General features: G+C 57.9%; 108 protein-coding genes, 2 pseudogenes and 1 riboswitch (2 of these 111 running past the window's edge). Of the genes and pseudogenes, 65 read left to right on the top strand and 45 right to left on the bottom strand.

The window, feature by feature from the left end; translation table 11 throughout:
* Positions 1 to 805: the 5' portion of a helix-turn-helix transcriptional regulator gene (locus H7K56_RS08445; protein ID WP_058770343.1), read on the bottom strand. It extends 50 nt beyond the left edge of the window; 805 of the gene's 855 nt are visible here — the first part of the coding sequence; it begins with the start codon at positions 803 to 805; its stop codon lies off the left edge, out of view.
* A gap of 115 nt (positions 806 to 920) precedes the next feature.
* Between H7K56_RS08445 and H7K56_RS08440 the strand changes: the two genes are divergently transcribed.
* Positions 921 to 2,330 (top strand): MFS transporter, encoded by a 1,410-nt coding sequence (locus tag H7K56_RS08440; protein ID WP_150360095.1) that lies wholly within the window; start codon positions 921 to 923, stop codon positions 2,328 to 2,330.
* A 119-nt stretch (positions 2,331 to 2,449) separates the two neighbouring features.
* Here H7K56_RS08440 and H7K56_RS08435 read toward each other — a convergent pair whose 3' ends face one another.
* Genes H7K56_RS08435 through H7K56_RS08415 form a run of 5 tightly spaced genes read right to left on the bottom strand, consistent with a single transcriptional unit; the run spans position 2,450 to position 7,474 of the window.
* A complete protein-coding gene (locus H7K56_RS08435) occupies positions 2,450 to 3,532 on the bottom strand; it encodes an ABC transporter ATP-binding protein (protein WP_150360094.1) in 1,083 nt (360 codons plus the stop codon).
* A gap of 3 nt (positions 3,533 to 3,535) precedes the next feature.
* Positions 3,536 to 4,486 carry a carbohydrate kinase family protein gene (locus tag H7K56_RS08430; protein WP_375140413.1) on the bottom strand — a complete coding sequence of 317 codons (951 nt, stop codon included), beginning with the start codon at positions 4,484 to 4,486 and terminating at the stop codon, positions 3,536 to 3,538.
* Complete coding sequence (locus H7K56_RS08425) at positions 4,486 to 5,325, bottom strand: carbohydrate ABC transporter permease (protein ID WP_150360092.1); 840 nt, start codon at positions 5,323 to 5,325, stop codon at positions 4,486 to 4,488. The genes H7K56_RS08430 and H7K56_RS08425 overlap by 1 nt, the downstream gene beginning before the upstream one ends.
* Positions 5,315 to 6,226: a carbohydrate ABC transporter permease gene (locus H7K56_RS08420; RefSeq protein WP_021508901.1), complete on the bottom strand. Its 912-nt coding sequence runs from the start codon at positions 6,224 to 6,226 to the stop codon at positions 5,315 to 5,317. The genes H7K56_RS08425 and H7K56_RS08420 overlap by 11 nt, the downstream gene beginning before the upstream one ends.
* A gap of 9 nt (positions 6,227 to 6,235) precedes the next feature.
* Positions 6,236 to 7,474: an extracellular solute-binding protein gene (locus H7K56_RS08415; RefSeq protein WP_150360091.1), complete on the bottom strand. Its 1,239-nt coding sequence runs from the start codon at positions 7,472 to 7,474 to the stop codon at positions 6,236 to 6,238.
* Between the two features lie 264 nt (positions 7,475 to 7,738).
* On the opposite strand from H7K56_RS08415, the gene H7K56_RS08410 reads away from it, so the two are divergent.
* A complete protein-coding gene (locus H7K56_RS08410) occupies positions 7,739 to 8,908 on the top strand; it encodes an ROK family transcriptional regulator (protein ID WP_058759002.1) in 1,170 nt (389 codons plus the stop codon).
* A gap of 17 nt (positions 8,909 to 8,925) precedes the next feature.
* Here H7K56_RS08410 and H7K56_RS08405 read toward each other — a convergent pair whose 3' ends face one another.
* The 3 genes from H7K56_RS08405 to H7K56_RS08395 are packed head-to-tail and all read right to left on the bottom strand — an operon-like array spanning position 8,926 to position 13,306.
* Positions 8,926 to 10,722 (bottom strand): ABC transporter ATP-binding protein, encoded by a 1,797-nt coding sequence (locus H7K56_RS08405; protein ID WP_150360090.1) that lies wholly within the window; start codon positions 10,720 to 10,722, stop codon positions 8,926 to 8,928.
* Entirely contained in the window at positions 10,719 to 12,161 is a 1,443-nt protein-coding gene (locus tag H7K56_RS08400; RefSeq protein ID WP_150360089.1) for a M81 family metallopeptidase, read from the bottom strand. The genes H7K56_RS08405 and H7K56_RS08400 overlap by 4 nt, the downstream gene beginning before the upstream one ends.
* Before the next feature lie 11 nt (positions 12,162 to 12,172).
* On the bottom strand, positions 12,173 to 13,306 hold the full coding sequence (locus H7K56_RS08395; protein ID WP_150360088.1) for an ROK family transcriptional regulator: 1,134 nt from the start codon (positions 13,304 to 13,306) through the stop codon (positions 12,173 to 12,175).
* Between the two features lie 285 nt (positions 13,307 to 13,591).
* Here H7K56_RS08395 and H7K56_RS08390 point away from each other — a divergent pair, with 285 nt between their 5' ends.
* From H7K56_RS08390 to H7K56_RS08350, 9 genes are all read left to right on the top strand, one after another.
* Entirely contained in the window at positions 13,592 to 15,127 is a 1,536-nt protein-coding gene (locus H7K56_RS08390) for an ABC transporter substrate-binding protein (RefSeq protein ID WP_150360087.1), read from the top strand.
* Positions 15,128 to 15,145: 18 nt separating this feature from the next.
* Positions 15,146 to 16,066: an ABC transporter permease gene (locus H7K56_RS08385; protein ID WP_021508908.1), complete on the top strand. Its 921-nt coding sequence runs from the start codon at positions 15,146 to 15,148 to the stop codon at positions 16,064 to 16,066.
* A complete protein-coding gene (locus tag H7K56_RS08380) occupies positions 16,066 to 16,932 on the top strand; it encodes an ABC transporter permease (protein ID WP_150360086.1) in 867 nt (288 codons plus the stop codon). Before H7K56_RS08385 ends, H7K56_RS08380 begins: the two co-directional genes overlap by 1 nt.
* Positions 16,929 to 17,876 carry an ROK family protein gene (locus tag H7K56_RS08375; protein ID WP_088517400.1) on the top strand — a complete coding sequence of 316 codons (948 nt, stop codon included), beginning with the start codon at positions 16,929 to 16,931 and terminating at the stop codon, positions 17,874 to 17,876. The genes H7K56_RS08380 and H7K56_RS08375 overlap by 4 nt, the downstream gene beginning before the upstream one ends.
* A 186-nt stretch (positions 17,877 to 18,062) precedes the next feature.
* Positions 18,063 to 19,286, top strand: coding sequence for an MFS transporter (locus H7K56_RS08370; protein WP_150360085.1), 1,224 nt, complete (start codon positions 18,063 to 18,065; stop codon positions 19,284 to 19,286).
* A 71-nt stretch (positions 19,287 to 19,357) separates the two neighbouring features.
* Complete coding sequence (locus H7K56_RS08365) at positions 19,358 to 20,404, top strand: catalase family peroxidase (RefSeq protein ID WP_058770331.1); 1,047 nt, start codon at positions 19,358 to 19,360, stop codon at positions 20,402 to 20,404.
* The gene (locus tag H7K56_RS08360; RefSeq protein WP_021508913.1) at positions 20,401 to 20,955 is read left to right on the top strand and encodes a cytochrome b; all 555 of its coding nucleotides are present in this window, start codon (positions 20,401 to 20,403) and stop codon (positions 20,953 to 20,955) included. The genes H7K56_RS08365 and H7K56_RS08360 overlap by 4 nt, the downstream gene beginning before the upstream one ends.
* Positions 20,955 to 21,458, top strand: coding sequence for a sigma-70 family RNA polymerase sigma factor (locus H7K56_RS08355; protein ID WP_058781060.1), 504 nt, complete (start codon positions 20,955 to 20,957; stop codon positions 21,456 to 21,458). The genes H7K56_RS08360 and H7K56_RS08355 overlap by 1 nt, the downstream gene beginning before the upstream one ends.
* Positions 21,455 to 22,204 carry an anti-sigma factor family protein gene (locus tag H7K56_RS08350; protein WP_021508915.1) on the top strand — a complete coding sequence of 250 codons (750 nt, stop codon included), beginning with the start codon at positions 21,455 to 21,457 and terminating at the stop codon, positions 22,202 to 22,204. The genes H7K56_RS08355 and H7K56_RS08350 overlap by 4 nt, the downstream gene beginning before the upstream one ends.
* 1 nt (position 22,205) lies before the next feature.
* Here H7K56_RS08350 and H7K56_RS08345 read toward each other — a convergent pair whose 3' ends face one another.
* Positions 22,206 to 23,087: a LysR family transcriptional regulator gene (locus tag H7K56_RS08345; protein ID WP_127835000.1), complete on the bottom strand. Its 882-nt coding sequence runs from the start codon at positions 23,085 to 23,087 to the stop codon at positions 22,206 to 22,208.
* Between the two features lie 125 nt (positions 23,088 to 23,212).
* On the opposite strand from H7K56_RS08345, the gene H7K56_RS08340 reads away from it, so the two are divergent.
* Positions 23,213 to 23,938: a pirin family protein gene (locus tag H7K56_RS08340; RefSeq protein ID WP_021508917.1), complete on the top strand. Its 726-nt coding sequence runs from the start codon at positions 23,213 to 23,215 to the stop codon at positions 23,936 to 23,938.
* Between the two features lie 253 nt (positions 23,939 to 24,191).
* The gene (locus H7K56_RS08335; protein ID WP_031279978.1) at positions 24,192 to 24,401 is read left to right on the top strand and encodes a YMGG-like glycine zipper-containing protein; all 210 of its coding nucleotides are present in this window, start codon (positions 24,192 to 24,194) and stop codon (positions 24,399 to 24,401) included.
* A gap of 155 nt (positions 24,402 to 24,556) precedes the next feature.
* Here H7K56_RS08335 and H7K56_RS08330 read toward each other — a convergent pair whose 3' ends face one another.
* A complete protein-coding gene (locus H7K56_RS08330) occupies positions 24,557 to 24,994 on the bottom strand; it encodes a 6,7-dimethyl-8-ribityllumazine synthase (RefSeq protein ID WP_104093410.1) in 438 nt (145 codons plus the stop codon).
* 165 nt (positions 24,995 to 25,159) lie between these two features.
* Positions 25,160 to 25,279, top strand: a riboswitch (TPP riboswitch).
* 127 nt (positions 25,280 to 25,406) lie between these two features.
* Here H7K56_RS08330 and H7K56_RS08325 point away from each other — a divergent pair.
* From H7K56_RS08325 to H7K56_RS08290, 8 genes and pseudogenes are all read left to right on the top strand, one after another.
* Entirely contained in the window at positions 25,407 to 26,351 is a 945-nt protein-coding gene (locus H7K56_RS08325) for an FAD-dependent oxidoreductase (protein WP_150360084.1), read from the top strand.
* Positions 26,335 to 26,532 carry a sulfur carrier protein ThiS gene (gene thiS / locus H7K56_RS08320; protein ID WP_150360083.1) on the top strand — a complete coding sequence of 66 codons (198 nt, stop codon included), beginning with the start codon at positions 26,335 to 26,337 and terminating at the stop codon, positions 26,530 to 26,532. The genes H7K56_RS08325 and thiS overlap by 17 nt, the downstream gene beginning before the upstream one ends.
* Before the next feature lie 3 nt (positions 26,533 to 26,535).
* Complete coding sequence (locus H7K56_RS08315) at positions 26,536 to 27,294, top strand: thiazole synthase (RefSeq protein ID WP_150360082.1); 759 nt, start codon at positions 26,536 to 26,538, stop codon at positions 27,292 to 27,294.
* Positions 27,295 to 27,304: 10 nt separating this feature from the next.
* Entirely contained in the window at positions 27,305 to 28,273 is a 969-nt protein-coding gene (locus H7K56_RS08310) for a HesA/MoeB/ThiF family protein (protein ID WP_150360081.1), read from the top strand.
* Between the two features lie 77 nt (positions 28,274 to 28,350).
* A pseudogene (locus H7K56_RS08305) lies at positions 28,351 to 28,986 on the top strand (ABC transporter ATP-binding protein); the annotation flags it as partial.
* On the top strand, positions 28,970 to 29,704 hold the full coding sequence (locus H7K56_RS08300) for an ABC transporter permease (RefSeq protein WP_058776076.1): 735 nt from the start codon (positions 28,970 to 28,972) through the stop codon (positions 29,702 to 29,704). The pseudogene H7K56_RS08305 and the gene H7K56_RS08300, both read left to right, overlap by 17 nt.
* A gap of 9 nt (positions 29,705 to 29,713) precedes the next feature.
* Positions 29,714 to 30,643, top strand: coding sequence for an ABC transporter substrate-binding protein (locus H7K56_RS08295; protein WP_150360079.1), 930 nt, complete (start codon positions 29,714 to 29,716; stop codon positions 30,641 to 30,643).
* Between the two features lie 185 nt (positions 30,644 to 30,828).
* Positions 30,829 to 31,296 carry a hypothetical protein gene (locus H7K56_RS08290; RefSeq protein ID WP_150360078.1) on the top strand — a complete coding sequence of 156 codons (468 nt, stop codon included), beginning with the start codon at positions 30,829 to 30,831 and terminating at the stop codon, positions 31,294 to 31,296.
* Between the two features lie 77 nt (positions 31,297 to 31,373).
* Here H7K56_RS08290 and H7K56_RS08285 read toward each other — a convergent pair whose 3' ends face one another.
* From H7K56_RS08285 to H7K56_RS08275, 3 genes are all read right to left on the bottom strand, one after another.
* The gene (locus tag H7K56_RS08285) at positions 31,374 to 31,673 is read right to left on the bottom strand and encodes a helix-turn-helix domain-containing protein (protein WP_021508926.1); all 300 of its coding nucleotides are present in this window, start codon (positions 31,671 to 31,673) and stop codon (positions 31,374 to 31,376) included.
* Positions 31,657 to 32,028, bottom strand: a complete 372-nt coding sequence (locus H7K56_RS08280) for a type II toxin-antitoxin system RelE/ParE family toxin (protein WP_058770321.1) — start codon at positions 32,026 to 32,028, stop codon at positions 31,657 to 31,659. The genes H7K56_RS08285 and H7K56_RS08280 overlap by 17 nt, the downstream gene beginning before the upstream one ends.
* A gap of 494 nt (positions 32,029 to 32,522) precedes the next feature.
* Positions 32,523 to 33,440, bottom strand: coding sequence for a LysR family transcriptional regulator (locus H7K56_RS08275; protein ID WP_058759023.1), 918 nt, complete (start codon positions 33,438 to 33,440; stop codon positions 32,523 to 32,525).
* A gap of 136 nt (positions 33,441 to 33,576) precedes the next feature.
* On the opposite strand from H7K56_RS08275, the gene H7K56_RS08270 reads away from it, so the two are divergent.
* Both H7K56_RS08270 and nfsB read left to right on the top strand, forming a co-directional pair.
* Complete coding sequence (locus tag H7K56_RS08270) at positions 33,577 to 34,578, top strand: zinc-binding alcohol dehydrogenase family protein (protein ID WP_021508931.1); 1,002 nt, start codon at positions 33,577 to 33,579, stop codon at positions 34,576 to 34,578.
* Between the two features lie 104 nt (positions 34,579 to 34,682).
* Positions 34,683 to 35,336, top strand: coding sequence for an oxygen-insensitive NAD(P)H nitroreductase (nfsB, locus tag H7K56_RS08265; RefSeq protein ID WP_021508932.1), 654 nt, complete (start codon positions 34,683 to 34,685; stop codon positions 35,334 to 35,336).
* Positions 35,337 to 35,373: 37 nt separating this feature from the next.
* Here nfsB and H7K56_RS08260 read toward each other — a convergent pair whose 3' ends face one another.
* A complete protein-coding gene (locus H7K56_RS08260; RefSeq protein WP_150360077.1) occupies positions 35,374 to 36,753 on the bottom strand; it encodes a heavy metal sensor histidine kinase in 1,380 nt (459 codons plus the stop codon).
* The gene (locus H7K56_RS08255) at positions 36,750 to 37,424 is read right to left on the bottom strand and encodes a heavy metal response regulator transcription factor (protein ID WP_021508934.1); all 675 of its coding nucleotides are present in this window, start codon (positions 37,422 to 37,424) and stop codon (positions 36,750 to 36,752) included. The genes H7K56_RS08260 and H7K56_RS08255 overlap by 4 nt, the downstream gene beginning before the upstream one ends.
* A gap of 267 nt (positions 37,425 to 37,691) precedes the next feature.
* Between H7K56_RS08255 and H7K56_RS08250 the strand changes: the two genes are divergently transcribed.
* Positions 37,692 to 38,462 carry a transporter substrate-binding domain-containing protein gene (locus tag H7K56_RS08250; RefSeq protein ID WP_021508935.1) on the top strand — a complete coding sequence of 257 codons (771 nt, stop codon included), beginning with the start codon at positions 37,692 to 37,694 and terminating at the stop codon, positions 38,460 to 38,462.
* Between the two features lie 38 nt (positions 38,463 to 38,500).
* A complete protein-coding gene (locus tag H7K56_RS08245) occupies positions 38,501 to 39,583 on the top strand; it encodes a DUF2817 domain-containing protein (RefSeq protein ID WP_150360076.1) in 1,083 nt (360 codons plus the stop codon).
* On the opposite strand, the gene H7K56_RS08240 is transcribed toward H7K56_RS08245, so the two are convergent.
* Positions 39,568 to 40,338 carry a HalD/BesD family halogenase gene (locus H7K56_RS08240; RefSeq protein WP_150360075.1) on the bottom strand — a complete coding sequence of 257 codons (771 nt, stop codon included), beginning with the start codon at positions 40,336 to 40,338 and terminating at the stop codon, positions 39,568 to 39,570. The two genes, H7K56_RS08245 and H7K56_RS08240, sit on opposite strands and share 16 nt — an antisense overlap.
* A 97-nt stretch (positions 40,339 to 40,435) precedes the next feature.
* On the opposite strand from H7K56_RS08240, the gene H7K56_RS08235 reads away from it, so the two are divergent.
* The 4 genes from H7K56_RS08235 to H7K56_RS08220 all read left to right on the top strand — a co-directional run bounded on the left by H7K56_RS08235 (position 40,436) and on the right by H7K56_RS08220 (position 44,051).
* On the top strand, positions 40,436 to 41,335 hold the full coding sequence (locus H7K56_RS08235; RefSeq protein WP_150360074.1) for a LysR substrate-binding domain-containing protein: 900 nt from the start codon (positions 40,436 to 40,438) through the stop codon (positions 41,333 to 41,335).
* A gap of 92 nt (positions 41,336 to 41,427) precedes the next feature.
* The gene (locus tag H7K56_RS08230) at positions 41,428 to 42,723 is read left to right on the top strand and encodes an SLC13 family permease (RefSeq protein WP_150360073.1); all 1,296 of its coding nucleotides are present in this window, start codon (positions 41,428 to 41,430) and stop codon (positions 42,721 to 42,723) included.
* A 27-nt stretch (positions 42,724 to 42,750) separates the two neighbouring features.
* The gene (locus H7K56_RS08225; RefSeq protein WP_058759029.1) at positions 42,751 to 43,608 is read left to right on the top strand and encodes an AraC family transcriptional regulator; all 858 of its coding nucleotides are present in this window, start codon (positions 42,751 to 42,753) and stop codon (positions 43,606 to 43,608) included.
* A gap of 35 nt (positions 43,609 to 43,643) precedes the next feature.
* Positions 43,644 to 44,051 carry a DUF2000 family protein gene (locus H7K56_RS08220; protein WP_058770312.1) on the top strand — a complete coding sequence of 136 codons (408 nt, stop codon included), beginning with the start codon at positions 43,644 to 43,646 and terminating at the stop codon, positions 44,049 to 44,051.
* Here the strand turns inward: H7K56_RS08220 and H7K56_RS08215 are convergent.
* Both H7K56_RS08215 and H7K56_RS08210 read right to left on the bottom strand, forming a co-directional pair.
* Complete coding sequence (locus H7K56_RS08215) at positions 44,026 to 45,387, bottom strand: amidase (protein WP_150360072.1); 1,362 nt, start codon at positions 45,385 to 45,387, stop codon at positions 44,026 to 44,028. The two genes, H7K56_RS08220 and H7K56_RS08215, sit on opposite strands and share 26 nt — an antisense overlap.
* Before the next feature lie 3 nt (positions 45,388 to 45,390).
* Positions 45,391 to 46,212 (bottom strand): MBL fold metallo-hydrolase, encoded by an 822-nt coding sequence (locus tag H7K56_RS08210; protein ID WP_150360071.1) that lies wholly within the window; start codon positions 46,210 to 46,212, stop codon positions 45,391 to 45,393.
* Between the two features lie 80 nt (positions 46,213 to 46,292).
* Here H7K56_RS08210 and H7K56_RS08205 point away from each other — a divergent pair, with 80 nt between their 5' ends.
* Complete coding sequence (locus tag H7K56_RS08205) at positions 46,293 to 47,222, top strand: LysR family transcriptional regulator (protein WP_150360070.1); 930 nt, start codon at positions 46,293 to 46,295, stop codon at positions 47,220 to 47,222.
* Between the two features lie 5 nt (positions 47,223 to 47,227).
* Here the strand turns inward: H7K56_RS08205 and H7K56_RS08200 are convergent, their stop codons facing one another.
* Positions 47,228 to 47,920, bottom strand: a complete 693-nt coding sequence (locus H7K56_RS08200; RefSeq protein ID WP_150360069.1) for an SDR family NAD(P)-dependent oxidoreductase — start codon at positions 47,918 to 47,920, stop codon at positions 47,228 to 47,230.
* A 131-nt stretch (positions 47,921 to 48,051) separates the two neighbouring features.
* Between H7K56_RS08200 and H7K56_RS08195 the strand changes: the two genes are divergently transcribed.
* Positions 48,052 to 48,954, top strand: coding sequence for a LysR family transcriptional regulator (locus tag H7K56_RS08195; protein WP_150360068.1), 903 nt, complete (start codon positions 48,052 to 48,054; stop codon positions 48,952 to 48,954).
* A 1-nt stretch (position 48,955) separates the two neighbouring features.
* On the opposite strand, the gene H7K56_RS08190 is transcribed toward H7K56_RS08195, so the two are convergent.
* Entirely contained in the window at positions 48,956 to 49,990 is a 1,035-nt protein-coding gene (locus tag H7K56_RS08190) for a LacI family DNA-binding transcriptional regulator (RefSeq protein WP_058759034.1), read from the bottom strand.
* A 217-nt stretch (positions 49,991 to 50,207) separates the two neighbouring features.
* Between H7K56_RS08190 and H7K56_RS08185 the strand changes: the two genes are divergently transcribed.
* From H7K56_RS08185 to H7K56_RS08170, 4 genes are all read left to right on the top strand, one after another.
* Positions 50,208 to 51,236: an ABC transporter substrate-binding protein gene (locus tag H7K56_RS08185; protein ID WP_058759035.1), complete on the top strand. Its 1,029-nt coding sequence runs from the start codon at positions 50,208 to 50,210 to the stop codon at positions 51,234 to 51,236.
* 89 nt (positions 51,237 to 51,325) lie between these two features.
* Positions 51,326 to 53,548, top strand: a complete 2,223-nt coding sequence (locus H7K56_RS08180) for an ABC transporter permease (protein ID WP_150360067.1) — start codon at positions 51,326 to 51,328, stop codon at positions 53,546 to 53,548.
* Positions 53,545 to 54,606, top strand: a complete 1,062-nt coding sequence (locus H7K56_RS08175) for an ABC transporter ATP-binding protein (RefSeq protein WP_150360066.1) — start codon at positions 53,545 to 53,547, stop codon at positions 54,604 to 54,606. The genes H7K56_RS08180 and H7K56_RS08175 overlap by 4 nt, the downstream gene beginning before the upstream one ends.
* A gap of 14 nt (positions 54,607 to 54,620) precedes the next feature.
* Positions 54,621 to 55,421 (top strand): inositol monophosphatase family protein, encoded by an 801-nt coding sequence (locus H7K56_RS08170; RefSeq protein WP_021508951.1) that lies wholly within the window; start codon positions 54,621 to 54,623, stop codon positions 55,419 to 55,421.
* A gap of 115 nt (positions 55,422 to 55,536) precedes the next feature.
* Here the strand turns inward: H7K56_RS08170 and H7K56_RS08165 are convergent, their stop codons facing one another.
* Complete coding sequence (locus tag H7K56_RS08165; protein WP_058770305.1) at positions 55,537 to 56,175, bottom strand: LysE family translocator; 639 nt, start codon at positions 56,173 to 56,175, stop codon at positions 55,537 to 55,539.
* A 373-nt stretch (positions 56,176 to 56,548) separates the two neighbouring features.
* On the opposite strand from H7K56_RS08165, the gene H7K56_RS08160 reads away from it, so the two are divergent.
* Complete coding sequence (locus H7K56_RS08160) at positions 56,549 to 57,658, top strand: lactonase family protein (RefSeq protein ID WP_150360065.1); 1,110 nt, start codon at positions 56,549 to 56,551, stop codon at positions 57,656 to 57,658.
* A gap of 7 nt (positions 57,659 to 57,665) precedes the next feature.
* Here the strand turns inward: H7K56_RS08160 and H7K56_RS08155 are convergent, their stop codons facing one another.
* Positions 57,666 to 58,553: an alpha/beta hydrolase gene (locus H7K56_RS08155; RefSeq protein WP_182688988.1), complete on the bottom strand. Its 888-nt coding sequence runs from the start codon at positions 58,551 to 58,553 to the stop codon at positions 57,666 to 57,668.
* 184 nt (positions 58,554 to 58,737) lie between these two features.
* Between H7K56_RS08155 and H7K56_RS08150 the strand changes: the two genes are divergently transcribed.
* From H7K56_RS08150 to H7K56_RS08120, 7 genes are all read left to right on the top strand, one after another.
* Positions 58,738 to 60,162: a hypothetical protein gene (locus H7K56_RS08150; RefSeq protein ID WP_150360064.1), complete on the top strand. Its 1,425-nt coding sequence runs from the start codon at positions 58,738 to 58,740 to the stop codon at positions 60,160 to 60,162.
* Positions 60,163 to 60,502: 340 nt separating this feature from the next.
* Positions 60,503 to 61,708: an SfnB family sulfur acquisition oxidoreductase gene (locus tag H7K56_RS08145; RefSeq protein ID WP_150360063.1), complete on the top strand. Its 1,206-nt coding sequence runs from the start codon at positions 60,503 to 60,505 to the stop codon at positions 61,706 to 61,708.
* Between the two features lie 9 nt (positions 61,709 to 61,717).
* Positions 61,718 to 62,920: an SfnB family sulfur acquisition oxidoreductase gene (locus H7K56_RS08140; RefSeq protein WP_021508958.1), complete on the top strand. Its 1,203-nt coding sequence runs from the start codon at positions 61,718 to 61,720 to the stop codon at positions 62,918 to 62,920.
* Positions 62,917 to 64,278 (top strand): LLM class flavin-dependent oxidoreductase, encoded by a 1,362-nt coding sequence (locus H7K56_RS08135; protein WP_021508959.1) that lies wholly within the window; start codon positions 62,917 to 62,919, stop codon positions 64,276 to 64,278. The genes H7K56_RS08140 and H7K56_RS08135 overlap by 4 nt, the downstream gene beginning before the upstream one ends.
* A 20-nt stretch (positions 64,279 to 64,298) precedes the next feature.
* Positions 64,299 to 65,099, top strand: a complete 801-nt coding sequence (locus H7K56_RS08130) for a MetQ/NlpA family ABC transporter substrate-binding protein (RefSeq protein ID WP_021508960.1) — start codon at positions 64,299 to 64,301, stop codon at positions 65,097 to 65,099.
* Between the two features lie 2 nt (positions 65,100 to 65,101).
* Positions 65,102 to 66,199, top strand: coding sequence for a methionine ABC transporter ATP-binding protein (locus H7K56_RS08125; protein ID WP_150360062.1), 1,098 nt, complete (start codon positions 65,102 to 65,104; stop codon positions 66,197 to 66,199).
* Positions 66,183 to 66,833 carry a methionine ABC transporter permease gene (locus tag H7K56_RS08120; protein WP_021508962.1) on the top strand — a complete coding sequence of 217 codons (651 nt, stop codon included), beginning with the start codon at positions 66,183 to 66,185 and terminating at the stop codon, positions 66,831 to 66,833. The genes H7K56_RS08125 and H7K56_RS08120 overlap by 17 nt, the downstream gene beginning before the upstream one ends.
* Before the next feature lie 7 nt (positions 66,834 to 66,840).
* Here H7K56_RS08120 and H7K56_RS08115 read toward each other — a convergent pair whose 3' ends face one another.
* Complete coding sequence (locus H7K56_RS08115) at positions 66,841 to 67,743, bottom strand: LysR family transcriptional regulator (protein ID WP_150360061.1); 903 nt, start codon at positions 67,741 to 67,743, stop codon at positions 66,841 to 66,843.
* A 100-nt stretch (positions 67,744 to 67,843) separates the two neighbouring features.
* On the opposite strand from H7K56_RS08115, the gene H7K56_RS08110 reads away from it, so the two are divergent.
* Positions 67,844 to 68,908, top strand: coding sequence for an SDR family oxidoreductase (locus tag H7K56_RS08110; protein ID WP_141495884.1), 1,065 nt, complete (start codon positions 67,844 to 67,846; stop codon positions 68,906 to 68,908).
* A gap of 21 nt (positions 68,909 to 68,929) precedes the next feature.
* Here H7K56_RS08110 and H7K56_RS08105 read toward each other — a convergent pair whose 3' ends face one another.
* The 4 genes from H7K56_RS08105 to H7K56_RS08090 are packed head-to-tail and all read right to left on the bottom strand — an operon-like array spanning position 68,930 to position 71,934.
* Complete coding sequence (locus tag H7K56_RS08105) at positions 68,930 to 69,559, bottom strand: NrsF family protein (protein WP_150360060.1); 630 nt, start codon at positions 69,557 to 69,559, stop codon at positions 68,930 to 68,932.
* A complete protein-coding gene (locus H7K56_RS08100) occupies positions 69,552 to 70,103 on the bottom strand; it encodes a sigma-70 family RNA polymerase sigma factor (protein WP_150360059.1) in 552 nt (183 codons plus the stop codon). The genes H7K56_RS08105 and H7K56_RS08100 overlap by 8 nt, the downstream gene beginning before the upstream one ends.
* Before the next feature lie 17 nt (positions 70,104 to 70,120).
* Complete coding sequence (locus H7K56_RS08095; RefSeq protein WP_150360058.1) at positions 70,121 to 71,350, bottom strand: protein-disulfide reductase DsbD family protein; 1,230 nt, start codon at positions 71,348 to 71,350, stop codon at positions 70,121 to 70,123.
* Between the two features lie 14 nt (positions 71,351 to 71,364).
* Complete coding sequence (locus H7K56_RS08090; RefSeq protein ID WP_058776049.1) at positions 71,365 to 71,934, bottom strand: peroxiredoxin; 570 nt, start codon at positions 71,932 to 71,934, stop codon at positions 71,365 to 71,367.
* 184 nt (positions 71,935 to 72,118) lie between these two features.
* Here H7K56_RS08090 and H7K56_RS08085 point away from each other — a divergent pair, with 184 nt between their 5' ends.
* Positions 72,119 to 72,274 carry a hypothetical protein gene (locus H7K56_RS08085; RefSeq protein ID WP_170264729.1) on the top strand — a complete coding sequence of 52 codons (156 nt, stop codon included), beginning with the start codon at positions 72,119 to 72,121 and terminating at the stop codon, positions 72,272 to 72,274.
* Between the two features lies 1 nt (position 72,275).
* Here the strand turns inward: H7K56_RS08085 and H7K56_RS08080 are convergent, their stop codons facing one another.
* A complete protein-coding gene (locus H7K56_RS08080) occupies positions 72,276 to 72,938 on the bottom strand; it encodes a TetR/AcrR family transcriptional regulator (protein ID WP_058770292.1) in 663 nt (220 codons plus the stop codon).
* 78 nt (positions 72,939 to 73,016) lie between these two features.
* Here H7K56_RS08080 and H7K56_RS08075 point away from each other — a divergent pair, with 78 nt between their 5' ends.
* From H7K56_RS08075 to H7K56_RS08055, 5 genes are all read left to right on the top strand, one after another.
* Positions 73,017 to 74,534, top strand: a complete 1,518-nt coding sequence (locus H7K56_RS08075; RefSeq protein WP_150360057.1) for an MDR family MFS transporter — start codon at positions 73,017 to 73,019, stop codon at positions 74,532 to 74,534.
* A 259-nt stretch (positions 74,535 to 74,793) separates the two neighbouring features.
* Entirely contained in the window at positions 74,794 to 75,345 is a 552-nt protein-coding gene (locus H7K56_RS08070) for a C40 family peptidase (RefSeq protein ID WP_021508972.1), read from the top strand.
* Between the two features lie 320 nt (positions 75,346 to 75,665).
* Positions 75,666 to 75,881, top strand: a complete 216-nt coding sequence (locus tag H7K56_RS08065; RefSeq protein ID WP_021508973.1) for a YdgH/BhsA/McbA-like domain containing protein — start codon at positions 75,666 to 75,668, stop codon at positions 75,879 to 75,881.
* A 141-nt stretch (positions 75,882 to 76,022) separates the two neighbouring features.
* Entirely contained in the window at positions 76,023 to 76,181 is a 159-nt protein-coding gene (locus H7K56_RS08060; RefSeq protein ID WP_165899342.1) for a hypothetical protein, read from the top strand.
* A gap of 114 nt (positions 76,182 to 76,295) precedes the next feature.
* Positions 76,296 to 76,511, top strand: coding sequence for a YdgH/BhsA/McbA-like domain containing protein (locus H7K56_RS08055; protein WP_021508975.1), 216 nt, complete (start codon positions 76,296 to 76,298; stop codon positions 76,509 to 76,511).
* A gap of 351 nt (positions 76,512 to 76,862) precedes the next feature.
* Here the strand turns inward: H7K56_RS08055 and H7K56_RS08050 are convergent, their stop codons facing one another.
* From H7K56_RS08050 to H7K56_RS08035, 4 genes are all read right to left on the bottom strand, one after another.
* Positions 76,863 to 77,141 (bottom strand): hypothetical protein, encoded by a 279-nt coding sequence (locus H7K56_RS08050; protein WP_058770289.1) that lies wholly within the window; start codon positions 77,139 to 77,141, stop codon positions 76,863 to 76,865.
* Between the two features lie 176 nt (positions 77,142 to 77,317).
* Positions 77,318 to 79,255, bottom strand: a complete 1,938-nt coding sequence (locus tag H7K56_RS08045; protein ID WP_132463173.1) for a MacB family efflux pump subunit — start codon at positions 79,253 to 79,255, stop codon at positions 77,318 to 77,320.
* Entirely contained in the window at positions 79,252 to 80,427 is a 1,176-nt protein-coding gene (locus H7K56_RS08040; protein ID WP_141496116.1) for an efflux RND transporter periplasmic adaptor subunit, read from the bottom strand. The genes H7K56_RS08045 and H7K56_RS08040 overlap by 4 nt, the downstream gene beginning before the upstream one ends.
* Positions 80,428 to 80,570: 143 nt before the next feature.
* A complete protein-coding gene (locus H7K56_RS08035) occupies positions 80,571 to 82,283 on the bottom strand; it encodes an ABC-F family ATP-binding cassette domain-containing protein (protein WP_150360056.1) in 1,713 nt (570 codons plus the stop codon).
* A 331-nt stretch (positions 82,284 to 82,614) separates the two neighbouring features.
* Here H7K56_RS08035 and H7K56_RS08030 point away from each other — a divergent pair, with 331 nt between their 5' ends.
* A complete protein-coding gene (locus tag H7K56_RS08030; RefSeq protein ID WP_058759057.1) occupies positions 82,615 to 82,833 on the top strand; it encodes a DUF7661 family protein in 219 nt (72 codons plus the stop codon).
* Between the two features lie 89 nt (positions 82,834 to 82,922).
* Here H7K56_RS08030 and H7K56_RS08025 read toward each other — a convergent pair whose 3' ends face one another.
* The 3 genes from H7K56_RS08025 to H7K56_RS08015 form a co-directional block, all read right to left on the bottom strand.
* Positions 82,923 to 83,468, bottom strand: coding sequence for a GNAT family N-acetyltransferase (locus tag H7K56_RS08025; protein ID WP_058759058.1), 546 nt, complete (start codon positions 83,466 to 83,468; stop codon positions 82,923 to 82,925).
* Positions 83,469 to 83,579: 111 nt separating this feature from the next.
* Positions 83,580 to 84,110, bottom strand: a complete 531-nt coding sequence (gene blc / locus H7K56_RS08020) for an outer membrane lipoprotein Blc (protein ID WP_150360055.1) — start codon at positions 84,108 to 84,110, stop codon at positions 83,580 to 83,582.
* 97 nt (positions 84,111 to 84,207) lie between these two features.
* Complete coding sequence (locus H7K56_RS08015; RefSeq protein ID WP_150360054.1) at positions 84,208 to 84,903, bottom strand: RipA family octameric membrane protein; 696 nt, start codon at positions 84,901 to 84,903, stop codon at positions 84,208 to 84,210.
* A gap of 234 nt (positions 84,904 to 85,137) precedes the next feature.
* On the opposite strand from H7K56_RS08015, the gene H7K56_RS08010 reads away from it, so the two are divergent.
* Positions 85,138 to 86,001, top strand: a complete 864-nt coding sequence (locus H7K56_RS08010; RefSeq protein ID WP_150360053.1) for a substrate-binding domain-containing protein — start codon at positions 85,138 to 85,140, stop codon at positions 85,999 to 86,001.
* 172 nt (positions 86,002 to 86,173) lie between these two features.
* Complete coding sequence (locus H7K56_RS08005) at positions 86,174 to 87,601, top strand: alpha,alpha-trehalose-phosphate synthase (UDP-forming) (protein ID WP_150360052.1); 1,428 nt, start codon at positions 86,174 to 86,176, stop codon at positions 87,599 to 87,601.
* Between the two features lie 25 nt (positions 87,602 to 87,626).
* Here H7K56_RS08005 and H7K56_RS08000 read toward each other — a convergent pair whose 3' ends face one another.
* The gene (locus H7K56_RS08000; protein ID WP_021508990.1) at positions 87,627 to 87,917 is read right to left on the bottom strand and encodes a hypothetical protein; all 291 of its coding nucleotides are present in this window, start codon (positions 87,915 to 87,917) and stop codon (positions 87,627 to 87,629) included.
* A 392-nt stretch (positions 87,918 to 88,309) separates the two neighbouring features.
* The gene (locus H7K56_RS07995; protein WP_058781558.1) at positions 88,310 to 89,209 is read right to left on the bottom strand and encodes a LysR family transcriptional regulator; all 900 of its coding nucleotides are present in this window, start codon (positions 89,207 to 89,209) and stop codon (positions 88,310 to 88,312) included.
* 169 nt (positions 89,210 to 89,378) lie between these two features.
* On the opposite strand from H7K56_RS07995, the gene mgrA reads away from it, so the two are divergent.
* The gene (gene mgrA, locus H7K56_RS07990; protein WP_021508994.1) at positions 89,379 to 90,413 is read left to right on the top strand and encodes an L-glyceraldehyde 3-phosphate reductase; all 1,035 of its coding nucleotides are present in this window, start codon (positions 89,379 to 89,381) and stop codon (positions 90,411 to 90,413) included.
* A 28-nt stretch (positions 90,414 to 90,441) separates the two neighbouring features.
* Here mgrA and H7K56_RS07985 read toward each other — a convergent pair whose 3' ends face one another.
* Positions 90,442 to 91,374, bottom strand: coding sequence for an AraC family transcriptional regulator (locus H7K56_RS07985; RefSeq protein WP_249042690.1), 933 nt, complete (start codon positions 91,372 to 91,374; stop codon positions 90,442 to 90,444).
* Positions 91,375 to 91,482: 108 nt separating this feature from the next.
* Between H7K56_RS07985 and H7K56_RS07980 the strand changes: the two genes are divergently transcribed.
* From H7K56_RS07980 to H7K56_RS07970, 3 genes are all read left to right on the top strand, one after another.
* Positions 91,483 to 92,517 carry an SDR family oxidoreductase gene (locus H7K56_RS07980; protein WP_150360050.1) on the top strand — a complete coding sequence of 345 codons (1,035 nt, stop codon included), beginning with the start codon at positions 91,483 to 91,485 and terminating at the stop codon, positions 92,515 to 92,517.
* Positions 92,518 to 92,607: 90 nt separating this feature from the next.
* Positions 92,608 to 93,807 (top strand): FAD-dependent oxidoreductase, encoded by a 1,200-nt coding sequence (locus H7K56_RS07975; RefSeq protein ID WP_150360049.1) that lies wholly within the window; start codon positions 92,608 to 92,610, stop codon positions 93,805 to 93,807.
* 344 nt (positions 93,808 to 94,151) lie between these two features.
* Positions 94,152 to 95,348: a cupin domain-containing protein gene (locus H7K56_RS07970; RefSeq protein ID WP_182688987.1), complete on the top strand. Its 1,197-nt coding sequence runs from the start codon at positions 94,152 to 94,154 to the stop codon at positions 95,346 to 95,348.
* Positions 95,349 to 95,479: 131 nt separating this feature from the next.
* On the opposite strand, the gene H7K56_RS07965 is transcribed toward H7K56_RS07970, so the two are convergent.
* The 4 genes from H7K56_RS07965 to H7K56_RS07950 all read right to left on the bottom strand — a co-directional run bounded on the left by H7K56_RS07965 (position 95,480) and on the right by H7K56_RS07950 (position 101,663).
* Positions 95,480 to 98,548, bottom strand: coding sequence for an efflux RND transporter permease subunit (locus H7K56_RS07965; RefSeq protein WP_150360047.1), 3,069 nt, complete (start codon positions 98,546 to 98,548; stop codon positions 95,480 to 95,482).
* The gene (locus H7K56_RS07960; protein WP_150360046.1) at positions 98,532 to 99,701 is read right to left on the bottom strand and encodes an efflux RND transporter periplasmic adaptor subunit; all 1,170 of its coding nucleotides are present in this window, start codon (positions 99,699 to 99,701) and stop codon (positions 98,532 to 98,534) included. The genes H7K56_RS07965 and H7K56_RS07960 overlap by 17 nt, the downstream gene beginning before the upstream one ends.
* 97 nt (positions 99,702 to 99,798) lie before the next feature.
* Entirely contained in the window at positions 99,799 to 100,971 is a 1,173-nt protein-coding gene (locus tag H7K56_RS07955) for a sensor histidine kinase (protein WP_150360045.1), read from the bottom strand.
* The gene (locus tag H7K56_RS07950) at positions 100,968 to 101,663 is read right to left on the bottom strand and encodes a response regulator transcription factor (protein WP_021509002.1); all 696 of its coding nucleotides are present in this window, start codon (positions 101,661 to 101,663) and stop codon (positions 100,968 to 100,970) included. Before H7K56_RS07950 ends, H7K56_RS07955 begins: the two co-directional genes overlap by 4 nt.
* 125 nt (positions 101,664 to 101,788) lie before the next feature.
* On the opposite strand from H7K56_RS07950, the gene H7K56_RS07945 reads away from it, so the two are divergent.
* Positions 101,789 to 102,568 (top strand): MipA/OmpV family protein, encoded by a 780-nt coding sequence (locus tag H7K56_RS07945; protein WP_150360044.1) that lies wholly within the window; start codon positions 101,789 to 101,791, stop codon positions 102,566 to 102,568.
* Between the two features lie 58 nt (positions 102,569 to 102,626).
* Here the strand turns inward: H7K56_RS07945 and H7K56_RS07940 are convergent, their stop codons facing one another.
* Positions 102,627 to 103,355, bottom strand: coding sequence for an SDR family NAD(P)-dependent oxidoreductase (locus tag H7K56_RS07940; RefSeq protein WP_150360331.1), 729 nt, complete (start codon positions 103,353 to 103,355; stop codon positions 102,627 to 102,629).
* A 101-nt stretch (positions 103,356 to 103,456) separates the two neighbouring features.
* Here H7K56_RS07940 and H7K56_RS07935 point away from each other — a divergent pair, with 101 nt between their 5' ends.
* The 3 genes from H7K56_RS07935 to H7K56_RS07925 all read left to right on the top strand — a co-directional run bounded on the left by H7K56_RS07935 (position 103,457) and on the right by H7K56_RS07925 (position 106,180).
* Positions 103,457 to 103,834, top strand: coding sequence for a winged helix-turn-helix transcriptional regulator (locus H7K56_RS07935; protein ID WP_021509005.1), 378 nt, complete (start codon positions 103,457 to 103,459; stop codon positions 103,832 to 103,834).
* A 282-nt stretch (positions 103,835 to 104,116) separates the two neighbouring features.
* The gene (locus tag H7K56_RS07930; RefSeq protein ID WP_104093361.1) at positions 104,117 to 104,695 is read left to right on the top strand and encodes a YceI family protein; all 579 of its coding nucleotides are present in this window, start codon (positions 104,117 to 104,119) and stop codon (positions 104,693 to 104,695) included.
* A gap of 417 nt (positions 104,696 to 105,112) precedes the next feature.
* Complete coding sequence (locus H7K56_RS07925) at positions 105,113 to 106,180, top strand: mechanosensitive ion channel family protein (RefSeq protein ID WP_058770269.1); 1,068 nt, start codon at positions 105,113 to 105,115, stop codon at positions 106,178 to 106,180.
* 113 nt (positions 106,181 to 106,293) lie between these two features.
* On the opposite strand, the pseudogene H7K56_RS07920 reads toward H7K56_RS07925, so the two are convergent.
* Positions 106,294 to 106,950, bottom strand: a pseudogene (locus H7K56_RS07920) (c-type cytochrome); the annotation flags it as partial.
* Between the two features lie 829 nt (positions 106,951 to 107,779).
* Between H7K56_RS07920 and H7K56_RS07915 the strand changes: the two are divergent.
* The 4 genes in view from H7K56_RS07915 to H7K56_RS07900 are tightly spaced (at most 6 nt apart) and all read left to right on the top strand, a layout consistent with a single transcriptional unit that may run on beyond the window.
* Positions 107,780 to 109,075: an SAM-dependent DNA methyltransferase gene (locus H7K56_RS07915; protein WP_150360043.1), complete on the top strand. Its 1,296-nt coding sequence runs from the start codon at positions 107,780 to 107,782 to the stop codon at positions 109,073 to 109,075.
* Positions 109,068 to 111,299 carry a sensor histidine kinase gene (locus tag H7K56_RS07910; protein ID WP_170264728.1) on the top strand — a complete coding sequence of 744 codons (2,232 nt, stop codon included), beginning with the start codon at positions 109,068 to 109,070 and terminating at the stop codon, positions 111,297 to 111,299. Before H7K56_RS07915 ends, H7K56_RS07910 begins: the two co-directional genes overlap by 8 nt.
* 2 nt (positions 111,300 to 111,301) lie before the next feature.
* On the top strand, positions 111,302 to 111,937 hold the full coding sequence (locus tag H7K56_RS07905; protein ID WP_150360041.1) for a hypothetical protein: 636 nt from the start codon (positions 111,302 to 111,304) through the stop codon (positions 111,935 to 111,937).
* 6 nt (positions 111,938 to 111,943) lie between these two features.
* Positions 111,944 to 112,540 carry the 5' portion of an HNH endonuclease gene (locus H7K56_RS07900; RefSeq protein WP_150360040.1) on the top strand. Its footprint extends 39 nt past the window's final position, so 597 of the gene's 636 nt are visible here — the first part of the coding sequence; its start codon is at positions 111,944 to 111,946; the stop codon falls past the right edge of the window.

Below are 112,540 nucleotides of genomic sequence, written 5' to 3'. Positions count from 1 at the left end.
GCACGTACACCAGCAGGCGGTCACCGTTGCGTGACGCCGACCACCAGTTGTTCTGGCGCAGGGTCATTTCGCCTACTTCGGCACGGTAAAAGCGTTTTACGCGGTTTTCCACCTTGCCCAGTTCGTAGCGCTGCCAGGTGTGCGCGAACTCATCGGAACTGTTCAGCAATCGCGCCAGGAAGCTCTCCCAGTGCGGATCGCCCAGATGCTCGCCCATCTGACCGCGAAACATCGCCACCATCTGCGGCATCACTTCGTCCCAGTCGGTCATCACATTGCGCCAGCCGGCATGGTTGAACGCCAGCCAGATACAGTTGCGATCTTCCGGCGCGATCTGGGCTAAATCGACGCCCATCAGCGCACACCACGCCTGGTTATAGCCGAGGATATCGAAGCGCGGCGTTTCGATGATCGCCGGCAGCTGAATGGCATCCAGCATTTGCTGATTATGTCCGGCGAGTTTGCAGCAGGCAGCAGCGACGCGCGTCGATGGCAGAGTGTGTCCGGCCAGCGAGAAAAGATGCTGCGTCTCAACATCATTGCATTGCAGGGCGCTGGCGATGGCCGTCAGCGTTTTGGTGGAGGCTTTGATATCGCGCCCCTGTTCCAGCCAGGTGTACCAGGTGACGCCGACATCCGCCAGCTGCGCCACCTCTTCACGGCGTAAACCCGGCGTGCGGCGCTGACGCATACGCGGTAAACCGAGGCGGTTAGGATCCAGGCTCTCGCGGCGCGTACGTAAAAAGGTACCGAGTAATTTACGGTTGTTCAGCTCAGCGGGGGTAAGGGTTTGCGCGGTGCTCATCAGCAGCTCTCCAGACGAGACGGGTAGAATTTATACCATGATAATCAAGAACTGGTACCCGTTTAACGGTTAGGTGATGCTATGCCGTAGTGAAACTAAAAACAAGGTTAACGCTATGCAGACATCGCAACTTCAACGTGCAGGACTGGTGGTCCTGCTGGCCGGGCAGCTATTGCCGATGATCGACTTTTCCATAGTCAACGTCGCGCTGGATGCGATGGCACAATCGCTGCGTGCCTCGCCGATCGCGCTGGCGCTGATCGTGGCGGTGTACGGTATCGCCTTTGCTATTTGTCTGGCGATGGGCGGACGCCTGGGCGATAACTTTGGCCGCCGTCGCGTGTTTTTAGCCGGCGTCTGGATCTTCGGCATTGCGTCATTATTGTGCGGCATTGCTAACAGCGTCGGCATGCTGATGTTTGCGCGCGCGCTGCAGGGCGTCGGCGCCGCTTTTATGGTGCCGCAGATTCTTGCCACGCTGCACGTTACGCTGCAGGGCAGGGCGCATGCGCGGGCCATTGGTCTGTACGGCGGTATCGGCGGGCTGGCTTTTATTATTGGCCAGGTGCTGGGCGGTTTTTTGATCAAAGCTGATATTGGCGGCTACGGCTGGCGCAGCGTGTTTCTCATCAACCTGCCGATCTGCCTGTTTGTCCTGCTGACCGCGCGCCGCTTCGTACCGGAAACGCATAACCTCAAGCGCGTGCCGGTGGATGTGAGCGGTACGCTGCTGCTGGCCGGCGCGATCGGCTGTCTGATGCTGGCCCTCGCGCTGGGGCCGCTACTGCACTGGTCGTGGCCGTGCCTGTTACTGCTGGTGCTGTTTCCACTGTTTCTGCATCGGCTGCGCCACAGCGCGCTGCGACTGGAAGCCGCTGGCGGATCGCCGCTGCTGCCGCCCTCGCTGCTGCGTCTTTCCAGCGTGCGTTTTGGTCTGACGCTGGCGGTGCTGTTCTTCTCCTGCTGGAGCGGCTTTATGTTCGCAGTGGCGCTGACGCTGCAATCCGGCATCGGCATGACCGCTTTTCAGTCCGGCAACGCGTTTATTGCCCTGGGCGCGGCCTATTTTATCGGCTCAATGCGTACTACCCGCATGGTTGAGCGCTATGGTAAACGTGCCACGTTACTGTCTGGCTGTGCGATTCAGATGGTCGGGCTGGTGGCGCTGATCGCGACGCTGCAGCTGAAGTGGCCGCATGTGGGCATTGCTACGTTGATTCCGGCCACCGCGCTGATTGGCTTTGGCCAGTCGTTTATTGTCAGCACCTTCTACCGCATTGGCATGATCGGGGTGCCGCATCATCAGGCCGGCGCAGGCAGTGCGGTGCTGTCTACCGTGCAGCAATCGGCGCTGGGACTGGGACCGATGCTGCTCGGCGGCGTGTTCACCCAGATCAATCAGCATGGTAATCACCTGGCAGACATCAGCGGTACGCTGGCGGTGGAGTTGCTGATGATGGCACTGCTGGTGGTGCTGACCAGCGTCAACCGTCGGACGTTCCAGCCGGTGACGGCTGAAGGCTGACGCCGGAGGGAAAAAGTCAGCCCGTCTGGTCACCGTAAACGCTGACCCTGCAAGGTAATAACAGGTCTTTGAGCCGGGTGCGCATTGATGCGCCCCGGCACCTGAAAACCGCACCGCGCTTACTTTTCCGCCAGGCGTAAACCACTTTCGGCATCGAACAGATGGATTTTTTGCGGATTGAAACCGATGCGCAGCGTCGCACCACTGCCGGCCGTATGCCGTCCGGCCATCTGCATGTGCAGCGCATGACCGTGCCAGTCAAGGTGCAGCAGGGTTGATTCCCCGGTAATCTCCACCACGTTCACCATCGCAGGCGCGCCGTCCTGCACTTCGCTCAGATCGTGCGGGCGCACCCCCAGCGTCACGGCAGCGCCTTCACGTTCCCGTGCCACCGCCTGCCACTGCGCGGGCAGCGGCTGCCACCAGTCCTGACACTGCACGCCCGGCACGCCGTCATGCGCCAGCAATTGTGCCGGTAACAGGTTCATGGGCGGCGAACCAATAAAACGCGCCACAAAGGTATCTGCCGGACGATCGTAGATCGCCAGCGGTGCGCCCTGTTGCACGATGCGTCCCTCTTTCATCACCACAATCTGGTCGGCCAGCGTCATCGCTTCTACCTGATCGTGCGTGACATACACCATGGTGGTTTTGAAACGCTGATGCAGCGACTTGATCTCGGCGCGCAGCTCCATGCGCAGCTGGGCATCAAGGTTAGAGAGCGGTTCGTCAAACAGAAACACCTGCGGATTACGCACCATGGCGCGGCCCATCGCCACGCGCTGACGCTGCCCACCCGAGAGAGCGCGCGGGTAGCGCTGCAGCAGCTTATCAATGCCAAGAATCGCGGCGATGCGCGCGATTTTCTGCTGCTGCTCATCGCGGCGTACCTTCTTCACCTGCATATGGAATGCCAGGTTTTCGGCCACCGTCAGATGCGGATAGAGCGCATAACTCTGAAACACCATCGCAATGTCGCGATCGGCGGGATCGCGATCGTTAATCTGCACCTTATCCATCAGAATCGCGCCGTCGGACAGGCTCTCCAGTCCGGCGAGCAGGCGCAGCAGCGTCGACTTGCCGCAGCCGGACGGGCCAACCAGCACGGTAAAGCTGCCGTCGGGAATGGTCAGGTCGAGCGGATGCAGCACCGACTGTTTACCGTAGCGCTTGGCCACTTTAACGAGTTCAACACCGGCCATAATTTAAAACTCCTGTGCGCATAGTTGCAGTTGTTGCCAGTCGGGATAGCGACGTGGCTGCGTGCTGATTGCCAGTGAGGCCACCGCAATGCCCCATTGCAGCGCGGTGGCAAGATCCTGCTGATGCAGCAGCGCGGTAAGAAAACCGGCGTTAAAGCTGTCGCCGGCACCGATGGTGTCGACCACCGCGACCGCGCGAGCGGGCTGTTGCAGGCTGTGCTGACGTTGCCAGCAGCCCGCGCCCTGCGCACCGCATTTCACCACGCAGCCGCCGCGCCCGCTGAGCCGTTGCGCCAGAAGATGCGCACCGGTGTGCAGATTATCTGCGCCACTCAGCCCGAGCGTTTCGACTTCATTGAGCAACAGCCAGTCGCACTGCGGCAGCCAGCGGGCGAACTGCGCACGCACTTCATCGCTCCAGCCCTGCGGCGGCCAGCCGGTATCGACGGCGATGATAAACCCGCGCTGCTGCAGTTCGGCCAGCAACTGCGGATAGTCGTCATACAGTTGCAGGCAGAGAAACGTGCCGCACAACAGCACGATATCGCCGCTGCTGGCTTGCGCCGGGAGCTGGCTCAGCACGTCCTGCGCGCTGAGCCGCACAATGTGACCGAGATTACTGAGGAACGATCGCTCGTGATCGGAGTGCGTGACGCCAACGGTGAGCGAGGTTTCGCAGGCGTAGCGCGTCCAGTGCGCCGCGCTGTGCGGAAAATGGCTCGCCAGCCATGCGCTGAGGCCGTCATCGCCCTGATTAGCGACGGCGCGATGGCGCACCTGCATCGCTTCCAGCGCCAGCGCGCAGTTGCCTGCCGAACCGCCCGGACGCAGCTCACTGTGCTGCAGCATCACTTCGGTGCCGCGCTGCGGCCAGCTGTCCAGCGTACCCATGATGACATCGACATTGATATTGCCCACCACGTAGAGCGTGGCGCGGGCTTCCTTATTGCTCATCATCCTTTGCTCCCGCCACTGGCAAGGCCGCTGACCAGCGTTTTTTGCAGCCAGATAGCGATAAAGAGAGGAGGAACCGACGCCAGAATACCGACGGCGGCAATCAGCCCATCGTCGGTGGCGCGGCCTGCGGTAAAGCCGGCAATGGTGACCGGCAGGGTTTGCGCGGCGATGTTGCTGGTGAACAGCAGGGCGTAGAAAAATTCATCCCACGCCAGCAGCCAGCCAAACAGCGCCGCCGCGCCCAGCACCGGTTTCGCCAGCGGCAGCGTAATGCGCAGCAGCACCTGCCAGACGCGCAGTCCATCAAGACGCGCAGCCTGTTCGATATCCTGCGGCAGGGCATCAAACTGGTTTTTCAGCATCCAGGTGAGAAACGGCAGAATCAGGGAGCAGTACACGATGATCAAACCGGGTCGGGTGTTGAGCAGATCGAACTGCTGCAGCAGAAAGTAGAGCGGCAGCACAAACGCCACCGGCGGCACCATATAGATGGCCAGAGACGCGAACAGCCAGCCGTCACGGCCGCGATAGCGCGAGAAGCTGAACGCTGCCGGGATCGCGAGCAGCAGGCACACCAGCGTTGCGCCGGTTGCCACCAGCAGGCTATTACCCAGCGCATGCAGGAACAGCGCGCCGGGCTGGCCGGGTTCCAGCGAGATCAGCCTGCGGTAGCGGCTGAAATCCCACTGGCGCGGCAGCCACTCCAGCGGCACGCGTGTCAGATCGCTGGTGGCGCTGACGCTCATCAGAAACAGCCAGCCCATCGGAGCCACGACGGAGAGCGCCACCAGCAGCGCCGCCGCGTATTTAGCGCAGGTACGCAGTTTAACCTTCATAGGCACTTCCCCGACGGCGCTGCCGCCACAGTAATAGCATGTAAAGGGTGATCAGCACTGCGCACAGCAGCGTCATTAACATGGCATAAGCCGCACCGCTGCCGGCGCGCAAGTAGCTGAATGATTCCTGATAGACGTAAAAGCTCAGCGTTTTGGTGCTGTCGACCGGACCGCCGCGCGTCATTACATAGATGATGTCGAAGATCTTAAAGGCGTCGATGGTGCGTAACACCAGCGCCACGCTGAGCGAGCCAACAATCGCCGGAAAGGTGATGGCACGAAAACGCCGCCATGCCGATGCGCCATCCAGCCGCGCCGCTTCGTAGAGATCCTCCGGCACCGACTGCAGCGCCGCCAGCACCAGCAATGTCACCAGCGGATAGTTTTTCCAGATGTCGGCAAACATTACCGCGTTGAGCGCGGAAGCCGGCGACCCCAGCCAGCTGCGGTAGCCATCGATGATACCGAGTTGTGTCAGCAGGGCGTTGATACTGCCGTAGTCCGGATTGAAATTGAGGCGCCACATCATGGCGTTCACAATGGTTGGTAGCGCCCACGGCAGAATCACCAGCACGCGCAACACGTTACGTCCGGCGAATTTCTGGTTGAGCAGCAGCGCAACCAGCACGCCGATGACGCCTTCAATCGCTACTGACACCACGGTGAAGTAGAGCGTGCGCCACAGCGAGGTTTGAAAATCCGCATCGGTAATGGCGTAGAGATAGTTCTCCAGGCCAATCCATTGCGGCGCTTCACCGCCGCTGCCAATCAGCGCGGCGTCGGTAAAACTCAGCCAGATAGTGCGCAGCAGCGGCCAGGCGGTGAGCAACAGCATCACCAGTAGCATGGGTGCCAGCAGCACCCATGCCTGCCGTTGTTCGCGTTGACGCAAACTCAGCATACTGACCCCTTAACGCAGACGCGCCGCACTTTTGTCTACCGCCTGCATGGCCGCTTCCGGTGTCGCGCTGCCGACCAGAACCTGTTGCAGCTGCTGCTGCAGGGTGTTGGAGAGACGTGAGTAATCAGCGGTTTCCGGACGCGACAGCATGACATTCAGCGATTTGTCGGCAGCAGCGATCAGGCTCTCCTGATTCTTACTGACCGCGGGATCCTGATAGGAGCTTTTCCAGATCGGCAGACTGAGCGTGGCGTATTTATTCTGTACCGGCTGCGAAGTCATGTAACTGATGTACTGCCACGCCTGCTCCGGATGGCTGCTGCCTTTGGCAATGCCCAGACCCATCGAACCGTTGACCGCGCCGAAACGATTGGGCGCATCGCCGGGTGCGGGCATGATGCCAACCTGGCCGGCGACTTTACTCTGTTTGGCATCGTTGGCCATGTTGTACATGTAGGTCCAGTTGAGCGCGAAAGCCGCATCGCCGTTGGAAAAGGCTTTGCGCACGTCCTCTTCCAGATATTCGCGCGAAGCCGGGTTGGTCAGGCCCTCATCGAGCGAGTTTTTCATCAGCTTCACCGCCTGCAGCGAGGCTGGCGTAGAGAAATCGAGCTTGCCGTTATTATAGAATTTGCCGCCGAAGCCGGAGACCAGCGTGGTGTAGTCACACACCAGCGCTTCCGCCTGTGACCAGCTCCATACCAGCGGATATTTAACGATATTTTTCTGCTTAATGATGCGCGCATCATCCATCACCTGCTGCCAGGTTTGCGGCAGATCTTTGATGCCAGCTTTTTCCAGCATCGCTTTGTTGTAATAGAGATATTTGGTGTCGAGGATCCACGGCATGCCCAGTGTTTTGCCTTTGAACACCACGGTGTTCATTGCGCCGGGGAAGATTTTCTCTTTTTCATCTGCGCTGATGCGGCTGCTGACATCCTGCAACAGGTCGAACTTGCTGAATTCCGCTGGCCAGATGGCATCAAACAGCACCACATCGTAACCGTTGCCGCCCGCGCCGCGTGCCGCGACGATCTTATCGTGCAGCGCCTCGTAAGGAACAAACTCCAGATTAACCTGCACGTCCGGGTGCGCTGTCTGAAACGCCTGCGTCATGGCGCGGATATCGTTTTCACTGTAGGCCGCCTGCGTCATAAACAGGGCGTTAAGCGTAGTGGTAGCCGCTGCCGCGCTGCCCGCGCAGGCGAACAGTACGGCGGCAAAACAACCTTTCATCTGATTTTTCATTGCGTTCTCGCCTTCATGCAGTAGAGGGTGTTTAATTAAATCAATTTGATTGATTTAATATCGCGCACAGATTGCCAGCGCGCAGTGGCTGACAGCAGTGAGCTAAAGCAAGGGACGTGCCAGGGCAGAAAACAACGCTGCCATCCGACACTACTTTGCACAGATTTTTGCCGCTGTCAGGTAAACAGGTTGTAAAATGTGTGGCCGATCATAGATATTGAGGCGGCGGTCCGCAGCGGTGGTTAAAAGAGGGAAGCGAGCAGGATGAAAACGTCGGGAACCAATCTGGAACATGCGCGCGCGCACAATCGTCGGGTGATTATCGAAGCGATACGCCTGCACGGTGAGCTGACCCGTGCCGAGCTGGCGCGACTGACCGCGTTAACGCCGCAAACCGTCTCGAATATCGTCGCTGAACTGGAGCAGGCGGAGCTGCTCACCAGCCGTCAGCCGCGCAAGCAGGGCCGCGGTCAGCCGGCGATTCCGGTCACCCTGAATCCGGCCAGTGCGTTTTCCATCGGCATCCATCTCGACCATCAGACGCTACTGATTGTGCTGGTGGACCTGACCGGTGAAATCCATTTTCGCCGCCTTATTATGGTGCAAAAACCGCAGCCGGATGCCACATTAGCGCGCATTGCCGGGGTGCTGGCGGAGATCAAACAGCAGACCGGGCCGCGCTGGCAAAAAGTGCTGGGTATTGGCGTGGTGATGCCGGGGCCGTTTGGTGTGGAGGGTATCTCGTCAATGGGGCCGACCACGCTGCACGGCTGGGAGGATGTTGATATCGCCGCGCGTCTTGCTGAGATGAGTGGACTGCCGGTCACGCTGGAGAATGATGCCACCGTCGCGGCGATTGGCGAACGTTTTCACGGCGTGGCGCGTCATCTTAATTCCTTTATTTATCTGTACATTGGCACGGGCCTGGGCGCGGGCATCATCATGGATGGCCATGTGTACAGCGGCCATGCGCACAACGCCGGTGAAGTGGGGCATGTGGTGGTTGAACCCGGTGGACGTGAGTGTTACTGCGGCAATCATGGCTGCCTGGAGCGTTATGTTTCGCTGCAGGCCGCTTACGAATTCTGCGGACTCGACCCGATGAGCGCGCTGCCGGAAGATTTACTGCAGGTTGATCCGGCGCTGTTTGATCGCTGGATTGATACCGTGCTTACGCCGCTGCGCCAGGGTATTAATATGCTGGAGTGTATCTTTGATGCCGAGAGCGTGATTATCGGCGGCATGATGCCTGCGGTGTTGCTGGATAAAATTATCCAGCGCCTGCCGCCGCTCTACCAATCGGTGCGCGGCCGCTATCTGACCGGCACGCGACTCAAGACCGGCATGACCGGCAGCGACACCGCCGCCCTCGGCGCAGCGGCTCTGCCAATTTTTGATGAGTTTAATCCGCAGTTCCAGGTGCTGATGAAGTGAAAAACGCGGCCAGCGTTTTACCGCATCACCCAGTGTCCGGCGCTCACTTCCTGATAATGCCGTTTTTCCGGCACAAATCCATTGGCACGCACCGGGCTCTTCAGCTCGCTGACGTCCACGTACCGTTTTAAGTGGCGGCGCGCCGGATCGGGCACCGGCACCGACGCGAGCAGTTTTTGTGTGTATGGGTGCTGCGGATTCTCAAAAATAGCCGCGCGCGGTCCAATCTCAACAATCTCTCCCAGCAGCATCACCGCCACACAATGGCTGATACGCTCTACTACCGCCATATCGTGTGAGATAAACAGATACGACAGATTCAGGCTGTGTTGCAGATCGAGCAGCAGATTGATGATCTGCGCTTTCACGGTGACATCAAGGGCGGACACCGACTCGTCGGCAATGATCATTTTCGGATCGAGCATCAGCGCACGGGCAATGCAGATGCGCTGACGCTGGCCGCCGGAAAATTCGTGCGGATAGCGTTTCAGCATAGTTGCGGGCAGGCCAACGCGCGTCATCAGTTCGGCCGCTTTGCTCTGTGCAGCGGCCTTACTGCCCAGCCGATGCTGTAAAAAAGGTTCGGTGAGGGCTTCAAGGACTGACATGCGCGGGTTAAGGCTGGCAAACGGATCCTGAAAAATCATCTGCATGGCGCAGCGCAGCTTGCGCAGTTCTTGCCGGGAGAGGGTGAGCACGTCGCTGCCGTCAAAAGCAATCTGCCCGCAGGCCGGCTGCACCAGCCGCGTCAGCGAGCGGCCGGTGGTGGATTTGCCACAGCCGGATTCGCCGACCAGCGACAAGGTTTCACCCGGCAGCAGATCAAACGAGATATTCTCCACGGCGTGCACCGCACCGGTTTTACGGCTGAACAGCCCTTCGTGAATGCTGAAGCGCGTGCTGAGGTTCTTCACTGACAGCAGCGGCGTTTGCCCTTGTGGCGTCTGCCGCGCCTGCGCCACCGGCGCTTCGCCGTTGAGCGCAAACTTACGCGGTCCATCGATGCCGCGCATGGCACCCAGCTGCGGCACGGTTGCAATCAGCGTGCGGGTATACTCTGCCGCCGGGGCTGAAAAAATCGCGGCGGTGCTGCCGGTTTCCACCATCGCGCCCTGGTACATCACCAGCGTTCGGTCGGCGACTTCTGCCACCACGCCCATATCGTGGGTGATGAACAGCACGGCGGTGCCTTCCTCCTCCTGCAGGGTCTTGATCAGGTCAAGGATTTGACCCTGAATCGTGACGTCGAGCGCGGTGGTCGGCTCGTCGGCAATCAGCAGTTTTGGGCGCAGCGCCAGCGCCATGGCGATCATCACGCGCTGACGCATGCCGCCGGAAAAGTGGTGCGGGTAGTCACTGAAGCGTTTGGCCGCGTTGGGAATACGCACTTTCTCCAGCAGCCGGATGGTCTCTTCGCGGGCGGCGCGTGCGCTGATTTTGCGGTGCGCGATCAGCGCCTCAGCAATCTGGTGACCGATAGTGAAGGAGGGATTAAGGCTGGTCATCGGCTCCTGGAATATCATCGCGATGGCATTGCCACGGATATCGCGCATTGCACGTTCGCTCAGCGTGAGCAAGTCCACGCCGTTCAGCAGCACTTTGCCGCTGATACGTGCGTGACGACTATTCAGCAGGCGCATGATCGCCATCGAGGTAACGCTTTTGCCTGAGCCCGACTCACCCACAATCGCCAGCGTTTCACCGGCCCCGAGGGTAAAAGAGACGTTTTTCACCACCTCACGCCAGCGGTCATCGCTGCGAAACGCGACGGTGAGATTTTCGATGCTCAGCACCAGCGGGTCAGCGCGATTCATTGTGCCGCCAAAAAGCGCGCCGAGCGGGTGCTGACCGGCACAAAGGTAAAATCGGTATCGAACGGATAAGCCGGCTGCAGCTTGCGCTTGCGCACCAGCCGTTCAACATACTGATCGACCACACCTTCCGACAGCGCCATCAGGTTGGGATTGGCAATCGGCGCCAGCTCGGGCGACAGGTAACCGGATTTCACCACCACAATTTTTGCCTGGCGCGGATCAAGTCCGAGCAGGGCGAAATCTGCCAGGTTGTGATAAGGACGACGCCGATCGGCAACCACCACGGTAATGCCTGCAATCTTCAGCAGCGCCTGACGGGCAACCGAACGGGCATCATCACTCAGCAGTAGCACGTCAAACTCGCCACTGACTTTGCCGCCAGCAGGATCCAGCGTGGCACCGATAGTCAGGGAGAGCCGGGCACCGACGCCCGCGGCGAAGGCCGCCTCTGTGGCCGGTTTATCGGTAATGCCGGCAACGATGACATCCTGCGCATTTTGCCGCAGCAGTTCGGCCAGTACATCGGCCCGATCGCCCACGCCGCCGCCGGTCGGGTTATCACCGGAGTCGGCGAGAATCACCGGTCCGCCAGGGCTGGAAATCGCCATGCGTACGCACTCTTCAGTACTGCCGGTCACGCAGCCAAACACAAATTGCTCACGCGCCTGCCAGTAAGCCAGCGCCAGTTTGGCCGCCTGCTCAGACAGCACATCGGCATCGGTACCGGTCATGATGGCGGCCGCCGTGGCGCGTGGCTCATCCGCCCAGACATAGCCAACCATCAGCGAAGCATCCCAGATATGTTCAAGTGAGTTAATCCCGGGCAGGCTGGCGTAAAGGCTTTTGGCCGGTTCATCTTCCGTGCTGGTGCGCTCGCCTGGCAGCACCACGGGGATCGGCGCCCACACCACACCCGGCCGGATGCCGCTTTGCAGGCTATTGACCAGCATCGAAACGGAGCGGCGCATGGTCTCTTCCACATCGATATGGGGTGCCGTGCGGTAGGTCGAAAACATATCGATCGCGTCGATGATGCGCTGCGAGACATTACCGTGCAGATCGTAGCTGACGCTAATCGGACAATCGGGCCCGACCAGCTCGCGCGTCGCGCTAATCCAGTCGCCTTCCGCGTCTTCCATCCCTTCGACATAAACCGCGCCGTGCATCGCCAGGTAAACGCCATCCACGGGCAAATACGCCTCGAGCCGATGGAGAAACTCCTGTTTGAAGGCATCATAGGTCACACGTGCTACTGGCCCACCGGCAATGGCGCGGGCGTGAAAGGTCGGCAGAAATTCAGCCGCGTAATCCTGCAGAAAGGCGAAATAGGGATTGGTCGTCATCGCTTCACCCCGCACGATGCGGAAGTCGTCGGCGTAATTGAGCACCGGGTTCCAGGTACTGCATTCAGTATGAATTCCACCATAGGCAATGCGCATAACAGACTCCGCTAGTCGGGTAAGTGAACGATAAAACGGTAAGCCGCCACACTGGCTGCGGCGCGGGCCCAGCTCAACTGATCAATCGCCATGCTGGCGATGGGCGTCTTGCCCATGATTGAAGGCAACACGTGACTATCTACCGCCTGCATCACCACCGTTCTGAGCAGGCCGTCGAACGCATCCGGCTGATGAGCGATGACAATCATCTCCGGATCGTTCATCTGAATGATATTGGCAATGGCGAGGCCAAGTGCGTCACCTGCCTGGTGCAGAATTGCGATCGCGGCGCTATTGCCTTTTACCGCCAGCGCTTCCAGTTCGGCAATGCTGGTGCAGGGCAGCTGTTTGTCACGCATGCTTTCACGCATCGCAGTGAGCGATGCCAGCGTATCAAGGCAGCCGCGTTTGCCGCAGCGGCACGGACGCCCGCCGGGCTCTACGGTACAGTGAGCAATTTCACCGGCCCCACCGTGCGCGCCGCGGTGCAGCTGCCCCTGAAAGAAGTGCGCGGAGCCAATGCCGTCGCCGTGGGAAATCAGGGTGAAATTCTGTGCCTTTTTCGCCACGCCGAAAATCTTTTCGCTGACCGCCAGAGCTTTGGCATCGTTTTCCAGTGACACCTCCAGACCGGTTTGCGCGTTAAGCAGTGCCGCCAGCGGGACGTTTTTCCAGCCCAGCAGGGCAGACTGAACGCACACCGCCTGGTTTTCATCCACAAAGCCGGAAAGCGTGACGCCCAGCCCGATAAGCTGATCGGCGGAGATGCCCTTTTGTGCAAGCAGGCCGGGAATGGCGGCGGCCAGCGCACCAGTCAGCAGCGCAGGATCGGGATTCAGCGGCATGTGGGTACTGGCCAGGATGCGGCCGTGCATATCCGTCAGCACCAGATACACATCGTCACCGAGCAACGACGCACCGAGAAAATAGGCGCTGTCGGCACGCATTTTTAATAACACCGAAGGCCGACCCTGACCGTTACTTTCCGGAATGCTCTCTTCAAGCAGTCCTGCGCTAAGCATCTCTTTGATTAATGTGCTGATTGCGGCTTTACTCAGCTTCATTTTTTCCGCAATTGCCGTGCGGCTCATGCCATGCGAAGCAATTAATAAACGCAGAATTTGTTGCTGATGAGCATTAAGCATCCGGGTTCTCACGGCATAGGCTGTATTTGGCCGACAATAATCAGCCGTGAAAACAAATTCAAGCGTATTTAGTTTATTTTCTGAATACAGATCGAATTATAAGTAAAATATATGAACTGACATCTTGGCTTTTGTTTGCAGAGTGTGCCTTATATAGCGTCGAGCCCGTTCTTCTGCTGCCGTTAACACAACCAAAGCGTATGGCAGGCGATGGCGTGCATTGACGGTCAGCTGCCTGCCGGGCAATGACTCTTCACTCTTTGTCACTGATTCACTGAGGCCTTCATGCAAAGCACAATCAAGCATTTCAGGGTACTGACACTTGCCGCGGGTATTCTGGCGTCGTTTTCCAGCGCATCGGTTTTGGCTGCTCAGCTGGTCATTATGCAAAACGAACCGCCGCGCAGCATGGACCCGGGCAATCAGACCGCGACCTTTACCGGCACGGTGCTGGACCCGATGTATGAAGGCCTGACGCGGCTCGGTGACGATGGCAAAATCATGCCGGCCCTTGCGCTCTCCTGGCATGCCGACGACAGCGGACTGCACTGGGAATTTACGCTGCGTCCCAACGTTAAATTCCATGATGGCACGCCATTTAATGCCGATGCGGTCGTTGAAAACTTTCAGCGTCATCTGGATACGAAGCGCGGTCTCGCCGGAAGTGGGAAAATTCGCACCTTTATTCAGGACGTGCAGAAAAAAGATGACTTAACCATCACCTTTACACTGAAGAAAATTAATCCGGCGTTTTTAACCGTGCTGGCCTCCGGTCCGGGATTAATGGTGAGTCCACAAGCTGACAAAGCCGGCACGATCAATAATAAAGCCGACGGTACCGGACCCTATAAACTGGCGCAGTATAAATCCGGTGAATTTGTCCTGGAGCAGAAGAATCCGGACTATTGGGGCAAGTCTTCCGGGCCGGACGAAATAAAATGGACCTGGAGCAGTGAGCCGTCAGTCATGAATATGGCGCTGCAATCCGGTCAGGTCGATATTATTAACCCGGTGCCGCCGCAATTTGCCGGCATGTTAAAAAATAATCCCGGCGTGCAGTTAAAACAGTCGCCGGGCGCGGCGGTATTCTGGATCGATCTCAATACGCAGAGTAAAGCCCTCAGCGATGTCAGAGTACGCCAGGCGCTGAACTTCGCGACCGACCAGCAGGCACTGGTGAAAGCAGTAAAGTTTGGTTATGCGCAGCCAGCCAATTCCCCGCTGGCGCCGGTCGATGCCAACTACGACCAAGCGTTGCATGACTATCCGTACGATGTGCAGAAAGCCAAAGATCTGCTTAAGGCAGCGGGGTATGCCGACGGCTTCGCCATGTCGATTGCCGTGCAGGCACCCGACGCACGCACCGCGCAGGTTCTGCAGGGTATGTGGAGCAAAATAGGCGTCAAGCTCAGCGTGCGCCAGATGGAGAGCGGCGTATGGGCCAAAGCGGCGTTTGCCGATGCCAAAGAGAAAGCCGCGCAGGGTACGGACGCGGTGCTGGCGTCCTGGTCCTCGGGGCTGTACGGCTCGGATCTGCAGTTGCGTCCGCTGTATCACAGCAGCAGCTTTGCGCCCGGCGGGGCTAACCTCGGCTTCTTCAGCGACAAACGTACCGATGAGCTAATCGATAGCGCCGCCTCCACGCTCGATGATGCCCAGCGCAAAGCGCTCTATTTCCAGGCACAGCAGCGGATCAGCGGACTCGCGCCGCAGGTGCTGCTCTACTATCAGGACGATCTGTATGCGACGCGCAAAAATATCAGTGGCGTGACGATGCAACCGGGCGGCCAGATTGTGGTCCGTGATGCCGTGAAAAAATAGTGTTGATGGCTGATTGATATGAAAGCGTATGTCGCAAAAAAGGTGCTCTCGCTGCCGTTAATTATCTTCGGTGTGTCGATCATCGTGTTTATCGCCATCCGCGCGCTGCCGGGCGATCCGGCACGCTTGATGGCCGGCCCGGAAGCGCCGCAGGAAGCAGTGGACAGTATGCGCGTGCGGCTCGGTCTGGATCAGCCTTTGCCGCTGCAATACGTCAGGTTTGCCGGTGAAGCGCTACATGGCAATCTCGGGCTGTCGCTGCAGTCGCAGCGTCCGGTGATGACCGAAATCAGCGAACGCCTGCCCTACACGCTGTCGCTGGCGGCGCTGGCGTACCTGCTGGCGATTGCCATCGGCGTGCCGGCGGGCATGACCGGGGCCATTTACCGGCAGCGCATTCCCGATCAGATCGTCATGGTACTGACCATTGCCGGTGCCTCGATTGCGAACTTCTGGCTGGCGTTGCTGGCGATGAACTACTTTGCGGTACAGCTCGGCTGGCTGCCGCTACTCGGCGCTGATTCGTGGCGCAACTATGTGATGCCGACCGTGACGCTGGCGATTCTGCCGATGGCGATGATCGCGCGGATGACGCGCTCCAGCATGCTGGATGTGCTCAGTCAGGACTACATCCGTACCGCCAGAGCCAAAGGGTTATCATCGGCCAGCGTTAACTGGAAACACGCGCTGCGCAATGCGTTGATACCGATTGTCACCATCGTCGCACTGAATTTTGGCAGCCTGATCGGGGGTGCAGTGGTCACTGAATCGGTGTTTAACTGGCCGGGTATTGGCCGCCTGCTGGTGGATTCGGTGAAATACCGCGATTATCCGGTGATTCAGGGCGTGACGTTAGTGGCGGTAACCGGCGTGGTGTTGATGAATCTGGTCGGTGAGATAGTGATTGGCCTGCTCAACCCGAAAATAAGGTTCGACTGATGAACAGTTTCGACACGTCTCTCCAGCCGCCGCCCGCGCGCCGCCACCAGATCGTGAGGTTTTTACTTGGCAACCCTTCAATCACGACCGGAGGCGGGCTGGTGCTGCTGGTGGTGCTGGCTGCCCTTTTCGCACCGCTGATCACTCACTGGGATCCCATCGAGCAGGATCTGTTGAACACGTTGCAGGCACCTTCCGCTGCCCACTGGTTCGGCACCGATGATTACGGCCGCGATATTTTTGCCCGCGTCATTTATGGCGCGCGCATCACGCTGTTTGAAGTCAGCCTCAGCGTAGCCATCTCGATGGCGATCGGCATTCCTCTGGGCATCATCTCGGGGCTGGCCGGACGCAAAATTGATGCGCTGATCATGTGGCTGATGGATATTATTTTCGCCTTTCCCGGCATCGTACTGGCGATTCTGATTGTCAGCGTGCTCGGCGAGGGGCTGACAAACATGCTGATCGCCATTTCGTTGTTCTCGATCCCGGTGTATGCACGTCTGAGTCGCAACCTGACGCTGGGACTGAAAAATATGGAGTATATCGAAGCGGCGCATATGCTTGGCGTGCGATACCCGCGCATTATCACGCACTATATTCTGCGCAACGCCATTGGCCCGCTGATTGTACAGTCGACGCTGACGGCTGGTGCGGTGGTGCTTTCTGCCGCCAGTCTGTCGTTTCTCGGGCTCGGCGTGCAGCCGCCGATGCCGGAGTGGGGCACCATGATGAGCGATGGCCGCAACTTTCTCGGGCTAAATATTTACGTCTCCCTATTTCCCGGACTGGCGATTTTGATTACCGTGCTCGGTTTTAATGTGCTGGGCGACGGCCTGCGCGATGTAATGGATAAACGTTTATGACTCACCCGCACTCAACCGTGATCTGCCTCGATTTGGGCGGCTCCTTTATCAAGCTTGGCGTGATGGATGCACAGGATCGGCTAACCCTGCTCGATCAGCAAAAAATCCCGGCGACGGACTGGCAGGCATTTTGCGCCAGAGTCAGCGAGATGATCGCCGGGCAGCATAACCATTTCAGCAGCCAGGCGGCTGTCGCCATCTCTACGGCGGGCATTGTGGCACCGCAAACCGGCGAAATGTTTGCCAGCAACATCCCGGCTTTTCACCGGCGTAATCTGGCGCGGGAACTGGGTGAGGTGCTGCAGCGGCCGGTGATCGCGCACAACGACGCCGACTGCTTTGCCCTGGCCGAGGCGCTGGCCGGCAGCGGCAAAGGGCACAAAGTGGTGTTTGGCGCGATTCTCGGTTCCGGCGTGGGCGGTGGTCTGGTGGCGGACGGCCGCATTATCACCGGACAAAACGGCCTGACCGGCGAATGGGGCCACGGGCCGATTACCCTCACGGAAGTGACGCTGGCGCATGGTCGCGTGCGCGTGCCGCGCCAGGCGTGTCCGTGCGGCCAGACAGGGTGTCTGGACACCTACGGCGGCGCACGCGGACTGGAAACGCTGCATCAGGTGCTGCACGCTGAAAGCGCCAGCAGCGTGGAAATCATTGCCCGCTGGCAGCAGGCAGAAGCGCGGGCGCAGCAGACGATAGAAGCCTGGCTGCAACTGGTAAGCGAGCCGCTCGCCTACACCATTAACATTACCGGCGCGTCGCGGGTGGCGGTAGGCGGCGGCCTGGCTTCGGTCACCCCGCTGATTGCTGCGCTTAATGATGCGGTGCAGCGCTGTGTGTTGCGCAGCACAGCGCATGCGCTGGTGGTGCCGGGCGAGTTTGCCCACCAGGGCGGCATGGTGGGCGCGGCGCTGCTGGCGCGGCAGGCGCTCAGCGCGTCCTGAGCTTTTGCCCTTTCGCCCGTTGCAGGCGCTTTTCGGTTACCGTGTTGCGCTCAAGACTTCGTTGAACCCGATTCAACCTTAAATGCGCTAAGCTTGACGCGCTAAAACCCGCAGCAAAGAGGCTGGTGAACAGACACTGTCGCCAGCCTCTTTGCTGTTTTTTTCACCTGCGGTACGGAAAAAAACATGTCATCAGTACAACCTCAATTTTCTCAGCTTCCGGACGAGGCCTCGCTGCCGCGTCACAGCGTGCCAAAAGCGCTGTTCGCGCTGGGCACCGGTGGATTTGCCATCGGCACCGGTGAATTTGTCATCATGGGCCTGCTGCCAGATGCGGCGAAAGGCCTGAACGTCACCATTCCTGAGGCCGGCCATCTCATCAGCATTTATGCCCTCGGCGTAGTGATTGGCGCGCCGCTGCTGGCTATTCTCGGCGCGCGGGCTTCACGGCGTAATTTCCTGATGACGCTGATGGGCCTGTTTGCGCTGGGTAATCTGCTGAGCGCTGTCGTGCCGGGCTACCCTGCGATGCTGGTGGCCCGCTTTCTGGCGGGCTTTCCGCACGGCACCTTCTTTGGCGTTGCGGCGCTGGTGGCGGCAGGACTGGTGGAGCGCGCGCGGCGCGCGCAGGCGGTGTCGATGGTGCTGCTGGGATTAACCATCGCCAATCTGATTGGCGTACCTGCCGTTACCGCCATCGGCCAGTGGTTTGGCTGGCGTGATGCGTTTGCCATCGTCGGCGGACTGGCGCTGCTGACGCTGTTACTGGTGTGGCTTTGGGTTCCCAATGTGGCCGGTGACAAGCAGGCCAGTCCACTGCGCGAGCTCTCGGCGCTGACGCGCAAGCAGGTTTTGCTGACGCTGGCGATTGGCGCGATTGGCAGCGGCGGCATGTTCTCGGTATTCAGTTACGTTAAACCCACCATGATGGAACTGGCCCACCTGCCGGAGAATCTGGTACCGGCGATACTGGCGCTGTTTGGTCTTGGCATGATTATCGGCAACCTTGTCGGGGGACGTCTGGCCGATCGCGGGCTGGAGAAAACCATCCGCATTGTGCTGGTGTGGTCGCTGCTGGTATTGAGCGCGTTTGTCTTTGCCGCGCATTATGCGCTGGCGGGCGCGCTTAACGTGATGCTGGTCGGCACCATGGTGGCGCTGGGAAGCGTGCTACAAATCCGCCTGATGGACGTGGCCGGTGATGCACAAACCCTGGCGGCCGCGCTTAATCACTCGGCGTTCAACATTGCCAACGCGCTGGGGGCGTGGCTCGGCGGCATCACCATTTCCGCCGGGCTGGGCTGGCAGTCCACCGGCTGGGTTGGGGCCATTCTGTCCGTGCTGGGGCTGCTGATTCATGCCGTTGCGGTGCGCGATGCGCGCCGTAATCCGGCGCTGGTCATAAAATAATTTTTACCGCGCGGGAATAAACGCCGCGCTGGTTCGTCTTATGCCCACGTTTCCTTACTGAGTTGGCTAAGATGAACTTTAAACCTACGGTCAGACATCTGCCGTTGTTACTGCTGGTGGTCATTATTCCCGGATTACTGCTGGTGCTGTTTCTTGCTGCAGGCGGTTGGCTGACGCCGCAGCGCCTCAGTGCGCAAAGTCTGGTGCAGTCGCTGCAGCAAAACAGCGGTGTGCATCCGGGATACCGGCGCAATCATGCCAAGGGCGTGTGCGTTACCGGCGATTTTACCTCCAGCGGCAACGCGGCGTTTCTGTCACGCGCCAGCGTTTTCCAGCCGGGTACGGTGCCGGTGATTGGCCGCTTTGCCATTGCCGGCGGTAATCCGCACGCGCCGGATTATGGCGTGCCGGTGCGCAGCCTGGCGCTGGAATTTCAGCTGGCGCACGGCGAGCAGTGGCGTACCGGCATGAACGCGCTGCCGTTTTTCCCGGTCAGTACGCCGCAGGCTTTTTACGATCAGCAGCAGGCCAGCCGACCGCTGCCGCAGACCGGCAAGCCTGATGCGCAAAAGCTGATGGCGTTTACCGTTGCCCATCCCGAAGTTAAACCGTTCTTTGCCTGGGTAAAAACCCACGTACTGGCCGCCAGCTGGGCACAGGAGCAGTACAACAGCCTGAATGCCTTCCGCTTTACCAATGCGCAGGGGGAAACGCGCTTTGTGCGCTGGAGTCTGGTGCCGCGTACGCCATGGCAGCCGATTAGCGCCGCTCAGCAGCAGCCGGATTATCTGCAGAGCGACCTGCACGACCGGCTGGCGACCGCACCGCTGAAGTGGGATCTGGTGATCAGCGTGGCTCACCCCGGCGATGCGGTGAACGATGCCAGCAAGGTGTGGCCAGCCGATCGGCAGCAGGTTGTCGCCGGTACGCTAACGCTGCGCGACAGCAGCCCGCAACAGGGCGGCAGCTGCAACGACATCAATTACGATCCGCTGATCCTGCCGCAGGGCATCAGCGGTTCGGACGATCCGCTGCTCAACGCGCGCTCCGCCGCTTACGCGAAATCTTTCAATCTGCGCACGGCTGAACAGGCGCGCCAGCAGGAGAAAAAATCATGAGTCACCAGACAACCCTGTTTCATCCGCTGCTGCGCATCGTACACTGGTTGATGGCGCTGGCCGTGCTGACCATGCTATTTATCGGCGTGGCGATGGTGGCGGATATCTCGGCTGCCCATTCGCTGCTGCTGGCGATACACAAACCGCTCGGCGTGGTGATCGCGTTGCTGGTAGTCGTGCGTATCGGGCTGCGGCGTTACTATGGTGTGCCCGCCATGCCCGCGTCGGTGCCTGGCTGGCAGCAAACGGTGGCACATTTGACCCATCTGGCGCTCTATTTACTGATGCTGGCGCAACCGCTGGTAGGCTGGGCAATGCTGTCGGCAGGCGGGTTTCCGGTGACAATTGGCGAGGGGCTGGTGCTGCCGCCGCTGCTGCCGGTTAGCGTGGAAAGTTATGCCGTGCTGCGCCCGTTACACTCGCTGCTGGCGTTTAGTCTGTTCGCGCTGATTCTGGCCCATCTGGCTGCCGCGCTGCTGCATGGTCTGATTTTACGGGATGGCGTGCTGAGTAGCATGACCGGCCTGCGCCGGGTGCGAGAGCAAAAATAATGTCTGCATTGAGCGATGACGAAATCCGCGCATTACTGCCGCATTTGCAGCGTTTTGCGCTGGGGCTGACGCGTGAGCGCATGGCCGCTGAGGATTTGGTACAAAACACGCTGGTCAAAGCACTGGACGCGGCGCGCGATGACACGCGCAGTCTGCGTGCCTGGCTATTTTCCATTCTCTGGCATCAGTTCATTGATGGCGAACGGCGCCGCAAGCGCTGGCAGGCGATTATGACGCTGTTCAGCCGCGCCGAGCCCTTTGCCGAGTCGGCTGAGCATCACGCCATCGCCGATGAGATGCTGGCGCTGTTCGCCCGTCTGCCGGCTGACAGTCGCGCATTGCTGCTCCTGGTTAACGTGGAAGGCATGCGTTATCAGGAAGCAGCTGACACGCTGGACATTCCGCTGGGCACCGTGATGTCACGGTTGTCGCGGGCGAGAAAACAGTTGCAGCACATGACCGAAGGCCTGCCGGCCCCGGTGACGTTGAGGAGATTAAAATGAATATCCCGCCCGATGAGAACCAGCTGCACGCCTGGCTGGATGGTGAACTGGATAGTGCCAGCCATCAGGCCGTCAGCGACTGGTTGGTGCAGCATCCTGACATCGCCGCCCAGGTTGAGGGCTGGCGTCAGGACAAGCTGCGCTTGCAACAAAGCCTGCAGCGCAATATGGCGCGAACCACCTTTACGCCACTGCAGCCGGCACAGCTGCGCCAGCGGCGTGCGCGGCAGCGTTATCAGCGGCTGGCGCTGGCCTGCTCGCTGGTGCTGGCGTTGGGGATCGGCAGCCTGTCCGGCTGGCAGATGACTGAACGCTTACAGAATCATCCGTTACCGATGGAGGATGCGGTACAGGCTTACCGGTTATTCGGCGATGGCGCGCAGCAGGCGACGATGGACATTAGCACCCACCAGACGACACAGCTGGCCAGCTGGTTGGGCCGCTATTTTATCAACGGTACGCTGCCGCCCAATCTGGAGCGCTTTGGCTATCAGCTCATCGGCGCGCGCCTGATGGCGAATGAGCATGGCGCCTCGGCGCTGGTGCTGTATCAGACCGCCAGCGGCACGCGCGTTGGCTGGTACATCCGCCCGCAGACCGTGCGGCTGGAAAAGGGATCGCGCCAGGCGGACAACCTGGTGGCGCAATACTGGAGCGATCGCCACTATAACTATGCGCTGGTGAGCCCGATGAGCGGCGAAGCCGCACCGGCGCTGCGTGCTGCGATAGGCAGCGAAGTGGGCTAATTCATTTGCCTGCCAGCTTGGCCTGCAGGAACGTCATAAATACCCGATTGATCTCGCTGCGCTGGCGATGCTGCGGATACAGCGCATTCAGGTGCAGCGAGGCCGGATGCCAGTCATCCAGTACCGTCACCAGCTCACCTCGCGCCAGCGCCGGAGCCACGATAAACTCCGGCAGCAGGATCATCCCCAGCCCGGCGACGGCCGCATCACGCAACATTTCTCCGTTATTGCTGACCATCGGTCCCTGGACCGCCAGCACTTTACGCGTGTCGCCCTGAAACAGCTCCCAGCCGGTCTGGCTTTCACGCCCATAGCGCAGACAGAGATGGTGCAGCAGATCCTCCGGCTCACGCGGTGCGCCGGCGCCCTGCAGGTAGGCCGGGCTGGCACAGATTACGCGGCGGAATTCCCCCAGCCGTTTGGCGATCAGGCTGGAGTCCGGCAGCGTGCCGATGCGAATCGCCATATCAAAACCTTCACCCACCATATCCACATGCCGATCGGCCAGTTCCACCTGGAACTGGATACCGGGATGCTGGCTCAGGAATTCGGCGATATAAGGGGAAAGATGGCTGATGCCGAACGACATCGGCACGCTGAGACGAAAACTGCCGCGCAGCACCTGACGACGACCGGACACCGCCAGTTCGGCTTCCTGCACATCATCCAGAATGCGCTGCGCATGCTGGGCAAACAGCTGGCCGTTGTCGGTAACGGACAGTTTGCGCGTATTGCGATTCAGCAAACGCGCACCCAGTGACTCTTCCAGCGCGGCGATGCGCCGGCTGACGTACTGCTTGGAGAGCATCAGCTGTTCGGCGGCAGCGGTAAAGTTGCCCGCTTTGATTACGGCGACGTAAATCCGGAGATCTTCAATCTGCATATTGTCCACTTATCTGTGACAGTCATTGTCATCCAGGCGCATTGTTGGGCAAATCAGTTTACGTATACTGGTCAGCAACGGGAAGGGCCTTCGCCCTCCAGCTAAAAAAATTTAAGGAGCAGACCATGATTGAACAACGACTGTCCGAACAACGTGGCTTAGGCGATCACGGCTGGCTGCATTCACGCCATACCTTTTCGTTTGCCAGCTACTGGGACCCACAACAGACCGGTTTCTCCGATCTGTTGGTGATTAACGATGATCAGGTAGCACCGGGTCGCGGTTTCGGTGCGCATCCGCACAACAACATGGAGATTATCTCCTACGTGCTGGAAGGCGCGCTGGAGCATAAAGATTCCATGGGTACCGGTTCGGTTATCGTGCCCGGTGACGTGCAGCTGATGAGCGCCGGCAGCGGTGTGACGCACAGCGAGTTTAACCACTCGAAACAGGACAATGTGCACTTCCTGCAGATCTGGATTGTGCCGGCAGAACGCGGTACTGAGCCAGGTTACCAGCAGGTGTCAGTGGCAGAGGCCGACAAACGCGGCCAGTTGCGCCTGATTGTTTCGCCACAAGGCGACAACGGCTCGCTGCGCGTACGTCAGGATATGCGTATTTACGCGGGACTGTTTGACGGTGCTGAGCAGCAGACGCTGGAACTGGCTAACGATCGCTATGCTTATATTCATGTGGCGCGCGGCAGCATTGAAGTGAATGGCGTGAGCTTTAAAGCCGGCGATGGCGCGCGCGTACGCAATGAGACGGCGCTGCAGTTCGCTAACGGTAACAACGCTGAAGTGCTGGTGTTTGATTTACGACCAGTAGAAGTTAATCATCCGCAGCGTTAATTCATTACGCGGTAAGTCAGCGAGGCATGGCGTGAACCTTCACGCCATGCCTTTTTATTTGGCTTAAGGTACGAATAATAACCAGCACCTGACAGGTCCGGCATAAAATAGGAATTTTTACCTTCCACAAAAATGCAAAGCCCCTTAAATTTGCCTCCAGGATAAGCACGCTACGCCAGGTATTTGGCGGCTAAACAACAAACAAAGTTAACACTATTACATTCCATTAGAATTAATGGTAATGAGGATTTTGATGGTTTTAAAACGCAGCTTTAATATCGCAGTGGTATTGGTTCTAGCCTTTTCTGTAACGGCTTGTGGCATGTCTCATCGTGGCCGCAACACCGCCATTGGCGCCGGTGTGGGTGCGGTGGGCGGCGCTGTTCTGACCGGTGGCAGCACCTTCGGTACCCTCGGCGGCGCGGCTATCGGCGGCCTGATTGGTCACGAAGTCAGCCGTTAATTTTACCGGTACTCAGGATTTCGCCAGCGGGAATGCTGGCGAAATCATTTCACTTCATAACCCGCCGTCAATAGCCCCGCGTTGAAATATTCATCGGCCAGAAATTTCTTTATTTAATCCGGCCATCAATTATTACCGCTACCGCTTAAAAAATATTAATCGATCTGTAGCTGATGAATCATCAGAGCGGCGCGTGCGGCTTCTTTGCCTTTTTTAATAAAATGTTCGGTATAAAACGCTTCAATCGCATCGACCGGCTGAAAATTGTGCGGAGTGAGTGATACCGAAAACACCGGAACATTGGTGGCGAGCTGTACATTCATCAGGCCATCGACGACGGCCTGCGCGACAAAGTCATGGCGATAGATGCCACCGTCGACCACCAGCGCGGCGCAGACAATCGCATCAAATTTGCCGGTTTCGGCCAGGCGTTTAGCCAGCAGCGGCATTTCAAACGCGCCGGGTACGTCATAGCTTTTTAATGTATTTTCGACGCCTTGTTCGGTCAGTTCCTGCTCAAATCCCACCAGCGCGTTGTTCACGATCGCCTGATGCCATCCTGCTTTAATAAAAGCCACACGAAACTTATTCATAATGCTTCCATGATTAGCTGAAAAATTTATAAGTGAATAATAAAAAAGTCTTTTTTATCATCTGCCCGCTATCCGTCTGGTATACCATATGTTGCAATTTTGATCCACAACGCGGGCAGCGCAGTTAACGTGCTGCTTGACGCCAGCCAGCGCCTGCAATACAAATAGACGCGTCGGGGGAGTCTCGCCTGAGAGACTGAGAGGCTAATAGCGCACTGCGCGGCTTAGCGACCCTTTGAACCTGACCCAGTTGATACTGGCGTAGGAAGACTGACGGTTTGATGTGCAAAGCCGTCTGGCGCAAAGGCGAGCCCGATCGCTGGCGTCGATTCCCTTCACCTGTATCTGCGGGTCTCAGTTATCACTGAGAGGCCGATGTGAATTCCCCAGATTATTTACCGGAACGTTGTTCATGAGCCGCTGGAGCGTGCTCGGTAGCGGCGTGTCCGGGCTTTGTGTCGCCACGCTGCTGGCTGAGCGCGGCGAAACCGTCGAGGTCATTGACGATGAAGCACGTCAGCCTGCCTCGTGGTTTGCCGGTGGCATGCTGGCGCCGTGGTGTGAAGCAGAAAGCGCGCCAGCCGACGTAATTACCCTCGGCCAGCATGCTGCGGCCTGGTGGCAAACGCGCGTCAGCAGCGTGGTGCATCAGGGCACGTTAGTGCTGGCACCGCCGCGTGATAACCCGGAGTTAAATCGCTTCGCGCGCATGACGACGGCGCATCAATGGGTTGAGCCGGCGTCGCTCGAACCGGCGCTGGAAAACCGTTTTGCGCGCGGACTGTTTTTCCCGCGCGAAGCACATCTCGATCCGCGCCGCGCTCTGACTGAACTGCGTGACAAACTGCTGCAGCGCGGCGTCCGCTTTGATGCGCGCCAGCCATCGGGCCAGATCATCGACTGTCGCGGTATCCATGCCAGAGCGCAACTCTCCGGCCTGCGCGCGGTGCGCGGGGAAATGCTGATCCTGCAGAGTCATGAGGTGTCATTTTCCCGGCCGATTCGTCTGCTCCATCCGCGTTTTCCCTGTTATCTGGTGCCGCGTCGCGACGGCCACTTCATGCTCGGCGCCACCATGATCGAAAGCGACGATGCCAGCGCTATCAGCGCGCGCGCCATGATGGAACTGCTCAGCGCGGCCTACACCCTGCACCCGGCGCTGGCGGAAGCGCGCGTCATCGAAAGCGGCAGCGGTCTGCGTCCGGCATGGCCGGCTAATCTGCCGGAAATCCACTATCACAACGGTATTTTTTATCTTAACGGCATGTATCGTCACGGTTTTCTGCTGGCACCAATGATGGCAGAACAGCTGATGCAGCGCCTGTCCGGGGAGGTTAGCCATGAATATTCAGCTTAACGGCCGCACCATCAGCACTGAGGCCACCAGCCTCAGCGAATTGCTGATCGAACAGCAAATCGATGCGGTCTGTGTTGCCACCGCCTGCAATGGCGATTTTGTGCCGAAAAGTCAATATGCCAGCCTGCAGTTGCAGGAAGGCTGGCAGCTGGAAGTCCTGTCACCGATGCAGGGAGGCTGAGCGATGTTTTACGATTTTACACCGCAGTCACGGTTGCTGCTCGGCACCGCAGGCTACCCTTCACCGGCGATTTTGCAGCAGGCGATCGCCACATCCGGCAGTGAAATTATCACTGTCAGCCTGCGCCGCGAAGGCACGGCGGGCGCGGCTTTTCGCGAGCTGCTGACGGGCCTGAATGTGCGCGTGCTGCCCAATACTGCTGGCTGCCACACGGTCAAAGAGGCCGTCACCACCGCGCACATGGCGCGCGAGTTGTTTAACACGCCATGGATCAAGCTGGAAGTGATTGGTCATGCCGACACGCTGCAGCCCGATCCGTTCGCGCTGGTCGAAGCGGCACGCATTTTGTGCGCCGACGGCTTCCAGGTGTTTCCCTACACCACGGAAGATCTGATTGTCGGTGAAAAACTGCTGGCCGCCGGCTGTGAACTGCTGATGCCGTGGGGCGCGCCCATCGGCTCCGGCCAGGGACTGCGAAATATTGACGGGCTGCGGGCGATGCGTGCCTGGTTCAGCGATATTCCACTGATCATTGATGCTGGCATCGGCGCGCCGTCACAGGCAGCGCAGGCGATGGAGATGGGCTTCGATGCCATCCTGCTCAATACCGCTGTGGCGAAAGCGGGCGATCCGGTGGCGATGGCGCGCGCGTTCAGCCAGGCGATCGCCGCCGGGCAGGGCGCGCGCGAGGCCGGGCTGATGGAGAAGCGTGATATGGCCGTGGCCTCAACGCCGATCTTCGGCCTCGCTAACCTGAACTAAGGAGCGCGCAATGGAACGCTACCAACGCCAGATGATGCTGCCGGAAATTGGCGTCGTCGGGCAGCAGAAACTGGCTCGCGCCCGCGTACTGGTAGCCGGTGCCGGTGGGCTGGCCGCCACGCTGCTGCCTCAACTGACGGGCGCGGGCGTCGGTCAGCTGTGTCTGTACGATGACGATCAGGTCGCGCTGCATAACCTGCATCGCCAGACGCTGTTCACCCTGCAGGATGTGGGGCGCAGCAAAGCTGTGGCGGCGCAGCAGGCTTTGCAGCAGCGTAATCCTGAGGTGCAAATCGAAGCGATGCCCGAGGCGCTGAGCGCCAGCAATATCGCGCAGGCGCTGACGGGGTGCGATCTGGTGATTGATGCCGCCGATAACTTCGCGGTGACTTACCAACTGTCTGATGCCTGTTTCCAGGCAGGCATACCGCTGATTAGCGCCTCGGTGCTGGGTCGTCAGGGCTATGCTGGCGGTTTTTGCGGCGGCGCACCGAGCTACCGTGCGCTGTTTCCGCAGCTGCCCGCCTCCGCAGCTAACTGCAACACCGCTGGCGTGATGGGCCCGGCTGTGGCAGCGCTGGGGGCGATGCAGGCGCAGATGGCGCTCAGCGTACTGCTCGGGCTGCAACCCTCACCGCTCGGCTGCATGGTCAACTGTGACTTCGTCAGATGGCACTTTCGTTCGTTCCGCTTTGATGCGGCACAGGAGCCTACACAGCCCGGCGTGCCGTTTATTGATGCTCACCTGTTACAGCCCGGAGACTGCATCGTGGAGCTGCGCAGCTGCGAAGAGGCGCCCGTCAGCGTGGCCGAACGGGTTGAGCGCGTATTGCCGCACGAACTGGACGCCTGGCAGCCACCGGCGGATCGCCGCATCGTACTGGTCTGCGCCAGCGGCATCCGGGCAGCGCAGGCGGCCAGCGCGCTGGCGCAGCGCGGCTTTAATCAGCTGGCGATTCTGGCGGCGCGCCGGCCATGACGCAGGACATCCGCTTTGACCAGGTGAGCTTTGCCTGGGGCGAAAAACAGCTGTGCGATCGGCTCAATCTGCAACTGCGCGGCGGCAAAACCACAGTGCTGCTGGGCTGCAGCGGCATTGGTAAAAGTACGCTGCTGCGTCTGGTGGCCGGCCTGGTGCAGCCGCAGCAGGGCAGCCTGAGCGGTATTGCGCAGCACGTGGCATGGATGGGGCAGCAGGATCTGCTCTATCCGTGGCTTACGGTGCTGGAAAACGTGATGCTAACGGCGCGTCTGAGCGGTGCGGAGCCGCACCGCGTGCGGGCGCACCATTTGCTGGCGCAGGTGGGACTGGAAGACGAGGCGCAAGCCGCGCCCTCACAGCTCTCGGGTGGCATGCGGCAGCGGGTCGCGCTGGCGCGCACGCTGTATGCGCAGCGCGAGCTGGTGCTGATGGATGAGCCATTCGCCACGCTGGATGTCATGACCAAACACCAGCTGCAAACGCTGACCGCGACGCTGCTGCGCGGCAAAACGGTGCTGCTGGTGACGCACGATCCGCTGGAAGCCTGCCGCATGGCCGATGACATTCTGCTGTTGCACGGCCAGCCGCTGCAGGTGACGCACTGGGCTGTGCCGGCAGGTACGGTGCCGCGCGCGCTCAATGATGCCGGACTGCTGCAGGCGCAGGCCGAACTCTTTTCCCGACTGAATTCCTATGAAAAAGCTGAGTAGTGGTATCTACCTGATCGCGGTGGTGCTGGGCGTGTGGCTGCTGGCGCGCCACAACGGCGTACCGGCATTTCTGCTGCCGGCACCGCAGGCGGTGCTGGAGGCTCTGTGGCAAAAGCGGCAGCTGCTCGCGCATCACGCAATGTTTACGCTGGCGGAAATTGTGCTGGCGCTGCTGCTCGGCGTCGGCGGCGGCGTGGTGCTGGCGGTACTGATGGCCTCCAGCCCGCTACTGCGTCGGGTGCTGTTTCCGCTGGTGACAGCCAGCCAGACCATCCCGGTATTTGCGCTGGCCCCGCTGCTGGTGTTGTGGCTGGGTTTTGGCATCGCGTCAAAAGTCGTGGTGGCGGCGCTGATTTTGTTTTTCCCGCTGTGCCTGTCGCTGTTCGACGGTTTATGCCGTACGCCTGCCGGCTGGCTGGAGCTGGCGCAAACGCTGTATCCCTCGCGCTGGCGAATTTTCTGGCGCGTACGCTGGCCGGCTGCGCTGCCGCAGTTTTTCGCCGGCCTGCAGATGGCGGTGGTGCTGGCACCGATTGGGGTGGTGATCGGCGAGTGGGTCGGTGCCAGCGAAGGGTTAGGCTACCTGATGATGCAATCCAACGCGCGGCTGGAAACGGCCACCAGTTTTGCCGCACTGCTGCTGTTAATGAGCCTGGCGCTGCTGCTCTCAGCGGCCGTGGCGCTGGTGCGTAAAAAATTTCTCTGGCAATCATACTAAGGAACTTGAGTGAATAGACTTCTTCGTGCCATCGCTTCGTTACTGCTGCTGGCCACCGTCAACGTGCAGGCAGCTGAAAAGGTGCGGCTGCTGCTCGACTGGTTCATTAACCCCAACCACGCAGCGATCTTTGCCGCTCAGTACAGCGGGGCGTTTAAACAGCAGGGGCTGGATGTCGACATGATCGCACCGGCGGATTCCGCGTCGGTACCGCTGTTGCTGGCGGCAGGCAAGGCGGATCTGGCGATTAGCTATCAGCCGCAGCTCTATACGCTGGTGGACAAGCAGGTGCCGGTGATCCGGGTTGGCACGCTGATTAACCAGCCGCTGAACACCCTGACAGCCGTATCGGGCGATATCCACAGTATTAAAGATTTCGCCGGTAAATCGATTGGCTATGCGATTCCCGGCGCGGAAGATGTGGCTATCCGCAATATGCTGAAATCGCAGGGCGTCGACGTTAACAGCGTGAAGCTGGTAAATCTGAATATGGACGCCGTCTCCGCGCTGCTGACGCATAAAATTGACGGCGCGCTGACCATCTTCCGTAACTACGAGTTGCTGGATTTGCAGGACAAAGGCGCAAAGCCGGTGTCGTTTAAGCCGGAAGATTACGGCGTGCCGGCCTACGATGAGTTGATCATTCTGGCCAATAGCAACACAGCGGCAAACGATCCTCGCATCCCGGCATTTCTGCGTGGGCTGGATGCGGGCATCGCCTGGCTGCGCGCTCACCCGCAACAGGCGTGGCAGGCGTTCATTAAGCGTTACCCTGAACTGGATACGCCGCTCAATCATCAGGCCTGGCAGGCGACGCTGCCTTATTTTGCAACGCACAGTGCGGAATTCAATCAGGCGCGTTATCAGGTATTTGGTGAATATATGAAAGCCAACGGGCTGATCACCACCGTGGCGCCACTGGCGCGCTATTCACTGTAATCCATCCGCTTGCGCCGTTTTCCCGGGCCGGGAGAACGGCGCGCGTTGACATTGCGTGCGGCCGGGGGACAAACGGAGACCCGCATCCCCGGTTTTCGGAAAATACTGGATTTCTGTGACTGTTATCACTGCGCGGGTAACGCTAAAATAAATACTTCTCATTTAGCAGAAGGTTTTTCGTCACGATGTTTTCGCGTTTCACACTGGCCACGTTAACGGCCACACTCCTGCTCACCGGCTGCGCGCGTCATGCTGCCAGCGACAGCAGCGCTGATGCTGCCGCCGCAGAAGCCCCGGTTACCGCTTCCGCTCCGGTCGAAAACAACTACAGCGCTTCGCCGTTTGCCAGCGGACCGACCGTCATCAATGTCACCCATCTGGTGACGCGCACCGACGATGGCTCATCCGTGTACGTGACGGTGGATGGCCAGGAAGCCGGACTGCTGCAAAAGGGCGAGAGTAAAGAGCTCCGCGTTCCGGCCGGTAAACACCAGATTGGCGGCTACGTGCAAACACTGTTTGGTTTTGGCAAAGTGACGATTCCTGCGGTCGATGTCACCACAGACACCAATGGCCCGAAAAACGTGGTCTATTCCGTTACGCGGCAAAAACCGCAGTTCAGCGAAAGCGCTGCCACGCCAAACAACTCCTGATTGACTGCGGTGCGGGCCAGATGTCGGCACCATTGATCGAAGTCTGGGGCAGGGCGTAATGCGCTCTGCCTGAACGGTCAGATAATTAAGTCGACATGCTGGCCACCCGGCATCTTTACACCCAGCGTCAGCTCTCCACCCAGCGCCTCAATGTAGCGCTTCAGCGTGGAGATTTTTAACTCTGCGCCACGCGCTTCCATCGCCGCCACAGATGACTGGGCAATGTGCATGGCCTGCGCTTGCTGACGCTGAGTCCGCTGCATCTGCTCACGTAATTGGTAAAGCTGGTATTCAAGACGCATCTGGCTGACGCGTTCATCGACCTGATGTTGCTGTTCGGGCGTCAGCGCCGCCAGCATCTCATCCAAGGTTTTCATTATGAGTTTCCCCGATTGCGTTCAGATGATGATGGTATTCGGTTTCGGCAATGCGAAGCATCTGCTGATAGAAACGCTTCTGATTTTTACCTTGTTTGTTGCCGGCACACAGCACAATCGCATGGCGGCGCGGATCGAAAACAAAAAAGCTGCGGATGGGACGACCTTTACTTTGCACGCGTAGCTCTTTCATATTGGGCACCCGCGATAACATCAGGGTATCAACGAAAGGGCGGCCGAGGTGCGGACCGTCCTGCGCCAGAAGCTTCAGGGCGGCAAGCACATCGAGACGCAACGCTTCATCCTGAGCCTGCAACCATTTCCAAAACCGATCTGTTGCTTCAACCTGCCACACGATGCCATCCTTGATAGTCTGTAGTCTATTTTATCGTCTGCAGTCTATCAAGGCTCGCGGATTAAAAAATCCGTGACGGGGAATTTATCTCATCTTTCGAATCTGGCTCGCAAAAACAGCGGTAAAGCGCAATAAGCCATCAGTGCATCAACGCATACACGACATCAATCGCGTTGATGACCAGGAAGAACAGGATAATGTGGGTGAGGGCATTAACGGACATCGCTTTGGGTTGAGACATCATCAGTCCTGAATAATTAACGTGAATACAGTGAAGTAACGTTAAATATTACCTGTTAAGAATAAGATTACTATGCTGTGCCACGGTTATCAGAGGTGCCGGACGGCTGCGTTTTCATGCGCGGGTTCAGAAGGCACAACATTTCATCCGCTTGCGGCCACGCGTCCTTAATTTTAAAGATAAATCGCAGAGGCATTCGCCTGATGGCTGGTCCGGATTGCGTGGCTGATGGCGTCGAGGCGCAGCGGTGAGATTAAATCGCCGGTAAGATTTGCGCCGTCAGAGTGCGTAAATGTTCACGCAGTAATTGATGTAAAGCGCGAATCGCCGGCGAGAATTGTTTGCGGTGCGGGCAGATTAAATGCAGCGGCGTGCTTTCGCCTGGCAGCTGCGGCAGCACCCGTTCCAGCCGGCCGTGTCTGATATCGTCGCAGACATCAAGCCAGGATTTATAAGCAATCCCCATCCCGGCAATCGCCCAGCGGCGCGCCACTTCAGCGTCGTCGCACAGCAGCCGGCTTTTCACCGTAATCTGTCGCCGCATCCCTTCCTGCGGAAAAGTCCATTTATCATACACGTGACCGCCCATGACAAACGGCAGACAGTGATGCTGTGCCAGATCCTCGAGTTTTTCCGGACGGCCATGTCGATCGAGATAATCGGGTGCGGCGACCATCACACGGCGGTTTTCTTCCGCCAGCGGTAGCGCGACATAGCTGCTGTCCTCCAGCTTACCGTAGCGAATGGCGATATCCACCGGATCGCGGAACACGTCACTCACCTGATCGGAAAACGAGAGACGCAGCCCGAGCGCCGGATGCGCCCGGCAAAATTCTGTCAGCAGCGGCAGAATAATATGGCGGCCGATGTCAGACGGCAGAGCGATTTTCAGCTCGCCGCTCAGGGCATCGTCGTGGCTTTGCAGGCTCTCCGCACCGGCGTGCATAAGCGCCAGCATCTCCTGCGCGAACGGCAGATACTTTTCGCCTTCCGCCGTTAAACGCAGGCTGCGCGTCGATCGCGCAAACAGACGGCGATCGAGATCGCGCTCCAGCCGCTGAATGGCGGCGCTGACCTGACCGGGCAGCAGGTTGGCTTCGCGCGCTGCGCGGGAAAAACTGCCCAGCGCGGCAGAGCGCACAAACAGGGTGACATCTTCTAAACGAATCATCGACGTTCTCGCCATTATCGGGATTTTCACTCTACGAGTGAAAGTGTTTTCCTGCAACAGGCATTTTTCCCGGCGCGATGTCTGGCTATGCTGCTGTCAACACCCTGAAAATATTCACTCACCTGGAGCCTGTTGCATGAAAGCGATTGTTTATAGCCAAAACGGTTTACCGATTTCAGATGAAAATGCGTTGTATGAACTGGACGTGGCGAAACCGCAGCCAGGCGCACGCGATCTGCTGGTGAAAATCAGCGCGATTGCGGTTAACCCGGTTGATACCAAAGTGCGTGCTGGCGCCCCGACGGACACGCCGCGCATTCTCGGCTGGGATGCGGTGGGCGTGGTCGAGGCGGTGGGCAGCGATGTCACGCTGTTTCAGCCCGGCGATGAAGTTTACTACGCCGGCGACATCACACGCGCTGGCAGCTATGCCGAGTATGGACTGGTGGATGAACGCATCGCCGGACTCAAGCCGCGCACGCTGAGCGACGCCGATGCCGCCGCGCTGCCGCTGACGTCACTTACCGCGTGGGAACTGCTGTTTGATCGCCTGGAAATTGATGCTGCCGACGAAGGCACATTGCTGATCATCGGCGCGGGCGGCGGCGTGGGTTCGATGCTGACGCAGCTGGCGCGCAAACTGACCCGACTGACGGTAATTGGTACCGCCTCTCGCCCGGAAACCGCCGACTGGGTGCGCTCGCTGGGTGCCCATCATGTTATCGATCACCAGCGTCCGCTGGGCGAGCAGCTGGCAGCGATTGGCCATAAAGAGGTGCGCTACGTGGCCTCACTGACCCATACCGACAGCTACTATCCGCAGTTGATCGATGTGCTGGCTCCGCAGGGCAAACTGGCGCTGATTGACGATCCGGAAACACTGGATGCGGTGCCGCTGAAGCGCAAAGCCATCTCGCTGCACTGGGAACTGATGTTTACCCGCTCGCTGTTCCATACCGCCGATATGCAGCGCCAGCATCAGATTCTGCAGCAGGTGAGTCAGCTGATTGACGATCAAACCCTGCAGACCACCGCTGGCGAGCATCACGGCAGCATCAGCGCGGCCAACCTGCGTAAAGCGCATGCGTTGATTGAGAGCGGTCGCGCACGCGGCAAGATTGTCCTCAGCGGCTTTTAAGTCATTAAAACACGTAAGGTTAACCGTCCGTCAGCCCGGGCGGTTAAGGTAGCGACTTTGCTATTTATCTGCGCTCTGGCGCAATCTTCAATCAGGAGACTCTCATGACCCTTAATGATGCGGTTGCCCGCCGTCACACCGTAAAAGCTTTCTCTGCGGGCAAAACGCTGCCGCAGCAGGAGATCGACACGCTGCTTAACCTGCTGCGCAACAGCCCGTCATCGGTCAACTCGCAGCCGTGGCACTTTGTTGTCGCGTCGACTGCGGAAGGGCGGGAAAAGATGGCGCAATCCACCAGTGGCGCGTTCATTTACAACAATCCTAAGGTGCTGAACGCCTCACACGTGATTGCGCTGTGCATGCGCACCGATCTGGATGAAGCGCACCTGCAAAACGTGCTGGCGCAGGAAGAGAAAGACGGGCGTTTTGCCAAACCCGAAGCCAAAGCCGGGCAGGATAAGAGCCGCCGCAGCTACGTGGATATGCACCGTTATGAGCTGCGCGACGTGCCGCAGTGGATGGAGAAACAGGTCTATCTGGCGCTGGGCGGACTGTTACTGGGCGCAGCGATGCTCGGCATTGATGCCACCCCGATGGAAGGCTTTGATGCGCGCGCACTTGACCAGGCGCTGGGCCTGCGTGAACAGGGCTTTACCAGCGTGGTGCTGGTTTCGCTTGGCTATCGCAGTGAGGAAGATTTCAACGCCACGCTGCCGAAATCGCGTCTGTCGCAGGACGAAATTTTCACGTTTATCTAAGGGACTTAACCAGGTGCGCACCTGCGCACCTGCGCGCTTAACGTGGGAACCGCAGGCAGAAACGGGTAATGCCGTGTTCGCTGCTCACCGTGCAACTGCCCTGATGCAGTTGCATGATCCCGCGCACGATCGACAGACCCAGTCCGCTGCCGCCCTGCTGGCGTGACGCATCGGCGCGCCAGAAGCGGTCAAACAGGCGTGCCTGCTGCGCCTGACTTAGCGTCGGCCCCTGATTTTCCACCATCAAAAGCACGGCGTCTGGCTGCGGAATGCTGGAGACGTGAATGGTGCCGTCGCGCGTGCCGTAATGCAGCGCGTTAGCGATCAGATTCGCCAGCGCGCGCTGTAACAACTGCGGATCGGCGTGCAACTCGCCGTGAAGCGAGATGACAAGCTGCATGCCATGCTCTTCCGCCATGCCCTCAAAATAGTCACTCAACCGCTCACCCAGCGGGGTCAGATCGATGCGTTGCCTGTCCAGCGCCTGGCTGGCGTCTGCGGCTTTGGCGAGAAACAGCATGTTATCAATCATCTTCGCCAGCCGCTCCAGCTCCGCATAATTGGAACCCAGCAGCGTTTGATACTCGCTGACGCTGCGCGGCTGGTTTAGCGCCACTTCCGTCTGGCCAAGCAGCGTGCCAATCGGCGTGCGCAGATCGTGTGCCATGTCCGCTGAGACCTGGCTAAGTTGCTGATAACCTTGCTCCAGCCGGCTCAGCATCTGGTTGAGCGCCGCCAGCAGCGGTTGCAGCTCGCCTGGCGCGCTGGTCAGTTCAATGCGATGCGACAGCCGCCGCACGTCGATCACCCCAGCTTCCGCCGCCAGCCGGCGCAGCGGCGTCAGGCCGTGGCGCACCAGCAGCACACTGATCGCGGCGACCAGCAGCGCCGCCAGCGCGGTGCACAGGATAATCTGGTGGCGATAGCCGGTGAGGGTTTGCGTGCGGTCGCTCATCAGGCGACCGGTGATGATTTCGATCTGGCCGCTGCCATCGCGCGTTGGCGTTAACGCGGCGGCGGCAATAAACGGCGTGCCGTCCGTCGCCTGCTGATGGTGGACCGATTGCAGGGTTAACGGCTGATCGGCGGCGACCGGCGTAATGGCTGGCACCGGACGCCCGCCGGGATTGATCACGATCAGCGGCGGCTGGCCGGGAAAGCGCAGCACCAGCAACGATTCGGTATTGCCCAGCATGTTGGCGAACAGCCGCGGCTTCTGCTGAATCAGCGTCAGCGCATCTTCATCGCGCAGCAGCGTGCGCATTTGATCGATGCGCGTCAGCAGGGCTGCGTCATCGCGCACGCCGATCTGCTTCGCCAGTGCGTGATACAGCGCCATGCCGCTGAGTGTAAAAATGACCACCACCGTAGCACTGAGCAGTAGCGAAAGGCGGACGGCGAGCGAGCGGGGTTTCATGTTTCAGCTTCGCAGCGATAACCGACACCGTGCACGGTATGAATTAATGGTCGGGTAAAAGGGCCGTCAATTTTCTGCCGCAGCCGTTTTACTGCCACATCCACTACGTTGGTGTCGCTGTCAAAATTCATATCCCAGACGCGCGATGCAATCACCGTGCGTGTCAGTACCTCGCCGGGATGCAGCAGAAACAGATGCAGCAGATTGAACTCTTTGTTGGTCAGGTCGATGCGCTGTCCGGCGCGCTCGACCCGGCGACGGGCAATATCCAGCTGCAGATCGGCCAGCGTCAGGATGTCGGGCAGCTTTTGCTGGCTACCGCGCCGCAATTGGGTGCGCACGCGCGCCAGCAGTTCGGCGAAAGAGAAGGGTTTGACCAGATAGTCATCGGCACCCAGTTCCAGCCCTTTGATGCGATCTTCCACCGTGCCTTTGGCAGTCAGGAAAATCACCGGCGTTTGCAATTGCTTATCCAGCTGCGCCATCACCTCCCAGCCATTGATTCCGGGCATCATCACATCCAGCAGAATCAGATCGTAATGGTGCTCCTGCGCATAAAACAGGCCATCCTGACCGTTTTCCGCCACGTCGACGATAAAACCGGCCTCGGTCAATCCTTTGCGCATGTAATCACGCGCCCCGGCTTCATCTTCTATCACCAAAATTTTCATGCGATCTCCCGGTAGTGGCGGCCGCTTGCTGATGGCGGGCAGTATAACGCGGGTTAGCATAGAAAACCGAGGCTGACAGCGGCATGAGCCCCTGATGACAAAATCATGACAGAGCGTTAAGTAAAACTTAATGGCGCGACAAATTTCGCTAACTCATTAACATATATAAGAATTTGCTCTGCATTTTTGCGCGCTTTTGATGGTGGCGTCAGCGGCATCGTGTTATTACAAGGTTAAAACCTGTGAGATAGCCTGCCGGAGAGCATCATGAAAAAGCGTTGGTCTTTTGCCTTACTGTTGTCACTCAGCGCCCTCAGCCAACTGGCTGCGGCGCAGCAGACGCTGCGTTTTGGCGTCGATCCCACTTTTCCACCGTTCGAATCCAAAGCCAGCGATGGCTCGCTGCAGGGTTTTGATATTGATCTGGGCAATGCCATCTGTGCGCAGGCCAAAGTGAAATGTCAGTGGGTGCAGATTGGCTTTGACGGCAGCATTCCGGCGCTGCAGGCGAAGAAATTTGACGCCATTCTGTCGGCGATGTCGATGACGGAGAAGCGCCGCGAGCAGGTGGCGTTCAGCGATATGCTGTATATCACGCCCAGCGCGCTGCTGACACCTGCCAACAGCACGCTGACGGCGGATATCAGCACGCTGCGCGGGAAGAATATCGGCGTCGCGCAGGGCACCATTCAGGAAACCTACGCCAAAACGAAATGGGCTCCGCAGGGCGTCAACGTGGTCTCGTATCCGAATCAGATGGAGATCTATCCGGATCTGGTAGCGGGTCGACTCGATGCCAGCCTGGCGAATGCGGTTTCGGCCGAGCAGGGCTTTCTCAACACGCCGGAAGGCAAGGGCTATGTCAATAAAGCCACGCTGGTGGATAAAGCATTATTGGGCAACGGCGTAGGTATCGGGCTGCGTAAAGGCGATACGGCCAATCTTACTTTAATTAACAATGCGCTGGCCGCGCTGCACAGCAACGGCACCTACGACCGGCTGGCGCAGAAGTACTTTAAGGTTAAGGTTTATCCCTAATCGCAGGGCGATTTGCCTTCATTACGCACAGGAAAATCATGTCTTTACTCCCTGATTATACCCGGCAGCGGGCGCGATTCCTGGCCGCCGTCACGCGCCAGCACGGCGCGCTGACTGCCTATCGCCATCCGCTGACCGCGCCCGACGGGGCCGCGCTGTACACCGACGTCGCGGTGATCGGCGATCCGGCGGCTCCCAAACGCATGCTGATTCTCTCCGGCACACACGGTGTGGAGGGCTATTACGGTTCAGACAGCCAGATCGCCTGGCTTGATAGCTTCGATGTCGCCGCGTTACCGCCCGACTGCGCCCTTGTGCTGGTCCATCTGCTGAATCCATGGGGCGCTGCGCATCTGCGGCGCGTCAATGAAGACAATATCGATCTCAACCGGAATTTCATCGATTTCAGCCAGCCCGCACCCGCTAATCCGCACTATGCGCTATGGCACGATCTGTACCACGGCGACCGCGCACATGCCGATCGGCTGCTGGCGGAGACACTGCAGCAGTCAGGCTGGCCGGCGCTGAAACGGGTGGTGGAAGCGGGCCAATATCAGGCAGCAGATGGCCTGTTTTATGGCGGGCAGCAGCCGACCTGGTCGCACCGAACGCTGCACGCCATCGTCGAACAGCATCTGCGTCAGGCGCAGGTCATCCTGAGTTTCGACCTGCACACCGGTGCCGGCGCGTGGGGCCATCCGATGCTGCTGGCGATTGCTGAACAGCGCTATCCGGCGCATGACTGGGGCAAATCGTTATACGATGAGTGGCTGACGCTGCTGTTTACCGGCGCCGGGCGCGACAGCGACACCGGCGTGACCGCCACGGCAACGGGCTATGTCTCGCAGTTTCTGCTGACGTCGCTGCCTGACACGCAGCTGCTGCCATTGGTGGTGGAGTGTGGCACTTATCCGGGTGAGGAGATGCACCGCCGGGTGCGCGACGATCACTGGCTGCATCTGCAGGGCGATCCGGCAAGCCACGCCGGACGCGCGCTGAAGCAGCAACTGGTGGAGGGGTTCTGGCCCGCCGATGAGGACTGGCGCGCCTTAACTGCGTTTCGTACCCGGCAGATTTTCCTGCGCGGCTGGCGCGCGCTGGTGGCTTACAACCGGCCGTAAAAGGTCATGCGCGCGGTTTCGGACAACGCGATACCGGGCTGGGTGTTGTAGGCCAGCACCGCCAGCATACGCGTGACATCGCCTTCGGTGGGCGTCACGCGGTGCAGCGAATTACGCCCGCGAAACAGCACCAGGTCACCGGCATCAGTCTCCAGCGCCTCGACCGGCTGGCGCTGATCGAGCACGGCGGCGACGCCGTCGTAGTTCATCTCGCCGGCATCCGCATCGCGCAAATCTTTTACATACTCAAATACCCCGCCGCCGCGCGGTTTTTGCACCAGCAGCGTGATGGCGAAAGAGGAGTTGTCAAAATGCCAGCCGAGTTCCTGGCCGTCAGGTGCGTAATGCAGATTGATGGACGACAGCGGGTCGGCATACGGATACAGCGCGTCTTCGTCCAGCACATCACACAGAAAGCGTTTAAACAGTTCGTCATTGTACAACTGACGCAGCGGCGATTCCGCTGCAATTACATCGTCGGTAATGCAGCCTTTGGTGCTGATCACGTCACGATTGCGCGGATGATCGGCACGGTACGTATCGTCCGGCTTCAGCAGATAGACGTTGTGCTTGCTGACGGTGTGGTAAGCCAGATGGCGCTGGGCCAGCCCGTCAGCCACGATCGCCTGCAGCGCAGCCGGTTGCAAAAACTGACGAAGTACCAGCGCGCCGTGTTGCTCCAGCTGCTGGCGACAGTGCCGACGCCAGTCGGCGTCGGCCAGGGGGTGCAAATCAAATCGAATCAAAGCAGACATCGCGGTGGTTCTCTGAGTTGGCAGGTGTAGAGACTGTAACGGCCTGATATGTTGATGCCTAACGATAAATATTTAACGCCTTGCTAAGGAAACCTTAATGCCTGCACCCGCGTCGCGTTTGCCGAAAATCAGCGTGATTCAGTCGTTCAAAGTGGCGGCGGAACTTGGTAGCCTGGCGAAAGCCGCCGCACAGCTGGCGCTGACTCCGGCTGCCGTCAGCCAGCAAATTCGTCAACTGGAAGCGCAGCTGGGCAGCGCACTGTTTGTGCGTACCCAGAGCGGCGTGATGTTGACGGAAACCGGCAAAGAGTATCTGCGCTACGTCAGTGAAGCGTTCGACATTCTGCATCTGGGGCAGCAAAATTTGCGCCATGCGGCCAGCATGCCAAAGCTGACGCTCTATTCACTGCCGGCGCTGGCATCGAAATGGCTGCTGCCGAATATTACCGCCTGGCGGGCTCACTGCCCGGGCTGCGATCTCAGCCTGCACGGCACTCATGCGCCGGTGGATTTCAGCGCCACACCGGCAGATTTTGTCATCTGCTTTGGTGAGGATCGCTACCCGCAACTCGACAAGCAACGGCTGTTCTGTGACGAGGTGCTGCCGGTCGCCAGTCCGGCGCTGATACAGCGTTACCCGGGCGAATCGTTGCTCAGCCAGGCGCCGTTGATCCATCTGGACTGGGGCAATGAAGGGCGCTTTCTGCCCGACTGGCGCAGCTGGTTTCAGGCCAAAGGCAGCATGGAGCCGGCGGTCAAGCCGGCATTCAGTTTTAATCTCACTTCCCTGGCCATAGACGCGGCGGTAGCCGGGGCCGGTGTGCTGCTGGGGCAGCGTCGCCTGATTGCCGGCGAACTGGCGCGCGGCGCGCTACAGGTGGTGGATCCGCTCAGCCTGCCGCTGAGCAAACCCTATTTCCTCGCCTGGCCACAGCGTTCCCGCAGTCAGCCCGGCAGCGAGGCGCTGATTCAGTGGCTGACGCAGCTGGCGAGTTAACAAACTGTTAACTGCCGCAGCGTTCTGCGACAGGGATTGCCCTATGCTGACGCGCTTTGTGCGCAGTTGCGAAGAAAGGGAGTTCAGGCACGATGATTGATACCTCATTCTGGCTGACCACGCTGGTGGTCAGCATCACAATTTTGCTGTGGGCGCTGGCGCGGTTGCCGGAATACCTTACCGCGCTGCTGTTTTTTGCGGCGGCGATGCTGCTGTCGATAGCGCCAGCCAGCAGCGTATTCAGCGGTTTTGCCTCCTCAGCGTTCTGGCTGGTGCTGAGCGGTTTTGTGCTGGGCGCGGCGATCCGCAAAGTGGGCCTTGCCCAACGCTGGGCCAACTGGCTGGTGGTGCCGTTCAGCCAGAGCTGGCCGCGGATGGTGGCGGGCACGGTGCTGCTGAGTTATCTGCTGGCGCTGGTGATGCCGTCGAACATGGGACGCATCGCGCTGCTGATGCCGGTGGTGCTGGCGCTGGGCGAGCGGGCCGGTATCCGGCCGGGCAGTCGCGGCAGCATTGGGATGGCGCTGGCGGTGGGCTTCGGCACCTTTCAACTCTCTGCCAGTATTCTGCCCGCCAACGTGCCAAACCTGGTGCTGAGCGGCGCGGCGGAAAATGCGTATCAGCTGCATTTGCAATGGCTGCCGTGGTGGCTGCTGCACATGCCGGTGGTGGGGCTGGGCAAAGGGATTCTGCTGGTTGCCTGCATTACGCTGCTGTTCCGCGCTCAGCCGCAGCCGGTGGCGACGCGGGTAGCGTTGCCGGCGCTCAGCGGGCGCGAATGGCGGCTGATTGCCCTACTGGCCGTCACGTTACTGTTGTGGATGACCGACAGCCTGCACGGCTTATCCGCTGCGTGGGTCGGGCTGGCCGCGGCGTGTCTGTGTTTGTTACCGCGCGTGGGCTTTCTTTCGGGCGACGATTTTGCCAGCGGCGTCAATTTCCGCACCTGCATCTATATCGCCGGCATTCTCGGCGTCGCCACGGTGGTGGTGGACTCTGGGCTGGGGCGGCTCATCGCCAATGCACTGCTTCACCTGCTGCCGCTGCATGACTCGCCGTCATTCAGTAATTTTGCCGTGCTCAATGCGCTGGTGACGCTGCTGAATTTTGTGCTCACCGCCAACGGCGTGCCGGCGATGGTCACGCCGATGGCGCAGGAGCTGGCTGCCGCTTCGGGCTTTCCGCTACTGAGCGTGGTGATGTTGCAGGTTTTTGCCTACGCCACACCGCTGCTGCCATATCAGGCGTCGCCCATCGTGGTGGCAATGGGGCTGGGGAATGTGCCTGCCAGAGCCGGTCTGCAGCTGTGCCTGCTGGTGTTTGTGCTGAGCGCGCTGCTGCTGTTACCGCTGGATTATCTGTGGTTCCGGCTGCTAGGCTATGCCTGATACGCCGTCAGAGGTCACGAATTCGCTATGTCAGCTACTAACGATTGGGTAGATTTCCGTCGCGATGAGGAGACGGGCATCGAAAGTGTTAACGCGCACTTCTGCGGCCACGCTTACGATCCGCACGACCACGACGAATTGCTGGTCGGCGTGACGCAGCAGGGGCTGCAGCGCTTTAACTGTCACCGCGCGCTGCACACCAGCACGCCGGGCCGCGCTATTCTGATTGAGCCGGGCGCGGTACACGATGGTCACGCGCCTGATGCCGCCGGTTTTACCTATGTGATGCTTTATCTGCCGCAACCCTGGGTGGCGGAGATGATGCAGCGCCGCGGGCTGGGCGATGTGGCGAATATTCAGGGGGCGTTTCGCTCCACGCTCACCGATGATGCGCAGCTGGCCAGTGCGATTCAGCAGGCATGGTTTGCAGTGCATCAGCGGGAAGGGCGACTGGCGCGCGATCAGAGCCTGGATCATCTGCTCACACTGCTGTCCCGGCATCTGGAAAATAAACCCGGCGTGCAGCTCAGTGACGCCCAGCGGCAGATGCATCTGCTGCGTGACTATCTGCACGATTTTATGGCGCAGGACATCGGGCTGGACGATCTGTCGCGCTTGTCCGGCATCGATCGTTTCCGCCTGACGCGCCAGTTCAAGCAGGCGTTTGGCCAGTCGCCGCACGCTTATCTGGTTCGGCTGCGGCTGCGTAGCGCCCGCGCGCTGCTGGCACAGGGCGTTGAGCCAGTGCAGGTCGCAGCGCAGGTGGGCTTTGCCGACCAAAGCCATCTTGGCCGCTGGTTCCAGCGTGCTTATCGCCTGACGCCCGCTGCGTATCAGCGCCAGTGCACAAACGTTCTATACCGTTCTCTGCCGGCTATCCGATGATGGGATTTTTAATCCACAGCGGAGAGTTCTGACAGATGTTTGATACCAAAATTGCCCTGATCGTACGTGATGATTTAGCCACCTGGCAGCGCCTGAATGTGGTGGCTTTTCTGGCGACCGGCATTGCGGCAGCCGCGCCGGAGATGATGGGTGAACCCTACGTCGACGCGCTCGGTCGTCAGTACGGCAACATGGCCGGCCAGCCGATGCTGGTGTTTGCCGCCGATTTAGCCGGCCTGCAACGGGCGCATCGCCAGGGCGTGGAGCGCGAGTTAACGCTGATTCCTTACGTCGAAGCGATGTTTTCCACCGGCCACGATGCCGCCAACCGCGCGGTGTTTCTGGCCGAAGACGCCGATAATCTCAACCTGGTGGGCATCGCGCTGCGCGGCCCGAAAAAGGCGGTGGATAAAGCCATCAAAGGGCTGGCGCTGCACGGTTGAACGGCGGGGTCGCCTGTTCAATCTGTTCTGCCGCCATTAACAGCACGTCTTCCCGGTCGCGCAGCGCCAGAAGCTCCAGGCCGATGGGTAACCCCTCCGTACTTAGGCCGACCGGAATGCTGATTGCCGGTGCGCCGGTGACGGCTGAGATCAGCGCGTTGCTGCCAGGCTGCAACTCGCCATGCTTCACTGGCGGATGGCGGACTACCGGATAAGCGAGCAGGTCGATCTGCTGCTGCTGAAAAAACTGCGCCAGCTGCTGATACAGCCTCTGCTGGCGCAGCTGCACCTCGCGATAGCCGTCACTCTGCATGCCGGGATGCTGCGCGCGGGTTTTGAAGGTGGCCTCCAACTGGGGATGATAGCGTCCTGACGCGGCAATCGCCGCCAGCGTGCGCAGCGGTGCCTGCGGTTTATCCGCCAGCCAGGCGGCCAGCGCGTCAGCAAATTCATAGGCAATAATATTGGCTTCCGTCGCCAGCGTCTCCAGCTCAGGCCAGCTCAGCATGCGCGGCTGAAACGGTGCCACAGCATCCTGCACCGCCTGGTTAATCTCCGTTTCCTCTGCGGCAAATCCTTCCTGCCAGATGCCGATGCGCAACGGCCGGTCGGGATGGAAAAAACGCTGGCCCGTGAGTATTTCACTGATCAGCCGCAAATCAGCCGCGTAGCGCACCAGCGGTCCGGGGATATCCTGGGTAGGCGACAGCGGCACGATGCCAGCGCTGCTCAGTGCACCGCGCGTCATACGTAAGCCGAACAGGCCATTGAATGCGGCCGGAATGCGTACCGAACCGGCGGTATCACTGCCTATCGCCAGCGGTACGAAGCCTGCGGCCACCGCCACGGCTGAACCGCTGCTTGAACCTCCCGGAGAACGGCCTTGCTGCCAGGCATTATGGGTGAAGCCGCTCAGCGACGACGCGCCGGTGATGCCTGCCGCCAGTTCATGCATGGTGGTTTTGCCGATGAGGATTGCGCCAGCCTGACGCAGAGCGGTAACCAGCGGTGCATCCTCGCTGGCAATTACATCGCGCAGCAGCGCCGAACCGGCACTGGTCGGCCAGCCTTTGACTTCAATGTTGTCTTTAATCAGCAGCGGAATACCGGCCAGTGGGCCAACTGGCGCATTCTGCTGCCGTGCGGCATCGCTGGCAGCGGCCGCAGCCAGCGCGTCATCGGCAAACAGCCAGCTGATGGCGTTGTAGCGCGGCTGATCCACGTCAGCAATGCGCTGCAGCGCAAATGTGGTGAGCTGGCGTGCGCTCACCCGGCGCTGGGCCAGCGCCTGTTGCATATCCCCCAGCGACGCGGTGAGGTAATCAGCGTATTGCATGGTTCAGGCCTCCACAGGAATCCATTGCCGCTCTGGCGAAACCCGGCCGCACGAACTGCCGGCAAAGTGTGAGCTGCACCAGAGTGCCTGATGGCGGATGCACCAGTCTATCAGTAACTGACGTGACGTTACGGCGTGTGGTAAATCCTCACAAAAAACTGAGTTCCATTGCGGATGTGCAAACTGAACTGGATGATGCATCACATCACCGCTAAATACTGCGTGGGCACCGGCGCTTTGCAGCACAATTGAAGCGTGATCGACGCTGTGGCCCGGCGTCGGCATATAGCGCAGCACACCGGCAAACAGCGGGGAGTGCTGCACATCAATGGTTTCCAGCTGGCCGCTCGCCAGCAGCGGCGCAAGGCTATCGTGATACAGCGCCTGCATCGACGGCATGCTGCGGCACTGTGCCAGTTCACGCGCTGAACAGATGTAACGCGCATGATGAAACATCGGCTGCCAGCGGCCAGCGCGCCAGCAGGTATTCCAGCCGACGTGATCGGTGTGGATATGCGTCATCAGCACCAGCGTCACTTCATCAGGGTCGACGCCCGCTTCGGCCAGACGTTGCGGCCACGCGGTTTGCAGCTGGTGAAACAGCGGCTTGTTATCGCGGTTACGGCCATTGCCCGTTGCGGTATCAATCACGATGGTGTCGCAAGCGGTACGCACCACCCAGCTATGGATGGATATCTCTGCCGGCTGCTGTGCCAGCGTGTCGCTCATCGTCTCGCGGTGTGCCGGAAACAGCGTAGCGAAGGGGAGTGAGCTGGTCTGCTCGATCACTTTATCAATGCTGCATTCACCTATGTGCAGGGTCATATTGCCTCCTTAAAACGTGGTGCCTGTTACTGCAGGTCACTATACTGAGGGCTATTTCATTATTTAAATCGATTAGAATCATGAAAAGCATCAATGAAAATGATTTCAACAAAATCGATCTTAACTTATTGATTGTGCTGTTGGTCATGTATGACGTGCGCAGCGTAACCCAGGCGGCAAACCGGCTTTATCTGGGGCAGCCAGCGGTCAGCGCGGCATTAAAAAGATTGCGGGCAATGTTTGACGATGCGCTGTTCGTGCGTTCCTCGCAAGGCATGATGCCCACGCCGCGCGCAGAGCAGCTGGTGCGGCAGATCGCACCGCTGCTGCAGAGCGTCCATCGCGTTATTTTCACTGCCGATCGCTTTGATGCCGCGCACGATAGCCGCAGTTTTACGCTCGGCATGAGCGACTGGCTCGAGCACTGGCTGATGCCCGATTTACTGCTGCAGCTGGCCGACTCGGCTCCGAATATTGATATCCGGGTGGTGGCTGCCGATCCGTGGCAGGCCATTCCGCTGATGGAGCAGCAGCAGGCTGACGTGGTGGTGACCGTCGGAGAGGAAACCAGCCGCGATCTTACGCGGGAGCACATTGCGCGCGCCGGCTTCCGCACGGTATGGCATCGCGGACAAATTGACCTTGCGCCACCGCTGACGCTGGCGCAGTTCGTGCAGTATCAGCATGCGCTGGTCTCCTATCGCGGCGTGAGTGAAAGTGCGCTGGACGCCGCGTTAGCCCGCGAGGGGCTGACGCGCCGCGTGCGTTATGTCACGCCGCACTTCTCGGTGTTACCGCTAATGTTGCAGCGTCTGCCGCTGTTCGCGACCGTTCCGCAGGGACTGGTGCAGGCATGGCAACAGCGCTATGCGCTGAGTACGGCGGCGGTGCCGATCGGCATGCCGGATTATGCGCTTTCGCTGCTGTGGTGTAACGCCCGGGCCGAAGACCCGGCGCACCGCTGGCTGCGCGCCACGCTGCGTCAGCTGATCGAACGCAAGCTGGCGTGAAATGCTTACCACGGCACTACGCGGCCGAGGTAATCGAGATAGTGCAGGCCGCCGCGTCCGGTCTGGCTTTCCATTGTGTTGAGCAGATTCGGGATGCTCTCCTCAATGCTCAGTCGCGCCCCGGCGCCGCCCATGTCGGTGCGCACCCAGCCGGGGGCCAGCAGCAGTAGCGTGCGTGCATCGTCGTGACGCGCGGCGAAGCTGCGCATGAACATATTCAGCGCCGCTTTACTGCCGCGATACACCTCGTAGTTGCCATGGGTGTTGTTGGTGAGACTGCCCTGGCCGGAGGACATCACCGCCAGCGTGCCGCGCGTGCTGACGTTGTTTCTGAAGGTTTCCAGCACGCGCAGCGGGCTCAGCGCGTTGGTGACCATTACGCGAATAAACTCTTCCGTCGACACATCGGCAAGAGTTTCGCGATCGTCATTTTTCACGCCCGCGTTGACCAGCAGCAGATCGAACTGCTGGCCGCTTAGCCGCAGATGCAGGGCGTTGACCTCTGCTGGCACGGTGATGTCCACGCTCTCCACTGTCAGCTGCTGCGGGTAGCGCTGCGCCAGCTGTTGCAGCGCGTGAAGGGAGTGCGGGCGGCCGGTCGCCACTACCTGATAGCCGCGCTGCAGCATATTCTCCGCCAGCGCGAAACCGATGCCGCGTGAAGCACCAATCAATAAAGCACGGGAAGCCTTGTTCATGACCCTCTCCTGGGTTTGGGGTGAGTGAAAAGTCTACCCTTGCATGACAACAGGCGGAACGCGCAGCATCTGCATAGATAACCTGCAGCAAACGCCTTGCCAGATGGCGCTCAATCAATAAGGATAATGCGATGAATAGCGTCGATTTGAATTTACTCCCTGCGCTGGACGCGCTGCTCAGTGAAGGCAGCGTAGTGGGCGCTGCGCGTCGTCTGGGGCTGAGCGAGTCAGCGATGAGCCGCACGCTGGGGCGACTGCGTGCTGCCACCGGCGATGCGCTACTGGTGCGCGCCGGGCGCGTGATGGTGCTGACGCCACACGCCGAAGCGCTGCGCAGCCAGGTGCATGCCACTTTGCAGGACACGCAGGCGCTGCTGAGTCCACCCGCGCAACGCTTTGCTGCCGCTGAGCTGCAGCGCCACTTCACGCTGCGTACCAACGAAGGATTTGTCGAAGCGTTTGGCAGCGCGCTGATCGCCGCAGTCCGCGCACAGGCGCCCTGCGTGCAGCTGCGCTTCATGCCGAAAGCAGAAAAAAATGATCGACCGCTGCGCAGCGGCGACGTCGATCTGGAGATTGGCGTACTGGGCAATATGGGACCGGAGATTCGGCTGCAGGCGCTGTTTCGCGATCGCTTCGTCGGCGTGGTGCGCGCCGGGCATCCGTTACTCGCGGACGTGACGTTTGCACAGCTGGCCGCATATGGTCACATCGTGGCGTCAAGGCGCGGTGAGCTGGGCGGGCCGGTGCATGAGGCGCTGCTCGCCGCCGGTTTTACCCGCCAGGTGGCGGCCGTGGTACCCGCTTTTTCCACTGCCGTCGCGCTCACGCTGCACAGCGACTGGCTGGCGCTGGTGCCGCATACGCTGTGCCTGCATCATCCGCTAATCAAAGATAATCCGGCGTTTGCGATGTTTGAATTACCGTTTGCCACGCCAGAGGTGACGGTGTCACAGTTATGGCATCCGCGACTGGAGCAGGATGCCGCGCACCGCTGGTTGCGTGACACGGTGCGGCAGGTGTGCCACGCTTAGATCAGCCGCCGCGCACCGATCCGCGCCATACCACATCAGCCTGATACAGTAGCGTGTCGTGCTGCTGCTCACTCTGCGGCGTAAAACCACTTTCCGCCTGTTCCGTCTGCGTCAGCCACGCGATGGCGTCGCGGGCAAAGCGCTCCACCGGCTGGGCGAAGGTGGTGAGATTGTAAGAGGACCAGCCAGCCTGCGCGATGTTGTCGTAGCCGATCAGGCACAAATCCTCCGGTACGCGCAGCTGGAAACGGTGGCGCGCTTCATCCATGAAACCGCAGGCCATCAGGTCGGTGACGCAGAACACCGCGTCCGGGCGCTGATGACGCGTCAGCAGGCGATGCGCCAGAATCTGACCGCTCTCATACGAGGTGGTGCCGAATCGCTCCACGCTGACCGTCAGTCCGGCGCGCTCCGCCACGGCGATAAACGCCGCTTCACGTTTGATCAGGCTCGGCGTACCAGCCAGCGAATTGGCGAACGCCAGCTGGCGACAGCCGGCGCGCTGAAACGCCATCACCGCCGTTTCGGCCGCCGCCTGCGCGTCGAGGTTGATGCTGAGCGAGCCCGGCAGCGCTTCGTCGCGGTTGATCAGGATGATGCGCTGACCGTGCTGATAGCACTGGCGGGTGATGGTGCGATCCGGCATGCCGGAAAGGATGATGGAGGCGTCGGCGCGAAAATTGATCGCCTGCAGCAGCGCGGCGGAGACGCTGTTGTCGGAACGATCGGTATTAATCAGCATCGCCACTTTGCCTGCTTCCTGTAAAAACTGTGTCAGCCAGCGCACCAGCGTGGCGCGGTAAGGCGTGGCGATTTCAGAGACGATCAGGCAGACGATGCCGCTGCGGTTGCGCACCAGCCCGCGCGCCAGGTGGTTAACGTGATAGCCCAGCTCCTGCGCCGCTTTCATCACCCGGGCACGCGTGGCTGCAGAAACGCTGGCACCGGGCGTAAAGGCGCGTGACACCGCCGAACGTGACACGCCCGCGCGATCGGCCACATCCTGTGCGCTCACCCCGGCTTTGTCATTCTGCATCTTCACCTCCTCACAATTACGGCTGAAAAGCAGTCTGCCGTAAATTGCAAAGCTGTGCAATTTGTCTGCGATCACATTTGTTGCATTTTTGTGACACAGCCTGTCAATTGCAGATTGCGCTATTTGACAGGCTATTTTCTGTTCATTACTAATTTGCACACACGTGCAAATAAAAACCTCTGTTAAGCACGGAACCCTGCCAACCAAGGAGAACATCATGCGCTACACCTCACTGGCCATCGCGCTGTCCCTCAGTTGCACCGCGCTGCCGTTTGCTGCGACGGCCGCTGGTAATCTCAATATGGTCTGCTCGGCGGACGTGGTGGTGTGCGAACACATGACGCGCATTTTCAGCCAGGCACATCCGGATATTAAAGTCAGCATGGTGCGCCTGTCGGCGGGTGAAGCCTATGCCCGCCTGCGCAGCGAAGCGCGTAACCCGCGCACCGACATCTGGTGGGCCGGCACCGGCGATCCGCATATGCAGGCGGCGGAAGAGGGGCTGACGCAGCCGTATAAATCGCCACTGCTTGACCAGCAGCAGGACTGGGCGCAGAAGCAGGCGGAAAACTCAGGTTACCGTACGGTGGGGATTTATGCCGGTGCGCTCGGCTGGGGCTACAACACCAAACTGCTGGCGGATAAAAAGCTCAAAGCGCCAGCCTGCTGGGCTGATTTGCTCGATCCGGCCTTCAAAGGCGAAATTCAGATTGCCAATCCGAACTCGTCCGGCACCGCCTATAACACCCTGGCGACGCTGGTGCAGATCATGGGCGAGGACAAAGCGTTTGATTACCTGAAAAAGCTCAACGCCAACATTTCCCAGTACACCAAATCCGGCTCGGCGCCGGTGAAGGCAGCGGCGCGCGGCGAAACCACCGTGGGCATCGTGTTTATGCACGACGCGGTGGCGATGGAAGTCGACGGCTTCCCGATCAAAACCGTCGCGCCCTGTGAAGGCACTGGCTACGAGATTGGCTCCATGTCGATCGTCAAAGGGGCACGCAATCTGGCCAATGCCAAAGTGTGGTACGACTGGGCGCTTAGCGCCGAAGCGCAGTCGCACATGAAAGAGGCCAAATCCTTCCAGCTGCCGTCAAACCGCAGTGCAGAGATCTCCGAATACGCGCCGCGCTTCGAGAACATCAAACTGATCGATTATGACTTCAAAACCTACGGCGATTCCGCCAAACGTAAAGCGCTGCTGAGCCGCTGGGATAAAGAGATCGGCGCCAGCGCGCAGTAATGCCGCATCGCCGGACGCTGCCGCTGACGGCGGCTTGCCGGTTCCGACAGCGCTAAGGATGGCGCGATGATCCCGCATTGAGGTAACACATGAACGCAAATAATCGCCGTCTGACAGGCGCGCTGCTGCTGGGCGCCGTCGCGCTGTTGCTGCTGCCGTGGTACAGCCTGGAAGCAGGCTTTTTCGATAGCGGCTGGCTGCTTAACATGTGGCGTGATGAAGCCAGCGCGCCGGCACTGTGGCAGATCGGCAGCCATCCATGGCTGACGCTCGCCGTGGCGCTGCTGACGCTGTGCGCCGCCTGCGGTTTACTGCCCGGCAGCGCACGCAGCCGGTTGCTGCTGCTGTTCAGCGCGCTGGGCGTGATCTTCCTGATTGTGGAAGGGCACGCGATTGGCTACAGCGGCTGGAGCTGGCTGTGGCTGGAAAACCGCTTCGGCGCGCTGCCGCAGGGACAGCCAGCGATGGGCGCTGGCGCGCTCCTGCTGCTGACCGTATTTTTGCTGCTGTTCTCGTTTGCGCTGGCCGAACGCGGCGTGCTGAAAGGTGATGCTTTTGTGGTGGCGTCGCTGGTGCTGCTGACTGCGCTGGTCAGCATCTTCGTACTCTATCCGGTGCTCAGCATGTTTGTAGTATCGGTGCAGGACGTTGACGGCAGTTTCAAACCGGACGGTTTGATCAGCAATTTACAGGACCCGTCGATCTGGAGCCTTGCCTGTCTGAAAGGCGGCACCTGCGGCACCGCGTGGCGCACGCTGTGGCTGGCGCTGATGACTGCCAGCGGTTCGACGCTGCTGGGTCTGGCCTTTGCCCTGGCGGCAACGCGCACGCCGCTGCCCTGCAAGAAAGCGCTGCGCATGCTGACCATTCTGCCGATCATCACGCCACCGTTCGTGATTGGTCTGGCGCTGATTTTGCTGTTCGGCCGCTCGGGCGTGGTGACGGAGCATCTGGCGGCGCTGTTTGGCATCGAGCCCGGCCGCTGGCTGTATGGCCTGACCGGTATCTGGATTGCTCAGGTGCTGTCGTTCACGCCGATTGCCTTTCTGGTGCTGATTGGCGTAGTGGAAGGCGTCAGTCCGTCGCTGGAAGAGGCGTCGCAAACGCTGCGCGCTAACCGCTGGCGCACCTTCAGCCGCGTTTCGCTGCCGCTGATGGCGCCGGGTCTGGCTAATGCCTTTTTGGTCAGCTTCATCGAAAGCATGGCCGATTTTGGTAATCCGATGGTGCTGGGCGGCAGTCACGGCGTGCTCTCTACCGAAATTTTCTTCTCGGTGGTAGGCGCGCAAAACGATCCGAGTCGCGCCGCGGTGCTGGCGATGATCCTGCTGTGCTTCACGCTGGCCGCCTTTGTGCTGCAGCGGCTGTGGCTGGGTGGCAAAAACTTCGCCACGGTGACCGGCAAGGGCGACGGCGGCAAACATGGTCAGCTGCCGCGTCTGCTGCGCTACGGCGTGTACGGCATGGTGATTCCGTGGGGTCTGTTTACCCTGGTGATCTACGGCATGATTGTGGTCGGCGGCTTTGTGCAGTCGTGGGGCCTGAACGATGCGCTGACCATTGAGCACTATGTGCGCGCTTTCCGCGTCAGCGTCAGTGACGGTCATCTGCTGTGGAGCGGCGTGGCGTGGAACTCGTTCTGGACCACGCTGGAAATTGCCCTGATTGCCGCACCGCTCACCGCCGTGGTGGGCCTGCTGACCGCCTGGCTAATCGTGCGGCAGAAATTTGCCGGTCGCCAGACGTTTGAGTTCCTGCTGATGCTGAGCTTTGCCATTCCCGGCACGGTGATCGGCGTCAGTTATGTGATGGCCTATAACCTGCCGCCCCTGGAGATTACCGGCACGGCAATGATCCTGATTGCCTGCTTTGTGTTCCGCAATATGCCAGTCGGCGTGCGCGGCGGTATCGCGGCGATGAGCCAGCTGGATAAAAGCCTTGATGAAGCGTCACTGACGCTGGGCGCCAGCAGTTTCCGCACGCTGCGCAAAGTGGTGCTGCCACTGCTGAAACCGGCGATCAGCGCGGCGCTGGTGTATGCCTTTGTCCGCGCCATTACCTCGATCAGCGCGGTGATCTTCCTTGTCAGCGCCCAGTACAACATGGCGACGTCCTACATCGTCGGGCTGGTGGAGAATGGCGAATACGGCGTCGCCATTGCTTATTCGACAGTACTGATTGTGGTGATGCTGCTGATCATTGGCGTGTTCCAGTGGCTGGTGGGCGAACGTCGCCTGCGCCGCGTGGCGCGCCCGGTGGACGTCGCCGCGCCACCTGCTTCCCCTTCGTTAACTCAGGAGAGTGCCGTATGACCGCGATTACTGCTGGTTCCGTGGTGTTTGAACACGTCGAAAAACGCTTTGCCGGTTTTACCGCGCTGCCGGATTTATCGCTGACGGTGGAGCCGGGTACGCTGGTGACGCTACTGGGGCCTTCCGGCTGCGGCAAAACCACCACGCTGCGCCTGCTGGCCGGCCTGGAGCATCCGACTTCGGGGCGCATTTTGATTGGTGGTAAAGACGTGACGCATCTGCCTGCCAACGAGCGCGACGTGGCGATGGTGTTTCAATCCTACGCGCTGTTTCCGCACATGAGTGCGCTCGACAACATTATGTACGGCCTGCAATCGTCCGGCATGAGCAAAAAGGAAGCGCAGGATCGTGCGCGCGAAGGGCTGAAACTGGTCGGGCTGGAGAGTCAGGGGCAGCGGCTGCCGTCCGAACTTTCCGGTGGGCAGCAGCAGCGCATTGCGGTGGCGCGCGCGCTGGTGCTGGAGCCGCAGGTACTGCTGCTGGATGAGCCGCTCTCCAATCTCGACGAGCGCCTGCGCCGCCGGGTGCGCACGGATATTCGTGATTTGCAGCAGCGGCTGGGCTTCACGGCGGTGTATGTCACGCACGACCAGGAAGAGGCGCTGGCGGTGTCGGATAAAATTATTGTCATGAAAGAGGGCGATATTGCTCAGCAGGGCGCGCCGGAAAGCCAGTATCACGCGCCCAATTCGGTGTTCATCGCTGACTTTATGGGCGAAGCAAATATTCTGCCGTGCGAAGTCGAACAGGTAGAAGGCAGCGAAGCGCTGGTGCGACTCGGCAGGCAGCGCTATCGCGTGCGCGGTAACGGCGTCGCGACCGGCTCCGCGCAGCTGTCGGTCAGACCGCAGTTCATTACCCTGCACAGCGGTGCTGAAGGCGCGCTGCGCGGCGAGGTGACGCATGCCACCTGGCTGGGCGATCACATCGAATACGAGGTCAACACGGAACTGGGCTCGCTGTTTATCGTCGATGCGCAGATGGAGCAGCAGCTGCCGCTGGCCGCCCGGGTGGCGATTGATTTTAAACCTCAGGGTCTGGCCCTGATTGCCGGTTAATTTAAGGATAACGCATGAGTGATACGAAAAATGACGCGCTGCAATCGCGTCTGCTGCTGGCCGAACGCGTCGCGCGGGCGGGCGGGGAGAAGGCGCTGGCCTACTTCAATCAGCGTGACACGCTGGTGGTCGAAACCAAGCACGACCTGCAGGATGTGGTATCACGCGCTGACCGCGAGGTGGAACAGATGATCGACCAGCAGATTCGCGCCAGCTTCCCGGACGACGGTTTTCTTGGTGAGGAGTACGGCCTGCAGCCGGGCACGTCAGGCTATACCTGGGTGGTCGATCCGATTGACGGCACCAGCCCGTTCCTCAACGGTATGCCAAACTGGTGTGTTTCCGTTGCGGTGCTGCATGACGGCGTACCGGTGATTGGCGTGATCTTTGCGCCGACCTATCAGGAGTGCTACGTCGCCGCGCTCGGCCAGGGCGCAACGCTGAATGGCCGCCGTTTACAGGTAGATCCGTCACGTACGCTGCAAAATCACGTTACCGGCTTTGGCGCTAATAGCTATGTCAGCCCGGAAGAGGTGGGCCGCCTGCTGGCGTCGCTGCTGGCAGCGGGGGGCAACTTTATCCGTATCGGATCTGGTGCGCTGATGCTGGCGTGGGTGGCAGCCGGACGCGTGGTGGGCTATTTCGAACCCTACATGCACGCGTGGGATTGCCTGGCCGGTTACTGTCTGGTGAAAGAGGCCGGCGGCTGGTATCACCCGTTTAATACTGAGGGCGACCGGCTATTGAAAGGCGCGCAGGTGCTGGCGGTGGCGCCGGGTGCGCAGGCAGAGCTGAGGCGGATTGCCGGCGTTTAAGTGGTGCATTTCACGGCCGCGCGACGTTTTCCGGGTCGCCATCCATGGCGACCTTACAACGCTTTGCGCTGTCTTAACTGGATAATCGCATGATTTTAAACGATTACGCTGTGACTCAAACCGCCACGAACTCGCGGTATCCCGACCAAATCACATACACCGCGAAATAACAGAAAATCAGCGCTGAGGCGAGATACGAATACTTCAGCAGGCGCTCGCCTAACAGCTTTCCGCCCATGCTGCCGATCAGGCAGATCACACAGGTCCACACCACCCCGGCGAGGAAAAACCCGCTGAGAAACCACGAAGTTGCACCGGCATCGCTGTGGCCGATGCGGGCTATCAGCGCGCCGCCCACGCTGGCGAACCACAGAATCGCCGTCGGTGACGACATCGCCAGCACGATGCCGCGCCGAAATTCGCGCAGCAGTGAACGATAAGGCTGGGTTTCAGCCGTGGGAATGTCGATTTTTTTGGCCAGCGCGGCGTAAAGCATTTTAGCGGCAAACCACAGCAGCAAGATGCCGCCGCCAATCCATAGCAACCAGCGCACCGGCGTAAACTGCAGTACCACCGCCATGCCAGCCATCGCCAGTAAGGCGTAAATTAAATCACCCACGCAGGTGCCCATGCCCAGCCAGAAACCGTGCAGATAACCGCGCTGCATCGCCAGCGTCAGCATGGCGATGTTGGCGAGTCCGATATCCAGACACAGCGATAAACTCAATAAAAAACCATTAGAAAACGGCAGCATAACGTCGTGACCATCCCTGAGTTCGGTAAAGGAAAGATTAAAGCATGCGTGCCGGGGCTTTTTACACTGCTTCCTGCCATCCATAACGAAACGCTATGACCTGTTAGCAAAGGCACAATTAAATAAACCGATTTGTGAAGCCGATCGGCCTGCACAGCTTTGCGCGCAGGGAATGCCACTATAGTCGTTAACGAGACGTTAACAACGTCCGTTTCAATACAAAAAAATCAACCTGGTTTGGGCGCAGGCCCGTGAAAATTCCGATTATGGTGGAAAGACAATGAGTGGATACCCAAAACCGGCAACTGGCGGTTTAGCAACAAACTTAACCGTGGCAATATCACTGGCTCTATTGACGCTGGCGGGGAGTGCTATGGCGCAGAACACGGAACATTATCAAACAGCATTAGTCGGCACCTGGACCAGTATTCCGGATGCCCCTGCGGTACAAAAGCCGGATCGATCCAGTGAAGGTTTGTATCGCATGCAGGTCAACAGCGACGGGACGCTCAAGCCGCTGGAGGTGATCAGGATGAAAAGCCCGTCGTGGATCGTTAAATCACGCGACGGGCGGTTTGCTTATACCACCAATGAAGAGAATGCCGGTGTCGTTACCGCGCTGGCGATCGATAAACAGGGCGCAGTGCGGGTGCTGAATCAGGTCGACAGCCACGGCGAGCAGCCGACGCACGCCACTCTTAGCCCGGACGGCAAATTCCTGTTTGTCGCCAACTATTCGGTGGCGAAAGGCGGAGCAGGGGTAACGGTGTTCCCGATTGCGTCGGACGGCAAGCTGGGCGAACAGGTCCAGCATTTCGCGTTCAGCGAAGGCAGCGGCGTGGTAAAAGATCGGCAGGATGGCGGCCATGCGCACTCCACCACCTTTACCCATGATGGCCGCTATCTGTATGCGGCCGATCTCGGTGACGACAAACTGCATGCCTATCGCTATCACGCGGATCGGCGGGAGCCGCTGCAGGCGGATACCAGCCGTGATGTGAGCTTTGCGCCAGGTGCGGGACCGCGCCACATGGTGTTCTCCGCCGACGGTAAACACGCTTACGTGATTACTGAAATGGCGGGCGAAATTGTGGTGTTCCGCGTCACTGACGACCGGCTGGAACGGCAGGCACAGGTGGCGCTGAATACGCAAAACAGCAGCGCCGCCTATAAAAGCGGTGGCGGCATCATTCTCAGCCCGCAGGGTAAATTCCTGATTGCCGCTAACCGCGGATCTGACAATCATCTGCTGGTGTTTAAGATTGCCGCCGATGGCAGCCTGACAGATCCACAGCGCTATGCCGCCGACGGTATTGAGCCGCGCGCGCTGGCGTTTGATAACAGCGGTAAACATCTCTATGTCACCAACGTGTTTACCAACACCATTACGCTGTTTGATTTTGATGCGCACAGCGGCAAGCTGAGCGCGCGCGGTGTGGCGGCGAAGCTGGCAACGCCAACCGACATCAAATTCTTTAACTAACTGCCTTTCACTCATCCGGTGCGCGTGACAGCGCACCGTCTTCCGCCATGGCCGACAGCGCGCTTTCCAGCGAAGCCGGAAACATCTGGCCGTGACTGAGCCCGGGAAACAGCTGGAAGCGAGCCGCCAGGCCGTTCTCCTGCATGCCGTCGAGGGTGGTGCGAATCCGGCTCAGCACATCGCTGACGCCGGGACGTGATTCGCCGTTGCCTTCCATCAGCACCAGCTGCTTCTGCTTAAACGATGCGGGCGTCACCGCTGCCATCTGCTGCAACAGCGTTGCGTCGCCGCGCAGGGAAGGACTGGCGGCAAAATAGCGCTGGAAAAATCCGGAGGTTAAATAGCTGTCCAGCACAAACAGCCCGCCGTAAGAGTGGCCCCACAGCGCACGCTGCTGCGCATTGATCGGCAGATGCTGTTCGGCACGCTGCGCGATAGTCTGTTCCAGCAGCTGGCGGAATGCGGCACTGCCGCCGGCTGGCCGGCCGCGACGATCCTGCACCTGCTGCGGCGGGGTGTAATCCAGCGTGCGCGCAGCGAGATCGAACGGCAGCGGGGTCTGATAGCCTATCGCCACCAGCACCGGCGGGTTGCCTGCTGCCAGCTTCTGCAACAGCGCTTCGCTGAGATGGTTCATCACCGCGTTGCCATCAAGCATATACAGCACCGCGTAACCGTTGGCCGGTGCCGGTTTACGTGGCACCGCCGTCCACACCTTGTAGTGGCGCTGGCCGTCAGCGGAATCAAACGTGTTAACAGTGAAGCGATACCAGGCAGAGCCTTTGTCGGCAATGTTGGGTCCGAGCGGCGTCATATCAGGCCGGGCGAAACCGACAGCCGGACTGAGCAGCAGGCTCAGCAGGGTGAACAGCGGAATGATAAGGCGATAAATCATGGCGCTTCCTTACTAGCTGGCGAGTCAATTACTTCCGTGTCACAGCGAAAGCGCCAGACAGATTAGTGATAATGATTATTAATTTCAACAACCATTTTGCACCGTCACGCGCCGTGCGGAAGTGTAAAGATTTCGTCAGGATCGCCGATAACGTAGCGGTATAATACCAGCGAGGATAGTCAGGATGATTAACGGTATCGGACCGGGTAGTTTCTCACAGCTCCATCTCAGCAGCGCCAGCGCACGCGTGACCAGCAGCACGGCAAGCAATGCGACCCGGCAAAATAGTCTGACGGCAGACGCCTCAGCGAAAGTCACCTTTAGCGAAGCCACCGACGCCATCTCTGCGGTGTACCAGATGACGCCGGCGCGCGTCACCGCCAGCACGCCTCTTTCGCCTGATATGCAGACGCAGGCGATGGGTGCGCTGCGCAGCTCGGGCGTCAGCATGAACGGCATTGGCAGCGCGTTGCTGAGCGCACTGACGCAGCAGCGTGACGATGTCACCATCAGCGTACCGGCCAGCGGCGGCGCGCAAACTGACACGCAGAGCGCGGTGGCGCTGGAGATTACCACTCAGTCCGGCTTGAGCCTGACTCTGCAGATGACGCGGCAGCAGGATGGCGTAGCGGTGGCACTGAAAACCACTCACGGTAAGCTGAGCGATGACGAAGCTGCGGCAATCGCCAAACTTTCCGGCGCGCTCGAGAAAACCCTGAGCGGGCTGGATAACGGCAACGGTAAACTGGATGTCGGTGACCTGCTCAGTTTTGACAGTAACCAGCTGGCCAGCGTTGATCTGAAAACCGACCTGCGTCGCAGCGGCGAAGTGATGCAGTCGCTGAATCTGCATGCCGACCCGGGTTCACGCTGGCTGGGTTTCCATAATGCCGACGCCAGTTTCAAACTGACGACGGACATGCGCAGCCTGGCGCAGGCCAGCAACGCCGGTCAGCAGCAGAGCGCCCTGGCTCAGTGGAGCACGAAATTTGATCAGGCCGCTTCGCGCGGTCACGGCGATCGCGCGGCGCTGGCACTGTTTAAGCAGGGTTTCGAGACCTTAAACAGCACCAGCGCGGCGGCCGGCGTGGCGATGCGCACCCCGCAGGCGATCACCGTAGGCGCGCATGCGGCGCAGGCCGGTGCTATCAGCGGCCTGGCAGATTTCTCGGCCAGCTATCACCAGACGGCGCGCTCCAGCAATCCGCTCAAGCCGGAAGAAGAAGATACTTTCGCTCTGGATGTGGCGCAGCGCAGCAGCCAGCAGAAGAACGGCGATACGCAGCGCATGACGCAGGAAACCCTGTTTAGGCTGAACGCCAGTTTTCATACCGCGCTAAGCGCCAGTTCGCCGCTGGCGCTCAATGAAACCAAAGAGTCACAAAACTATCACTACCACCAGATTCACGATGAAACGCGCAGCACCACTGAGGTGACGCAGGATGCGCAGGGCAATCTCACCGCCCGTTTCGCCCAGCAGCTGACGCAGCAGGAAACGGTGAAGACTTATCAGCTGGCGAAGCTGATCGACAGTACCAGCACACCGCACAGTGAGAAGAGTGAATCGACGCGCCACTATTCCCCGGCGATGTATCTGGCGCAGGCGTAATACCAGGATGGCGTAATGCCCACTTTATTGCGCCAGCCCATGGCGCAATAAAACAATAATGTCATTTAACACTATCGATAGCGGAATTAATACTTAAGATAATTCACCCGTGTCACTCAGCGTAATAACCTTGCATCTCCGCGCCCGCTAACGCCTTCTTATCCCTGATAAATTCTTTATTCTCTTTCTGCATGCCGTTTGCCGGATATAGCATAACCGCGCTCTTTACCGCTGTTATTCTCGCTGATTATCATCGCGCTCAATCTGTTATTAAGTTACGGCTCTCTGCCCTGGCAGAATGAGCCTGTGAATCACAGCAAAATAAAAAGTGAATCCAGCGATGACGCAAATCAGGGCTCAACAACTTCAGCGCGCGGCGGTGATCACGTCTGACGCGGCGGCAATCGCCGCCGCCCGCCACCTGGCGGAACAGGCGAAAGCCGGGGCAGCCGAACGCGACCAACAGCGTATCTATCCGCGTGAACTGCTCGATCAGTTCACCCAGCTGGGGCTGGGCAGTATCAGCGTGCCGCGCCAGTTTGGCGGCGGCGGTTTGTCGTTTGGTACCGTGGCGGAGGTGTTCCGCCTGATCTCCGCCAGCGATCCGTCGCTTGGCCAGATTCCGCAAAACCACTTCGGGCTGATTCAGTTCATCCTGGGGGAAGGCAGCGCGCAACAGCAGCAGCGCCTGCTCAGCGCGGTGGTACAGGGCCAGCGGCTTGGCAACGGCGGTCCGGAAAAGAACAGCAAGCACACGCGTGATGTGCAGGCGCAGCTGGTGTCAGGCCCGGAGGGGTTACGGCTCAGCGGTGAAAAGTTCTATTCAACCGGTGCACTGTTTGCCGACATTCTGGTGACCACCGCGCAGCAGGAGGGCCAGCCGGTGATGGCGTTCATTCCGCTGCCGGCGGCAGGGGTGGAGATTATCGATGACTGGTCGGGTATCGGTCAGCGCACCACCGCCAGCGGCACGGTGAAGCTCCAGCAGGTGGCGGTCGATGCCGGTTTGACTATCGCGCTACCGTCCCCCGATAAGCCAACGCTGCGCGGTGCCGTATCGCAGCTGATCCAGGCCGCGATTGACGCTGGGATCGCCCAGGGCGCGCTGGATGAGGCGCTGGCGTTTATTCACAGCAGCTCGCGTCCGTGGGTGGACGCAGGCGTGAGCCGCAACGCAGACGATCCTTACATTCTTGCCGATGTCGGGCGTATCAGCACCGAACTGAGCGCCGCCAACGCGCTGCTGGTGCGGGCGGCGCGCGTACTGGACAGCATTGACCCGCACGCGCTTACCGCTGCGCACTGCGCACGCGCCTCCATCGCGGTTGCAGAAGCCAAAGTGCTGACCACCGAAATTGCGCTGAAAGCCAGTGAAAAGCTGCTGGAGTGGAGCGGCAGCCGCGGCACATTGCTGAAACACGGGCTGGACCGCCACTGGCGCAACGCGCGCACCCATACGCTGCATGATCCGGTGCGCTGGAAAACGCACGCCATCGGCAACTATTACCTCAATGATGTTCTGCCCGCGCGTCATGCGTGGATTTAAGGAGCGATGATGACGCAGGTTTTCGCTAAACAGCCGGCAGCACGCATCCGCAGTGCGCAGCAGGCCCTGCAGGTGGCCGAGGAGCTGGCTGAACGCTTTCGCAGCGGCGCAGCGCAGCGCGATCGGCAGCGTGAGCTGCCACATGCTGAACTTCAGCACTATTTCCAGTCCGGCCTGGGCGCCATTACCGTGCCGCGTGCGTGGGGCGGCATTGAGATTTCCAGCGCAGAACTGGCGCAGATTTTTGTCATTCTCAGCGCTGCCGATGCATCGATCGGTCAGGTGCCACAAAACCACTTCTACGCGCTGGAAGTGCTGCGCGTTAACGGCAGCGACGCCCAGCAGCAGCGGCTGTACAACGAAGTGCTGGCGGGCGTTCACTATGGTAACGCGCTGGCGGAGTTCGGCTCTGCGGCGGCGCATCAGCGCACCACCGCCTTCAGCCAGACCGCCAGCGGGCTGCACCTCAACGGCGACAAATTTTACTGCACCGGGGCGCTGTTTGCCGACCGCATCCCGACGCTGGCCATCGCCGATGACGGCAAAGAACAGCTGGTGTTTGTACCGCGCCATCAGCCGGGTGTGACGGTGATTGATGACTGGAGCGGTTTCGGCCAGCGCACCACCGGCAGCGGCAGCGTGCAGTTTCGTGATGTGGCGATCGCGCCGGACGATGTGGTGCCGTTTCACAGCGCGTTTGAGCGGCCGACCACCGTCGGACCGTTTGCCCAGATTATGCATGCGGCTATCGACCAGGGCATTGCCCGCGCGGCCTTCAACGACATGCTGGCTTTTGTGCAGCAGCGCGCGCGGCCGTGGCCGGACAGCGGCGTCGAGCGAGCCTGTGACGATCCGCTGACGCTGGATCGCACCGGGCGGCTCGCCGCACGACTCAGCGCCGGTGATGCGTTGCTGGATGTCGCCGGGGAGGCGGTCGATATCGCCCAACGCAACCCGAGTGCTGAGCACGTCGCGCTGGCATCGGTTGAAGTGGCGAAAGCGCGTGCCTGGACCACTGAGGTGGCGCTGGAAGCCGGCAATCTGTTGTTTGAGCTGGGCGGATCGCGCGCCAGCCTGCGCGAGCACAACCTCGATCGCCACTGGCGCAACGCGCGTACCCATACGCTGCATGACCCGGTACGCTGGAAATATCCGGTCATCGGCAACTATCTGCTTAATGGCGTGCTGCCGCCGCGACGGGGAACGCTATGAGCCGCAAACAGATTCTGCTCAATGCTTTTAACATGAACTGCGTGGGGCATATTCACCATGGCATGTGGACCCATCCGCAGGACCGCTCGGTGGAGTTCAATTCGCTGGCTTACTGGCTGGATTTAGCGCGTCTGCTGGAGCGCGGCCTGTTCGACGGACTGTTCATTGCCGATATTCTCGGCGTTTACGATGTGTATCAGCAGGGTATCGGCCTGACGGCGCGCGAGTCCATTCAGCTGCCGGTGAACGATCCGCTGATGCTGATTTCCGGCATGGCCAGCGTGACGCAGCACCTGGGCTTTGGCGTGACCGCCAATCTGAGCTACGAAGCCCCTTATCCTTTTGCCCGCCGCCTGTCGACGCTCGACCATCTGACCAACGGTCGCATCGGCTGGAATATCGTGACCGGCTATCTCGACAGCGCGGCGCGCGCCATGGGGCAGCAGCAACTGCTGGCGCACGATCGGCGCTACGACCAGGCCGATGAATTTCTCGATGTCACTTATCAGCTGTGGGAAGGCAGCTGGCAGGACGATGCGTTGCTGGCCGACAAACAGCGCCGGCTGTATGCCGACGCGCAGAAGATTCACGCGATCAATCATCAGGGTGAATTTTATCAGGTGCAGGGCTATCACCTGAGCAGCCCTTCGCCGCAGCGCACGCCGTTGCTGTTCCAGGCAGGATCATCCGCGCGCGGCGTGGCGTTTGCTGCGCGGCACGCCGAGTGCAGTTTCGTGAATGCCAGTTCGCCGGCGGCGCTGCGCGAGCAGGCGCAGCGTCTGCGCCACGCGGCGGTGGCGGCGGGTCGTCAGGCGGACGACTTACGCATCTTTATGGGCGTCAGCGTGATCGTCGCCGCCAGCGAACGAGAAGCGCAGGAGAAGCACCGCAGCTATCTGGAATACGCCAGTGCTGAAGCCGGCATTGCGCACTTCTCCAGCTCAATTGGCGTCGATCTCGCTGCGTTTGGCCTCGATGAACCGATTCACAGCGGCGACACGCGCGCCATTGAATCGGTGAGCAAAGCCTACAACGGCTGGACGCGTCGCCAGCTGCTGGAGCAGCATGCGCTCGGTAGCCGCTATCCGGTGATTGTCGGCAACCCGTCTCAGGTCGCCGACCAGTTGATCCGCTGGATTGATGAAGGCGACATCGACGGCTTCAATCTGACGCGCATCCTGAATCCGCAAAGCTACCGCGATTTTATTGAGCTGGTGGTGCCGGAACTTCAGCAGCGCGGCCGCTTTAAAACCGCTTATCAGCCGGGATCGCTGCGGCAAAAAATTTTTCAGCAGCAGGATCGTCTGCCCGCGCGCCACCCGGCCGCGCGCTGGCGGCCTGCGGCTGATGTTCGTTAATTTAACCTCAGAAAATCAGGATGAAATTTGCCTCATTAGTGGCGCTGAGCGCCGCAATATTAACCGCCAGCGCGTTTGCCGCCGGTGACTACAGCGGCGCCCTCAAAGTCGGTACCACGGCGGCCTTCGCGCCGCCGCTGGAAACCGCCGTGGCTGAAGCGAAAAAGCAGGGACTGCAGGTGGAGCTGGTGGAGTTCACCGACTGGACTGCGCCGAACGTGAGTGTGGAAAATGGCGACATTGACGTCAACCTGTTCCAGCACAAGCCGTTTCTTGACAATGCCAACCGCGAGGGCGGTTTCCATCTGGTGCCGTATGCGCCCGCCATCATCAATAACATCGGGCTCTATTCGAAGAAGCACACGGCAATCGATCAGATTCCGGACGGCGGCACGGTGGCGATTGCCAATGACCCGATTAACGGTGCGCGCGGATTGCTGCTGTTGCAAAAAGCGCAGCTGATAACGTTAAAACCGGGCAGCGGGCTGAAATCCACCGTGGATGATATCGCCAGCAATCCCAAACACCTGAAAATCATCGAAGTGGAGGCAGTGCAGCTGTCGCGCTCGCTGGATGAGGTCGACCTGGCGCAGGGGTATCCGCACTATCTGCGTTTGTCGAAGACCATCGACCCCAACAAGGCCCTGTTATTTGATGGCCTTGAGCATCCGGAATATGTGATTCAGTTCGTGATTCGTGACGGACATCAGGACGATCCGCGACTCAAAAAGTTTGTTGATATCTATCAGCACTCGCCGGTGGTGCGCGCGAAGCTGGATGAGTTCTACGGCAAGCTGTATCAGCCGGGCTGGAGCCAGTAATCATGGTCAGCCTGACTCTTCCTGGCGAGCAGGCGGCGCTGCACACCACGACACCGGTCGCGGGCCGTGCGCATGTGCAGATCCGCGGGCTGAGCAAACGCTATGACGGCCAGTCGCAGGATGCGCTGAAGCACATCGACCTGCAGGTTAAACGCGGCGAAATTTTTGGCATCATTGGCCGCAGCGGCGCGGGCAAATCGACGCTGATCCGCTGTCTGAACCGGCTGGAAAATCCGACGCAGGGTGCGGTGGTGATTGACGGTATCGATCTCAGTTCACTGAGCGCCAGCCAGCTGGTGCAGTGGCGGCGCCGCACCGGCATGATTTTTCAGCACTTCAATTTATTGTCCGCTAAAACGGTGCGGCAAAACATTGAGCTGCCGATGAAGGTGGCCGGCATACCGGCGGCGCAACGGCGGCAAAAAGTGGATGAGCTGCTGGCGCTGGTTGGGCTGGAGGCGCGCCAGCATGCCTGGCCGGCGCAACTCTCTGGCGGGCAGAAGCAGCGCGTCGGCATTGCGCGCGCGCTGGTGCACGATCCGGAACTGCTGCTGTGCGACGAGGCAACCTCGGCGCTGGATCCGGAAACCACGCGCGCCATCCTCGCGCTGCTGAAAAAAATCAATCAGCAGCGTCATATCACTATTGTGCTGATCACCCATGAGATGGACGTGGTGCACGACCTGTGTCACCAGGTGGCGGTGATCGATCAGGGTGAAATCATTGAGCGCGGTCCGGTGTGGCAGGTGTACAGCGATCCGCAGCATGAGACGACGCGGCAGTTGCTTAATCCGCAATTCGGCGCGCTGCCGGAGGACATCCAGCCGCTGCTGACGCCACAACGTCAGGACGTGGACTCGCGTTTGCTGGTGCGGCTGCGCTACAGCGGGCAGGGTGCGCAACCGGATCTGGCGGCGATCAGCGCACAGGTCAGCGGCGAGCTGACGCTACTGTATAGCGCGGTTGAATGGGTCGATCGCAAACCCACCGGCCAGCTGTTACTGCTGCTGAATGCCCGGCACGACGCGCCGGCAGCCCTTGCCGCGCTTCATCCGCTGGCGGACCAACTGGAGGTTGCAGGTTATGTCACTGGCTATTGATCGTTTATGGCAGGGATTGCTGGATACGCTGCTGATGGTCGGCGTGTCGTCGCTGCTGGCACTGCTGATCGGTTTACCGATGGCGGTGATTCTGGTGGTGACCGGGCGCGGCGACCTGTTCCCCAATCCGCTGCTCAACCGGCTGCTAGGCTGGCTGGTGAACCTGTTCCGCTCGATTCCGTTTTTGATTCTGATGGTGGCGCTGATCCCGTTTACCCGCTGGATTGTCGGCACCACCTACGGCGTCTGGGCGGCCGTGGTGCCGCTGACGCTGGCGGCGACGCCGTTTTTTGCCCGCATCGCGGAGGTGAGTCTGCGCGAAGTGGATAAAGGGCTGACGGAAGCGGCGCAGGCGATGGGCTTTCAGCGCTGGCATATTGTCTGGCACGTGCTGCTGCCAGAAGCGCGGCCTGGCATCGTCAGCGGTTTTACCATTACGCTGGTGACGATGATTAATGCCTCGGCGATGGCCGGTGCGATCGGCGCCGGCGGGCTGGGCGATCTGGCTTATCGTTACGGCTACCAGCGTTTCGATATGCAGGTCATGCTCACGGTGATCGTGGTGCTGGTGGCACTGGTCACGCTGCTGCAGCTGTGTGGCGACCGGCTGTCGCGCCGGCTGAACCATCGCTAAAGGCGTTTCACCTGATCTGCAGGCCGTCAAGCGCCGCCAGCAGCGCGTCGACCTTCGGCAGCAGCTGTTTGCGCCGCGGCCAAATCACCGACAGCGGCAGACCGTCCGGCTGCTGCTGCGGCACAATCACTTCCAGCGCGCCGCTCGCCAGCGCGTCACGCACCAGCCATGAAGGCATCTGCGCCACCCCAAGGCCAGCGCATAGCGCCTGCATTTGTGCATCCACGTCGCCCAGCGCCATGCGAGACGGCACCTGACGCCAGTGCGGATGTCCATCCTCCGTGGTGAACAGCCACGGCTTGGTGCTGCCGTCAACGCGCTCGTACAGAATCGCCCGATGCTGCAGCAACTCGCTCTCGCTGGTCGGTCTGCCTGCGCGCGCCAGGTAGTCCGGCGCGGCGCAAAACACCATACGCTCGCGGCCCATCGGCCGGCAGCCGAGCGAGGCGGGCAGATCCGGCGAACCGCCGATGCGCACCGCGACATCAATGCCCTCATCAAACAGATCAATAAAGCGATCCGAGAAGGTCAGGCTGAGTTCCACATCCGGATGCTGCTGACAGAACGGAATCAGCAGCGGCATGACGCCGAGGCGGCCATAGGTATTCGGCACCGCCAGCCGCAACCGCCCGGAAGGAATGGTGCGCTGCGCCGCCAATACCGCTTCGGCTTCCGCCAGCTCCTCCATAATGCGCAGGCAGGTCTGATAATAGGCGCTGCCGGCGTCGGTGAGCGTCAGGCTGCGGGTGGTGCGCTCCAGCAGGCGAGAGCCGAGCCGCGCTTCCAGCCGCGTCACGCTTTTGCTGATGGCGGAACCGGTCAGGTGCAGGCGCTCAGCGGCAGCGGCAAAACTGCCGCATTCGACACTGGCGACAAAAGGAACGATGTCTTTCAGACGCTGATCGTGCATGTATTAATGAATCCAGTTCAGGAATGATGTGAATTAATGCCACGGCTAAGAATTTAATTCTCTATTACGCTAAGGATAACTGCAACAGAGGAGATTCGACATGCAAAAACAGGCGTTAATCGTGGGGATCAGCGGGGTTATCGGTCGTGCGCTGGCGGAAAGGCTGCAAAGCGAGGGCTGGCAGGTAACCGGTTTGTCGCGCGGACGCGGTGCCATTCCGGAAGGCTGCCGCAGTCTGACGGCCGATCTGACCGATGCAGAAGCGGTGCGCAATGCGCTGGCGCAGGAAAAACCGGATGCGCTGTTCTTTAGCGTCTGGTCACGCCAGGCGAATGAAAAAGAGAACATTCGCGTTAACGGCGGCATGGTGCATAACGTCATTGCTGCGCTCGGTGAGCGGCTGAACGGCGCGCATGTGGCACTGGTGACCGGGCTGAAGCACTATCTTGGTCCGTTCGAAGCGTATGGCAAAGGTGCGGTGCCGGTGACGCCGTTCCGCGAAGAACAGGGACGTCAGCCAGTCGATAACTTTTACTATGCGCAGGAAGATGAAGTGTTTGCAGGCGCAGAGCAATATGGCTACAGCTGGAGCGTGCACCGTCCGCACACCATCATCGGTTATGCATTGGGTAACGCCATGAACATGGGGCAGACGCTGGCCGTTTACGCCACGCTGTGCCGTGAAAAAGGCTGGCCGTTCATCTTTCCCGGCTCGCCGGAGCAGTGGAACGGTCTGGCCGATGTCACCGAAGCCGGTTTACTGGCGGAACAGCTGCTGTGGGCGACCCGTGCTGAGGGGGCTGCCAATCAGGATTTCAACGCGGTGAACGGCGATGTGTTCCGCTGGAACTGGCTGTGGCCGCGTCTGGCAGACTATTTCGGTATTGAAGCTGCAGACTATCCGGCTCAGATGATGCCGCTGGAAGGACGCATGCAGGAAGCCGCAGCGGCCTGGCGTGAGATCGCTGTGCGCTATCAGCTGCGTGAAGCGGACATCGATAAACTGGCGTCGTGGTGGCACACCGATGCGGATTTGGGCCGGCCGATGGAGGCATTTACCGATATGAGCAAGAGCCGTAAAGCCGGCTTTACCGGCTATCGCGCCACGCTGGATTCCTTCACCCAGCTGTTCGACCGACTGCGTGCGGAGCGCATCATTCCCTGATAGCGTTACTGGCCGGCGTCGTCAGGCGATCTGCACCCAGCGCCGGCCAAGCAATACGGTCAGCACGATGATGCTCACGATGGCCGCCAGGTGCTGCAGCAAATCCAGCGCATGCAGGTGCACCGGATGACAGAACGCCAGCAGGCTTACCGCCATGCAGGCGACGCCCAAGCCCGCCATGGCCAGACTGCGGGCCGGATAGAGCGCCCGCGTCCGGCGCAGACTGATGATGGTCAGCAGCAGCATCGGCAGACTCACCACCAGCAGGAAAACAAAGCACGGCAGCGTGTCGTGCTGCTGCAGCGGCGTGGCCGTCTGCAGCAGACTGCTGGCGCTCAATCCCAGCCACAGCAGGCCCGGCGGCAACAGCAGCTTTGCGCTGATGCCGCGCCGCCCTGCAATGCTGAGTTCAAAGGCGCTGCGCATCGCCAGCAGCCCGAGGATAAACGCAAGCATCAGTTGCAGCGCGGCCTGCATCGCGCCGGCCTGCGACCAGCCGGTCAGAGTGCGCGGCACCAGCAAACTGGCCGCGATGCCGGCCGGTAGCGCCAGCGCCAGCCAGCCCAGCACGCGTTTTCCGGTCGCCGGCGGGCGTTTCACCGGGCGCAGATCGCGCCCCAGTTTTTCAATCAGCAAATGATGGTCAGTCATGTTTTGCTCCAAAGCGGCGCAGATTGATGAGCGCGCGGTGCAACAGCGATTTCACCGCCGATACGCTCAGATTATGGTGTGCCGCCGCCTCGTTCAGGCTCATTTCATGCAAATGAACATGTTCAACGATTTCACGCTGACGCAGCGGCAGCTGGCTGAGATAGCCCGCCAGCTCCTGCCGGGTGTCCAGTTGCTGCTGTTCTGCCGTGCTGGCGGGATCGGCGGCCTGAGCGTCGTCAAGCGCGCAGTGCTGCTGGCGGCCGCGGCGGCGCAGGGCATCAATCGCGCGCGCCGAGACTATCGCCGTCAGCCAGGGCAGAAAAGGGTAAGCGGGATCGTAGGTATGGCGCACGCGATGCAGCGTGAGCAGCACATCCTGAATCACATCTTCCGTTAAGGCTTCATCGCTCAGCCTGCGCCGCACCTGCGCGCGTATCACCGGCACCAGCGCCCGCAGCAGCCGGGTATAAGCACACTGATCCCCGGCCTGCGCGCGTTCCATCAGTCCGGGCCAGTTTTCACGTGCGCTATCGCCTGTGTGCATACGCTGCCTTGTTGCCGTTACGTCTTCTTCGCTGCCGCCTGGTTTAACGCATCCACTACGATGCCGGGTGTCAGCACCTGCGGCAGTACTTTCGGTGGTCCGCCATCAGCCGGATACACCAGGTACATTGGTAAACCGCCCTGACCAAACTCACTCATCACGTCATCAACGTCCGGGTTAAATTTAGTCGAGTCTGCCACCATGTACAGCGTACCGGTTTTCGCCAGTGCGGTTTTCACCGCCTGGGTCGACAGCGAGGTCTTCTCGTTCACCTGACAGGTGATGCACCATGATGCGGTAAAATCGACAAAAATCGCTTTGCCATGCCCGCGCTGAGCGGCCACCGCCTGCGGCGTCCACGTCTGTTTGCTGACCTGCGCCTGTATATCGCCTTGCAGCGCCGCGCCTGGCATGATCAGCCCCGGCAGCGGCGCGATCACCGCAATCAGCAATATCGCCGTGACGCTGAACAGCGCTTTGTGCCCTTTTCCGGCAAAGCGGCGCTGCTGCGCCATGCCATACAGCCAGCCGGCAAACGCCAGTACCACCGAGGCGGCCAGCACAACGGCCAGCGCGCTGCTGCCCGCCTGCTGGGCCAGAATCCACACCAGCCAGGCCCAGGCACCGAGCATGGGAAAGGCCAGCCCGCGCTTAAGGATATCCATCCAGACGCCAGGACGCGGTAAAAATCGTGCCAGCGGCGGGAACAGCGACAGCAGGGTAAACGGCGCGGCGAAGCCGAGCGCCAGCGCAAAGAAAATGACCAGCGCAACCGCAGGGGGCTGCACCAGCGCGTAGCCGATGGCGCTGGCCATAAAGGGCGCGGCACAGGGTGTGGCTACGATGATCGCCAGTGCTCCGGTCAGCGCGGAACGCAAAAAAGCGCCGCGCTGGATGTCGATGGCCCCGACGCGCTGCACCGTTAGTCCCACCTCAAAGACGCCAAGCAGGTTAAGCGCGGCAGCCAGGATCACCAGCGACAGCAGGGCGATCACCAGCGGTGACTGTAGCTGAAAGCCCCAGCCGACCGCGGCGCCACCCGCGCGTGCGGCCAGCAGAATGCCAGCCAGCGCCATCATGGTCACCAGCACGCCGAGCAGGAATCCGAGGCCTTCCCGGCGCGCGCTGGCAGCCTGGCTTTGATGGCGCAGCAGGCCAAGCGCTTTCAGCGAAATCACCGGAAAGACGCACGGCATGAGGTTGAGGATGATGCCGCCCAAAAAGGCGGCCAGCATCGCGGTTAACATGGCTGGCCTCTCACTTACTGCGCTTGCTGCGGATGCGCAGCGTCATACTCTTTCACCGCCGCCAGCGCTTTTTCGATATGGGTATCCGGGTTTCTGTCGGTATAGCTCAGCAGAATATTGCCGTTGGGGGCAATCACATAAGAGGTGCGGTCAGACAGCGTTTTGCCTTTTATCTGCATCAGCGTTTTATATTCGGCGGCCACTTTGGCACCCGGATCGGCAGCTACGGCGAATTTGTCACGACACTCCAGCTTAGAAAAATCGCTGATCTGCTCGGTGTTACCGGCGGTGACGCCAATCACCGTGGCGCCCATTTTTTTGAAATCATCCGTGGCTTCGGCGAAGTCGTGCGCCTCAATGGTACAACCCGCGCTGAAGGCCGCCGGGAAGAAGTAGAGCACCACCGGCCCTTTTTGCAGCGCCTGCTGCAGCGAGAAAGTGAGCGGCTTACCGGCCAGCGCGCCCTGAAGTTCAAAGTCAGGTGCTTTGGCCCCGACGGGCAGCGCCGCGCCAGCAGCGAAGGCGGCGAGGCTCAGCGTGGTGCCGAGGGTGAGGGTAGCTATGAGATGCCTGATAGTTGTCATGATCTGCTCCTGCGGTGAAAGAGGTCCGGTTAGGGTGATGCTTTCAGACAGTTCGCCGCAGTGAGTAAAAAGTTGCGCAGGTGGCAAAAAAAAGTGAGGACAGATCCCTTTTTACCGTTGGGTTTATTTATTCCTGGCGTTAAATCCTTACAATAATCGCCTGATGTTTTTACAGGTTTTAGATATGTCTTCAACACCGTGCGATAAACAAAACAGTGAAACCCAGCAGCTGCTGGCCTCCCTTGAACAGCAAATAGCCGAGCCTGCGCCCCGCGTGCAGCCAGTGCCGGAAGATTTCTGGCAGCAACTGGAGACGCTGACCCACGGCGACGACGCCTGACTCAGTTTCGCGGCTGTATACCGTGGCACACCATGCTGAGGGTGTGCTGCAGAATCATTTCGGTATCAAAGCCCGGCTCGTGGGCAAAGCGGGTAAAGGGCACCAGCACCATGCTGAGAATTGAGGTCATCAGCACATCGACATTCAGCTGGTTATTCAGTAATCCCTGCTGCTGCCACTGAATCAGCAACGCGCGAATCCGTTCGCGTCCGGCATGACCGTGACGCTGTTTCAGCGTGCCGCCCAGCCCCTGACCACTGGCGACTTCCTGCAGCCACAGCGGTGCGAACCAGTCATGACTCAGCACGATATCCGCGAACTCTTTAATAAACCCGCTGATCGCTGCGACAGGGTCACTACTCTCTTCGACAAAATGCGCTTCCAGCCGTTGCCGTAACGGCACAAAGCGTTCCGCGACCACGGTATCCAGCAGTGACTCGCGCGACTGAAAATAGTAATTCAGCATGGCCGGGCTGACGCCGGCTTTACGGGCTATGGCGTTGAGCGAGGTTTCCGCGATGCCGTTTTGGGCATACAGCGCGAGCGTGATGTCCAGCAGATGCTCGCGCTGCTGGGCATTGATTGCGCCGCCGCGTGGACGGCCCGGCCGGCGGGGTTTATCAGAAGGCGCTGTCTCGCTCTCCATCACTTTTTGTGCGGTCATCTTTACGTACTCACGGGTTTCGTGTCAGACTTCGGTTAATATTAATTGTGCATTTAATTAATTTCAAACGGTGTCGTTATGAAACCTCAATCTATCACATCGCAGCGCGACAGCGGGGCAACCAGCCCGCCTTCCATTCGCCTGCTGATGGGCGCGCTGATGCTGGTGATGCTGCTGTCCGCGCTTGATCAGACCATCGTCTCAACCGCGCTGCCGACTATCGTCGGCGAACTGGGCGGGCTGGATCGCCTGTCGTGGATCGTCACCGCTTACATGCTGGCCTCAACCCTGGTTGTGCCGCTGTACGGCAAATTTGGCGATCTGTTTGGCCGTCGAACGGTGCTGCAAATCTCGGTGGTGCTGTTTTTGCTGGGCTCGGCGCTGTGCGGGCTGGCGCAAAACATGCCGCAGCTGATTTTTACCCGCGCGCTGCAGGGACTGGGCGGCGGCGGATTGATGGTGGTGAGCATGGCGGCGGTCGCGGATGTCATTCCGCCCGCCGATCGCGGCCGGTACCAGGGCCTGTTTGGCGGCGTGTTTGGTCTGGCGACGGTGATTGGGCCGCTGCTGGGCGGTTTTATCGTGCAGCACATGTCCTGGCGCTGGATTTTCTACATTAACCTGCCGCTCGGCCTGCTGGCGCTGCTGATCATTAATGCAGTGTTTAAAGCGGATAGCCGACGCAAACCCCATGAAATCGATTATCCGGGGGCGGTGTTTCTCAGCCTGGCGCTGGTGGGCGTAACGCTGTTTACCAGTGAAGGTGGCACGCTGCGCGAATGGTCAGATCCGCAGCTATGGTGCATTCTGGCCATGGGGCTGGTTGGCGTGTTGGGGTTTATTTATGAGGAGCGTCGCGCGTGGGAACCCATCATTCCACTCGATCTGTTCCGCAATCGCAGTTTTTCCCTCGCCAGTCTGATGGCGTTTATTATCGGCATGGCGCTGTTTGGCAGCGTGACGTTTTTGCCGCTTTATCTGCAGGTGGTAAAAAACGCCACGCCCACCGAGGCCGGGCTACAGCTGTTACCGCTGATGGGCGGGCTGCTGGTCACCTCGATCATTAGTGGTCGCATGATTAGCCGCAGCGGGAAATACCGTTTGTTCCCCATCGCCGGGACGCTACTGGCCACAACCGGGATGGCGCTGATGACCACGCTGACGCTGGATGCGCCGCTCTGGCACATTTATCTGTTCTCCAGCGTGCTCGGCATGGGAATGGGCATGACTATGCAGGTGCTGGTGCTGGCGGTGCAAAATGCGGTGACGCCCGACCGCATCGGCGTAGCGACCTCATCGGTTACGCTGTTTCGCTCGGTGGGCGGTTCGATCGGCGTTGCGCTGTTTGGCGCTGTGTTCAGTCACGTGCTGAAATCCGGAGCGATCCGACTGATAGAGCAGGGTAACATGCTGCCGCCCTCGCTGGATCCGGTCGCCGTGAACCATTTGCCTGCAGCGCTGCGTCAGGCTTATTTGCTGGTGTTCAGTGATGCGGTGCATGCCGCATTTCAGATGGCCGCCGGCGTTATGCTGCTGGCGTTTATACTGTCGCTGCTGCTGCCGGAGTCGCCGCTGCGCGATAACGTGCGCAAATAAGCTTTCCGGTTATTTCGCAGCAGGTCCGTCGGTCAGGCTGCGGAATAAAATTTAAACGCAATTTGCCGGATAAATATGCGCTGTCGGCGCAAAGCAGCAAAAGATATAGATTTTTATCCTAAATACATAGCGTTACCTTTCTGTAAACTTAGGTAAAAATAGTGAAGACAGCGAGAATTCGGGCGGAGACGCTTTATTTCTGCAACTTCTTTACGGTATAAATCTGCTATCCCTGTTATCCACTGTGAAACGTCACCTTATGATTGCTACTGCGGCCCGCAACCTGATTGCCTGCCTGATGTTATTAACCCTGGCTGGCTGCTCGTCTCACTCCTCGCCAGCACCGGAGCAGGAAAGTGTTGATACCTCGCAGGACGGTGGTAAACAGCCCGATTTAATTCCGGTAATAGCCGCTTTGCACGATCAAATGCATTCGTGGGAAGGCACCAAATATCAGTGGGGCGGAACGCAATTATCCGGCGTTGACTGTTCCGGATTTGTCTGGCGCACCTTAAAAGATCGTTTCAATATTCCCATGGATCGCGTCACAACGCGTGAACTGATTGCCATGGGTAAGCCGGTCGATCAGGCGCATTTACAGCCTGGCGACTTAGTGTTCTTCCGCATTAAGCATGAGCTGCACGTCGGCTTTTACGACACCGATCGCCAGTTCCTGCATGCCTCAGTCAGCCAGGGTGTGATGCGCTCGTCACTGAATAATCCGTACTGGAAATCGGTATATTTAGAAGCCAGACGACTTCCGCGCGAGCAAAATTCGCAGATCAGTTTCAATTATAAAAATAAAGTCTGAAGTCAGACATCCTTCCACAAAGCCGCGGCGCGACGTTTTCGCGCCCGTGCTCAGACCCATCCCGCCGTCAACCATTCGTCTCCTGTTTCAGTGGCAATTCGCATCCAACATGATGGCTGCTTTAACGCTCTGTGCCGCTTTATGGGCATTGAAATACATTCAACCTGTTGATTATAAATAAATAATTTAAATATCACGCGTTAACAATTAGTGCGATCATAGTATTCGCACTAATTATCAATTTTGTAATAGTAAACATGGTTATTATTATCCCCATCGAAGGCGCAGCGCCTTCTCATCAAACGCTAAGGAATATGACCATGAAAGCTATCAAAACACTGACCATTGCCGCCACCGCCGCGCTTTCCCTGATGTCTGCTGCCAGCTTCGCGCAAACCGTTTCAGCCACCTCCACCACACTGGATGGTGCCGAAGCGAAAATTGCCGCTCAGGCTCAGCAGCAGGGTGCGCAATATAAAATTCTGGAAGCCAGCACCAACAACCTGGTGCACATGACCGCTGAACTCTACAAATAACGGATGGTTGCACAGGGATGTGCCAGAACGGGTCGCCTGACGGGCGGCCTTTTTTGTCGTGCAGTCAGGCTCGCAGCGTATCAATCATTCTGGCGATATTGCTGAATTTGCAGCGCAGACTGTCTGGCAGGAGAACGCAATATGCTGAACAACGTGGATATCAACCGGCAGGCGCTGGCTTTTGCCGATGCATTGCGCACGCAACGCCACGCTCACGTTCCGGTGATTCGTTTTGCCCACTGGCCGCAATTTATCGCGACGGTGCGTGCTGAGCTGGCGCAACCGGGCGATCAGAAATAATTAGCACGATCACGATAACCGCACTAATTATCAATTGCAGTATAGTAACCTGAGTTATTATTAGTTCCATCGAAGGCACACAGCCTTCAGCCACAACCATTAAGGAATAAGACCATGAAAACCATTAAAGCTATGTCAATCGCCGCTGTTGCCGCTCTTTCACTGATGTCAGCTGCCAGCTTTGCCCAGAGCGTAACCGTGACTTCCTCTACGCTGGACGGTGCAGAAGCTAAAATCGCCGCGCAGGCGCAACAGCAGGGCGCTCAGTATAAAATTACTGAAGCCAACACCAACAACCGCGTGCACATGACGGCTGAACTGTATAACTAAGTTCAGACTGGTTCACTGTGTTAAGGCCGCCTTCGGGCGGCTTTGCTTTTTCCGGAAGGCTGAAAACGAACAAAAGCAGCAGGCTGGCGTTCGAAATTTGACCAAGCCTGCTCAGCGGGCGCAACAGGCGGAGTCCAGGCGTTTATCCACAGGATAAGCCAGCTTCTTTGCACGCCAGTTGTGGATAACTGCTTTAATATCAAACCGTCAGGCGATAAACGCTGAGTGGATGTCCCGAGATATCCGTCGGTTATTTTGTCAGAAATAAATCCGGTTGCGGCTAAATAAACGCGAAGCGGGTGAGTTTATTTCACCATTTCAAAACACATTACGTTTGCGTAATCTACACCGTTATTTTTTCGCGTCGTCGTCAAAATGGCGAGAGGGAATCAGATTTTTCTCTTTATTAACCGGCGTTCTTTTCGACCGGCCTTTGTCCAGCAGGCAGTCGCGGCAACAGGCTATTTGCGGATGGTGGATACGCGCTACCGTCAGCGCCTGATGCACGGTATACAAAGAGCCGATAAAGCGCTTCTCTTCCTCAAATTCCAGTACGTAACAGCCTTTTTTATGCAATACCCAGCCGGCGTCCGGATCGTGACATAAATAAAAATAGTGCGGTTCTAACATAACTTACTCTCGGGCGAGTGATAGCCATCGAATAGATAATCGGTGATGTGTCTAAATTAGAGACGCATTCAGTCTACGCCGATGATGACCTGCGGGGCTAATTGATTTAATGACTTTCGGATTAGACCTGAAATGACCGGACCAGCATGAATAATGTGCCGGTCCGGTTGCTGATTTTATTCGCTGGCGAGCGCGGCGACCGGATCCATTCGTGCGGCTTTGCGCGCGGGCAGATAACCAAATATCATGCCGATAATGGTTGAGCAGGCAAACGCTGCGCCAGCCGATTGCCATGAGTAGATGGCGGTCAGCACGCCGCCAGCCAGCAGTGAAATGACCGGACCTATCACCAGAGACAGCGCCACGCCGAGCGATCCGCCCACCAGGCACACCAGCACCGCTTCAATCATAAACTGCTGCATAATGTCGCCGCGTCGCGCACCTACCGCCATGCGCACACCAATCTCGTGGGTGCGTTCGGTCACCGACACCAGCATGATGTTCATTACGCCAATACTGCCGATCATGAGCGCAATCGAAGCCACCAGTAAAATCAGCAGTGTCAGCGTGGCCGCCGCACCTTCTATCGCTTTGCGATACTTGTCCCGGTTGAACATCAGGAAATCTTTGGTGCCGTGGCGCGCCGTCAGCAGCTGGGTGAGCGATTCCACCGCCGCACCGCTCACCACATCATCTTTGAGTTTGATGCTGATGCTGGTGAGCGCGGTCTGACCGCTGATGCGATACATCACCGTGCTCCACGGCAGCCAGACGCTGAGGCGATTAGGCGACAGACCATCTTCATTGTTGGCCACGCCAATAACCCGCACCGGCACCGATCCCAGCACAATCATTTTGCCAATCGGGCTCGGGCCCTGTTCGCCAAACAACTTATTGCGCGTGTTGATATCAATGATGATTTCCTGGCGCGCGTGCCGCTCATCGCTGAAGTTGCTGCCTTCCACCAGCTTAATGCCCTGAATGCGAAAATAGTCGACGCCCACGCCGGAAACTGAAGTTTTGGAGGCGTTGGCCAGGTAGCGAATGGGCTGCGTGGCGATGATTTCTGGACTGACGGCGGCGACAAACTGCTGGCGCGCAATCACATCGGCATCGGCCATCACCAGGGTTTGTACCGGATGCGCATCGTCCTCGACATAATCGCCCCCGGCATAGATAGAAACCACATTGGTACCCAGTCCGGAAATGCTCTCCAGCGTTTTTTCCCGCGCGCCCTGGCCCAGCGCCACCACGGTGACAACGGCGGCAATGCCAAAGATAATGCCGGTCATAGTCAGTGCGGTGCGCAGGCGGTGGGCGTTCATGGCATTCAGCGCCATGCGCAATGATTCGCGCAGCCGGTCAAGCAGACCGCGGAATCTGCTTTGCCGCTTGCGTGGTGCTGGCGTAAAGCGCGTTTTTGCGGCCGTGGCAGCGCTGCCGCTGTCGGCAAAAATCTCGCCGTCCTGAATTTCAATGATGCGTTCCGCGTGCTGCGCCACTTTCATATCGTGGGTAACGATAATCACTGTGTGACCTTCGCGGTTCAGTTCGCTGAGGATGCGCAGCACTTCTTCACCGGAGTGCGAATCGAGCGCGCCGGTGGGCTCATCGGCGAGGATAATTTCGGCACCGTTGATCAGTGCACGCGCAATACTGACACGCTGCTGCTGGCCGCCTGACAGCTCGCCCGGCTTATGCTGTTCGCGCCCCTGTAATCCGAGCCGTGCCAGCAGCTGTGCGGCGCGCTGACGGCGTGCGGTGCCGGATAAATTGGCGTAAATCGCCGGTATTTCAACGTTGCTCAGCGCGCTGAGATCCGGCATCAGGTGATAGCGCTGAAAGATGAAGCCGATGTGCTCGCGCCGCACTTGCGCCAGCGCATCGGGCGAGAGCGTGGCGGTATTTTTGCCGCCAATCAGGTAATCACCGCTGTCCGGCGCATCAAGGCAGCCAAGAATGTTCAGCAACGTGGATTTGCCTGAGCCCGAGGGGCCGATGATCGCCACCATTTCGCCGCTGGCAATTTGCAGATTAATGTTTTTCAGCACCTGCAGGGATTGCGAACCATTGACGTAGCTGCGCTGAATGTTGTGCAGTTCGATGATATTCACATCACCACCTTGTCCGCGCCCGGCTGCTGCGTGGCAAGGATCACTTTTTCCCCTAAGCGCAGACCGCTTAGCACCTGGATGTCAACGCTGTCGCTGATGCCGGTGGTGATGTAGCGCTTCTCAGGCTGATTATTTTGATCCGCGATTTCGACGTAAGTACGACCATCGCTGGCCTTTTTCGTGGCCTGCACCGGCACCAGCAGCGCGTTTTTCGCCTGGTCACGCAGCAGATTAACCTGCGCCGTCATGGAGATGCGCAGCGCATTATCCGGGTTCGGCACATCAAGCAGGGCGTTGTAATACACCGCCGCGTTCGTGCTGCTCACGGTATTGCTTTCGCTGTTGCCCATCAGCGCATCATCTTTCATCACCGACTCAGGGGCCAGTTCGATGCTGCGCAGCGTGGCGTTATAACGTTTATCCGGATTGGCGAAAGTGGTAAACCACGCCTGCTGGCCGGGCTGAATATTGGTAATGTCCGCCTCGGAGATTTGCACTTTGATGGTCATGGTGCCGAGCTGCGCCAGTTTGGCGATGGTCGGGGCGCTCTGTACGGCGTTTACGGTCTGGCCCTGCTTCGTGACGATCGCCACCACCGTGCCGTCAATCGGTGCCATGATGCGCGTGTAGCCGAGATCAAGTTGCTTTTTATCCACTTCGATCTGCGCCTGAATCACCCGCGCCTGCTGCGCCGTCAGCTCTGCTTGGGCGATGCGCCACGCTTCGGCGGCGGTATCAAAATCCTGGCGGGAAACGGCGTTGGTTTTGACCATCTGCTGCAGGCGCTGAAACTGCGCCTGCTGGCGTACCAGCGTAGCCTGACGGGTCTGTAAATCCGCCTGCGCCACGCTCAGTGCCGCCTGCGCATTACGCAAATCGCTGCGCTGCGGCTGATCATCGATCTCCGCGATCAGCTGGCCCTTACGCACGTTGTCGCCGGCTTTGATATACAGCTTTTTCACCTGACCGGAGACCTGCGCACCGACGTTAACGCGCTCAATCGCGTCCATTTTGCCGGTGGCGGCAATCACGTTTTCGATGTCGCCCTGACGCACCGCGGCAGTCATCAGCGGATTGGGTTTACTGCGTGACGCCGAATATGCCCAGAGAACCAGAATCATCACCAGCGCGGTCAGCGCGGCAAACAGCCATTTTTTCGTCATTGTGTGCATCATCGTCCCTTAAATTTAGCGAGAATAATAATCACTAAGCGGGACAAACTGGAGAAAAATTCTGCGGAATTTTGTCAGCCGCAGGGGAGTGCGCCATCCCTGGCGCAGGTTGTGGGTTAGCGATACCCCGTCAGTCAATCCGTTCAGAGCAGATTCAGCTGTTGCTTCAGCTGCGCAATCTCCCTGCGCCACTGCTGCTGCTGCGCCGGTTTCTGATGCTTTGCCTTACGCGCTTCGTCCTGCTGCAGCTTTTCTTCCAGCACCAGCAGCGCCTGCAACAGCGCATCTTCATCGCCCGGGCGGTCATCGACGGCGGCAGCGGCAAGCGGGTAATCGACTGGCACATGGGCGGTGGCCAGCCTGGCGGTCACCTGCGGCCAGTCGTGCCACTCGCTCAGCTGCTGCTGTTCAATCAGCCAGAAGCGATTGCAGCTGCTGGCGATCAGGCTGCGGTCGTGAGACACCAGCAGCACCGCGCCGGCGAACTGCTGCAGCGCCTGCGCCAGCTCCTCTTTGCCTGTCATATCCAGATGGTTAGTCGGTTCATCCAGCAGCAGCAGCGAGTAGCGCGCCAGCGTCAGGCCGACAAACAGCAGGCGCGAGCGCTCACCACCGCTGAGGGAGGCAACCTTCTGCTGGTGGCGCAGCCAGGGAAAGCCTGCGCTAATCAGTGCCATTTTGCACTGCTCATCGCTCAGCGCAGCGAAACCGTGCAAGGCCGCGCTTAACGTCTGGTCGTCACGCAGCTGTTGCAGGCTCTGGTCGTAATAGCCGACGCGGGCGCGCGGATGAAACAGCGTGCTGTCGCCTTGCTGCCAGCTGTGCCACAACTGGCGCAGCAGTGAGGATTTGCCGCAGCCGTTGTGGCCGACAATCGCGATGCGATCGCCACTTTTCACCTGCAGCGCCGGAAGGGAAAAAAGGGGCGGCGCCCCGGCAGCAGGCTGAATCGACATCGGCGGCAGCGCCAGCACGCGATCCGCCTGCAGCGCTTCGCCCTGTAACTGCAGCTGCCACGGACTGCCGGCGCTGAGCGTGGTCTGCGCGTCTTTCAGCCAGTCGATGCGCTTCTCCATCTGTTTCGCTTTACGCGCCAGACCTTCGTTGTCATAGGTCCGACCCCAGATCGCCAGCCGTTTTGCGCTGCTCTCAACCCGGGCGATCTCCTGCTGCTGTGCCTGGTGGCGCTGCGCATCCGCCTCATCCTGCTGCGCCAGCGCCTCGCGGGCGGCCGTGCAGGGCAGACGGAAGACGTGCAGCGTGCGATCGCGCAGAATTGCGCTGCAGTTGGTGACGCGGTCCAGCAGCGCGCTGTCGTGGGACACCAGCACAAAGCTGCCCTGCCAGCCGATCAGAAAATTTTCCAGCCACAGCAGGGTCGGCAGGTCGAGATGGTTACCCGGTTCGTCCAGCAACAGTAAATCGGGCTGCAGAATCAGCGCGCGCGCCAGCAACAGCCGCATATGCTGTCCGCCGCTCAGCGTCGCCGCGGTTTGTGACTGCTGCGCTGTGCTGAAACCCAGCGTATGCAGCAGCGCCTCAGCACGCCAGCGCTCGCTGCTGCGCTGTGCTGCGGGCAGCCGGGCGATAACGCCATCCAGCAATGAGGCCTCAAGTAACGTTTCCGGCAGGTGTTGTTCGATGCGCGCCAGCAGACAGTGGCTGGCTGGTGTGACGCTGCCGTGACTGGCGGCCAGTTCACCGCTGAGAATTTTCAGCAGGGTACTTTTACCGCTGCCGTTGTCGCCAATCAGACCGATGCGGTCGCCTTTTTTCAGGCTGAAATCCAGGGAATGGAAAAGCGGGCCAAAGGCAATGTCGAAGCCGACGGCGTGTGCGGAAAGGAGTGTGCTCATCTACTTACTCTCAAGTTGCAGGCGCAGAAAGGCCTGACGTCAGAATTTCGCTGACGACAACCCGGTAAGCCGGAGAGAAGGGATTAGATTGTCAGAACTTCGCTCAGGCGGATTATCGCAGCACGAGTGCGGTAAAACCTGAGCGGGTCCAGTCACCATAGAAGTGTGAGTAAACAAACAGTTCACACGACGGCATAGAGATCCTCCTTAGTTATCAGCAGGTGAATAAGTCAGCCGATAATAGTGGCGGTGTGCGGCTTTTTCCAGCGATTTGTATCGGCGTTGATATAGTATGGCGTCAGAGCCTGATTGATGTCACAGGAGATTGAATATGTTGATTTATGACGTTTTTGGCCGGCACATTGGCGTTCTGCGCAAGGATGATAGCTGGCAGGTATTTCGCGCCGACGTGACAGAAAGAAAATTTTCACGAATGTTTGATATCGCTATTCCAGATGATATGCCAGAAGACGAAATTGCAGGCTGGCTGGGTGATATCTTTCATGAAGCTGCAACTGAGCATCATCCCGATGTGAAACGCATCGAATAAAAAAAACGTGGTTAAATTATTGAAGTCTGCCTAAGGCACAAAGCGGACTATGCCCAGGTCCATGTCCGCTATGAGCTGATTTAAAGTGTTTATGCAATCAACGGCTTCCACTCTCTTTTGAGCAGTGCAAAAATCAAGGTATCGTCATATTGCTTTTTATCATCATCCCGTGCGAAAGCGACAAATTCTTTGAAACAGCCCTCCTGACGCATACCAAGGCGAGCACAAAGCTTCTGAGAAGCTAAATTGTAGTCTTCCACGTAGGCATAAAGACGTCTGGCTTCTTTGTCAGAAAATAGGTACTGAAATAGTGCCGCGACGGATTCTGTCGCATAACCTTTGCCTTCGTACCGCTTGTTAAAATGCCATCCTACTGACCAGGTGTTAGTGTCAACCTCTTCACTATTATCGGCAAAAAGATGACCAATCAATTCATCAGTTTCTTTCAGGCAGACAGCAAACTGGCTTGTATCACTCGATCGTCTATTAACCTCTTCTGATGCCTCTGCGAGAGAGTCAAGTTTCTCCTCCTGAAAACAAGGTGTGCGAGGTAAAGACAGGTAATCAAAAAGTGCAGGCGCATCTTTGTCTTCGAATGTACGGATAATGAGTCGCGGTGTCGTCGTGAAAATCATGAAAACCTGTTTATCATTAGATGTTAAATGGATTAATGGAGGAGGCAGACCTTCGTTTACCGCCAGCATGATAGCTGTCGTCCCGGAGGCATCACCCAGCGCTGCACCCTCTTATCGTGACTGATTAACCCAAATCAGTTGATCGGTTGCGAAGCCCAGTTGCCGGGCATAGGCGAGATAACGCTGTTTGACTTCAGCCGGAATGGTGGGCTGACGCGACAGAATCCACAGATACCCCCGGTTCGGCCCGGCGACCAGTGCATACTGATAATCTTCATCCAGCGCAATCACGTTATAACCGCCATAAAAAGGCCCGAAGAACGAGACCTTTAGCGCGGCGACGTCAGGTTTGCCGGTGAAGTAAGCTTTGCCTTCGCTCTCGCTCCACGCTTTTTTCTCCGGATCGTAACCGCGATTCAGCACGCTGATACCGCCGTCGCTGCGTTTGCCGTAGGTGGCGGTCACATGATCTTTACCGCGTTCGAAACGGTGATCGAGGCGGGCAATTTCATACCAGGTGCCGAGATAGCGATCGGCATTGAAGTGGGTGATGGGCTGCACCCCTTTAGGTGGCGTCGGGGATTTACAGGCGGCCAGGGTAACAGACAACGCCGTAATGGCGACTAACGGCCAGATTTTCATCGCAACTCCTTTATATCTCACAAAATCCTGTCTGAAGTATAGATAAGGATAGCGAAACCGGCGCGGCGCAAAACCTTACGCCGCGCCGGTCTGTCGATTAACGGCGTTTCTCAACCTCATCTTCTGGCGGAATCACCGGCTCATCGATAGCGATCGATTTGCCGGATTTCAGCAGCTGAATATCCAGAATCACGTAGGTCATGGTGGTAATAAATAGTGAGATCACACTGCCAATCACGCCGCTGGTGGTAAAGGTGAAGTAGTTGTACATCACCACCCAGGTGAGGCAGATAAACATCGCCAGCGCCACGGTAATCGCCGACTGCGAGTAATGCGTGGTGCGCGCCCCCATTTCATTAATCTGCAGACTCAGGTTGCAGCCGCTGTATTTTTCCAGCAGCACGATAGTGTGATCCCAGTTGTGCAGGCGGCGTGCGCTGCCGCGCGCGGCGAACAGAAACAGCAGCGACAGGAACAGACCAGAAAAGGCGATCAGGACCGGTACCGCTTCCAGCGCATAGGCAATGCTTTTATGGCTCGACGCTTGTGCGACCGCGCTCAAATCCAGCGTCAGCGAGCAGCCCAGTGCGCCATACAGGAACACAAACAGCAGCAGATAGAGCGCGTTGCGTTTCCAGTCGAGCTCTGCTTCATGATTTTTCTGTAACCGCGCATCCTGCAACGCCTGTTGCAGGCGCAGTTGTTCGTCAGACGTGGAATCGATACTGGCGATCTCTTCGCCCAGTAAGCGGTGAATAAAAGGCTGATCGGCCTGATCGAGGGTGATGCGCATAAATTTTCCGCTAGCAAAATATTCGTGGCGTCAGTGTAACGTAAAACGAAACTCACCGGGCGTCCGGTGCAGCGGCTGCGCATTTTGCCGCCATCAACACGCACCGGGTAAAGGGGGAGAGCAGCAATCCTTCGCATCCACCGATTGGCGATATCTGATTATTCGGGTAACGTGGAATTTCATACTAATACGTCAAAATTATTCCCGTACCCTACGTAGCAGGAGAGGTCAGTTATGTCCGTCCATTCGCCGCTCATCGGCATCGTCAGCGATGATGTCAGCCATCCGCACAGTATGCACATGCTCAAAGAAGTCACGCGTCAGCTCAGTGCGCGTGATCGGCTGCCGGTGCTGCTGTGCGCCGCTACGCGCGAGGATTTTCAGGCCGCGCTGCGGAACGCGGCGTCGCTGCCGCTGGGTGGGCTGCTGATCCTGAGCTCGCCGTGTCAGGATGCGCAGGACATCGCCGCGCACCTGCTGCCATCGCTGCGCGCGGTGCATCTGTGCCCGAACGACAGCGCGGGCGCTGATGTGGTGGTTGCCGATGCGTATCACGCCGGGCAGCAGCTTGGCGCACTGCTGCTGTCGCAGGGCCATCAGCGTTTGGGCGCTATGCAGGTGCAGGTAAGTGACACGCCGCCGCGCCAGGTGCAGGGGTTTATTGCCAGCCTGCAGGCGGAGGACAAGACGCTGCACGCAGCACTGCACGCCGGCGCCCTTCACCGTGAGCAGGCTTATCAGGCGATGATGGCTTATCTGAAGAAAACCCGTGCGGCAGAACGCATCAATGCATTGATGTGCGAATACGACGAGCTGGCCTTTGGCGCACTGCAGGCCGTGCGCGACTTCGGTCAGGGCGCGCATATCGCCGTGGTGGGCTTTGATGATGCTGATGAGGCGCGCGGCTCCACATGGCACCTGAGCAGCTGGGCACCGCGCCGTGATTTACTGGTGACGGAAGCCCTCAACCGGCTGCTGGATCAGCGTCCGGACCACAGCCGCGCCTGGCAGCAGGGTGAGCTGCAGGTGCGCCATTCGCATCACGGCAAATATGTGCCTGGCGAAATGTCGCAGTGCGGCTGCGCCATCCGTCACTGATCGCTGCAAGCCTTTCCCCTTTGGCGCCGGGCTGATTTCCACACACTGGCGCTGATCTTTGCCGGATTTTTATATCCGCGCAGGTTTTCTTTACGCCTTTTTTATATTGCCGGCGGTTAAATCAGCGCAGCAGGCGGCACTGTGGCGCGCCTTAACCTCAAAGGGAAATATCATGCCCGGCACTATTCTGGTCACACATAATCAGCATCAGTCTTCCACGCTGGCAGCCATTTACGATCGCCTGATGGCGCGACGCAGTGGCCTCTGGGTCTGCTGGGATGGACAACGTACCGTCGCTGCGCAGGAAGCGGCGCGCACGCTTAGCTTTCAGCAGGGTAATGAATACGACAGGCTGCAGTTTGCGCTGACGCGCGCAGAATACGAAGAGGGCTATCACGGCTACGTACATCAGGGGTTGTGGCCGGTGTTTCACCAGCGTCCGGACCTGGCACGTTTCACCAGCGCCAGCTTCCAGGCCTATCGACAGCTGAATGCGGTTTATGCCCATGCCATCGCCGAATATGCCATGCCGGACGATGTGATCTGGCTGCAGGATTATCACTTCATCCCAACGGTGAAAATGCTGCGTGATACCGGCTTAACTAACCGCATCGGTTTGTTTTTACATCAGCCGTTTCCGTCCGGTCAGCTGTTTGAAGCGATCCCTGACTGGCGCAGCCTGGCAGAATCGCTGCTGTGCTGTGACCTGATTGGATTCCAGACCGGGCAGGATATGAATAACTTTCTGCTGTGGCTGGAGAGCGAGTTTCGCGCTGAACGCTTAGGCAGGAACCGTCTGCGCGTGCACGGTCACATTATCACCACTGGCGTGTTTCCGGTCGGGATCGATCTGGCTGAGGTTCAGGCGTTACTTGAGAGCAACAGCTGCCAGTACATGGAACAGCAGAGCCGCGAACATTTGCCGGCCAACACGGTGCTGAGCGGCGGTCATCTCGACGACAGCGCAGGTCTGCCGTATCGCATCAGCGCGCTGGAAGTGCTGCTGCGCCATCATCCCGACTATGCGGGCAACATGATGTTATTGCAGCTGGCTTCTGCTGCCAGCGGACACCCGCACCGGCAGCAGGCGATCAGCCACAATCTGGAAAATCTGTGCGGTGAGGTTAATGGCGTGCACGGTATGCTCAACTGGTATCCGGTCAGCTATCTCAACCACGATTATCGCCGTGAGGAGCTGGCCGGGCTGTATCGCGCGGCGCGGGTGGCGCTGGTGACGCCACTGATGGCGGGCATGAGCCTGATGGCGAAAATGTATGCTGCGCTGCAGGATCCGGCGAATCCCGGCGTGCTGATTCTGTCACAGTTCGCGGGTGCGGCCGAACAGATGGATGGCGCGCTGATCGTTAATCCTTACGATCCTGATGCAATGGCGGATGCCATCCATACGGCGTTGCGGCTGCCACTCAGCGACCGTCAGAACCGTCATGCGCGCTTGCTGAATAACCTGCACCGCTACGATTGTCACTGGTGGGCCGACAGCTTCCTCGCCCTGTTAATGGATGAGCCGCAGCCGGAGAGTGTGCAGTTGTGTAGCCGTCACCTGTCGGGCGCAGGCATAAGCGGGCGGTTACGTTATTGATAAGCAGACAGGGGGCAGAGCGGGGCTAATGTCGGGTGTTTTTGCCCGTATTATCACGGTTGCGAAAAATATGGGTCACGTTATCGCTACCTTTTAACGCCACTGCTTCGCCCTGAGGCGCACTTTTGCTGTTCTGCACTTCAGCAATCGCATAGCGAAACGCGCGCTGGCGTGCCGGATCGGTTTCTGATGCCGCCATCGCGCGCAGTTTTTCCAGCAGCGCGAGAGTGGTTACCGGTCCGGCTTGTTTTAACAATTGCAGCACGGCATCGCCCATGACAATGTCGGCCAGTTTTTCATCTTCACTTCTATACATAAAAGCTCTCAGTATCCGCGTTGCGTTTAGCATTGCCTGGTGCAGGTAAACCAAAGCCTAATCAACGACTGATAGTGTCGCTCTTCCTCTGTCGGAAATGTGTGACCTGCTGAGCGAAATGTTTCCCCGACAGCACCCTTAAACTTATACAACAAAAGCGCTTCTGTACAGGCGGGAGTGCGAGTGGCACGGGTTTTTAGCCACATAATCCCTGACAAACAGTGGCTTGAATCAGATATTAATAGCGGTGCGCATTAATGCGCACCCTACAGTGAGGGTGCAATTTCCCGGTAGGGTCGCCATTGATGGCGACCGAATCATGGCTGACTGTCGATTCGTTAAAACATAACAAGCGCTGCCGCCGTCATCCTGCACCGATACCCGCCCCGGCGCTAATCGCTGCTGCCCAGAATATCCATAAACTCCTGCACTGGCCGGTCGTAGACGTTCATACTGCCGGGACGATCGCTGAGCCAGGCCACAGCCAATTCCCAGCACACATCAACGTCGCTGATGCGGCAATAATGCAGCGTCGTGCTGCGCGCTTTCACTACTTGTTCGGGCAGCAGGGCAATCCCCATATTGCGCTCAACCAGACTCATCAGGGTTTCCAGATCGCTCACTTCAAACGTCACTTTGCGGCTCAGTCCCTGCAGGGCAAAACTGTTGTCATTCACCTTGCGCGTGCCCTGGCCGGCTTCGAAATCGATAAACGACTGCTGCGCCAGTTGTGCCATGGTGACGTCCGGCTGCATCGCGGTGAATCCGGCATAATCGGCGGCGAACGCTACCACGATTTCATCGCAGGCGATGATGCGCGACGACAGCCGGTCGGAGACTTCCTCCACCGGCATAATCGCCAGATCGATCTGCTGATCGTGCACTTTTGCGTTGAGCTTCGCCGATGATCCCTGACACAGCTTGACGTCAAAATCCGGAAAGCGACGAATAAAGGTTTCCAGTAATTGCGGCAGATCGATAAACGGCGGCACGCTTTGCACCGTGCCAATCGACAGGGTTCCGGTCTTGAGCGCCACGATCGCCGCCACTTCCTGCGACGCTTTTTCGACAAAGGCGCCGATGGTTCTGGCGTAATCGAGAAACACTTTCCCGGCCATGGTTAGGCGCACCTGGCGAGTGGAGCGGATAAAAAGCGGCGTGCCCAGTTCCTCCTCCAGCTGTTTGATCGAGGTGGACAAGGCCGATTGCACAATATGCATACTCTGTGCGGCGCGGGTGAAATTTTCATGTTCCGCCACGGCGATGAAGTGCCGCATCTGGCGCAATTCCATCAGTTATCTCCATAAAAGATGAATTTAATCACAATAATGAATTTTACAGATTAACCATACGCGGTAAAAATTTGTCCGGCAATCGCCTGTTCGCCGCGCGGTTTTGCAGGAAGGCAGAACAATGTCTTCTGTGCACCTGTCCGGCGGCATTTAATGAGAGGAATCTGTTATGAGTTATGTTGCATCGCCAGCGCGTTATCAGACCAACATGCAGTACCGTAAAACCGGCAAAAGTGGCCTGGTGCTGCCGCTGATCTCGCTGGGGCTATGGCAGAATTTTGGCGGCGTTGACGTGTTTGAGACCGGCAGAGCGATCCTGCGCCACGCGTTTGATAACGGCATTACCCATTTCGACCTGGCTAATAACTACGGTCCGCCAGCGGGATCGGCTGAAGAGAACTTTGGCCGCTGGCTGGCGCAGGATTTTGCCCCGTATCGTGATGAACTGATCATCTCCAGCAAAGCCGGCTGGGATATGTGGCCGGGTCCGTACGGTGGCCCGACCGGCACCCGTAAGCATCTGATTGCCAGCTGTGATAACAGCCTGCGCCGCATGGGGCTGGATTATGTCGATATCTTCTACAGTCATCGCGTTGATCCGAATACGCCGCTGGAAGAAACCATGGGCGCGCTGGTACAGTTGCATCGTCAGGGTAAGGCGCTGTATGTCGGCATCTCTTCCCATTCGCCAGAGCTGACGCGTCAGGCCGCTGCGATTCTGGCCGATGAGAAAGTGCCGCTGTTTATTCATCAGCCCAATTACTCGATGCTAAACCGCACTATTGAGCACGGGCTGCTCGATACGCTGGCGGAGCTCGGCAGCGGTTGCATTGCTTTTTCACCGCTGGCACAGGGCATGCTGACCAGTAAATACCTCAACGGCGTACCGCAGGGCGCGCGCGCCGGCGGCAGCGATCCGCGTCTTTCTGCCATGCTCAGCGAAGAGAACCTGGCAAAAATTCGCGCGCTCAACGCGATTGCTGAAGCGCGCGGTCAGACGCTGGCGCAGATGGCGATCGCCTGGGCGCTGCGTGATGAGCGGGTCACTTCTGCGCTGATTGGTGCCCGCACGGTTGATCAGTTGAGTGATTCCCTGCGCGCGCTGGACAACCTGACCTTTACGGCACAGGAGCTGGCGGACATTGATCGCTACGCCACCGAAGGCGGGGTGGATATGTGGCGCGTCTCTTCTCAACTTAAATAATGCCCGGCGCCGCGCAACGCGGCGCGCTTTATCGCTGCACCTGCTGTAACCGCACGGCGCGGCGAAATGCATTGGGTGACTGACCCGTTTCACGCTTAAAAGCATGGCTGAAGGCGCTCTCTGAGGCGTAACCCAGCGTCTGCGCTACCACGGCCACCGCCTCATTTTCCTCCTGCAACGCACGCTCTGCCAGCCGCATGCGCCACGCCGTCAGATAGGCTATCGGCGTAATGCCAACTACCTGGCGAAAATACTGGGCAAAACGGGTGCGCGACATGGCACAGGCACGCGCCAGTTCGTCCAGATGCCAGTTGTGCGCCGGATCGCCATGCAGCCGCTGTAACGCCGGTGCCAATCGCGCATCGCTCAGCGCCCGCAGCCAGCTGGCGGGCAGTGTGCTGCTGGTTTGCAAATGCGCCCGCAGAATCTGGATGAACAGCAGTTGTGCCAGCTGGGCCGTTGCCAGCTGCGATCCCGGCTGGACATGCTGGCCTTCCTGCACCAGTTGATCCAGCACCCAGCGGAATGACGCCGCCTGCGGTGACGCCGCCGGCACCTGAATCCAGGGAGGTAATACGTGGGTCAGTAAACGCCCACTGGCAGGATCAAGCAGTACATGGCCACCGATATGGACAAAGTCATCACCGCTGCCAATCGGCGCATGACCTTTCCCTGCGCCATAAAACACGCTCATGGCGTCAACCGGCGGCTCGTCCGGATGGCTGGCCAGCACGAAGGCGCGTTTAGCGCTCAGCAAGCCGACGTCGCCGGTGGCAAAGTGGAACGGTTCAGGTTCGCCTTCCAGTATGACCCAGCAACTGCCTTTGATAATGGCGAAGAATTTAATTTTGTCTGGCGCAGGGAAACGCAGCGCCCAGCGTCCGCCTGCGGTAAAACCGCCGGTCAGCAATGATTCAGCGCGAACGAATCGCAGAATGTCGGAAAAGGGATCAAGGCTCATTTCTGTACTATCACGCAAGTAAACTGCATTTACAAGCATTCAAAATCCGCCACCCGCCGCTTAACGTAGAGCGCATCGAATGAACGATGCTTGTGATGAGGAAGAAAAATGAGTAATGACAAGGTTCTGGTTACCGGCGGCAGCGGATTTATCGCTCAGTACTGCATTATTGCGCTGCTGCAGCAGGGCTATCGGGTGCGAACCACCTTACGTGATGCCGAACGTGAAGCTGAAGTCAGGGCGCATCTGTTGCAGGCCGGGGTGGCCGCAGGCGAGGCGCTGCAATTTGTCGTTGCCGATTTAACGGCAGACGCGGGCTGGGAAGACGCAGTGGCGGGCTGTCGCTTCGTGCTGCATGGCGCGTCACCCACCCCGACCGGCAGCCAGGTAAGCGAAGCTGACTGGATAAATCCGGCGATTGAAGGAAATCTGCGCGTATTGCGCGCCGCGCGCGATGCAGGCGTTAAGCGTGTGGTGCTGACCTCGGCGTTTGGCGCGGTCGGTATCGGACATCCAGCGGACTATCCGCGCCCCTTTACCGAGCGCGACTGGAGCGATGTCAGCGGCGATGTGTGGCCGTATCAGAAATCGAAAACCCTGGCGGAACGCGCCGCCTGGCAGTTTATCGCTGAGCAGGGTAACGGTCTGGAACTGGCCACGGTGAACCCCGTGTCGGTGCTGGGGCCGGTGCTGGGTGCCGACTATTCACATTCGATTCGCATTGTGAAGGAGCTACTGGAGGGGCAGCCAGGCTGTCCTGACATCAATTCATGTTTTGTTGATGTGCGTGACGTGGCCAGTCTGCACGTGCTGGCGATGACCCACGCCGCCGCGCAGGGGCAGCGCTTCCTTGCCAGTTCGGGGCACAGCCTGCCGCTTATTGAGGTGGCGCGCACGCTCAAAACCCATCTGGCAGCAGAAGCAGAGAAGGTTTCGCTGCAGCCAATGAGTGACGCCATGGTGCGGGCGGCGGCAGCGCAAAATCCGCTGATGACGGGAATGGTAAAACTGCTGGGCGTTGATATGAACGTCAGCGCCGCTAAAGCTGGCTGGCTGCTGAACTGGCATCCGCGCAGTCCGCAGGAGGCCATTCTTGCCACCGCGCGCAGCCTGATTGCGCTGGGGCTGGTAGCAAACCACTAGTCTGACTGCGGCATTTATCATCACCCTGGTGACGCGCAGATGCTATATAAATGATAACAATTATCATATATAGCGATTGATGAGGATATCATGCCGTCTCCACAGGTGATAAACGCCGACTGCTGTATCGTCGGCGGCGGTCCGGCCGGCTTAATGCTGGCCTATTTACTGACGCGCGCCGGCCTGCGCGCGGTCGTGATTGAGAAGCACGCCGATTTTCTGCGCGATTTTCGCGGCGACACCATTCATCCCTCAACCCTGGAGATCATGCACCAGCTGGGTCTGCTCGACGCGCTGCTGGCGCTGCCGCATCAGCGCGCGGAGAAGTTACAGGCGGAAGTAGGCGGGCAGGAGATCACCATGGCCGATTTCTCCCGTCTGCCGTTGCGCTGCCGTTTTATCGCCTTCATGCCGCAGTGGGACTTCCTCACTTTCCTCGCCGCCCAGGCGGCGCACTATCCCGGTTTCACGCTGCTGCAATCCACCGGTTTTGACGATTTTCTCTATCAGGACGGCGTAATCGCAGGCGTGAAAACGTTACAAGGTCACGAAATTCACGCGCCGCTGGTAATAGGCGCTGATGGCCGTCGCTCGGCGGTGCGGCAGAAAGCCGGGCTGGTGGGTAAAAGCTTCGGTGCTCCACGCGATGTGGTGTGGTTCCGGCTGGATAAACAGCCGGACGACCTCGAGCTGGGGATGGGCCACAAGGGGCCGAAGCAAAACTTCATCGTCATTGACCGCGGCGAATACTGGCAGTGTGGATTCACCATTCAGAAAGGCGAATTCGAGGCGCTGAAGCAGGCCGGGCTCGACGCGCTGAAAAACCGCATGGCAGAGGTTGCGCCGTTCAGCGTGGCGCGCATGGCGCAGCTGCAGGAGTGGCAGCAGCTGAGTCTGTTATCCATTCGTATCGATCGGCTGGACAAATGGATGAAGCCCGGCGTGCTGTGCATTGGCGATGCCGCACATGCGATGTCACCGATTGGCGGCGTGGGCGTGAACCTGGCGATTCAGGACGCGGTGGCCAGCGCCAATTATCTGACGCGGCCGTTGCAAAACGGCACGCTCACGCTGCGCGATTTGGAGAACGTGCAGCGGCGGCGGCAGTTTCCGACGGTGGCGACGCAATTCCTGCAGATCAAAATGAGCAGCGGCAAGCGCCCGCGTACCACGCCCAGTAAGGTTCCGCAGCTCATCAGCCGCTATCCGTTTTTACGTCATCTGTTTGGCCGATTGATTGGCATGGGCTTCCGCCCGGAACGGCCACGTCTCGCCGGAGAAAAAACGTAGCCGGGTAATTATTGCAATTGCGATTCTTTTGTAACATTAAATTAACTTTTGCGGCGAGCTATCATTAAAAAAATTGCTTAATCAAGCAGGGGATTTAATCACTTTGTGCCTTATTTGTCGGCTGATATAACCTGAACGTCAACGCGATCTCAACGAAGCGCAAATGGCGTGAGGCGGGTGAAGAGCGGGATTACGCGATGATAAAGGTTTTCTATTGATTTCAGCGGTGACACAAGGTTGGCGGAAGCCACAGTTTGATTATGGTTAAGGGGCATGACACAAACCATAAGAAACTGAGGAAGACAGCAGGTATGAAACTGGAAAACTTATCTCGCAGAAGCTTTATGGCCTTCGCGGCTGGTGGCACCGTGGCGCTGGCGGCCGGCAAGGTCCATGCCCACGACGGCAAGGTGGCGACTTATCCGGCGAATGATCCCAACCATCCGCGCGATCCTGGCCCGCACGATCCGGTGCGCGAAGCACTGAATCCGGATCTGGTCGATCCGCCAGCAACCGACAGCGGCACGTTACCCAACCTGCGCTTTTCGTTTAGCGATGCGCATGTGCGCAAGGGCAGCGGCGGCTGGACGCGCCAGGTGACGCAGCGCGAACTGGGCATTTCCACCACCATTGCTGGCGTCGATATGCGGCTGGATAAGGGGGGCATCCGCGAACTGCACTGGCATAAAGAGGGCGAGTGGGCCTACATGCTGTACGGCAATGCGCGCATCACCGCGCTGGATACCGCAGGTGGCTGGTTTGTCGATGACGTCGGCGTGGGCGATTTATGGTATTTCCCGCCGGGCGTGCCGCACTCAATCCAGGGCCTTGGGCCGGACGGCTGTGAATTCCTGCTGGCCTTCGACAACGGCAATTTCGATGAAGACAGTACCTTTCTGCTCAGCGACTGGTTCAAACATATCCCGCCCGAAGTGCTGGCAAAAAACTTTGGCGTGCCGGCTGAGGTGTTTAACACGCTGCCCTCGCCAGAAGAGGAGTACATCTTTGCCGGGCAGGCACCTGACGGCGCGGCGGCCTCGGCGGTGAGCGGCGGGGTGAAATCGAAACAGGTCTTCTCGCATAAAATGCTGGCGCAGAAGCCGTTGACGCTGCCGGGCGGCACGGTACGCATTACTGATTCCAGTAATTTTACGGTATCGAAAACCATCGCCGCCGCGCTGGTGGAACTGGCTCCCGGCGCGATGCGCGAACTGCACTGGCATCCCAATGACGACGAATGGCAATACTATCTGGAAGGTCAGGGGCGGATGGGCGTGTTTGCCTCGTCGGGTCAGGCGCGTACGTTTGACTTCCGCGCCGGTGATGTCGGCTACGTGCCCTTTGCCATGGGTCACTATATCGAAAACACGGGTGACGAGCCGCTGCGCTTTCTGGAACTGTTTAAAAGCGATTATTACGCGGATATTTCGCTTAACCAGTGGCTGGCCAGCACGCCACCGGCGCTGGTGCGTCAGCATCTGCATCTCAGCGACACCTTCATGAAGGCGCTACAGCAGGAGAAGCATCCGGTAGTGAAATAGCCCGTGACCACGCGCAGCCGGTGCTGCGCGTTCTTTCCTGATACTGTCCACATCTGGCGTGCATATCCCGCCCGGAACCCTGTGGATAAACCTTTCGTTGCCCCGTGCCAGCTGAGCTGACCAGCTGGCGGTTATTTTCTGAACGGCCGCCAGCGCAGCGATTTCAGTTTGTCACGACGGGCTGCTGCCTGCATCACCAGACTCATCGCGGCGGGTAAGACCGTGAGCGTCACCAGCGTCGCCACTAACAGCCCACCGATAATCGCCAGCGCCATCGGTCCCCAGAAAACCTGACGCGAGATGGGGATCATACCGAGAATCGCTGCGCTGGCGGTAAGCACGATCGGCCGTGCGCGGTGTTCGGCGGCAGCCGCAATGGCGGCATCCGGCGGCATACCTGCATCAACGTTGTTATCTGCCTCGCTGATCAGGATCACCGCGTTGCGGATGATCATGCCAGCCAGAGCAATAACACCCAGCAGCGCCACAAACCCCATCGGTGTGCCGGTCGGCAGCATGGCCAGCACAATGCCCGGCAGACCAAAGGGCGCCATCAGCAGGGCCAGCAGCATGCGGGAAATCCGCCGCAGTTGTAACATCAGCAGCAGCAGCATGCAGAACTGCGTGACCGGCAGGATAGCGATCACCGACTGGTTGCCCTTGTCAGACTCTGCTACCGCCCCGTCCTCGTTCAGGCGGTAACCGGCCGGCAAGCTGGCCCTGAAGGTGGCAATCAGCGGCGTGAGGGCGGCGGAGACGGCTTCCGCGCGCAAACCCGGCGCCGTATCGGTCTGAACGGTGATAAACGGCAGGCGCTGGCGTCGCCAGATAACGGGATCCTCCAGCCCCCACTGCGGTGTTGCGACCTGCGTCAGCGGAATTTTTGCGCCCGACGGCGCGGTTAGCAGCAGTCCGGACAGGCTGCTCAGGTCATGGCGCGCTGCAGCGTTGCCCTGTAGCACCACATCAATCAGCCGGTTGCGATCGCGTACCGTGGTGATCAGCGTTCCTGACCAGAGCGTATGCAGATACTGAGCAATCAGGTCAGAAGAGAGGCCGGCTGCGCGCGCTGTCGTCTGATTCACCTGCAAGGTGATTACGCGTTCGGGCTCACCGGCGGTTTGATTGACGTCACGCGTCAGCGCTGAGCTGCCGAGCGCGGCGGCCAGCCGCTCTGCCAGCTGCTGCACCTGGCGATAATCCGGCCCGCTGATGCGATAACGAATCGGCCAGCCTACCGGCGGACCGAGCTCGAGCGGCGCGACGCGCGTGGTGATGTCGCTGAAATCCCGGGCAAGCACCGCATCCAGCGAGCGCTGCAGTCGTTCACGGGCGGCCAGGCTTTTGGCCACCACCACCAGCTGAGCGCTGTTTTCATCGTCCAGCAGTACATCCATGGGCAGGTAGAAGCGTATCGCACCGGTGCCGACGTAAGACGAATAGTGGTCAACATCCCGGCTGGCGGAGACAATCCGCTCAAGGCGTTGCACCTGACGCAGGGTGGCCTGCTGCGACGCACTGGCCGGCAGCGCCAGGCCCACCAGCAGCTCAGGCCGATCGGAGGCCGGGAAAAACTCGCCCTGCATATACGTGGTGCCGACGCCGGCCAGCATCGCCATCGCCAGTGTCAGCATGCGGTGGCGCAGCACGCTGCTCAGCAGGCGGCGATAGCACTGGCTGAGGCGCCCGTTTCCGGCGCGGTGCTGCTTTAGCGTGGCCGGCAACAGCCAGCTGCCGGTCAGCGGTGAAAACAGCACCGCCACCAGCCATGAGCTGATGAGCGCCATCAGCACCACCGCAAACAGGGTATAGCAATATTCTCCCGCGCTGGATGCGGCAAAGCCGACCGGAATAAAACCGGCAATCATCACCAGCGTACCGGTCAGCATCGGGAAGGCGGTGGTACTGAACGCCCAGGTCGCTGCGCCGGTACGGGAATCGCCGGCCTCCAGCCGCGCCACCATGGTTTCCACCGTGATCATTGCATCGTCCACCAGCAGGCCCAGCGCCACGATCAGTGCGCCCAGCGAGATGCGCTGCAGGCCGATACCGGCCAGATGCATGCCGATAAACGTCATGGCGAGCACCAGCGGGATCGCCGCCGCGACCACCAGGCCGGCGCGCAGTCCCAGCGAGACAAACGAAACCGCCAGCACGATGATCACTGCCTCGCCCAGCACATCGACAAATCCGCTGACCGCCTGTTGCACTACCGCTGACTGATCGGCGATGCGCGTCATCTCAATGCCGTGCGGCAGCTGGCTGGCTTCGCTCTCCATGCGCGCCCGCAGTGCCTGGCCAAAATCCAGCATGTTACCGGTGGCGGCCATCGACACGGCCAGTCCGATGGCCGGCTGGCCGTTAACGCGAAAAAGCGGGGCAGGCGGTTCGGCGGGGCGGCGCGTGATGGTGGCGATCGCCGTCAGTGGAACATAGCGATCGTTAACGCGCAGCGTAACCGCCCGCAGGCTCGCCTCGCTGTTGAACGCGCCGCTCACGCGCAGGGCGATGTTATCGGTGGCGGTGCGCACGCTGCCCGCCGGCTCGACGACGTTCTGCGCCCGCAGCGCCTCTGCTACCTGCTGCAAATCCAGTCCCATAGCGGACAGCTGGCGCGGGGAAAAGGCCACCACCAGTTGCTCTTCCTGCTCGCCCAGTAGCTGGAGCTTACCCACATCCGGCAGACTCATCAGATCGCGGCGAATATCGTCCACCCGGTCCCGCAGCTCACGCGGAGAAAAACCGTCAGCGGTGAAGCCGTAAATCGTGCCAAAGGTATCGTCAAACTCATCGTTGACCGCCGGGCCCTGCACGCCCTGCGGCAAAGCCGGGGTCACATCCTGCATTTTTTTACGCACCTGGTACCAGATGCCGGCCACCTGCGCGGGCGGGGTGTCATCACGCAGATTGACGAAAATGACCGTGCGGCCAGCGTGCGTTTCACTCTGCACATAATCCAGCCAGGGAATTTCCTGCAGCTTTTTCTCCAGCGGATCGGTGACCAGTCTGACCGTATCGTTGATGTCGGCACCTGGCCACTGCGCAGACACCACTGCAGTTTTGATGGTGAACGCCGGATCTTCGTTGCGCGAGAGTTTTTCATAGCTGACGATGCCTGCTGCCACAATCAGCAGCATAAGAAAGGCCATCAGCTGCTGCTGCTTCAGCGCCCAGGCAGAAAGATTAAACGCCGGTTTCATGCTGGTCCTCCTGGCTGCCGGCAACGCGTTCACCGTCACGCAGGCTTCTGACGCCCGCCGTGATCACCCGATCGCCCGGCATGATGCCGGCGCGAATCCATACCGCATCTGCCGTGTAGCCGGCAATCGCGACCGTGCGCCGGATAACGCAGTTTTTCACCGGGTCGAGAATAAATACCGCCGGCTGGCCGGCCTGGCGGGTCAGCGCGGTGGCCGGAATCGCCATCACCGCATCCGCCGTCGTGTCAATCAGCGGCAGGGTGACGGCGACGCTGGCGCCCAGCACCATCTCTGCGGGAGGATTGTCCAGTGTGATGCGCACCCGCCAGCTGCGTGTCTGGGCGTCGGCCTGTGGACTGACGTCACGCAGGTGCGCTTCGGCCATCACGGACGGATTCTGCAATAGCGCAACGCGGAAACGGGCACTGGCCCGGCGATCGAGGGTTTCAGGTGTGGCAACATCAAATACCACGTCACGGCCTGTGCCGGTCGCAACGGTAAACACCGTCTGCCCGGCGCTGACCACCTGACCGGCTGCGGCGCTGACGCCCGTCACCACGCCATCGTCAGGCGCGGTGAGGTGGGTCCAGCGCAGGCTATCCTGCGCATTTTTCAATGCCGCTTCACTACTCTGCCGCCGCGCCAGCGCAGCCTGCCAGTCGGCGCTGGCGCTATCGAGCTGAGCACGGGCAATTGCCCCGGACGGCATCAGCAGCCGCATGCGGTGCAGATTGAGGGCCGCCACCTTTTCGGCCGCGCGGCTGCTGTTCAGCTCCGCCTGTGCGCTCGCCAGCTGATTCAGCGCGCCGGGGCTGTCAAGCACCGCGAGCGTCTCTCCCTGCCTGAAGCGGCTGCCGACATCGGCGCTGCGCGTCAGAATCCGCCCCTCCAGCCTGAAACTGAGCGAGGTTTCATCGTGCGCGCGGATCTCGCCGGTCAGGGTTTGCTGCCCGGCGGGCGTGGGCGGGCCAACCGTGATGAACTTTACCGGACGCGGTGGCGGCGGCGTGGGTGAACGCTTGCGGTCACAGCCGGTCAGCAGCAGGGCCGTCAGCAGCAGACAGGGCAGCAGCGGCAGCAGGGAAACCAGGTGGCGCGGATTAAGCAGGTGGCGCACACCCTGTTTGATCAGGCAGGGAAGCTCGTCGGTCATGGCGCAATTCCTTTATCGGTATTTGCGCCATTACACCGTGCGATTATCAAGAATCCGGCGATGTTCCATCAAGAGCGTGTCAAGAAGGGCAACAACGTCAGGCGTTGCGCGGCAACAAAATCTGTACCTGCAAGCCTCCCGTTGCCGGCAGCGTGGCATTAATCGTGCCGCCGTGCGCCTGGCAAATCGCCCGCGCAATCGACAGGCCCAGCCCGCTGCCGCCCGAGTGGCGGGCGCGTGACGCCTCACCGCGCGCAAAGCGCTCAAACATCAACGCCAGAAACGCCGCAGGAACGCCCGGGCCGCTGTCCTGCACGATGATTTCGTAATAATCAACGGTGTTGCGCGTGCGCAGCTGCAGCTGGCTGCCGCTTCCGGCATAGCGCAGGGCGTTTTCCAGCAGGATGGTGAAAACCTGCCCGAGACGGAACGGATCGACCGGCAGCAATGTCTCTTCAGCCAGCGCTACCCCGGTGCTGATGCGCGCTTCATCCAGCTGCGGTTTGATCCATTGTAAGCGCTCGCGCAGGATATCGGCCGGGTTGCAGCGGACTTTCTCCAGTGTGAGCTGGCCGGCATCCGCCAGTGACAGCAGATGCAGCTCATCGATCAGCCGGTGCAGACAACTGAGCTGCGCCATGATCAGGGCGAGCTGACGTGAGTCAGCGCTGAATACGCCATCAAGCAGCGCCTGCAGACGCACCATGGCGGCGTTGAGCGGCGACCGCAGCTCATGCGCCATGGCGACATGCGACGTACGCAGCTCTTTGTCGTAACGCGCCAGCTGGCGCGTCATCGCGTTGAAGTTGTGCGCGAACTGCGCCAGTTCGGCGGGCGCTGCCGGCGTTAACGCCGCCTGCGCACCGAAATCGCCTGCGGTCACCTGGTCTGCCGCTCGTCTGAGCTGGCTGAACTGTGCAGAAAGCGGGCGCGCGTGACGCAGCCCGAAATAGGCAATAAACGGAATGGTCACCAGCACCAGGATGCCGACGGTGATCCAGTCCGAGGAAGCAATGGACGGATCGGAGTAGCGTATGCCCCACCAGCTATCAATGATCTGGTGAAAGCGCGCGGGATCGCGTTCCGGATGCGCACGCAGGGCGAGAAATTCACGCAGAACCGCCGGCGGCATATGGTGCGTGATCCACAGGTATTGCACCGTGAAGCGCAGCCACATGCACAAAGCAATCAGTACCACGGTACCGATAGCCAGCGTCAGAATGCGCAGACAAAGCCAGCGCCAGAGCGTTTGTGGAGATTTTTCTGTCATGGCTGGCGGAACCGGTAGCCTACGCCGCGCACGTTGAGCAGCACGCCCGCCATACCGGCCGCCTCCAGCTTTTTGCGCAGGTTATACACGTGGGTATCAATCACCCGCTCCAGCGCGTCGCTGTCCGGCATACACTGCTCCAGCAAAAACGGGCGGCTCAGCGCGCGCACCGGTGCGCGCATCAGCGTGACCAGCAGCGTGAATTCGGTTGGCGTGGTATCAACGCAAAGCACGTTACCCGAGGCCTGCGTGACGGTAACCGTCATCGCGCCGCTGTTCACCTCCAGCCCCTGCCAGCGCAGGATCTCTTCCTGCGGCGTTTTTACCGCGCTGCGCCGCAGCACTGCCTGCACGCGTGCCACTACTTCGCCGGGATGATAAGGCTTGACCACATAATCATCCGCGCCGTAGCGCAGGGCACCGATGCGATCGGGCGTATCGCCCATGGCCGTGACCATAATCACCGGCACCTCGCTGCTGCGCCGGAGTTTTGCCAGCACCTCGGTGCCGTTCAGGCCGGGCAGCATCACATCAAGCAAAATCAGATCGGGCTGCCAGCGCAGGGCCAGCTCAAGTCCGCTCAGGCCATCCGCGGCAACACGCACCGCATAATTTTCCCGTAGCAGATACGCCTCCAGCACCTCAGCCGCGTCAGCGTCGTCCTCAATAATCAGGATATTTTTGGTCTGCATAACTCACCTTGACAGTTTCTTCATAAATCCCTGGCTGTTTGTTGACACAGCCCCGGGATACTTCGGCTTCGCGCTGCGGCTGCCCGGGCAAGGGGCGGTAAACGGACCGATAAAGAGGTGACACGATGATAACCAGAAAAACGCTGATGTACATGACCCATCTGCTACTCATGATTTCCGCTGCCGCCAGGGCGGATGGTGACGCACAGACCAGCCTGACGCTCGGCGCAGGGGCGCAATTCGCGCCACGCTACAGCGGATCGAATAAAACACGGGTGCAGCCGGTACCGATTTTCCAGGCCAGAGATGGCGCATTTTTTGCTGATGCCCAGAAAGGCATCGGGTACGACCTGCAGAGCGACAGCGGGTTTTATCTGGAACACACGCTGGGTTATGGCCTGGGCCGAAGCGATAAAGATTCAATGTGGCGGGACGGCGCCAGCCGGCTGCAAGGCATGGGAAACATCAGTGCGACGGTGAACACTGCACTGGCGCTGGGCTGGCAGCTCACGCCGTGGCTGAGCGCAGAGGGCAAAGCGGTGCTGCCGCTCAGCGATGATCAGGGCGTGAACTATCAGGCATCCGTTACGCTGGTGCCCCTCCAGCGCGACAGCGATACCGTTGCATTGCAGACGGCGGCGCTGTTTGGCGATGCACGTTATATGAATACCTGGTATGGCGTGAGCGATGTCCAGAGCAGCCGCAGCCGGTTTTCACGCTACGATGCCGGCGGCGGCTTCTATGGTGTTGCGACTACGCTCACCTGGAGCCACCAGTTTGATGCTCACTGGGGCACGCTGGTCAGCGCGGGTTACAGCTGGCTGGGCGATCGCGCCGCGGACAGCCCGATTGTGTCCCGGCGCGATCAGGTCACCGGCACGGTCGGCTTTAGCTACACCTTCTGAGAAACGTTTTCGGTGGCTGCACAACGCCCGGCCGGCGCGCTGTGCAGCACGACAACCATTACGCGGACATACCGCCATCAATCACCAGTTCGCTGCCGGTGACATAAACGCTTTCGTCCGATGCGAGGAACAGGGCGGCCGCCGCAACTTCGTCAGGATGGCCGAGGCGTTTGGCCGGTATCTGCGCGCTGAATGTCTGTCGTATCTCGTCGCTGACCTGGTCAAACATCGGCGTGTCCGTCGGGCCAGGACTAAGCGTGTTGACGCGAATGCCGCGCGGTGCCAGTTCGCTGCTCCAGGTGCGGGCATAGGCGCGCACCGCGGCTTTGCTGGCCGAGTAAGCGCCATAGCCAGGATTGGCCATGCTGCCCGCAATCGATCCCACCAGCACGATGGCACCGCCTTCCGTCATGTGCTTCACCGCATGCTGTACGGTGAATACCATGGCACGCACGTTGAGGCCGAACGTGCGGTCAAAGTGCTCTGCGCTGGTCTCTTCGAGGCTGGCGGGTTCAGCCACGCCAGAGGAGTTCACCAGAATATCGAGACGTCCGGCGCGGGCCTGCACGGTGTCAAACAGATGGGCAACATCGTCTGCGCTGGTGAGGTCGCCTGCTATCGCCTCAATGCGGCCGCCGGTCAGCGTGACGGCTTCGGCCAGCAGCGCTTCACGTCGCCCGGTGATGAAAACTTGGGCACCTTCCTGCACAAAACGGCGCGCGATGGCGAGGCCGATACCACTGCCGCCGCCGGTCACCAGCGCGACTTTTCCTTCGAGTTTCATTATGGCTGCTCCAGAATGAGAGGGGTGGACGGCTGATGATACATTTCGTATATTTAGTGTCAATTACGCACCTTATCTACATTAGATATACATAAGGAAACCTCATGCCGACTGATATCGCGGCGCTGCTGGCAGAGATCAACAGCACCCGTCCAATCCTGGAACAGGTCGCCAATAAGTGGTCGGTATTAATTCTGACCGTGCTGTGCACTGAACCCGCGCGCTTTAACGCGATCAAGCGCCGTCTTGATCCGATTACCCACAAGGCACTGACGGAGGCGTTGCGCCGGCTGGAGCGTAACGGCCTGATCAGCCGCCGCGTAATCGCCTCGTCCCCGGTGGCGGTGGAATATGCCATTACGCCGCTGGGCCAGACGTTGCAGGATCCGTTTGTTGCGCTGGTGAAGTGGGCCAGAGAGCAGGGCGACGCGATTGAAAAGGCACAGGTTGTCTATGATCAACGTCGTGCCAGCGAAGAATAAAGCGTGGCGGCCGCCGGCTATTCAGGCGGTCTGTTAATCGCATGCTCAACATGGTTTGCCGTTCTTCTCCTCGCCGCTAAATTAGCCCACATAAAAATGAACTTATTAAATTCGACTCGCCGGAATTTAATTACGTCATTTCAGTAAAGTTCACGCTGCGTTATTATTTGCGTGCGGGAAAAAAACGGTTAAAAATTTTGAATGGGTAAAGCAAATGATTTCAATAACACCTCAGCAGGTTTGCGCTACAGTATTAGCACTTGATTATTTGAGGATGTTTCCATGAAATTATTGAAAAAAACGGCGCTGCTTTCTCTGGTGGCATTATATGTTCCCCTGTCACATGCCGCGGCGACGGAATATAACCTTGACCCGCAACATACTTCCGTGGTGATCGCATGGAATCACTTTGGTTTCTCTCATCCGACTGCTGATATTTCTGATGTTTCCGGTCAGCTGGCTTTTGATAAAGAAAACCCGGAAAAGTCACAGGTTAATGTGACCCTGCCGTTAAAAACGATTGACACGCATGTGCCAGCGCTGACCAAAGAGTTTTTGGGTAATGAGTATTTTGACGTTAAAAAATATCCTCAGGCCACCTTCCACAGCACCCATGTGGAAAGCAAAGGCGATAATAAATATGATGTGCAGGGTAATTTAACCATCAAAGGTATCACTAAGCCGGTTGTGCTGCATGCCACGCTGAACAAGCAGGATATGCATCCTATGGTTAAAAAGCAGGCAATCGGTTTTGATGCCACCGGCGTCATCAAACGCTCGGATTTTAAAATCGATAAATATGTTCCAGCCGTGGGCGACGAAGTGACGATTACGCTCTCTACCGAGGCGTATGCCAAATAATGCATTGCGCGCTTAATCGCGCGCTTTTTCTCTGCATCAACCTGCGGCGCTATGCGCGTGTTCAGCGCGAGCTGGCGCAACAGGTTGTCTGTACTTCTTCCCTGGGTGCAGCATCACTGCCTGCCAGCGCATTTCTCGTCAGCACCCTCTGAAGCTTTGCCTCATCACCTGCCTGCAATTTCAGACCTTTAGCAATAAAGCCGAAAAAAACCACCAATTCATACCCTTGCGATGACCGCCAGCACTGCACCTGATTACCTGATGGGTTTTTACCCTGCTAACAGCGGCCAGTGAACTATATTTTTACCCACTGAAGTGCGAAATCATGGGTTTAGCAGATAACCGGCACGATAACGGTTACTGATTTTGGTGACTTATCTGACAACCACGGTTGTTAGCTGAACAGAAGGGAATATCATGCCATTACTTCCTGGTGAGTTATCTGGTGCGCCGACATGGGTGCCTGCTGTATTGCTCGTCACACTCTCGCTACTGCTGGGTTTTCTGGCCCGCTTTCTTCTTCTCAGGTTTATCCGCTACTGGCAAAGCCGCGATCGCAAGCTGTTTAAATCGCTGGAAAAGCATCTGCGGGGATCGTTATTTTTATTCATTCCATTACTGCTGATCAATATGGGGATGAATTATGTGCATCTTGATCCTGGGTCACTGAGCTTTATCGCCACCACGCTTAATATCTTTATCATCTTATCGTTCTGTTCCATTTTGATTCGTCTGATTAACGTAGCGCAGGATATGTTGTTTATTCGCTACGATATCAACCTGTCGAACAATCTGCGCGCGCGTAAAATTCGTACGCAATTAATCTATGTTAAAAAAGTGGCTATCGTCATCCTGGTATTGTTTTGCCTGAGTTTAATTCTGCTCAACTTCCCTGGTGTACGTAAATTCGGCACCACCATCCTCGCGGGTGCCGGGGTCGCCGGTATCATTATTGGTTTCGCTTTGCAAAAGTCGCTGGTGAATCTGTTTGCCGGCATTCAGATTGCTTTCACCCAACCGATAAAAATTGACGATGCGGTGGTGGTCGAAAAGGAGTGGGGCTGGATTGAGGAAATCAATCTGACCTATGTTGTGGTGCGCATCTGGGATTTACGCCGTCTGGTGCTGCCCATCACCTATTTTACCGAGAATGCATTTCAGAACTGGACGCGAAATAATGCGCAAATATTGGGGTCTGTGTTTCTCTATGTTGATTACTCGATGCCGCTGGCGCCGCTGCGTGAGCATTTTGAAAAAATCCTCAATGAGACGCGGCTCTGGGATCGCGAAACTCAGGTGTTACAGGTGACCGATACCACGGAAAAAACCATGACCATCCGTTTACTGATGACCGCGCAGAACTCACCGACGGCATGGGATCTGCGCTGCTATGTACGCGAGAAAATGATTGAATTCATTCAGCAGAATTACCCGCAGAGTCTGCCACAGGTGAGAGCTACCCTGACCGACGCCGACAAAGCATAGTGCAGGCTGGCGATGGGGCATTGCGCGGTAACTGCTCAGGTTGCCATTGCTATCCGGCGTCATTATCAGGGCCCTTATCGGGGCCCTGAACAGGACATTTTCTCCGTCCGTTTTTACTGACTCTTTTCCTTATCCGCCTCCGCTGCCTTTGGCAGATCTTTACGCAGTTTTGCCACCTGATCCGCGGTTACCGCAGGTGCCTGATTGCCCCAGCCGTTACGAATGAATGTCACCAGATCCGCCACCTGCTGATCGTTGAGCCGCCAGGCAAAATCAGGCATAGCCAGCCCGGTGACCGCCTCCTTCGTGACAGCCATTTTGCCGCCGCGCAGTACAATGCTAATCACCGATGAAGGATCATCACTCAGGATCGCTGAGTTACCGGCAAGAGAAGGGAAGGTTTTGGCATAGCCTTTGCCATCCAGGCGGTGGCAACCTGAGCAGTTATCCATATACAGCCGTGAACCGGGTACGCTGATGTCTCCCCGGATAAGTGCGGCAGTGGTGGTATCGGCGGATGGCGCAGACGGCGCATCAGGGGCGGAAGCCGGCAGTGACTTCAAATAGCTCGCCACCGCAGCAAGATCGGCCTGGCTGAGATATTGCGTGCTGTGCTCTACCACATACGTCATAGAGCCGAACGCGGCTGAGGTGTTGGTACGACCGGTTTTCAGGAATAACGCAATATCTTCATTTGACCAACTGCCAAGTCCCGACTTCGCGTTGCCGGTCAGATCCGTGGCATGCCAGCCCTCCAGTGTCCCGCCTGAGAACTGTTATTCTGGTTCATTTATCAGAGGTTACCTGGGAGCATAAAGCCGTCTGCGCTTATGTGAAGCGTTCGGCTGAAAAATATTTAGGTGACAACAATATGGCCAGCAGATTAGCGTGTTTGCGGAAAAGAACCACATCTGATAGAAGACGCGTTCTAAGGTAACAAGGTAATCGGTAAGCTGAGCTAAATTTCGATTAAAATTCAAGAAACTGTTCGTAACGCTTTGGAATGACGTAATCGGATCTGGTTAGTGAAGAGCTGCTTAATGAAAGCAGGAGTTATGATGGTAAATTTTCACTGTTAGGACGTTTATCATCTTGAACTTTGTGATAAATTTAAGTGACGAGCCAAAAGCGAAGCGCTGAAGAGCTTAGCTGAAGATGTTACAAGTGTGGTAAGGGGAATTCATGATTTGCAGAACAAGAATCACAGAAGTAACAGATTATGAAGTGGGGTATGTGCTGAATGACTTAATGATATTTCAGGCGAAGCTTCAATTCTTATTAATTGTGTAAGTTAAAGTCACCATCTTTAGTTTAAAGACAACTTATGGATATTATGGATAATCACGACTTCCACATTAAAATCACTCACGGAAACATTTTAAATGCATGCCATATTAGGTATTTTATCTATATCATAATCATTTCGACACAGTGTGTTATTAAAAAAATATAACAGCGCATATGAGTTATAATGTCTTTGCCGACCAAAATAACATCATATGAATAGCTCAAGAAATGTTATAGATATCTATTCGATAAGTAACGCAGTATAATAATAAACATATCATAGATCAAAAACCATCCTAAGCCGAGAGTAAAATGAAAAAGTTTATTGAATACAATCAGGGACTTATAGGTGTTTTTGACAAGGTTTTATTGAGTGGTTCAACAAGCCACATCGAGAATGCTTTATGTTCAAGTACGGTAGATGAACAGTTGCGTTCTTCAGCTCCGGTTGAAGCCTTGCGAGAAGCAGGAAGCTTTTTTACAGGTGATGCTTTAGCGAACGAGCTTTGTACATACTTTAACAAAAAAATCACTCTATCATCTAAAGTGTTAGACCCAACTTGTGGTGCTGGAAACCTTTTATTAGCCTGCACTAAACGATTACCTGTTTTCAAAACGCTGTCTGAGACATTAAAAGCTTGGTGTAATGTTTTATATGGTTTTGATTTAGTTGAGAGCTTCATTGACGCTACAAAAAAAAGAATTGTTTTAGAATGCATTCGTAGAGATGTTATAGTTGATATTGAATCTTTAGACCAAGCAAAGGAAATTTTAAAAAACATACAAGTAATGGATGCAATGAGGTATGATTACGAGTCAGTCTCCTTTACGCATTTGATTATGAATCCTCCGTTCACTTTAACAAAAATAAAAGAATATATTTTCTGGAAAAGTGGGAAGGTTAATGTTTCAGCTGTCATTTTTCATAAGTTAATAACCAGTGTTGATAGTAACTGTCAGATTGTAGCAATACTACCAGAAGTACTTAGGTCAGGAAGTCGTTATGACAAGTGGCGAGATTTCATCTCAAGAAATTTTAGTGGAAATATTTTAATTAAAGGTAAGTTTGATTCTAAAACCAATGTTGATATATTTATATTAAGTGGTGGGCTGAAGGGCAATGAAAAAATAAAATGGAAATCTGATAGCCTAATCGAGGAAAATAAAACAATTGATGATCTGTTTCATGTGTCAATAGGTCCTGTTGTACCTCATCGCGATCCGTTTATAGGAGATCTTCATCCTTTTATATATCCTAAAATGTTACCCGTATGGGGAGTAATTGAAGATTTTGATGAAGATAAATTCGTTCGATTTTCCGGTCGCTCAATAAAACCACCATTTGTCGTAATTAGGCGCACTTCTTCCCCAAAAGATACATTCAGAGCGGCTGGTACGTTAATTTTAGGAAATAAAAATGTCGCAGTTGAAAATCATCTTATTGTAATTAAACCCAAAAATGATGAAATAGATCTTTGTAAGAAACTAATGAAAGTTCTTAAAAGTAATAGAACAATTGATTTTTTGAATCAAAGAATAAGATGCCGTCATCTGACAGTCTCTTCGATCAAAGAAATACCTTTCAATGAAGGTACAAATCATGAGTAAGATTTTAATCGACACTTTGCCATTCGATATGTCGGCAAGGGTACCATTACAGTTGGGTAGAGAGAGTATATCAAATTCTACAACAGCTATTTCTGAACTAATAAAAAACTCTTATGATGCTGACGCAACTAAGGTTCAATTAAAGTTCGATGGTTTGGATAAACCTATTGGAACTATTGTTATACAAGACGATGGTTCTGGCATGGATCTAAATACATTAGTAAATTCTTGGCTTCGAATAGGTACTGAAAATAAGCATGAATATGGAAGATCGAGAAATGGCCGAGTTTTAACTGGAGCAAAGGGATTAGGTCGATTAGGCATCGATAGACTTTGTAAGAAAATGATCTTATATACAAAAACTAAAGAAATGGATCATATTCTTCAAATTAATATAAATTGGAAGGATTTCGAAAAGAAAGATATTTCTTTGTCTGAAATTAAGCATAAAATTTTCAAAAACTCTTTGCCCATGACTGATAGATATGGGATTTCTTTTCCAGATGGCCATGGAACTAAGATCATTCTGCTTGGAACCAAAGATGATTGGGAAGGGTACATTCTTGACGATTTGAGAAGGGAATTAAGACTGCTTGTTTCCCCATTCAATGAGATGAATGACTTTTCAATCGAAATGTCCTTTGGTGATGGGGTATCCCAATCTTTAGACTCTTCTTCGATACTAGAATTTGCTAGATGGAGTATTGATGCTGAGATTGATTCACATAATATAATAAGAGCAACGTTCAAATATAATTTAGACAATTCGACGTTCAATATCGAAGATACCTCATGGGCCAATTGGATAAAAAGCCGAGGGGAATTAGCTTCTTGTGGACCTATTAAGTTCAAGTTTTATCATTTTCTTAGAGATAAGACTAACTCAGGGACTTTGGATTTTAATTTAAAAGAGATAAGATCTTTCCTGGATGCAAATCAAGGAATAAGGATATACAGAGATAACTTCAGGGTAAGGCCATATGGTGAACCATCAGGTAAGGGCGATTGGTTAGACTTAGGTCTACGAAAAGTAAGGAATCCACAAGGGATAAGCCAAGGAGGATGGAAGGTTGGCCCAAACCAAGTCATTGGCGCTGTTTTTATCAGTCGTGATACAAATGCAGAACTTAATGATCAAGCTAATAGAGAAGGTATCGTAGAGAACGATGCCTTCTTTGATATGAGAGCATTTATACTCAAGATTATTGAAGTTTTTGAAAGTTTTGCAACGTCCAAAGCGAAAGAATCTGAAAGTTCTTTTAGTTCTGAGAGAATAATTCAAGATTTCAAAAAAGAATCAGCAAAAAGTAGTGACATAGCAAACCTGTTAAAATCTAAAATATCAAATAATACTGAGGCTACTAAAGATGAGAAAAAGAAGATAAATTCTTTGTTAAATGATTTTATCGATGTTGTAGATACTCATAAAGCAAGAACCTTAGAAGTTGAAAAATTGATTGAAACATTAGAGTTTCAAAAAGATACAATGGCCAATTTAGCTTCAATCGGGATTTTAAGTGTTTGTTTAGGTCATGAGTCAAAGCAACATGCAGGCTTAGCTTCAAATCGTGCTTACCTAATGAAGTTAATGCTCCAATCTAGAAGGAAAGAAATTGAAAATCTGGGGATGAAAAATGTTTTTGATGACCTGGATGTTATCATCTCTAGTGTCAAATACATAAAATCTTTCGCAACCTTTGCTTTGAGTACTGTGAAACCAGATAAAACAACCAGGAAAAAAATTGACTTAAAGGTTATTATACAGTCTGTGCTAGAAATTTTTAAAATGACCTTATCTAAAAGTGAAATTTCTTTAGTGTTAGATATTAATTATAATATGTCATATCAAATTAGAGGGTTCGAGATAGATTGGGAAAGTATTATCATAAACCTGCTAACTAACTCTATTTGGGCCTTAGAGGATACTGTCAAAGGAAATCGTATTATTAAAATATCACTCATGAGGATGAATGATATGATAGTTATGAGATTTTTGGATTCAGGTCGAGGTTTAGAATCTGGTACTGAGAAACAAATCTTCGATATTAATTATAGCACGCGCAAAGATGCAAAAGGTAACAATATTGGGACCGGAATGGGCTTGTCAATTGTTAGGACATTCGTCGAAGAACACTCAAATGGTAAAATTTTAGCTTTAGCAAGTGGCGAGCTGGGGGGCGCAGAATTCATAATAAACGTGCCATTTTTTAATAGGGAGGATTGAAAATGACAAAAACAGTTATCTATGTTGATGATGATATTGATGCACGAGATACTTATAAGCGTTTCTTAGAGCTTTGGTTTGGTTCTGACTTCAATATTGGTACGCCTGATATTGAATCTGATATTGCAGACATGTTAAATAAAATAATATCAATAACGAATGTTGTCGCCTTTGTGTTTGATGAAAAGTTGAAAGAGACTGGTAAAGCCGGTTACTTAGGCCAAGAACTAGCTATAGCTGTAAGAGAGTTAGATACTAAAATTCCAATTTATATATTGACTTCAGCCTCAGAAGATTTTTCTAATTCAGGGCCTAGTGAAGTAGAATATATAATCAGTAAAACTGATATTGATAATGACCAAGCCACCACCGCAATATCTGCACGGCTAAGGCGGCATCAGAATATATATTCTGACATTGTTAGTGATAGAGCTGAGAGACTTGATTATCTACTTTCGAAATCACTTGAGACATCTTTAACTGAGACAGAGCAAGATGAATTTAAGCAGCTGAATTTTCTCAAGGATAAAGTTATCAGTTTACAAGAAACTGAAATGGCAGAGTTGTTAAAAAAAGATCTTGATGAACAAGAGATGAAATTAAAAAAAATCGATGCACTAATAAAAAAGCTGGGGTGAGATAACATGTTTTATCCAAAGTTAAGCAGGCAAGATAAATATGATTTAAAAGATGAAGAAGACGAAGAATCATTTTATCATTATTCCCATTATAGGCAGATAATCGAAACCGATTGTTTGAATCGCTGTGTATATTGCGATGTACTATTAAATGAACATGCTTTTGAGGGGATGCATCTTGACCATTTTAGGCCTCAAAAGCACTTTTCTCAATTATCCTCTAATCCCAGAAATCTTGTATTAACTTGCCCGAAATGTAATAGATTAAAATCTTGTCATTGGCCATGTGAAAAAGAACTAAATAAACCTTCACATAACGGTAAAGACGGTTTTGTAGATCCTTTCATTGAGGAGTTAAATACCTATGTTAAAATTGAAATTGATGGTGAAATTACTCCATTAAGAGGGCCGGCTCCATATTTCATTGCACTTCTTCGCTTGAACAGACTAAGTAGGATACAAGTTAGACGTCGAAGGATCTTAACAATGCAAAAAGCAGAGCTAAATGCGAAAATAAGCAAAATTTCTGATGATTTGATTGATGGGTTGATTTCAGGCGAGGTATCGAAAGAAGATGCTTTAAAGATAAGAGATGCCTTGAGC

Source organism: Pantoea dispersa, assembly GCF_014155765.1.
In the GTDB taxonomy this organism is placed as follows: Bacteria; Pseudomonadota; Gammaproteobacteria; order Enterobacterales; family Enterobacteriaceae; genus Pantoea; species Pantoea dispersa.
Note: the sequence above shows the minus strand (reverse complement) of the source record. Positions and strands in the feature narration are given on the sequence as shown.

Coding starts and splice junctions, on each gene's coding strand:
- H7K56_RS08405 (WP_150360090.1), bottom strand. CDS start 10,722: ATGAATCGCGCTGACCCGCTGGTGCTGAGCATCGAAAATCTCACCGTC.
- H7K56_RS07915 (WP_150360043.1), top strand. CDS start 107,780: ATGAAAAAGTTTATTGAATACAATCAGGGACTTATAGGTGTTTTTGAC.
- H7K56_RS08335 (WP_031279978.1), top strand. CDS start 24,192: ATGGTTTTAAAACGCAGCTTTAATATCGCAGTGGTATTGGTTCTAGCC.
- H7K56_RS07975 (WP_150360049.1), top strand. CDS start 92,608: ATGCCGTCTCCACAGGTGATAAACGCCGACTGCTGTATCGTCGGCGGC.
- H7K56_RS08170 (WP_021508951.1), top strand. CDS start 54,621: ATGAGTGATACGAAAAATGACGCGCTGCAATCGCGTCTGCTGCTGGCC.
- H7K56_RS08145 (WP_150360063.1), top strand. CDS start 60,503: ATGACGCAAATCAGGGCTCAACAACTTCAGCGCGCGGCGGTGATCACG.
- H7K56_RS08065 (WP_021508973.1), top strand. CDS start 75,666: ATGAAAGCTATCAAAACACTGACCATTGCCGCCACCGCCGCGCTTTCC.
- H7K56_RS08050 (WP_058770289.1), bottom strand. CDS start 77,141: ATGTTAGAACCGCACTATTTTTATTTATGTCACGATCCGGACGCCGGC.
- H7K56_RS08195 (WP_150360068.1), top strand. CDS start 48,052: ATGAATAGCGTCGATTTGAATTTACTCCCTGCGCTGGACGCGCTGCTC.
- H7K56_RS08150 (WP_150360064.1), top strand. CDS start 58,738: ATGATTAACGGTATCGGACCGGGTAGTTTCTCACAGCTCCATCTCAGC.
- H7K56_RS08415 (WP_150360091.1), bottom strand. CDS start 7,474: ATGAAAAATCAGATGAAAGGTTGTTTTGCCGCCGTACTGTTCGCCTGC.
- H7K56_RS08420 (WP_021508901.1), bottom strand. CDS start 6,226: ATGCTGAGTTTGCGTCAACGCGAACAACGGCAGGCATGGGTGCTGCTG.
- H7K56_RS08250 (WP_021508935.1), top strand. CDS start 37,692: ATGAAAAAGCGTTGGTCTTTTGCCTTACTGTTGTCACTCAGCGCCCTC.
- H7K56_RS08340 (WP_021508917.1), top strand. CDS start 23,213: ATGATTGAACAACGACTGTCCGAACAACGTGGCTTAGGCGATCACGGC.
- H7K56_RS08010 (WP_150360053.1), top strand. CDS start 85,138: ATGTCCGTCCATTCGCCGCTCATCGGCATCGTCAGCGATGATGTCAGC.
- H7K56_RS08160 (WP_150360065.1), top strand. CDS start 56,549: ATGGCGCAGAACACGGAACATTATCAAACAGCATTAGTCGGCACCTGG.
- H7K56_RS08275 (WP_058759023.1), bottom strand. CDS start 33,440: ATGATTCGTTTAGAAGATGTCACCCTGTTTGTGCGCTCTGCCGCGCTG.
- H7K56_RS07930 (WP_104093361.1), top strand. CDS start 104,117: ATGAAATTATTGAAAAAAACGGCGCTGCTTTCTCTGGTGGCATTATAT.
- H7K56_RS08270 (WP_021508931.1), top strand. CDS start 33,577: ATGAAAGCGATTGTTTATAGCCAAAACGGTTTACCGATTTCAGATGAA.
- H7K56_RS08385 (WP_021508908.1), top strand. CDS start 15,146: ATGAAAGCGTATGTCGCAAAAAAGGTGCTCTCGCTGCCGTTAATTATC.
- H7K56_RS08130 (WP_021508960.1), top strand. CDS start 64,299: ATGAAATTTGCCTCATTAGTGGCGCTGAGCGCCGCAATATTAACCGCC.
- H7K56_RS08315 (WP_150360082.1), top strand. CDS start 26,536: ATGTTTTACGATTTTACACCGCAGTCACGGTTGCTGCTCGGCACCGCA.
- H7K56_RS07905 (WP_150360041.1), top strand. CDS start 111,302: ATGACAAAAACAGTTATCTATGTTGATGATGATATTGATGCACGAGAT.
- H7K56_RS08000 (WP_021508990.1), bottom strand. CDS start 87,917: ATGTATAGAAGTGAAGATGAAAAACTGGCCGACATTGTCATGGGCGAT.
- H7K56_RS08290 (WP_150360078.1), top strand. CDS start 30,829: ATGTTTTCGCGTTTCACACTGGCCACGTTAACGGCCACACTCCTGCTC.
- H7K56_RS08355 (WP_058781060.1), top strand. CDS start 20,955: ATGTCTGCATTGAGCGATGACGAAATCCGCGCATTACTGCCGCATTTG.
- H7K56_RS08400 (WP_150360089.1), bottom strand. CDS start 12,161: ATGCGCATTGCCTATGGTGGAATTCATACTGAATGCAGTACCTGGAAC.
- H7K56_RS08425 (WP_150360092.1), bottom strand. CDS start 5,325: ATGAAGGTTAAACTGCGTACCTGCGCTAAATACGCGGCGGCGCTGCTG.
- H7K56_RS07945 (WP_150360044.1), top strand. CDS start 101,789: ATGATAACCAGAAAAACGCTGATGTACATGACCCATCTGCTACTCATG.
- H7K56_RS07960 (WP_150360046.1), bottom strand. CDS start 99,701: ATGACCGACGAGCTTCCCTGCCTGATCAAACAGGGTGTGCGCCACCTG.
- H7K56_RS08190 (WP_058759034.1), bottom strand. CDS start 49,990: ATGCAGAATGACAAAGCCGGGGTGAGCGCACAGGATGTGGCCGATCGC.
- H7K56_RS08285 (WP_021508926.1), bottom strand. CDS start 31,673: ATGAAAACCTTGGATGAGATGCTGGCGGCGCTGACGCCCGAACAGCAA.
- H7K56_RS08110 (WP_141495884.1), top strand. CDS start 67,844: ATGCAAAAACAGGCGTTAATCGTGGGGATCAGCGGGGTTATCGGTCGT.
- H7K56_RS08410 (WP_058759002.1), top strand. CDS start 7,739: ATGAAAACGTCGGGAACCAATCTGGAACATGCGCGCGCGCACAATCGT.
- H7K56_RS08095 (WP_150360058.1), bottom strand. CDS start 71,350: ATGTTAACCGCGATGCTGGCCGCCTTTTTGGGCGGCATCATCCTCAAC.
- H7K56_RS08375 (WP_088517400.1), top strand. CDS start 16,929: ATGACTCACCCGCACTCAACCGTGATCTGCCTCGATTTGGGCGGCTCC.
- H7K56_RS08440 (WP_150360095.1), top strand. CDS start 921: ATGCAGACATCGCAACTTCAACGTGCAGGACTGGTGGTCCTGCTGGCC.
- H7K56_RS08030 (WP_058759057.1), top strand. CDS start 82,615: ATGTTGATTTATGACGTTTTTGGCCGGCACATTGGCGTTCTGCGCAAG.
- H7K56_RS08155 (WP_182688988.1), bottom strand. CDS start 58,553: ATGATTTATCGCCTTATCATTCCGCTGTTCACCCTGCTGAGCCTGCTG.
- H7K56_RS08395 (WP_150360088.1), bottom strand. CDS start 13,306: ATGCTTAATGCTCATCAGCAACAAATTCTGCGTTTATTAATTGCTTCG.
- H7K56_RS07965 (WP_150360047.1), bottom strand. CDS start 98,548: ATGAAACCGGCGTTTAATCTTTCTGCCTGGGCGCTGAAGCAGCAGCAG.
- H7K56_RS08060 (WP_165899342.1), top strand. CDS start 76,023: ATGCTGAACAACGTGGATATCAACCGGCAGGCGCTGGCTTTTGCCGAT.
- H7K56_RS08120 (WP_021508962.1), top strand. CDS start 66,183: ATGTCACTGGCTATTGATCGTTTATGGCAGGGATTGCTGGATACGCTG.
- H7K56_RS08165 (WP_058770305.1), bottom strand. CDS start 56,175: ATGCTGCCGTTTTCTAATGGTTTTTTATTGAGTTTATCGCTGTGTCTG.
- H7K56_RS08390 (WP_150360087.1), top strand. CDS start 13,592: ATGCAAAGCACAATCAAGCATTTCAGGGTACTGACACTTGCCGCGGGT.
- H7K56_RS08365 (WP_058770331.1), top strand. CDS start 19,358: ATGAACTTTAAACCTACGGTCAGACATCTGCCGTTGTTACTGCTGGTG.
- H7K56_RS08360 (WP_021508913.1), top strand. CDS start 20,401: ATGAGTCACCAGACAACCCTGTTTCATCCGCTGCTGCGCATCGTACAC.
- H7K56_RS07995 (WP_058781558.1), bottom strand. CDS start 89,209: ATGGAATTGCGCCAGATGCGGCACTTCATCGCCGTGGCGGAACATGAA.
- H7K56_RS07985 (WP_249042690.1), bottom strand. CDS start 91,374: ATGAGCCTTGATCCCTTTTCCGACATTCTGCGATTCGTTCGCGCTGAA.
- H7K56_RS08075 (WP_150360057.1), top strand. CDS start 73,017: ATGAAACCTCAATCTATCACATCGCAGCGCGACAGCGGGGCAACCAGC.
- H7K56_RS07980 (WP_150360050.1), top strand. CDS start 91,483: ATGAGTAATGACAAGGTTCTGGTTACCGGCGGCAGCGGATTTATCGCT.
- H7K56_RS07935 (WP_021509005.1), top strand. CDS start 103,457: ATGCCGACTGATATCGCGGCGCTGCTGGCAGAGATCAACAGCACCCGT.
- H7K56_RS08070 (WP_021508972.1), top strand. CDS start 74,794: ATGATTGCTACTGCGGCCCGCAACCTGATTGCCTGCCTGATGTTATTA.
- H7K56_RS08005 (WP_150360052.1), top strand. CDS start 86,174: ATGCCCGGCACTATTCTGGTCACACATAATCAGCATCAGTCTTCCACG.
- H7K56_RS08035 (WP_150360056.1), bottom strand. CDS start 82,283: ATGAGCACACTCCTTTCCGCACACGCCGTCGGCTTCGACATTGCCTTT.
- H7K56_RS08135 (WP_021508959.1), top strand. CDS start 62,917: ATGAGCCGCAAACAGATTCTGCTCAATGCTTTTAACATGAACTGCGTG.
- H7K56_RS08055 (WP_021508975.1), top strand. CDS start 76,296: ATGAAAACCATTAAAGCTATGTCAATCGCCGCTGTTGCCGCTCTTTCA.
- mgrA (WP_021508994.1), top strand. CDS start 89,379: ATGAGTTATGTTGCATCGCCAGCGCGTTATCAGACCAACATGCAGTAC.
- H7K56_RS08255 (WP_021508934.1), bottom strand. CDS start 37,424: ATGAAAATTTTGGTGATAGAAGATGAAGCCGGGGCGCGTGATTACATG.
- H7K56_RS08115 (WP_150360061.1), bottom strand. CDS start 67,743: ATGCACGATCAGCGTCTGAAAGACATCGTTCCTTTTGTCGCCAGTGTC.
- H7K56_RS07925 (WP_058770269.1), top strand. CDS start 105,113: ATGCCATTACTTCCTGGTGAGTTATCTGGTGCGCCGACATGGGTGCCT.
- H7K56_RS08220 (WP_058770312.1), top strand. CDS start 43,644: ATGTTTGATACCAAAATTGCCCTGATCGTACGTGATGATTTAGCCACC.
- H7K56_RS08175 (WP_150360066.1), top strand. CDS start 53,545: ATGACCGCGATTACTGCTGGTTCCGTGGTGTTTGAACACGTCGAAAAA.
- H7K56_RS08025 (WP_058759058.1), bottom strand. CDS start 83,468: ATGATTTTCACGACGACACCGCGACTCATTATCCGTACATTCGAAGAC.
- H7K56_RS08090 (WP_058776049.1), bottom strand. CDS start 71,934: ATGACAACTATCAGGCATCTCATAGCTACCCTCACCCTCGGCACCACG.
- H7K56_RS08240 (WP_150360075.1), bottom strand. CDS start 40,338: ATGTCTGCTTTGATTCGATTTGATTTGCACCCCCTGGCCGACGCCGAC.
- H7K56_RS08300 (WP_058776076.1), top strand. CDS start 28,970: ATGAAAAAGCTGAGTAGTGGTATCTACCTGATCGCGGTGGTGCTGGGC.
- H7K56_RS08310 (WP_150360081.1), top strand. CDS start 27,305: ATGGAACGCTACCAACGCCAGATGATGCTGCCGGAAATTGGCGTCGTC.
- H7K56_RS08210 (WP_150360071.1), bottom strand. CDS start 46,212: ATGACCCTGCACATAGGTGAATGCAGCATTGATAAAGTGATCGAGCAG.
- H7K56_RS08080 (WP_058770292.1), bottom strand. CDS start 72,938: ATGACCGCACAAAAAGTGATGGAGAGCGAGACAGCGCCTTCTGATAAA.
- H7K56_RS08230 (WP_150360073.1), top strand. CDS start 41,428: ATGATTGATACCTCATTCTGGCTGACCACGCTGGTGGTCAGCATCACA.
- H7K56_RS08100 (WP_150360059.1), bottom strand. CDS start 70,103: ATGCACACAGGCGATAGCGCACGTGAAAACTGGCCCGGACTGATGGAA.
- blc (WP_150360055.1), bottom strand. CDS start 84,110: ATGAAAATCTGGCCGTTAGTCGCCATTACGGCGTTGTCTGTTACCCTG.
- H7K56_RS07910 (WP_170264728.1), top strand. CDS start 109,068: ATGAGTAAGATTTTAATCGACACTTTGCCATTCGATATGTCGGCAAGG.
- H7K56_RS08260 (WP_150360077.1), bottom strand. CDS start 36,753: ATGAAACCCCGCTCGCTCGCCGTCCGCCTTTCGCTACTGCTCAGTGCT.
- H7K56_RS08140 (WP_021508958.1), top strand. CDS start 61,718: ATGACGCAGGTTTTCGCTAAACAGCCGGCAGCACGCATCCGCAGTGCG.
- H7K56_RS08370 (WP_150360085.1), top strand. CDS start 18,063: ATGTCATCAGTACAACCTCAATTTTCTCAGCTTCCGGACGAGGCCTCG.
- H7K56_RS08380 (WP_150360086.1), top strand. CDS start 16,066: ATGAACAGTTTCGACACGTCTCTCCAGCCGCCGCCCGCGCGCCGCCAC.
- H7K56_RS08180 (WP_150360067.1), top strand. CDS start 51,326: ATGAACGCAAATAATCGCCGTCTGACAGGCGCGCTGCTGCTGGGCGCC.
- H7K56_RS08350 (WP_021508915.1), top strand. CDS start 21,455: ATGAATATCCCGCCCGATGAGAACCAGCTGCACGCCTGGCTGGATGGT.
- H7K56_RS07955 (WP_150360045.1), bottom strand. CDS start 100,971: ATGACAGAAAAATCTCCACAAACGCTCTGGCGCTGGCTTTGTCTGCGC.
- H7K56_RS08330 (WP_104093410.1), bottom strand. CDS start 24,994: ATGAATAAGTTTCGTGTGGCTTTTATTAAAGCAGGATGGCATCAGGCG.
- H7K56_RS08345 (WP_127835000.1), bottom strand. CDS start 23,087: ATGCAGATTGAAGATCTCCGGATTTACGTCGCCGTAATCAAAGCGGGC.
- H7K56_RS08125 (WP_150360062.1), top strand. CDS start 65,102: ATGGTCAGCCTGACTCTTCCTGGCGAGCAGGCGGCGCTGCACACCACG.
- H7K56_RS08235 (WP_150360074.1), top strand. CDS start 40,436: ATGCCTGCACCCGCGTCGCGTTTGCCGAAAATCAGCGTGATTCAGTCG.
- H7K56_RS08325 (WP_150360084.1), top strand. CDS start 25,407: ATGAGCCGCTGGAGCGTGCTCGGTAGCGGCGTGTCCGGGCTTTGTGTC.
- H7K56_RS08245 (WP_150360076.1), top strand. CDS start 38,501: ATGTCTTTACTCCCTGATTATACCCGGCAGCGGGCGCGATTCCTGGCC.
- H7K56_RS08435 (WP_150360094.1), bottom strand. CDS start 3,532: ATGGCCGGTGTTGAACTCGTTAAAGTGGCCAAGCGCTACGGTAAACAG.
- H7K56_RS08430 (WP_375140413.1), bottom strand. CDS start 4,486: ATGAGCAATAAGGAAGCCCGCGCCACGCTCTACGTGGTGGGCAATATC.
- H7K56_RS08200 (WP_150360069.1), bottom strand. CDS start 47,920: ATGAACAAGGCTTCCCGTGCTTTATTGATTGGTGCTTCACGCGGCATC.
- H7K56_RS07950 (WP_021509002.1), bottom strand. CDS start 101,663: ATGCAGACCAAAAATATCCTGATTATTGAGGACGACGCTGACGCGGCT.
- H7K56_RS07970 (WP_182688987.1), top strand. CDS start 94,152: ATGGCCTTCGCGGCTGGTGGCACCGTGGCGCTGGCGGCCGGCAAGGTC.
- H7K56_RS08040 (WP_141496116.1), bottom strand. CDS start 80,427: ATGCACACAATGACGAAAAAATGGCTGTTTGCCGCGCTGACCGCGCTG.
- H7K56_RS08185 (WP_058759035.1), top strand. CDS start 50,208: ATGCGCTACACCTCACTGGCCATCGCGCTGTCCCTCAGTTGCACCGCG.
- H7K56_RS08015 (WP_150360054.1), bottom strand. CDS start 84,903: ATGCGCATCACCCTCGATCAGGCCGATCAGCCTTTTATTCACCGCTTA.
- H7K56_RS08215 (WP_150360072.1), bottom strand. CDS start 45,387: ATGCAATACGCTGATTACCTCACCGCGTCGCTGGGGGATATGCAACAG.
- thiS (WP_150360083.1), top strand. CDS start 26,335: ATGAATATTCAGCTTAACGGCCGCACCATCAGCACTGAGGCCACCAGC.
- H7K56_RS08205 (WP_150360070.1), top strand. CDS start 46,293: ATGAAAAGCATCAATGAAAATGATTTCAACAAAATCGATCTTAACTTA.
- nfsB (WP_021508932.1), top strand. CDS start 34,683: ATGACCCTTAATGATGCGGTTGCCCGCCGTCACACCGTAAAAGCTTTC.
- H7K56_RS08225 (WP_058759029.1), top strand. CDS start 42,751: ATGTCAGCTACTAACGATTGGGTAGATTTCCGTCGCGATGAGGAGACG.
- H7K56_RS08085 (WP_170264729.1), top strand. CDS start 72,119: ATGTCTTCAACACCGTGCGATAAACAAAACAGTGAAACCCAGCAGCTG.
- H7K56_RS08105 (WP_150360060.1), bottom strand. CDS start 69,559: ATGACTGACCATCATTTGCTGATTGAAAAACTGGGGCGCGATCTGCGC.